Source organism: Aquipuribacter nitratireducens (genome assembly GCF_037860835.1).
Classification (GTDB): domain Bacteria; phylum Actinomycetota; class Actinomycetes; order Actinomycetales; family JBBAYJ01; genus Aquipuribacter; species Aquipuribacter nitratireducens.
Map to the genome: position 1 here is coordinate 1 of NZ_JBBEOG010000012.1, position 90,116 is coordinate 90,116.

At 75.2% G+C, this 90,116-nt stretch carries 91 protein-coding genes, 3 tRNA genes, 1 other RNA gene and 1 pseudogene; 40 read left to right on the forward strand and 56 right to left on the reverse strand.

Features of this window, described 5'->3' with window-relative positions; all coding sequences use genetic code 11:
• Positions 1-237 (forward strand): hypothetical protein (locus WAB14_RS16880; protein WP_340271507.1); only part of this gene is annotated, 237 nt, incomplete at its 5' end.
• A gap of 267 nt (positions 238-504) precedes the next feature.
• Complete coding sequence (locus WAB14_RS16885) at positions 505-2,781, forward strand: putative bifunctional diguanylate cyclase/phosphodiesterase (RefSeq protein ID WP_340271508.1); 2,277 nt, start codon at positions 505-507, stop codon at positions 2,779-2,781.
• Here the strand turns inward: WAB14_RS16885 and WAB14_RS16890 are convergent.
• From WAB14_RS16890 to WAB14_RS16910, 5 genes are all read right to left on the reverse strand, one after another.
• Positions 2,710-3,531 carry a hypothetical protein gene (locus tag WAB14_RS16890; protein ID WP_340271509.1) on the reverse strand — a complete coding sequence of 274 codons (822 nt, stop codon included), beginning with the start codon at positions 3,529-3,531 and terminating at the stop codon, positions 2,710-2,712. The genes WAB14_RS16885 and WAB14_RS16890 overlap by 72 nt on opposite strands.
• Positions 3,531-3,968 carry an S-adenosylmethionine decarboxylase gene (locus tag WAB14_RS16895; protein ID WP_340271510.1) on the reverse strand — a complete coding sequence of 146 codons (438 nt, stop codon included), beginning with the start codon at positions 3,966-3,968 and terminating at the stop codon, positions 3,531-3,533. Before WAB14_RS16895 ends, WAB14_RS16890 begins: the two co-directional genes overlap by 1 nt.
• Positions 3,969-4,144: 176 nt before the next feature.
• Positions 4,145-5,140, reverse strand: a complete 996-nt coding sequence (locus WAB14_RS16900; RefSeq protein WP_340271511.1) for a pirin family protein — start codon at positions 5,138-5,140, stop codon at positions 4,145-4,147.
• Between the two features lie 15 nt (positions 5,141-5,155).
• Positions 5,156-6,196 (reverse strand): DUF4349 domain-containing protein, encoded by a 1,041-nt coding sequence (locus WAB14_RS16905; RefSeq protein WP_340271512.1) that lies wholly within the window; start codon positions 6,194-6,196, stop codon positions 5,156-5,158.
• A 183-nt stretch (positions 6,197-6,379) separates the two neighbouring features.
• The gene (locus WAB14_RS16910) at positions 6,380-7,510 is read right to left on the reverse strand and encodes a PrsW family intramembrane metalloprotease (RefSeq protein WP_340271513.1); all 1,131 of its coding nucleotides are present in this window, start codon (positions 7,508-7,510) and stop codon (positions 6,380-6,382) included.
• 30 nt (positions 7,511-7,540) lie between these two features.
• Here WAB14_RS16910 and WAB14_RS16915 point away from each other — a divergent pair, with 30 nt between their 5' ends.
• The 5 genes from WAB14_RS16915 to WAB14_RS16935 all read left to right on the forward strand — a co-directional run bounded on the left by WAB14_RS16915 (position 7,541) and on the right by WAB14_RS16935 (position 9,833).
• Positions 7,541-7,831, forward strand: coding sequence for a hypothetical protein (locus WAB14_RS16915; RefSeq protein WP_340271514.1), 291 nt, complete (start codon positions 7,541-7,543; stop codon positions 7,829-7,831).
• A 121-nt stretch (positions 7,832-7,952) separates the two neighbouring features.
• Positions 7,953-8,588 carry an oligoribonuclease gene (orn, locus tag WAB14_RS16920; protein WP_377002854.1) on the forward strand — a complete coding sequence of 212 codons (636 nt, stop codon included), beginning with the start codon at positions 7,953-7,955 and terminating at the stop codon, positions 8,586-8,588.
• A gap of 52 nt (positions 8,589-8,640) precedes the next feature.
• Positions 8,641-8,716: transfer RNA gene (locus tag WAB14_RS16925), tRNA-His, on the forward strand.
• 95 nt (positions 8,717-8,811) lie between these two features.
• The gene (locus tag WAB14_RS16930; RefSeq protein ID WP_340271516.1) at positions 8,812-9,363 is read left to right on the forward strand and encodes a hypothetical protein; all 552 of its coding nucleotides are present in this window, start codon (positions 8,812-8,814) and stop codon (positions 9,361-9,363) included.
• A 53-nt stretch (positions 9,364-9,416) separates the two neighbouring features.
• Complete coding sequence (locus WAB14_RS16935) at positions 9,417-9,833, forward strand: hypothetical protein (RefSeq protein ID WP_340271517.1); 417 nt, start codon at positions 9,417-9,419, stop codon at positions 9,831-9,833.
• On the opposite strand, the gene WAB14_RS16940 is transcribed toward WAB14_RS16935, so the two are convergent.
• Entirely contained in the window at positions 9,820-10,998 is a 1,179-nt protein-coding gene (locus tag WAB14_RS16940) for a PP2C family protein-serine/threonine phosphatase (RefSeq protein WP_340271518.1), read from the reverse strand. The genes WAB14_RS16935 and WAB14_RS16940 overlap by 14 nt on opposite strands.
• Before the next feature lie 55 nt (positions 10,999-11,053).
• Between WAB14_RS16940 and WAB14_RS16945 the strand changes: the two genes are divergently transcribed.
• The 5 genes from WAB14_RS16945 (at position 11,054) to argG (ending at position 16,238) form a co-directional block, all read left to right on the forward strand.
• The gene (locus tag WAB14_RS16945; RefSeq protein ID WP_340271519.1) at positions 11,054-11,509 is read left to right on the forward strand and encodes a MarR family winged helix-turn-helix transcriptional regulator; all 456 of its coding nucleotides are present in this window, start codon (positions 11,054-11,056) and stop codon (positions 11,507-11,509) included.
• Between the two features lie 274 nt (positions 11,510-11,783).
• Positions 11,784-12,695: a PP2C family protein-serine/threonine phosphatase gene (locus WAB14_RS16950; RefSeq protein ID WP_340271520.1), complete on the forward strand. Its 912-nt coding sequence runs from the start codon at positions 11,784-11,786 to the stop codon at positions 12,693-12,695.
• A gap of 6 nt (positions 12,696-12,701) precedes the next feature.
• The gene (locus WAB14_RS16955; RefSeq protein ID WP_340271521.1) at positions 12,702-13,715 is read left to right on the forward strand and encodes an NAD-dependent epimerase/dehydratase family protein; all 1,014 of its coding nucleotides are present in this window, start codon (positions 12,702-12,704) and stop codon (positions 13,713-13,715) included.
• Entirely contained in the window at positions 13,708-14,751 is a 1,044-nt protein-coding gene (locus tag WAB14_RS16960) for an ROK family glucokinase (protein WP_340271522.1), read from the forward strand. Before WAB14_RS16955 ends, WAB14_RS16960 begins: the two co-directional genes overlap by 8 nt.
• 44 nt (positions 14,752-14,795) lie before the next feature.
• On the forward strand, positions 14,796-16,238 hold the full coding sequence (gene argG, locus WAB14_RS16965) for an argininosuccinate synthase (protein ID WP_340271523.1): 1,443 nt from the start codon (positions 14,796-14,798) through the stop codon (positions 16,236-16,238).
• 30 nt (positions 16,239-16,268) lie between these two features.
• Here argG and WAB14_RS16970 read toward each other — a convergent pair whose 3' ends face one another.
• The 8 genes from WAB14_RS16970 to WAB14_RS17005 all read right to left on the reverse strand — a co-directional run bounded on the left by WAB14_RS16970 (position 16,269) and on the right by WAB14_RS17005 (position 28,042).
• Positions 16,269-19,748, reverse strand: a complete 3,480-nt coding sequence (locus WAB14_RS16970; protein ID WP_340271524.1) for an ATP-binding cassette domain-containing protein — start codon at positions 19,746-19,748, stop codon at positions 16,269-16,271.
• A 270-nt stretch (positions 19,749-20,018) separates the two neighbouring features.
• Entirely contained in the window at positions 20,019-20,183 is a 165-nt protein-coding gene (locus tag WAB14_RS16975) for a hypothetical protein (protein WP_340271525.1), read from the reverse strand.
• A gap of 29 nt (positions 20,184-20,212) precedes the next feature.
• Entirely contained in the window at positions 20,213-20,641 is a 429-nt protein-coding gene (locus WAB14_RS16980) for a methylglyoxal synthase (protein WP_340271526.1), read from the reverse strand.
• A 114-nt stretch (positions 20,642-20,755) separates the two neighbouring features.
• Entirely contained in the window at positions 20,756-23,200 is a 2,445-nt protein-coding gene (locus tag WAB14_RS16985) for a YhgE/Pip domain-containing protein (RefSeq protein WP_340271527.1), read from the reverse strand.
• Positions 23,197-26,025, reverse strand: a complete 2,829-nt coding sequence (locus WAB14_RS16990; protein WP_340271528.1) for an MMPL family transporter — start codon at positions 26,023-26,025, stop codon at positions 23,197-23,199. The genes WAB14_RS16985 and WAB14_RS16990 overlap by 4 nt, the downstream gene beginning before the upstream one ends.
• A gap of 23 nt (positions 26,026-26,048) precedes the next feature.
• A complete protein-coding gene (locus WAB14_RS16995; RefSeq protein ID WP_340271529.1) occupies positions 26,049-26,663 on the reverse strand; it encodes a TetR/AcrR family transcriptional regulator in 615 nt (204 codons plus the stop codon).
• A 58-nt stretch (positions 26,664-26,721) separates the two neighbouring features.
• Positions 26,722-27,438: an FAD-binding oxidoreductase gene (locus WAB14_RS17000; protein ID WP_340271530.1), complete on the reverse strand. Its 717-nt coding sequence runs from the start codon at positions 27,436-27,438 to the stop codon at positions 26,722-26,724.
• Position 27,439: 1 nt separating this feature from the next.
• Entirely contained in the window at positions 27,440-28,042 is a 603-nt protein-coding gene (locus WAB14_RS17005; RefSeq protein ID WP_340271531.1) for a molybdopterin-dependent oxidoreductase, read from the reverse strand.
• Positions 28,043-28,112: 70 nt separating this feature from the next.
• Here WAB14_RS17005 and WAB14_RS17010 point away from each other — a divergent pair, with 70 nt between their 5' ends.
• Positions 28,113-29,333, forward strand: coding sequence for an MFS transporter (locus WAB14_RS17010; RefSeq protein ID WP_340271532.1), 1,221 nt, complete (start codon positions 28,113-28,115; stop codon positions 29,331-29,333).
• Between the two features lie 142 nt (positions 29,334-29,475).
• On the opposite strand, the gene WAB14_RS17015 is transcribed toward WAB14_RS17010, so the two are convergent.
• From WAB14_RS17015 to WAB14_RS17035, 5 genes are all read right to left on the reverse strand, one after another.
• Positions 29,476-33,330 (reverse strand): endo-1,4-beta-xylanase, encoded by a 3,855-nt coding sequence (locus WAB14_RS17015; protein WP_340271533.1) that lies wholly within the window; start codon positions 33,328-33,330, stop codon positions 29,476-29,478.
• Positions 33,331-33,421: 91 nt separating this feature from the next.
• Positions 33,422-35,749 carry a beta-xylosidase/alpha-l-arabinosidase gene (locus WAB14_RS17020; protein ID WP_340271534.1) on the reverse strand — a complete coding sequence of 776 codons (2,328 nt, stop codon included), beginning with the start codon at positions 35,747-35,749 and terminating at the stop codon, positions 33,422-33,424.
• Positions 35,746-36,660 (reverse strand): carbohydrate ABC transporter permease, encoded by a 915-nt coding sequence (locus WAB14_RS17025; RefSeq protein WP_340271535.1) that lies wholly within the window; start codon positions 36,658-36,660, stop codon positions 35,746-35,748. Before WAB14_RS17025 ends, WAB14_RS17020 begins: the two co-directional genes overlap by 4 nt.
• Positions 36,657-37,634: a carbohydrate ABC transporter permease gene (locus WAB14_RS17030; protein WP_340271536.1), complete on the reverse strand. Its 978-nt coding sequence runs from the start codon at positions 37,632-37,634 to the stop codon at positions 36,657-36,659. Before WAB14_RS17030 ends, WAB14_RS17025 begins: the two co-directional genes overlap by 4 nt.
• Positions 37,635-37,639: 5 nt before the next feature.
• Positions 37,640-38,956 carry an ABC transporter substrate-binding protein gene (locus WAB14_RS17035; protein WP_340271537.1) on the reverse strand — a complete coding sequence of 439 codons (1,317 nt, stop codon included), beginning with the start codon at positions 38,954-38,956 and terminating at the stop codon, positions 37,640-37,642.
• A gap of 109 nt (positions 38,957-39,065) precedes the next feature.
• Here WAB14_RS17035 and WAB14_RS17040 point away from each other — a divergent pair, with 109 nt between their 5' ends.
• The 7 genes from WAB14_RS17040 to WAB14_RS17070 all read left to right on the forward strand — a co-directional run bounded on the left by WAB14_RS17040 (position 39,066) and on the right by WAB14_RS17070 (position 44,926).
• Positions 39,066-40,070, forward strand: a complete 1,005-nt coding sequence (locus tag WAB14_RS17040) for a LacI family DNA-binding transcriptional regulator (protein ID WP_340271538.1) — start codon at positions 39,066-39,068, stop codon at positions 40,068-40,070.
• Between the two features lie 29 nt (positions 40,071-40,099).
• Positions 40,100-41,074: an acetylxylan esterase gene (locus WAB14_RS17045; RefSeq protein ID WP_340271539.1), complete on the forward strand. Its 975-nt coding sequence runs from the start codon at positions 40,100-40,102 to the stop codon at positions 41,072-41,074.
• Positions 41,071-42,303 carry an endo-1,4-beta-xylanase gene (locus WAB14_RS17050; RefSeq protein WP_340271540.1) on the forward strand — a complete coding sequence of 411 codons (1,233 nt, stop codon included), beginning with the start codon at positions 41,071-41,073 and terminating at the stop codon, positions 42,301-42,303. The genes WAB14_RS17045 and WAB14_RS17050 overlap by 4 nt, the downstream gene beginning before the upstream one ends.
• 162 nt (positions 42,304-42,465) lie before the next feature.
• Complete coding sequence (locus tag WAB14_RS17055) at positions 42,466-43,842, forward strand: ANTAR domain-containing protein (protein ID WP_340271541.1); 1,377 nt, start codon at positions 42,466-42,468, stop codon at positions 43,840-43,842.
• Between the two features lie 8 nt (positions 43,843-43,850).
• Positions 43,851-44,489: an L-threonylcarbamoyladenylate synthase gene (locus WAB14_RS17060; RefSeq protein ID WP_340271542.1), complete on the forward strand. Its 639-nt coding sequence runs from the start codon at positions 43,851-43,853 to the stop codon at positions 44,487-44,489.
• Positions 44,490-44,498: 9 nt separating this feature from the next.
• Positions 44,499-44,705, forward strand: coding sequence for a hypothetical protein (locus tag WAB14_RS17065; RefSeq protein ID WP_340271543.1), 207 nt, complete (start codon positions 44,499-44,501; stop codon positions 44,703-44,705).
• A gap of 29 nt (positions 44,706-44,734) precedes the next feature.
• Positions 44,735-44,926: a PspC domain-containing protein gene (locus tag WAB14_RS17070; RefSeq protein ID WP_340271594.1), complete on the forward strand. Its 192-nt coding sequence runs from the start codon at positions 44,735-44,737 to the stop codon at positions 44,924-44,926.
• A 23-nt stretch (positions 44,927-44,949) separates the two neighbouring features.
• Here the strand turns inward: WAB14_RS17070 and WAB14_RS17075 are convergent, their stop codons facing one another.
• Together WAB14_RS17075 and WAB14_RS18280 are read right to left on the reverse strand one after the other, a co-directional pair.
• On the reverse strand, positions 44,950-45,123 hold the full coding sequence (locus tag WAB14_RS17075) for a hypothetical protein (RefSeq protein WP_340271544.1): 174 nt from the start codon (positions 45,121-45,123) through the stop codon (positions 44,950-44,952).
• Positions 45,119-45,727, reverse strand: a pseudogene (locus WAB14_RS18280) (alpha/beta fold hydrolase); the annotation flags it as partial. The gene WAB14_RS17075 and the pseudogene WAB14_RS18280, both read right to left, overlap by 5 nt.
• A 117-nt stretch (positions 45,728-45,844) precedes the next feature.
• Between WAB14_RS18280 and wrbA the strand changes: the two are divergent.
• Positions 45,845-46,447, forward strand: coding sequence for an NAD(P)H:quinone oxidoreductase (gene wrbA, locus WAB14_RS17080; RefSeq protein ID WP_340271545.1), 603 nt, complete (start codon positions 45,845-45,847; stop codon positions 46,445-46,447).
• Here the strand turns inward: wrbA and WAB14_RS17085 are convergent.
• Together WAB14_RS17085 and WAB14_RS17090 are read right to left on the reverse strand one after the other, a co-directional pair.
• Positions 46,399-47,382 carry a DMT family transporter gene (locus WAB14_RS17085; protein ID WP_340271546.1) on the reverse strand — a complete coding sequence of 328 codons (984 nt, stop codon included), beginning with the start codon at positions 47,380-47,382 and terminating at the stop codon, positions 46,399-46,401. The genes wrbA and WAB14_RS17085 overlap by 49 nt on opposite strands.
• 190 nt (positions 47,383-47,572) lie before the next feature.
• Positions 47,573-50,305, reverse strand: coding sequence for a cation-translocating P-type ATPase (locus tag WAB14_RS17090; RefSeq protein ID WP_340271547.1), 2,733 nt, complete (start codon positions 50,303-50,305; stop codon positions 47,573-47,575).
• Between the two features lie 60 nt (positions 50,306-50,365).
• On the opposite strand from WAB14_RS17090, the gene WAB14_RS17095 reads away from it, so the two are divergent.
• The 5 genes from WAB14_RS17095 (at position 50,366) to WAB14_RS17115 (ending at position 53,184) form a co-directional block, all read left to right on the forward strand.
• Positions 50,366-50,680: a GNAT family N-acetyltransferase gene (locus WAB14_RS17095; RefSeq protein ID WP_340271548.1), complete on the forward strand. Its 315-nt coding sequence runs from the start codon at positions 50,366-50,368 to the stop codon at positions 50,678-50,680.
• A gap of 262 nt (positions 50,681-50,942) precedes the next feature.
• A complete protein-coding gene (locus WAB14_RS17100; protein WP_340271549.1) occupies positions 50,943-51,083 on the forward strand; it encodes a hypothetical protein in 141 nt (46 codons plus the stop codon).
• Positions 51,084-51,134: 51 nt separating this feature from the next.
• Positions 51,135-51,210: transfer RNA gene (locus tag WAB14_RS17105), tRNA-Lys, on the forward strand.
• A gap of 22 nt (positions 51,211-51,232) precedes the next feature.
• The gene (locus tag WAB14_RS17110) at positions 51,233-51,916 is read left to right on the forward strand and encodes a DUF308 domain-containing protein (RefSeq protein WP_340271550.1); all 684 of its coding nucleotides are present in this window, start codon (positions 51,233-51,235) and stop codon (positions 51,914-51,916) included.
• On the forward strand, positions 51,916-53,184 hold the full coding sequence (locus tag WAB14_RS17115) for an AI-2E family transporter (RefSeq protein WP_340271551.1): 1,269 nt from the start codon (positions 51,916-51,918) through the stop codon (positions 53,182-53,184). Before WAB14_RS17110 ends, WAB14_RS17115 begins: the two co-directional genes overlap by 1 nt.
• A 10-nt stretch (positions 53,185-53,194) precedes the next feature.
• Here WAB14_RS17115 and WAB14_RS17120 read toward each other — a convergent pair whose 3' ends face one another.
• Genes WAB14_RS17120 through WAB14_RS17165 form a run of 10 tightly spaced genes read right to left on the reverse strand, consistent with a single transcriptional unit; the run spans position 53,195 to position 60,216 of the window.
• Positions 53,195-53,572: a type II toxin-antitoxin system VapC family toxin gene (locus WAB14_RS17120; RefSeq protein ID WP_340271552.1), complete on the reverse strand. Its 378-nt coding sequence runs from the start codon at positions 53,570-53,572 to the stop codon at positions 53,195-53,197.
• Positions 53,569-53,811: a type II toxin-antitoxin system Phd/YefM family antitoxin gene (locus WAB14_RS17125; RefSeq protein WP_340271553.1), complete on the reverse strand. Its 243-nt coding sequence runs from the start codon at positions 53,809-53,811 to the stop codon at positions 53,569-53,571. The genes WAB14_RS17120 and WAB14_RS17125 overlap by 4 nt, the downstream gene beginning before the upstream one ends.
• Before the next feature lie 43 nt (positions 53,812-53,854).
• A complete protein-coding gene (locus tag WAB14_RS17130; RefSeq protein WP_340271554.1) occupies positions 53,855-54,793 on the reverse strand; it encodes a DUF3152 domain-containing protein in 939 nt (312 codons plus the stop codon).
• Between the two features lie 55 nt (positions 54,794-54,848).
• Entirely contained in the window at positions 54,849-56,255 is a 1,407-nt protein-coding gene (locus WAB14_RS17135) for a cytochrome P450 (RefSeq protein ID WP_340271555.1), read from the reverse strand.
• Positions 56,252-56,545: a GroES family chaperonin gene (locus tag WAB14_RS17140; RefSeq protein WP_340271595.1), complete on the reverse strand. Its 294-nt coding sequence runs from the start codon at positions 56,543-56,545 to the stop codon at positions 56,252-56,254. Before WAB14_RS17140 ends, WAB14_RS17135 begins: the two co-directional genes overlap by 4 nt.
• 53 nt (positions 56,546-56,598) lie before the next feature.
• Positions 56,599-57,132 carry a DUF427 domain-containing protein gene (locus WAB14_RS17145; protein WP_340271556.1) on the reverse strand — a complete coding sequence of 178 codons (534 nt, stop codon included), beginning with the start codon at positions 57,130-57,132 and terminating at the stop codon, positions 56,599-56,601.
• A 2-nt stretch (positions 57,133-57,134) separates the two neighbouring features.
• The gene (locus WAB14_RS17150) at positions 57,135-57,443 is read right to left on the reverse strand and encodes a DUF3618 domain-containing protein (RefSeq protein ID WP_340271557.1); all 309 of its coding nucleotides are present in this window, start codon (positions 57,441-57,443) and stop codon (positions 57,135-57,137) included.
• Between the two features lie 21 nt (positions 57,444-57,464).
• The gene (locus WAB14_RS17155; protein WP_340271558.1) at positions 57,465-58,274 is read right to left on the reverse strand and encodes an energy-coupling factor ABC transporter ATP-binding protein; all 810 of its coding nucleotides are present in this window, start codon (positions 58,272-58,274) and stop codon (positions 57,465-57,467) included.
• 5 nt (positions 58,275-58,279) lie between these two features.
• The gene (gene cbiQ, locus WAB14_RS17160; RefSeq protein ID WP_340271559.1) at positions 58,280-59,155 is read right to left on the reverse strand and encodes a cobalt ECF transporter T component CbiQ; all 876 of its coding nucleotides are present in this window, start codon (positions 59,153-59,155) and stop codon (positions 58,280-58,282) included.
• Positions 59,155-60,216, reverse strand: a complete 1,062-nt coding sequence (locus WAB14_RS17165; RefSeq protein WP_340271560.1) for an energy-coupling factor ABC transporter permease — start codon at positions 60,214-60,216, stop codon at positions 59,155-59,157. The genes cbiQ and WAB14_RS17165 overlap by 1 nt, the downstream gene beginning before the upstream one ends.
• Before the next feature lie 130 nt (positions 60,217-60,346).
• On the opposite strand from WAB14_RS17165, the gene bcp reads away from it, so the two are divergent.
• Positions 60,347-60,817, forward strand: a complete 471-nt coding sequence (gene bcp / locus WAB14_RS17170) for a thioredoxin-dependent thiol peroxidase (protein WP_340271596.1) — start codon at positions 60,347-60,349, stop codon at positions 60,815-60,817.
• Positions 60,818-60,824: 7 nt separating this feature from the next.
• Here the strand turns inward: bcp and WAB14_RS17175 are convergent, their stop codons facing one another.
• Positions 60,825-61,310, reverse strand: coding sequence for a Fur family transcriptional regulator (locus WAB14_RS17175; protein WP_340271561.1), 486 nt, complete (start codon positions 61,308-61,310; stop codon positions 60,825-60,827).
• Positions 61,311-61,355: 45 nt separating this feature from the next.
• On the opposite strand from WAB14_RS17175, the gene WAB14_RS17180 reads away from it, so the two are divergent.
• From WAB14_RS17180 to WAB14_RS17190, 3 genes are all read left to right on the forward strand, one after another.
• Positions 61,356-61,436: transfer RNA gene (locus WAB14_RS17180), tRNA-Leu, on the forward strand.
• A gap of 50 nt (positions 61,437-61,486) precedes the next feature.
• Positions 61,487-62,104 (forward strand): hypothetical protein, encoded by a 618-nt coding sequence (locus WAB14_RS17185; protein WP_340271562.1) that lies wholly within the window; start codon positions 61,487-61,489, stop codon positions 62,102-62,104.
• Positions 62,101-62,733, forward strand: a complete 633-nt coding sequence (locus tag WAB14_RS17190) for a hypothetical protein (RefSeq protein WP_340271563.1) — start codon at positions 62,101-62,103, stop codon at positions 62,731-62,733. Before WAB14_RS17185 ends, WAB14_RS17190 begins: the two co-directional genes overlap by 4 nt.
• Before the next feature lie 93 nt (positions 62,734-62,826).
• Here the strand turns inward: WAB14_RS17190 and WAB14_RS17195 are convergent, their stop codons facing one another.
• The 12 genes from WAB14_RS17195 to WAB14_RS17250 form a co-directional block, all read right to left on the reverse strand.
• Positions 62,827-63,693, reverse strand: a complete 867-nt coding sequence (locus WAB14_RS17195; RefSeq protein WP_340271564.1) for a DUF559 domain-containing protein — start codon at positions 63,691-63,693, stop codon at positions 62,827-62,829.
• Between the two features lie 121 nt (positions 63,694-63,814).
• Positions 63,815-65,368 carry a molybdopterin-dependent oxidoreductase gene (locus WAB14_RS17200; protein WP_340271565.1) on the reverse strand — a complete coding sequence of 518 codons (1,554 nt, stop codon included), beginning with the start codon at positions 65,366-65,368 and terminating at the stop codon, positions 63,815-63,817.
• Positions 65,369-65,420: 52 nt separating this feature from the next.
• Positions 65,421-66,326, reverse strand: a complete 906-nt coding sequence (locus WAB14_RS17205; RefSeq protein ID WP_340271566.1) for a cytochrome c biogenesis protein CcdA — start codon at positions 66,324-66,326, stop codon at positions 65,421-65,423.
• Between the two features lie 10 nt (positions 66,327-66,336).
• Positions 66,337-66,942, reverse strand: a complete 606-nt coding sequence (locus WAB14_RS17210; RefSeq protein WP_340271567.1) for a redoxin domain-containing protein — start codon at positions 66,940-66,942, stop codon at positions 66,337-66,339.
• Positions 66,943-66,989: 47 nt separating this feature from the next.
• The gene (locus WAB14_RS17215) at positions 66,990-68,015 is read right to left on the reverse strand and encodes a sensor histidine kinase (RefSeq protein WP_340271568.1); all 1,026 of its coding nucleotides are present in this window, start codon (positions 68,013-68,015) and stop codon (positions 66,990-66,992) included.
• Complete coding sequence (locus WAB14_RS17220) at positions 68,012-68,728, reverse strand: response regulator (protein WP_340271569.1); 717 nt, start codon at positions 68,726-68,728, stop codon at positions 68,012-68,014. The genes WAB14_RS17215 and WAB14_RS17220 overlap by 4 nt, the downstream gene beginning before the upstream one ends.
• A gap of 79 nt (positions 68,729-68,807) precedes the next feature.
• Complete coding sequence (gene rdgB, locus WAB14_RS17225; protein ID WP_340271570.1) at positions 68,808-69,464, reverse strand: RdgB/HAM1 family non-canonical purine NTP pyrophosphatase; 657 nt, start codon at positions 69,462-69,464, stop codon at positions 68,808-68,810.
• A gap of 1 nt (position 69,465) precedes the next feature.
• Positions 69,466-70,209 carry a ribonuclease PH gene (rph, locus tag WAB14_RS17230; RefSeq protein WP_340271571.1) on the reverse strand — a complete coding sequence of 248 codons (744 nt, stop codon included), beginning with the start codon at positions 70,207-70,209 and terminating at the stop codon, positions 69,466-69,468.
• Positions 70,210-70,233: 24 nt separating this feature from the next.
• Positions 70,234-71,016, reverse strand: a complete 783-nt coding sequence (locus tag WAB14_RS17235) for an MBL fold metallo-hydrolase (protein WP_340271572.1) — start codon at positions 71,014-71,016, stop codon at positions 70,234-70,236.
• The gene (gene murI, locus WAB14_RS17240; protein ID WP_340271573.1) at positions 71,013-71,828 is read right to left on the reverse strand and encodes a glutamate racemase; all 816 of its coding nucleotides are present in this window, start codon (positions 71,826-71,828) and stop codon (positions 71,013-71,015) included. Before murI ends, WAB14_RS17235 begins: the two co-directional genes overlap by 4 nt.
• Positions 71,829-71,897: 69 nt before the next feature.
• Complete coding sequence (locus tag WAB14_RS17245; RefSeq protein ID WP_340271574.1) at positions 71,898-72,845, reverse strand: PLP-dependent cysteine synthase family protein; 948 nt, start codon at positions 72,843-72,845, stop codon at positions 71,898-71,900.
• A gap of 4 nt (positions 72,846-72,849) precedes the next feature.
• Positions 72,850-73,158, reverse strand: a complete 309-nt coding sequence (locus tag WAB14_RS17250; protein ID WP_340271575.1) for a MoaD/ThiS family protein — start codon at positions 73,156-73,158, stop codon at positions 72,850-72,852.
• Positions 73,159-73,286: 128 nt separating this feature from the next.
• Between WAB14_RS17250 and WAB14_RS17255 the strand changes: the two genes are divergently transcribed.
• Positions 73,287-73,826, forward strand: coding sequence for a pyridoxamine 5'-phosphate oxidase family protein (locus tag WAB14_RS17255; protein ID WP_340271576.1), 540 nt, complete (start codon positions 73,287-73,289; stop codon positions 73,824-73,826).
• 12 nt (positions 73,827-73,838) lie between these two features.
• Here the strand turns inward: WAB14_RS17255 and WAB14_RS17260 are convergent, their stop codons facing one another.
• The gene (locus WAB14_RS17260) at positions 73,839-74,249 is read right to left on the reverse strand and encodes a M67 family metallopeptidase (protein WP_340271577.1); all 411 of its coding nucleotides are present in this window, start codon (positions 74,247-74,249) and stop codon (positions 73,839-73,841) included.
• A 161-nt stretch (positions 74,250-74,410) separates the two neighbouring features.
• Between WAB14_RS17260 and WAB14_RS17265 the strand changes: the two genes are divergently transcribed.
• Positions 74,411-75,304, forward strand: a complete 894-nt coding sequence (locus WAB14_RS17265) for a bacteriorhodopsin-like (RefSeq protein ID WP_340271578.1) — start codon at positions 74,411-74,413, stop codon at positions 75,302-75,304.
• Between the two features lie 44 nt (positions 75,305-75,348).
• Here the strand turns inward: WAB14_RS17265 and WAB14_RS17270 are convergent, their stop codons facing one another.
• Entirely contained in the window at positions 75,349-76,083 is a 735-nt protein-coding gene (locus tag WAB14_RS17270; RefSeq protein WP_340271579.1) for a DUF2017 family protein, read from the reverse strand.
• A 4-nt stretch (positions 76,084-76,087) separates the two neighbouring features.
• Positions 76,088-76,432: an ATP-dependent Clp protease adapter ClpS gene (gene clpS, locus WAB14_RS17275; RefSeq protein ID WP_340271580.1), complete on the reverse strand. Its 345-nt coding sequence runs from the start codon at positions 76,430-76,432 to the stop codon at positions 76,088-76,090.
• Between the two features lie 34 nt (positions 76,433-76,466).
• Here clpS and WAB14_RS17280 point away from each other — a divergent pair, with 34 nt between their 5' ends.
• Both WAB14_RS17280 and WAB14_RS17285 read left to right on the forward strand, forming a co-directional pair.
• On the forward strand, positions 76,467-77,765 hold the full coding sequence (locus WAB14_RS17280; protein WP_340271581.1) for a nicotinate phosphoribosyltransferase: 1,299 nt from the start codon (positions 76,467-76,469) through the stop codon (positions 77,763-77,765).
• On the forward strand, positions 77,762-78,367 hold the full coding sequence (locus tag WAB14_RS17285; RefSeq protein ID WP_340271582.1) for an isochorismatase family protein: 606 nt from the start codon (positions 77,762-77,764) through the stop codon (positions 78,365-78,367). The genes WAB14_RS17280 and WAB14_RS17285 overlap by 4 nt, the downstream gene beginning before the upstream one ends.
• Positions 78,368-78,377: 10 nt before the next feature.
• On the opposite strand, the gene WAB14_RS17290 is transcribed toward WAB14_RS17285, so the two are convergent.
• On the reverse strand, positions 78,378-80,177 hold the full coding sequence (locus tag WAB14_RS17290) for a DEAD/DEAH box helicase (RefSeq protein ID WP_340271597.1): 1,800 nt from the start codon (positions 80,175-80,177) through the stop codon (positions 78,378-78,380).
• Entirely contained in the window at positions 80,174-80,485 is a 312-nt protein-coding gene (locus WAB14_RS17295; RefSeq protein WP_340271583.1) for a DUF3039 domain-containing protein, read from the reverse strand. Before WAB14_RS17295 ends, WAB14_RS17290 begins: the two co-directional genes overlap by 4 nt.
• A 138-nt stretch (positions 80,486-80,623) precedes the next feature.
• Here WAB14_RS17295 and WAB14_RS17300 point away from each other — a divergent pair, with 138 nt between their 5' ends.
• Positions 80,624-81,514, forward strand: coding sequence for a GTP-binding protein LepA (locus tag WAB14_RS17300; protein WP_340271584.1), 891 nt, complete (start codon positions 80,624-80,626; stop codon positions 81,512-81,514).
• A 30-nt stretch (positions 81,515-81,544) separates the two neighbouring features.
• On the opposite strand, the gene WAB14_RS17305 is transcribed toward WAB14_RS17300, so the two are convergent.
• Both WAB14_RS17305 and WAB14_RS17310 read right to left on the reverse strand, forming a co-directional pair.
• Entirely contained in the window at positions 81,545-82,144 is a 600-nt protein-coding gene (locus WAB14_RS17305) for a YqgE/AlgH family protein (RefSeq protein WP_340271585.1), read from the reverse strand.
• Positions 82,141-83,535: an NAD-dependent malic enzyme gene (locus tag WAB14_RS17310; protein WP_340271586.1), complete on the reverse strand. Its 1,395-nt coding sequence runs from the start codon at positions 83,533-83,535 to the stop codon at positions 82,141-82,143. The genes WAB14_RS17305 and WAB14_RS17310 overlap by 4 nt, the downstream gene beginning before the upstream one ends.
• A gap of 113 nt (positions 83,536-83,648) precedes the next feature.
• Here WAB14_RS17310 and WAB14_RS17315 point away from each other — a divergent pair, with 113 nt between their 5' ends.
• Positions 83,649-83,852: a hypothetical protein gene (locus WAB14_RS17315; RefSeq protein WP_340271587.1), complete on the forward strand. Its 204-nt coding sequence runs from the start codon at positions 83,649-83,651 to the stop codon at positions 83,850-83,852.
• Positions 83,853-83,964: 112 nt separating this feature from the next.
• Positions 83,965-84,168: a hypothetical protein gene (locus tag WAB14_RS17320; RefSeq protein ID WP_340271588.1), complete on the forward strand. Its 204-nt coding sequence runs from the start codon at positions 83,965-83,967 to the stop codon at positions 84,166-84,168.
• A 5-nt stretch (positions 84,169-84,173) separates the two neighbouring features.
• On the opposite strand, the gene WAB14_RS17325 is transcribed toward WAB14_RS17320, so the two are convergent.
• Complete coding sequence (locus WAB14_RS17325; RefSeq protein WP_340271589.1) at positions 84,174-85,094, reverse strand: PfkB family carbohydrate kinase; 921 nt, start codon at positions 85,092-85,094, stop codon at positions 84,174-84,176.
• Positions 85,095-85,174: 80 nt separating this feature from the next.
• On the opposite strand from WAB14_RS17325, the gene WAB14_RS17330 reads away from it, so the two are divergent.
• On the forward strand, positions 85,175-86,086 hold the full coding sequence (locus WAB14_RS17330; protein WP_340271590.1) for an ATP-grasp domain-containing protein: 912 nt from the start codon (positions 85,175-85,177) through the stop codon (positions 86,084-86,086).
• Positions 86,087-86,162: 76 nt separating this feature from the next.
• Here the strand turns inward: WAB14_RS17330 and WAB14_RS17335 are convergent, their stop codons facing one another.
• Positions 86,163-87,485, reverse strand: coding sequence for an LVIVD repeat-containing protein (locus WAB14_RS17335; protein WP_340271591.1), 1,323 nt, complete (start codon positions 87,483-87,485; stop codon positions 86,163-86,165).
• A gap of 312 nt (positions 87,486-87,797) precedes the next feature.
• Between WAB14_RS17335 and WAB14_RS17340 the strand changes: the two genes are divergently transcribed.
• Positions 87,798-88,457 carry a DUF305 domain-containing protein gene (locus tag WAB14_RS17340; protein WP_340271592.1) on the forward strand — a complete coding sequence of 220 codons (660 nt, stop codon included), beginning with the start codon at positions 87,798-87,800 and terminating at the stop codon, positions 88,455-88,457.
• A 50-nt stretch (positions 88,458-88,507) separates the two neighbouring features.
• Complete coding sequence (locus tag WAB14_RS17345) at positions 88,508-89,449, forward strand: diacylglycerol/lipid kinase family protein (RefSeq protein WP_340271593.1); 942 nt, start codon at positions 88,508-88,510, stop codon at positions 89,447-89,449.
• Between the two features lie 51 nt (positions 89,450-89,500).
• On the opposite strand, the gene ssrA is transcribed toward WAB14_RS17345, so the two are convergent.
• Positions 89,501-89,868: a transfer-messenger RNA gene (gene ssrA, locus WAB14_RS17350) on the reverse strand.
• Between the last annotated feature and the right edge of the window lie 248 nt (positions 89,869-90,116).

The window sequence follows — 90,116 nt, forward strand, 5'->3', positions numbered from 1 at the left end:
TTCGCCAATGGCGCCACCGGCACGTTCTCCGACCGGCTGTGGTCGAAGGGCTGGGACGTCGTCACCGCCCTCGAGAGCGACCGGACGGCCCTGTCCGAGGTGGCGCTCTACAACTCGGCGACCGGCCGCCACGTCCTCGTCGACCTCAAGGCCGGCGGCGGCACCGGCACGTTCATCGACACCTACTGGGGCCGGTACTGGGTCGATGCCGTCCGCGTGAACCTCGAAGGCGACTGACCTCTGCCGACCCCGGAGCCGACGCGCCCGTCCCCGTCAAGGGGGCGGGCGCGCCCGCGTTCCGGCCCACCCCCGATACGGAGCGGAGCGGGGCGGGTGCGTCCGGTTCCTCCGCTTACGCACCCTGCGCGAGGCAGGCGCGTCACCCGATCGCCGTACACGGCCGTCAAGGGCGTGGGGAGCCGCGCCGACCAGGAAGGAGCCACGGGTCACGTTCCCCGCGGCCGAGCCGTCACCCGGCGGCTGACGAGCGGACAGGAGCCGGTGGTGACAGTCGCGCAAGGAGCAGCGGTGCGCCGCCCGTGGCTGCTGCGCGCGCGACGCGTCACCGCGGTCGGCATGGTCGCCGTCATCGTCACCAGATGGGCGGCTGAACTGATCCAGGGTGGCAGCTCCTTCGCACCGACGCCGCCGATGCTCGTGTCGACACTCCTCGGAACGTTCTTCCTCCTGGCGCTCGGCTACTGCGTTGCGAGCGCCGTGGCCCTGCCCCGCCCCACCCCCCGGCTGTTGCTCGCCGGCGGCCTACTGCTGTGGGTGACCGGCTCGGCCACCGTCACGGCCTCGGGCGAGGCCCACATGACCGACTTCCCCGCTCCCGGGGAGGGCTTCTTCCTCGCGTCCTACGTGCTTCTTGCTGCGGCTGTCCTGGGTGACGTGCCGCGCCGGCGTGGCTGGCGGCCGTCGTCCGCCTGGCTCGACGCATTCGTCGTGTGCGCCGGGACAGTGAGCCTTGCGGGCGTCGCCCTCGTGACGCCCATCGGTGAACGAATCGCCGCCGAGGGCCTCGGCGCCCTGCTCGCGCTGCTCTACCCCATGCTCGACATCGCCCTGCTGGTCATCGTCCTCGCGCAGGTCGTGCTGCGCGGGCGCCGGCTCACCCTCTCGACCGGCGCCATCGTGACAGGGTTCCTGTGCCTCGCCGCTGCCGACAGCGTCTTCGTCCTGTCGACGTCCATGACGTACGTGACGAACGTCGTCGTCGACAGTCTGTACGGCCTCGCCTTCGGCGCCATCGTGGTCGGCCTGTGTGCGAGGCCGACCGTCAGCGGCGCCACGCTGCGCCCGAGGAGCCGGGGCACAGCCCTCGTGCTCGCCAGCCTCGGCGCCGTTGCCGTCCTGGCTCTCGACGAGGGACCCGGGCACTGGTACACAACCGTGCCGGCCATCATCACGCTTCTCGCCGCCGGCGCCCGCCTCGTCCTCGCCCTCCGCGAGGCTCAAGGCGCCGTCGAGGCCCGGCGGCTGTCCCTGACCGACGACCTCACGGGCATCCCCAACCGCCGGGCGGTGCACGCCGAGCTGCGTCGCCGCATCACCGTCAGGAAGCCCGTCGCGCTCATGCTGCTCGATCTCGACGGCTTCAAGGAGGTCAACGACAGCCTCGGTCACGCCGCGGGGGACGCGGTCCTCATCGAGGTCGCCGCGAGGCTGGAGAAGTGGGCGGGTCACGAGCGGCTCGTGGCCCGGCTCGGCGGCGACGAGTTCGCCGTCGTCTGCCGCGATGATGACGAGGACCGTCTTCAGGGCCACGCTCGTGCGCTGCTCGACGAACTGCAGGCGCCCCTCGTCGTCGACGACATCACCGTGACCATGCGGACGTCCCTCGGGATCGCCGTCCACCGGGAGGGTGAGACGGAGGCGACCGACCTCATGCGGCAGGCCGACGTCGCGATGTACGACGCCAAGAACTCGCGCAGCGAGGTCGAGGTGTACGACGCGGCGCGCGACATGTTCTCCCGCGCACGCTTGGAGAACGTGTCCGACCTCCGCAGGGGCATCGACGACGGAGAGCTCGTCATCTGGTACCAGCCGCAGGTCGACGCCCTTACCCGCAGGGTCGTGGCGATGGAGGCGCTGGTCCGTTGGGAGCACCCGACCCGGGGCTTGCTCACGCCCATCTCCTTCCTGCCCGACGCCCGTCGGTCAGGCCTCATGACCGGCCTCACGCAGACGGTCGTGACCTCGGTCGTCGAGGATGCACAGCGCTGGCGCCGACTGGGACTGGACTTCACGGTCAGCTTCAACTGCGCACCGCCGGAACTACTCGGCGGACAGGTACTTCCCTGCCTGTTCGACGCGCTGAGTCGAGTCGACCTGCCCGCGGAGGCCCTCCTCGTGGAGGTCACGGAGGACTCTTTCGTGGCGGACCCCGAACGCGCACGGGAGGTGCTCGCAAAGCTGCGCGCCCACGGGGTCCAGACCGCGATCGACGACTACGGCACCGGGTTCTCCTCCCTCGCCTACCTCCGCGACCTACCGGTCCAGGAGCTCAAGATCGACCGCAGTTTCGTCTCCACCCTGTCGACGGACGTCCGCAGCCGGGTCATCGTCGACTCAACCCGCCAGATGGCGCAGGCGATCGGCCTCCGCGTCGTGGCTGAAGGGGTCGAGGACGAGACGACGGCCGACGCCTTGGTCCGCATGGGCGTCGACGCCCTCCAGGGGTACGTCGTCGCGAGGCCGATGCCGTCAGGCGACGTGCTCGACTGGGTCGCCGGCTGGCACGCCCACCTCGACGAGGCGCGCGCCGGGGTGCTGTGACGTCGTCACCGCGTCACGCAGGTCGAGGGTCCGAGGCCACACGTAGTCGCTGAGCGGCGGCAGCTCGATGTCACCGAGTCCCACGCCCATGGACATGAGCCGATGTGCCTCGGGCATGCGTCGACGCTGCTCGGCCATCATCGCGGCGAACGGCGCCACGACCGGCAGGCTGGCCGGAGAGCCGAGATACTCCGCGGGCGTCGTGCCCGCGATGGCGCGGTACTCGAGCCCGAATGTGCGAAGGAGGGCACGCACCCGCGTGTCGAGGATCGCGACCGTTGCGGACGCACCGTTGGCGCGCATGGTCTGGATGAGGCCGTGGAACAGCGCGGCGGACGCCAGCGCCGAGCGGCGCGTCCCCCGACGGACACTGATCGTCGTGACGTCCCACGTCGAGAGCGGGTCGACGCCCATGCGTTCGAGTGCTGCCACCGCGTCGACGCTCCAGGGCGCTGCGGCGCAGTCCTGGAACGTCTTGAGGCCTGCGGGGCCGGGAGCCGTCACACGGGTCGTCGCGACGACGTCGCCTCGGTCGTCCACGAGGGAGATGAAGCGGCGCTGGGCGTCGTAGGCCCGGTACTCCGCGTCCAGCTGCTCCTGGGTGTTGCCGTACCGAGCGAAGAAGGCCCCGGCCTCGCACTCCAACGACGCTGCGAGCAGAGCACCGGTGGGGTCGACCACCAGCCGCGAGCGACCCGGCGACGTGTCCACCGGCACGTCGCTGTCCCGGTCGAGCGCGGCGACGCTCATCAGAACTCCTTCCAGACCGGCGCGCCACCGAAGTGGCGCGCGGCCAGGGCGACGGCGTCGCGCGCCTGGAACGGCTTGCATGCGTACACGTCGACGCTGAAGAACAGCAGCGGCTGGTCCCACGCGTAGAAGTGCGCCCCCGAGGTCTCCCAGTGGATCCAGCCCGCCCAGCCGTACAGCGGCGACTTGTGCGTGACCGGCTCGACCAGGGTCACCATCCCGATCGTGTCGCTCAGCTCTGTGAGGAACGCGCTGATGGCCTCCGCCGAGATGGGCGCATCGCAGTAGCCCTCGATGACGAGCCGCTGCCGGTGGATCATCGGTGCGAGGTCGGGCATCGGCTCCGCCGGCGAGACCCGCAGGAGCGAGCCGGGCGAGGGCACGTGCCCGGGCACGGTCGTGGGGGCGAGGACGGGGGACGCGGACTGCTGGCTCACACGGTCTCCAGAAGAGAAGGCGGGGTGACGAACAGCTCGAACTGTAGAAAGCAACCACTCAGCGTGTCCGCCAAGGCGCGGTCAGTTACTCCCTTCGGGAAGCACCCAGTCCCCCGATGTGACCGTCAAGGCACGCTCGGTAACGGTTCGGTTGCTCCGCCCGGGTGACGGCGGGCTCAACCGCGCGGGCGGAGCCGCACGTTCGGCAGCTCGGGCGCACGCAGCCACGAGTCGTCGGCCCAGCCGGGCACGACGCCGAAGCGGTCGTCGCGGGACTGCCACGCCTCGCGGGAGGCGACGACCTCGTCGTGGGTCCGCCCGACGAAGTTCCACCACATGACGAGCCGCTCCCCGAACGGCGCCCCCCCGAGCAGGAGGAGGGTCGACGGCTCGGTGACGACGACCTCGACGTCGTCGCGGTCGTCGCCGAGGTCGACGAGGTCCCCCGCCCCGGGCGCGGCCTCCTCGGGCGCGCCCACGACCGTCGCCGCCCCGTCGACGAGCAGCAGCCCGTGCTCGAAGGCCGGGTCGAGCGGCAGCCGCAGCCGCACCGGCCCGTCGGTGCGCAGCTCGGCACCGACGAGCGGGGTGTAGGTGGCGGCCGGGGAGGTGAGGCCGTCGAACGTGCCGGCGAGGACGGTGGTGCGCACCGTCGTGCCGTCGACGTCGGCGGTGCGGACCGGGAGCTCGGCGTGGTGCTCGAAGTGCGGCGCCTGGTGGCGGTGCTCCTCCGGAAGCGCCACCCACAGCTGGACCCCGTGGAGCGGGTCGCCGCCGTCGAGGGACTGCTCGCCGTGGGCGATGCCGTGCCCGCTCGTCATGATGTTGAGCTGGCCCGGGCGGATCGTCGCCTCGGAGCCGACGGAGTCGTGGTGCAGCGCCTCGCCGCCGACGAGCCAGGTCACGGTCTGCAGCCCGGTGTGGGGGTGCGGCGGCACCACCATGACCCGCTCGCCGGTAGCCGGTCCGTAGTGGTCGACGAAGCACCACGCACCGATCGTCGTGCGCTCGCGCGACGGCAGGGTGCGTCGCACCCGCATCGCTCGCGGGCCACCGAGGGGCACGTCCCGCGCCCGCAGCACCCGCGCGAGCGGGCCGGTGCCGGCGTGCGCCGCGAGCTCCCCTCCCTCCCCGATGTCGGTGGGGCTCGGGGCGGTGTCGAGGTTGCTCACGGCACCAGTGTGCGCTCACACCTGCGACGGGGCCTCCGGCGCGCCCGGGCCGGCGGAGCGGGCGGCGGGTCGGGAGGTCGTCGCCGCCCGGCGGACGACCCGGACGGCGAGCCACACGAGGCCCCCGAGGACTGCGAGGGCGACGACCCACGGCAGCAGACCGCCGACGACGAGCAGGACGACCCCGGTGGAGGCGACGAGCGCCTCCCAGCCGCCGGTGAGCCCGGCGAGGAACGGTGGGACCTCCTCGACCTCCGCGGCGCGGACGTCGTCAGGCAGGCCCAGCCGCACGGTGAGGGTCGCGAGGGCGGCACGGTCGGCGAGGGCGGCCCGTCGCGCGTCGAGGGACTCCAGGTCCGCCTGCCGGCGCGTGAGCTCCCGCTCGAGGGCGAGGACGTCGTCGAGGCTCGTCGCCTCCGCGAGCAGCGCACGGACCCGCTCGACGCCGGCGCGCTGCGTCGCGACCCGGCTCTCGAGGTCGACCAGGGTGTTCTCGACGTCCTCGTCCTCTGTGGTGCGGGACACCTCCTCACCGAGCGCGGCGACGTCGGCGGTGACGTCCCCGACGCCCTGGACGGGCACTCGGAGGACGAGCTCGGCGCTCGGGTGCTCGCCGCCGACGGTGCTCTCACCCGCGACGAAGCCGCCAGCGACGACGGCGAGGTCGCGGGTGCGGCGGGCGGCATCGGCGACGTCGTCGACGGCCACCTCGACGGTCGTGGTGACGACGCGCCGCCCCGCCTGCGTGGCCGTGGACGCGCCGAGCGCGACGTCGACGTCCGCGGCGGCGGCCTCGGCGTCCGGGTCGGAGGCCGCCTCGCCGCCGGCCTCGTCCGCGCCGGCGTCCTGGTCCGCACCGTCGACGGGACCGTCCTGCGCGGCCTCCGCCTCGGGTGCGGCCTCGGCGCCCACGAACTCCTCGCCCCCGCCGGCGTCCTCCGTCGCGGAGTCGGCGCCGGCGCACCCGGCGAGGAGGGTCGCGAGCGCGAGCGACAGCAGCGCGAGGACCGTGACGAGGACGGCGGAGCGGGCGGGGCGGCGGGCCGGACCGGACATGGAGGGCTCCTCTCGGCACGCCCCGACGGCGCGCTCACGAGTCTGACGCCGTGCTGAGCAGCGTGGATCCGGCCCCAGGCCACGATCAGGACACGGTTCGGCCACGACGCGGACACGGGCGACCGGACCCTTGGGCGCACCCACCGGCTCGGGCGGGCACGGGAGTCGAGCGGGTGCGCCGGATCAGCCGCCGAAGCCCGCGCGGGCGCTCACGAGCCGCTGGAGGAGGTCCTGCTCGCGGGCGCGCGCGTCCCACGGGGCCGTGCCGGTCTCCATCCGCTCCCGCAGGTGGGCGAGCCGGACCGCGGCGAGCTGGAAGCGGTGCATGGCGTCGCGCGCGCTGCGTCCGCCCCGGTTCTCCGCCCACGCGAGGGCCTGCCGCCGCTCGGTCAGCGAGCCGACCATCCGCTCCTCGGCCGGGCTCAGCCAGCCGTGGAGGCCGTACACGGCGACGTTGCGCCGGATCATCCGCGCCTCGCGCCGGCGTGCGGTGAGCGCGACGGCGACGAACGTGACGAACAGCGGCACCCACAGCACGACGAACGTCGTGAGGAAGCCGCCGGGCGCGGCGACGGCGAGCCCGTTCCACAGCGCGTGCAGCGCGACCGCGGCGCCGAAGCCGACGAGAGCCCAGCCCCACCGGGTCGCCCCGTGTCGTCGCGTGGCGACCACGAGGCCGACGCCGAATGCGGCGGTGAACAGCGGGTGCGCGAAGGGCGAGACGATGCCGCGCAGGACGAACGTCGCGACGAGCCCGCCCGTGCCCTGGTCGAGGAAAGCCGTTCCGAAGTAGAGGATGTTCTCGGTGAAGGCGAAGCCGACACCGACGAGGCCCGCGTAGACGAAGCCGTCGACGAGCCCGTCGAGGTGACGGCGGCCGAGGGCGAGGATCGCGAGGATGCCGAGGGCCTTGAGCCCCTCCTCCACGACCGGCGCCACGACGACGGCCCCGACGACCTCCGGGTCACCGCCGGCGGCGCTGATCGCGAGCGTCGGAGGGAGGCTCAGCAGGAGCGCGCCCGCGGTCGCGACCGCGGCACCCCAGCCGAAGGCGAACAGCAGCAGGCCCCGGGGCTCCGGTTCGTGCCGGTCGAGCCACAGGTACACCAGGACGAGCGGCGCGACGGGCAGCGCCGCGACGACGAGCCCCGCGGCCCACGCGCCGGGCCCGACGCTCAGCAGCAGCACGCCGGTGACGACGACGGCGCACGCGGCGACGAGCAGCACCCCGACGACGGTGAGGACGACCTGCCCGAGCCGGCTGCCGGTCCCGGGTCGCGACATGGCGGGAGGTTCCGTCCCCGGCTGGCTCATGTGCTGCAGGCTAGGCACCGGAGGTGCGCGGTGCAGGGCGGATCCGAACGGGGTGAGGCCGGTGGCTCCGCCGCGCGCCACGGCCGCCGCCGGGCGACGGTCGAACGGCCCCGGGTCGCGCCGCTCGTGGCGTGGGCGGCGTTCGCCGTGGTCGTCACCGTCGTCGTGCTCCTGGCGCTCGGTGCCTCGCCCGGCACGGTCGTCGGGGTCGGCGCCGGCGCGGTCGTGGTCGCCGGGGTGCTCGTCGTGGCCGCCGTCCTCATGCCGCCGTCGCCGCTGCCGGAGGAGCGGCGGTCGGGTCCGGACGGCGCTCCCCCGTAGGCTGCCGGACGTGAGCGAGGGCGACACGACGAGCGGCGGCGGTCCCGACGGCGGCTCCGGCAGCGGCAGCGGCGGCACGGCCGCGACGAGCCGGGAGCGCATCGTCTGGGTCGACTGCGAGATGACGGGCCTCGACCTCGAGCGGGATGCGCTCGTGGAGATCGCGGCGCTCGTCACCGACGCGGACCTCACGGTCCTCGGCGAGGGCGTCGACGTCGTCATCCGCCCCCCGGACGAGGCCCTCGCGCAGATGCGAGACGTCGTCCGCGACATGCACACGACCTCGGGCCTGCTCGACGTGCTCGCCGACGGCACCACCATCGCCGACGCCCAGGAGCAGGTCCTCGCCTACGTGCGCCGCTTCGTGCCGGACGCGCGCAAGGCGCCCCTCGCGGGCAGCAGCGTCGGCACCGACCGCGGCTTCATCGCCCGCGACATGCCGGCGCTCGACGAGCACCTGCACTACCGGGTCGTCGACGTGTCGAGCATCAAGGAGCTCGTGCGACGGTGGTACCCGCGGGTGCACTTCAACGCCCCCGCCAAGCACGGCGGGCACCGGGCGATGGCCGACATCCTCGAGTCCATCGCCGAGCTCCGCTTCTACCGCGAGGCGGTGTTCGTGCCGCAGCCCGGCCCGGACACCGACCACGTCCGCGCCCTCGCGCCCGCGCACGAGGTCCCGGCCGGCAGCGTGCCGGACTGGGCGCCCGGGCTCGGCGACGGCGGGGCGGTCACGGCGGAGCAGAGCGGCGCCTGAGTCCTCTACACTCCTTCTCGCAGTCGCGGGCCGCTCGCCGGTCGCGGCCGTGGTGGGTGTAGCTCAGCTGGTAGAGCGCCGCGTTGTGGTCGCGGATGTCGCGGGTTCAAGTCCCGTCACTCACCCCACGTGCGCCTGAGGACTCAGGTCGAGCGCGGACCTGCCGACCCCTTCCTCACGAGGACCCGATCGGCGGCCCTCCTGCGCCACGGAGCTGGCCACCATGCGCACCACCGACACGTCCACGACGCCGCCCGCACCGACGGTGCGGTACCTCGACCGGCCTCGCGCGCGTGGCCGCTACGCCCGCACCGACCGCGCCGAGCAGGCCCACCGTCGGCGCACGTCCCTCGTGGCGTGGTGCCTCGCCCTCGCACTGCCCGCCGCAGCAGCGGCCGCACTGTGGAGCGTCGGGGGGAGCGGGCCGGGACAGGGCCGCGCGACGACGGCACAAGACCTCGTCGTCACCGCTGGCACCGCCTCCTCCCAGCTGTACCCGGGCGGCGCGGGCGACGTCGTGTTCGACGTCGCCAACCCCAACCCCTTCCCCGTCACGGTCACCGGCGCGAACCTGGGGACCGTCACCGGCGTCGCCGCGTGCTCGGCCGCGAACTTCACCACCGGCGCGGGCACCGTGACCCCCGTCTCGATCGCAGCCAACGCCTCGGCGACGGTGACCGTGGTCGGGGGCCTGCAGATGCTGACGAGCGCAGGCGACGGCTGCCAGGGGGTCACCGTCACCGTCGACGGCACGCTCGTCGCCGCCCAGTCCTGACCCGACGTCCCCACCGGCTCGACGCGGTGACCCCCCGACGCGCGGTCCGGGCGATGGCCTCGACCCTGCTCGCGGCTCTGGTCGCGACGCTCGTCGCCGCGCCGGCGGCACCCGCGTTGGCGGCGTGGACGACCCCGGCCCACGGCCTCGGACAGGCCCGCACGCGGTCCCTCTCGGCGCCCGGCTCGGTGACGCCGTCCTGTTCGTTCCTGCTGCCCGGCGGCATCGACGTCCTCTGGCCGGTCAGCCCGACCGTGCCGACCGCGCGGTACCGCGTCGAGCGGACGAGCGACGCCGGTGCGACCTGGACCGTCGTCGCCGCAGCGGCCGCGGGCCCGCCTGTCACGGACGCCCCGGGCATCCTCGGCACCTACCGGTACCGCGTCACCACCACGGCGGGCTCCTGGAGCAGCGCGACCTCGCCCGTGTCGCCCAGCAGGACCATCACGCTGTCGCTCACGTGCCTGTGAGGGCGCCCGGCCCCGCCCTGAGGTCGAGGCACACGACGACGGCGTCGTCGGACAGCGGCTGCCCGGCGTGGACCTGCCGGAGCCGTTCGACGGCGACCCGCACGGTCTCCGGCGCCGGGGTCTCGGCGAGGTCGGCGAGGCAGTCGAGCAGCCATCGACGAGACCGTTGCTCGCTGTCCCCGGCGTCGAGCGCGCCGTCGCTCACGAGCACGACCCGCCGCACCGGTCCGGCCGGGACGGCGACGGCCGTGTACGGGTGGTCCTCGTCGGCGCCGAGCGGCGGGTGCTCCCCGCCCTCGACGAGCTCCGCGCCGTCCTCGCGCACGAGGACGAGCCCCCCACTGCCCGCCAGGCAGTAGCGGAGCACTCCCGACGCGACGTCGACGTCGAGGAGCACCGCCGACGCCGACAGCTCCCCGTGGAAGCGGGCGTGGACGGCCTGGTCCGCCAGACGCGCCTGCCCGGCGAGGTCGGCGCCCTCTCGGCGGGCGTTGCGCAACGCCGCCACGGTGAAGGCGGTGCTGCCGGCGGCGTGCGTCCCGTAGCCGGAGCCGTCGACGACGACCGCCTGCAGACCGGTGCCGTCGACGGTCCAGTCGTAGGTGTCGCCCACGACGCGGTACGCGGGCTCCAGGTGCCCCGCGACGTCGGCGTACGGCACCGACAGCGACCGGCCGGGCAGCTTGTCCCACTGCATCTCGGCGGCGAGGGTGAGCGACTCCCACCGCTTCGCGACGACGTAGCGGTCGGTGACCGTGCCCACGGAGGCCAGGGCCATCGCGAGCACCTCGGCGACGCGCAGCAGCGTGCGGGACGGAACTCGGCAGTCGTGCACCTCCAGGACACCGAGCCGGTCCCCGCGGACGGTGACCGGCACGAGCACCGCCAGCGGGGACGCCGTCGACGAGACGACCTCCTGGGCGACGAGGCAGCGGCCGTGGTCGGTGCCGTCCACACCGTGGGCCCTCGCGAGGACGTCCCCCACCGGCACCAGGCGGGCGGCCCGGTGGTCGAGGAGGTGGAGCACGCAGGTGGCCGTCGGGTCGACGCCGCGCACCGCCGACTGCAGCCGCTCCGGCAGCTCGTACGGCGGTGCGCCGGCGAGCGCCGTCGCGACGGCCGCGAGCAGGCTCTGCTCGTCCGCAGCACCCCAGTCGGCCGCCACGGGCACCTCCGTCCACCGGCGCCCCACGGCGCCATGGCGTGCGATGGTAGGAGGCGTGGCCGCGACACCGCACGGTGAGGAGGCGGCGAGCCGGGCTGCGCGGTCGGGGGCCGCCTTCGTCGCCGCGTGGTCCGGGGTCCCCGACGACCTGTCGGAGCGGCTGTCCGCGTCGCAGCTGAGGGTGCTCGTGGCCGTCGAGCGCGCCGGCGAGGCGACGGCGAGCCAGCTCGCGCTGTCTCTCGACGCCCTGCCGTCGTCGGTGACGCGACTGTGCGACCGGCTGGTGGCCGCGGGCCACATCGAGCGGAGCCGCGGCGAGGAGGACCGCCGGGTGCAGGTCGTGCGACTGACGGCCGCCGGGGCGGCCCTGCTCGACCGGCTCGAGCGGCATCGCCGGACGGCGCTGCAGCGCGCCATGCGGGACATGTCCGAGGCTGACCGGGAGGCGCTGCTGCACGGTCTCGCCGCCTTCTCGGCCGCCTCGGCGGACGGGGACGCCACCCGGCGATGAGGCCGCGGGCCTCGGCTGCGCAGGCCGACTCGCCGATTACTTGTCGAGCGGCAAGTATAGGGCTGTGACCCTGACGGACGCCCCCGACCGCGCGCCTGCCCCGACGGCGCGCCGACGTCGGCCCTCCGGCGTCCTCGTCGGCTCGGGAGTGGTGGCCGGCCTGGTGGTCATGGATGTGTCGGCCGGACCCGGACCGCAGTACATCGGGGTGCTCACGTGCGCGCCCCTGCTCACCGCGTCCCTGGCGGGACCTCGGGGGACTGCGACCGTGTCCGTGACCGCTCTCGTGGCAGGCGTCGCCCTCGGCGCGCTGGGCGGCGGGGCAGGGGGTCCGCAGCTCGTCCGCCTCGCACTCATCGTCGTCGCCGGCGTCGTGGCCGTCGTCCTCGCGGCGCACCGTCGACGCCACGAGCGTCGCCTCGAGCAGGTGACCGCTGTCGCCACGATCGCGCAGCAGACCATCCTCAGGCCCCGCCAGGGCGCGGTGGGCGCGTACCGCTTCGCGACGCGGTACGTGTCCGCCACCTCCGAGGCGTCGGTGGGGGGCGACCTGTTCGAGGTCCTGCAGACCCCGTGGGGCGTCCGGGTGCTCGTCGGTGACGTCCGCGGGAAGGGTCTGGAGGCGGTCCAGGTCGCCGCGCTCACGCTGGGCGCGTTCCGAGAGGCCGCCTTCAGCTGCGGACCCGATCTGCGCGCCGTGGTGAGGCAGGTGGCGGACAGCGTCGGCCGCTCGCTCGGGGCGGAGGACTTCGTCACCGCGCTGTTCCTCGAGCTCCAGCCCGACGGCTCCGGAACCATGATCGCGTGCGGGCACCTCCCACCGCTGCGGACGCGCTCCGGCAGCCCCGTCGTCGAGCTCGACGTCCGCGAGCCGCAGCCTCCGCTCGGGCTGCTCGAGCGACCGAGGGCCGAGCCGGTGCTCCTGGTTCCCGGCGACAGGCTGCTGCTCTACACCGACGGCCTCAGCGAGGCCCGCGACGGGTCGGGCGAGTTCTTCGCCATCGGACCGGTGCTCGAGCGCACCACCGACCTGCCCCTGGACCGTGTCGCCGACACCCTTCTGTCGGAGGCCCTCGCCCACGCCGGTCGCCGCCACCACGACGACATCGCTCTCGTGCTCGTCGACGTCCCGGTCCTGCCGCCGCGGCCCGGACCGCCGCTCGACCACACCCTGTCGCTAGCGTGAGCGCCCGTGACCCGCACCGCGCTCGTCCTCGGCGGCACGTCGTTCGTCGGCCGCCACCTCGTCCAGGCCCTCCTCGACGACGGCTGGGAGGTCACGCTGTTCCACCGTGGCCGCACCGGTGCCGACCTGTTCCCCGGCGTCGCGCGGGTGACGGGTGACCGCGACGGGGACGTGTCCGCCCTCAGCGGTGACCAGCGCTGGGACGTCGTCCACGACGTCTCCGCCTACCACCCGGACCACGTCGACCGGGTCGCCGACGCCCTGCTCGGCCCGGACGGCGCGACCGCGGACCGGGTGGGGCACTACGTCCTGGTCTCGACTGTGTCGGTGTACGCCCCGCTCACCGCCGCCGGCGCGACCGAGGACGCCCCGCTCCTCGAGCTCGACGAGCCGGTGCCCGACCGCGCCGACATGCGCCTGTACGGCGAGCTGAAGGTGCTGTGCGAGCGCCGCGCGACCGCCCGCTTCGGCACCCCGGCGCTCGTGCGGCCGACGATCGTCGCGGGCCCGTACGACCCGACGGACCGCTTCACGTACTGGGTGCAGCGCCTCGCCGAGCCGGGCGACCACGTCGTCCCGCCGGACCTCGACGTGCCGACGCAGTGGGTCGACGCCCGGGACCTCGCCGGGTTCCTCGTCCGCGCCGGCGCCGAGCGCCTGACCGGCCCCTTCACCGTCGCCGACGACCCGCGGCCCTTCCGCGAGCTCGTCGAGACCTGCGTGGCGGTGTCGGGCTCCGGCGCCCGCCTCGTCCCCCTGCCGCCCGACGCCGTCGGAGCCGCCGACGGGCAGGTGCGTCCCTGGCTCGACCTGCCCCTGTGGCTCGACCCCGCGACGAACGACAGCCCCGGAATGCTCCAGGTGAGCGCCGGCCGGGCACGAGCGGCCGGCTTCACCACCCGGCCGGCGGCGCAGACCGTCGCCGACACCCTCGCGTGGGTCCGCGACGAGCCGCGCGAGCCGACGCGGGGCCTGTCGCGCGGGCGCGAGGCGGCGCTCCTGGCCCGCCTCCGTGACTGATCTCCTCCGCCGCCCCTCCCGCAGCGACGTCCTCACGGTCGGCGTCGACATCGGCGGCACCAAGATCGCAGCCGGCTGCGTCACCGCCGACGGCGTCGTCGTCGACCGGACCCGTCGCCGCACACCGGACCTCAGCACGGCGCCGTCCGTCGTCGAGGACACGATCGTCGACGCGGTGCGCGAGCTCGCCGGGCGCAACCGCGTCCTCGCCGTCGGCATCGCCGCCGCCGGCTTCGTCGCCGCCGACCGCCGGACCGTCCTCTTCGCCCCGCACCTGTCGTGGCGCCGAGAGCCGCTGCGGGACGCGCTGTACGGGCGGCTGCGCCTACCCGTCGTCGTCGAGAACGACGCCAACGCCTCCGCCTGGGCGGAGTGGCGCTTCGGCGCAGGACGCGGCGAGAGCCACCTCGTGGTCGTCAACCTCGGCACCGGCATCGGCGGTGCGGTCCTCGTCGGCGGCGTCGTCCAGCGCGGCCGGTACGGGATCGCGGGCGAGTTCGGTCACATGCAGGTGGTCGCCGGCGGGCACCGCTGCGAGTGCGGCAACCGCGGCTGCTGGGAGCAGTACGCGAGCGGGAACGCCCTCGTGCGGGAGGCACGCGCCCTCGCGGCCAGCGGCTCACCGACGGCGCACGCCCTCCTGCGGGCCGCGGGCGGCGACCCGACGGCGATCACCGGCCCGCTCGTCAGCGAGGTCGCCACGGCCGGCGACCCCGCGGCGGCGGAGCTCCTCGCCGAGGTCGGCGAGTGGCTCGGCGTCGGCATCGCGAACCTCGTCGCCGCCTACGACCCCGGCCGCGTGGTGGTCGGCGGCGGCGTGTCGGAGGCGGGCGAGCTCCTGCTCGCACCGACCCGCCGGGCGTTCTCCCGCTCCCTGACGGGTCGGGGCTTCCGGCCCGAGGCCGACGTCGTGGCTGCCCGGCTCGGCAACGACGCGGGAGTCGTCGGGGCCGCCGACCTCGCCCGACCCTTCGCCCGGCGGCTCGCCCGCGCGCGGTACCGGCGCGAGCAGGCTCGGGCGGCACGCCCCGACTGACCACTGGGTTTGCATGACTATGCATAGTCATGCAAAGTGGGGCCGTGTCCAAGGTCCTCACGTCCCTGCCCGTCGGCGAGCGCGTCGGCATCGCGTTCTCCGGGGGGCTCGACACCTCCGTCGCCGTCGCGTGGATGCGCGAGCGCGGCGCGGTGCCGTGCACGTACACCGCCGACCTCGGCCAGTACGACGAGCCCGACATCGCCTCCGTCCCCGGCCGCGCCCAGCAGTACGGCGCCGAGATCGCGCGTCTCGTCGACTGCCGCGAGGCGCTCGTCGAGGAGGGCCTGGCGGCCCTCACGTGCGGCGCGTTCCACATCCGCTCCGGGGGACGGACGTACTTCAACACGACGCCGCTCGGTCGGGCCGTGACGGGCACGCTCCTCGTGCGCGCGATGCTCGAGGACGACGTCCAGGTGTGGGGCGACGGCTCGACGTTCAAGGGCAACGACATCGAGCGCTTCTACCGCTACGGGCTGCTCGCCAACCCCGCGCTCCGCATCTACAAGCCGTGGCTCGACGCGGCGTTCGTCCACGAGCTCGGCGGGCGCACGGAGATGTCGGAGTGGCTCCTGGCCCGCGACCTGCCCTACCGCTCGAGCGTGGAGAAGGCGTACTCGACGGACGCCAACATCTGGGGCGCCACCCACGAGGCGAAGGCGCTCGAGCACCTCGACACCGGCATCGAGCTCGTCGAGCCGATCATGGGGGTGCGGTTCTGGGACCCTGAGGTCGAGATCCCCTCCGAGGACGTCACCCTCACGTTCGAGCAGGGCCGCCCCGTCGCCGTGAACGGCCGCCGCTTCGCCTCCGCCGTCGACCTCGTCCTCGAGGTCAACGCCATCGGCGGCCGGCACGGGCTCGGCATGTCCGACCAGATCGAGAACCGCATCATCGAGGCGAAGAGCCGCGGCATCTACGAGGCGCCCGGCATGGCGCTGCTCCACGCAGCGTACGAGCGGCTCGTCAACGCGGTCCACAACGAGGACACCCTCGCGACGTACCACGCCGAGGGCCGCCGGCTCGGTCGCCTCATGTACGAGGGCCGCTGGCTCGACCCGCAGGCCCTCATGCTGCGCGAGTCCCTCCAGCGCTGGGTCGGCACGGCCGTCACCGGTGACGTGACGCTGCGGCTGCGCCGGGGCGAGGACTACTCGGTCGTCGACACGAGCGGTCCGGCCTTCAGCTACCACCCGGACAAGCTGTCGATGGAGCGGACGGAGGACTCCGCCTTCGGTCCCGTCGACCGGATCGGGCAGCTGACGATGCGCAACCTCGACATCGCCGACTCCCGAGCCCGCCTCGAGCAGTACGCCTCGCTCGGCATGGTCGGCAGCGGTCACGCCGCCCTCATCGGCGCGCAGGCCGGTACCGCCCTCATCGGCGAGCTCCGGGAGGGCGGCGCCGAGGCGATCGCCTCGCGCGGCGCGGTCAGCGAGGACGACGCCCTCCTCGACCGGGCGGCGATGGAGGCCGGGACCGACTGAATCCCGCGGGACGAAGGCGGCGCGCGGACCTCAGCCCGCGAGCCGTCCCCAGTCGCCCTGCAGCCGCGACCACGGCCCCTGCGCGACGACGACCCCACCGACCATGACGACGACGCGGTCAGCGCGCTCGAGCGCCGCCCGCTTCGACGTCGACCCGACGACCGTCGTGCCGCGCTCGCGCAGCGCCTGCCACAGGTCGAGCTCGGTCTCGACGTCGAGCGCGCTCGACACGTCGTCGGCGACGAGCAGCTCCGTGCGCGGGGCGAGCGCCCGGGCGAGCGCGAGGCGCTGCAGCTGCCCGCCCGACAGCCGCACGCCCTTGTGGCCGATGACGGTCGCGAGGCCCCCGGCGCTCGCGACGTCCCGGTCGAGCTGGGCGGTGCTGAGCGCACCCTCGACCTCGACGGCGTGGCCGAGGTGGACGTTCTCCGCGATCGTCCCCGACAGCACCCGCGGCAGCTGCGAGACGTAGCCGACCTGCTGCGGGCGCAGGAACGAGGCGGGGTCGGCGACCGTCTCCCCGTTCCAGCGCAGCGTGCCGTCGTGGCGGAGGATGCCGGCGAGCGCCCGCAGCAGCGACGACTTGCCCGACCCGACGGGCCCGACCAGCAGGACGAGCTCACCGCGGTCGACGACGAGGTCGACGTCCCGGGCACCGGGGACGCCGTCGTCGTGCAGCGACGTGAACCCGCGCAGCTCCAGGCGCTGCAGCGGCACGCGCGGCGGCGGTTCGGGCGCCGGGGCTGTCCCGCGGGCGAGGTCGACCCCGGGCACGGGACGCGACAGGGTGTCGACGCCCGCCATCTCCGTCGCGCGCCGCAGCCACACCCGGGCCGAGGGGTAGCGGGACGCGATCGACGCCGTCGTGTACCCGAACCACTGCGCTGCCCCGAGCGTCGTGACGGCGACGAAGGTCGCCGTGCTCGACAGCTCCCCCCGCAGGTACAGCGACCACGCCACCACGGGCAGCAGCCCCGACAGCACGGGCGGCGCGGCGCTCGCCCACACCGTGAGGCGGACCTCGCGGGCGAGCGTCGCGCTGCGCACGTCGTCGAGCCGCGCGAGGTGCGCGAGCACCGCCGGCGTCGCTCCCGACAGCTTGACCGTGCGGGCGGCCGCGAGCGAGGAGGCGAGCGACGACGCGAACGCGGCACGGGTCGCGATGGCCTCCCCCGCGAGCCGGTGCAGGCCCGACCCGAACGCGAGCGCGACGAGACCCGACACGACCATCGTCCCGAGGAAGAACAGGCCGGGCACGACGGAGCCGGACACGACCGTCATGACGACGACGAGACCGAGCCCGAGCGCCTGGTCGTAGAGGTTGTCGGCGATGACGACGACGCGCTCGGTGTCGCCGGTCTGGGCGACGACCTCCGCCGGCTGGTGCCGGCTCACCCGGCGCGGGCCCGTCTGCCCCCGCAGGAGCCGCAGGCCCAGCCGCAGCATCTGCGTCACCCACCACTCGGGGAACCTGCGGAACGCGACGAGGCTCGCCGGGACCGGCAGCAGCAGCGCCGTCACGATCCCGACCGCCGGCCACACGAGGCTGCCGGTGCCGTCGACGAGGTCCGTCCACAGCCACGCGAGGACGGAGCCGTCGAACCCGAAGACGACGACGAGCGAGAACGCCGCGATGGCGACGAGGCCGAGGCGGGGGTCGTTGACGCACAGCCGGGCGATCTCCCGCCACGGCCGAGCGCGCGGGGTCCGCTGCGCCGCCGGGCCGCGGGCGGGCCCCGGCGGGGTGACGGTCGGCGGGCTGGAGGTCGACACGGTGGGGGCGGGCGTGGGGTCGAGGCCGAGCGCCGCATCGGCGTCGAGGTCGAGGTCGCGCGCCCCGCCGGCGGTCGCGAGCAGCTCGGCGAAGCGGCGGGAGTCCGCGAGCGGCCCGGCTTCCACGACCCGCCCGTCGGCGAGGACGACGACCTCGTCGCAGCGGCTCACCGACGACAGCCGGTGCGCGACGACGATCCCGATCCGGTCCGCGAGGAGCCGGTCGGTGGCGGCGCGCACGCGGGCCTCCGTCACCGGGTCCATCCGGGCGGTCGCCTCGTCGAGCACGACGACGCGCGGGTCGCGGACGAGGATGCGGGCGAACGCCACGAGCTGCGCCTGACCGGCGGACAGTGCGTGACCGCCGTCGCCGAGGCGCGTGTCGAGGCCGTCGGGCAGCTCCGCGACCCACGCGTCGAGCCCGAGCTCGCGGAGCACCTCGGGCACGCGCGGGAGCAGGTCGGGGTCGAAGAGCGCGACGTTCTCCGCGAGGGTGCCGGCGAGGATCTCCGTGCGCTGCGGCACGACGGCGACGACGCGACGCAGCCGCTGCAGGTCGACGTCGACGAGGTCGGTCTCGCCCTCCGCGTCTCGGAGGAACACGGCCCCGCGGGGGACGGGGACGGCGCGGGTGAGGACCGAGGACAGGGTCGACTTGCCTGCGCCGGTGCGCCCGACGACGGCGTAGGAGCGGCCCCGCCGGAAGGCGAGGTGGACGTCGCGCAGCGCCGGCGGCCCGTCGGGGTCGTCGGGGTAGCGGAACGTCAGCCCGCGCACCTCGATGTCGCCGTCGCGGGGGGCGTGCCCGCCCGTCGGCTCCTGCGGGGAGTCGAGGAGCAGCCTCACCCGCGTCCAGGCGCCGAGGGCGTTCTGCAGCTCGGCGACGTTGTGGGAGACGGTGCTGACGGTGCCCGCGAACCCGAGCGCGAGCACCCACACGCTGGTGAGCGCGGCCGCGGTGAGCCGGTCGGCGCCGACGAGCGCGGCGCCGGAGACGACGAGGAGCGCGAGCGCCACCGCGACCATGCCGAGCGCGCCGCCGACGAGGACCGCCGACAGCCGCCACACCTCCTTGCCGCGGGCGAGCACCTGCGACGCGCGCTGGGCGTACAGCCGCGTGACGTACGGCTGGGCGAGGGTGGTCCGCACGTCGTCCTGGCCGTGGACGCCTTCCTCCATGACGGCGGCGAGGTCGGACCACGCCGCCTCCTCGCGCTCGCGCAACGGCCCGATGCGCAGCGCGACAGGGCGCAGGACGACGACGAGCAGGACGCTGAGCGCGGCGAGCGCGACACCCGCGGGCCACCAGACGACGAGCGCGGTGACGACGGCGAGCACGGCCGTGAGGATCGACGTGAGGATGTGGAGACCCTGGTTGCGGACCAGCGCCGCGGTGTCGTGCATGTCGTGGTCGATGCGGTCGAGCAGCTCCCCGACGGGAGTGTGCTCGAGGCGGGTCAGCTCCTGCGCGAACGCGACGCGGCACGCGCGCCGTCGCACGTCGGCGGCCCAGTCCGCCGACAGGCCCGCGAGGACGAGGCGGCCGACGAGCGCGGCGAGGACGGCACCGACGAGGCACACGACGAGGGCGCTGAACGCCGCGACGGACCGGTCGACGAGGACCGGACCGGCGAGCGCGGCGGCACCCGCGCGCCCGCCCGCTCCGACGAGGACGAGCACGCCGACGAGGGCGGTCCGTCCCGGGGACGTCGCCCACAGGTCCGTGAGCAGGCGCACGCCGCCCTCCCCCTGTCTCGTCGGTGTGGCCCGGTCAGGTGAGCAGGCCGTCGGTCAGGGTCCGCCCGTTGGTGGTCCGGGAGCAACGGGTTTTCGCGTGGCGCCGGCCGCGGGGGGCCGCCCGTTGGGCCACAACCGCTGTGCCGCAGGGAGAGGAGCGCCGGAGGGGTCCGATCCGGCGCTACAACCACTGTGCCGCAGGGGTCACAGCGCCGGAACGCGCCGATCCGGAGCGACAACCGCTGGGCCGCAGGGGTCGTGGGCATGTGGTCAGCGCGGCGGCGGACCGGGGTGCCCGGGTCCGCTGCGGCGCTCGTGCTCGCGCTCGTGGCGGATGGCGAGCCGGATCGTCCAGTAGACGCCGAAGAGGACGAGGGCGACGACGACCAGCCACAGCAGCAGTGCGACCGGCTGGAAGAAGAAGTCGAACGCCATGGCGGCAGCGTACGGCCGGGGTCGGTGGGTCAGGGGGCGCTGCGCTGGCCGTAGTCCGGGCGGTGCCTCTCGTACTCCCCGCCGAAGAGCGGTGAGGAGATGAGGAGGTCCGCCGAGGCGGTGTTGCACGCCATCGGGACGTTCCACACGACGCCGAGACGGAGCAGCGCGCGCACGTCGGGGTCGTGGGGCTGCGCCTCGAGGGGGTCCCAGAAGAAGACGAGGAGGTCGATGACCCCCTCGGCGATCTTGGCACCGATCTGCTGGTCGCCGCCGATCGGCCCGGACATGAACCGGTGCACCGGCAGGCCGAGCTCGAACTCCAGCATCGTGCCGGTCGTGCCCGTGGCGTACAGGTGGTGCGCCGACAGGGTTCCCCGGTTGTGGCCGGCCCAGCGGAGCAGCTCGACCTTCATGTTGTCGTGGGCGACGAGCGCGACGTGCTGGGCGGTGGGCACGGGGGCCTCCCGGGGTCGGGGCGGGCGGAGCTCACGATCCGTCGACGCCCGATCCTCCCACGGTCGGGGCGACCACCCCAGGGGGTCGACCGCCCGCGCCGGGTCACGCGCGGGTCAGCCCGCCGACAGCCGGGCGAGGCGGCCGGGACCCACGCGCCGCTCCCGCACGACGGCGAGGACGGTCGCGCCGAGCCCGGCGAGCACCCACACCACGAGGGCGGCGACGGCGGTCCCGCCCGAGCCGCCGAGGACGACCGCGCGCAGCGCGTCCGCGGCGGGGGCGATCGGGGTCCACGCCACGAGGGCGCGGAACGCCTCCGGCGCCGTGCCGACGAGCGCGACCGGCACGCTCACGGCGAGGAGCGCGAGCGAGACCAGCCGTCCGGCCCCGCCGAGCCACGCGACCAGCGCCTGGTTGGTGGCGGCGAGCGCGAGCCCCACGACCGCCAGCACGACCGCCAGGAGCCCGGTGCGCCCCATGCCGAGGTCGAGCGCCGCGCCGAGCACCGCCGCCACGAGGGGCGCCTGCGCGAGGGCGACGAGCGCGGCGGGCGCGAAGGCCCGCACCGCGAGCGCGACCGAGCCGGCCCGGCTGCTGACGGCCCGGACGGGCACGGCCCGCAGGAGGAGGAAGGTGACGAGCGCGGCGACGCCGAGGGCGAGGGCCGCGAGGTAGGCGAGCGCCCGCTCGACCGCGCCGCCGGTCCCGTCGGTGCTCGCGGTGACGGGCTGGGCGGCGACGCCCGTGAGCTGCTCCCGCTCGGTCGCGTCGTAGACCGGCACCTGGCCGGCCCCCTCCCGCAGACCCGTCGCGAGCTCGTCGGTGCCGGCGGCGAGCTCGGAGGCACCGGAGGCGAGCTGCCCGGTGCCGTCGGCGAGCTGCCCCGCCCCGTCGGCGGACCGACGGGCCCCGTCGGCGAGCTGCCCGGCGCCGGACGCCAGCTCGTCGACGCCGTCGGCGAGCCGGTCGGAGCCGGACGCCAGCTGCTGCGCCCCGTCGGCGGAGCGCCGCGCCCCGTCGGCGAGCCCGTCGGCGCCGGTGGCGAGCTCGCCGACCCCGCCGGCGAGCGCGTCGGACCCGGCCGCCAGCCGGCGGGCGCCGTCCGCGGTCCGCCCGATGCCGTCGACGAGGGCGGGCAGGCCGGCGGCGAGGGCGTCGGTGCCGGTGGCGACCTGGCGGGCACCGCCGGCGAGCTCCTCGGTGCCGGCGGCCGCGGCTGCGGCCCCGTCGGCGGCCTCGCGCAGTCCGGCGGCGAGCGGGTCGACGCCGGCGACGAGCTCGGCCGCGCCACCGGCCAGGGCCGGGGTCTCCGCGGCGAGGTCGTCGGCCCCGGTGGCGAGGGAGGTCGCCGCGGTGAGCGCTGTCTCGAGGCCCGCGCAGTCCGCGGCGGGATCCGCGTGGCACGCGCTCAGCTCGCCCGCGAGGAGGTCGCGGACGCCGGCGGCGCCGGTCGCCAGCTCCTGCACGCCGGCGTCCACGGCCCCGGTGCCCGCGGCGAGTGCGCCGGCACCGGCGCCGAGCTCCTCGGTGCCGTCGGCGGCCGTGTCCACCCCGGCGGCGAGCAGCCCCAGCTGCGTGGCCAGCTCCTCGCTGCCGTCGGCGACCTGGTCGGCCCCGGCGGCGAGGGCGCGGGCGTCGTCCGGGAGGCCGCTCGTCCCGTCGGCGATGCGCCTGATCCCCGCGGCGAGCTCACCCGCTCCGGCAGCGCCTGCACGGGCCCCGGAGGCGAGCTCGTCGGTGCCGGTGGCGAGGCGGGACGTGCCGCTGCTGAGCGCGCCCAGCCCGTCGGCGAGCTGCCCGGCCCCGTCGGCGCCCGCCCGGGCGCCCGCGGCGAGCCGGCCGGCGCCGTCGGCGAGCCCGGTGGTGCCGCTGCTCAGCTCGTCGAGCCCGTCGGCGAGCTGCCCGGCGCCGTCGTCCGTGGCGCCGAGCCCGTCGGCGAGCTGGTGCGTGCCGTCGCCGAGCTCCCCGGCGCCGTCGGCGGCGTCGCCGAGGGAGGTCGCGACGTCACCGAAGCCGACGTAGAGCCCGTCGAGCACCGCGTTCGTCAGCTCCTGCCCGAGCGTGTCGGCGACGACGGTGCCGACGAGCCCGGCGACGACCCCGTCGGCGACCGGCCCGGTGTCGGAGGTGCGGACGTCGAGCGTGGCGGTGACCGCCTCCGACGCGTCGTCGCCGGCCAGGGAGGTAGCCGCGGCGGAGAACTCCTCGGGGATCGTCACGACGGCGGCGTACCTGCCGTCGCCGAGCCCTGCGTCGGCGCCTGGGGCGTCGGTGAGGGTCCACGTGAGCTCGGGCCCCTCGGTCGACAGGGGCTCGCCGTCGATGCCGACGCCCGCGGTGAGGGCGGCGACGACCTGCCGGCCCAGCGGCGTGTACTGCCCGTCGACCGTCACGGGCTCGTCGAGGTTGACGACGGCGGCCTCGACGGCGTCGAGGTCGGCGACGGGGTCGTGGAGGCCCCACGCCAGGGCGCCGGCGACGACGGCGGGCACGAGCGCGAGCCCGGCGAGGGTCGTGAGGCGGGGGGTCGCGGAACGGACAGCGGTGGGTCGGGTCACGGGCGGGTACCTCCGGCCACGAGCGCCGCGGCGTGCGCGGGCCGGGCTGACGGGTCGGGCGGGACGGACGACGCACCGGCCGGGCCGCCGGAGCCGGACGGCAGCGGGCCGGAGGCCGCGACGGGGACGCGGTCGACGCCCACGTCGTCCGGCAGGACGAGGCGGGCGGCGGCCGCGGTCGACACCGTGACGACGGCGGTCGCACCGTGCACGCGGCACGCGGCCGCGAGGGCGTCGACGACGCCCTGCCGGGTCTCGCCGGGCGCGTGCTCGAGGTTCTCGACGACGACGACCCGGGCGGGTCGACGGCCGGCGACGCCGGCGAGGACGGCGGCGACGGGGTCGGGCTCGTCGACGACGCGGACGAGCGCGACGGCTCGGCGGACGGCACCGGCCTGCTGCGGGAGGACGGCCCCCGCGACCTTGACGTCGCCGCTCGACGGCCGGGTGCGCCCGGCGAGGACGAGCGCGAGCGCGGTCCGCGCGACCGGGTGCTCGCCCTCGGCGACGAGCAGGGTGCCCGGCGCCGCGAACGCCGTCAGCGGGTCGAGGAGCGACGCCCCGTCCCTCGGGTCGCGGACCTCGAGCCCCGCGGCGTACACGCCGGGGCCGGCGTCGGGCGCCGGCCAGTCGGCGAGCCGGAGCTGGTGGGCGATGCCCTCGCCCTCGACGTCGAACGACGGCAGCAGCCGGTCCAGCCACCGCGGCAACCACCACGCGCGCTCCCCCAGCAGCGTCATGACCGCCGGCACGAGGGTCATCCGGACGAGGAACGCGTCGACGAACACGCCGACGGCGAGACCGAGGGCGATCGGCTGGAGGGTCGCGTCGCCCTCGGGCACGAACGCGGCGAAGACGGCGAACATGATGACCGCGGCCGCCGCGACCACCTTGCCGGCCGAGGCGAAGCCGGTCCTCACCGCCGTGCGGGCGCCCTCGCCGTGGACGTGGTGCTCCCGCATGCGCGAGACGAGGAACACCTCGTAGTCCATGGCGAGCCCGAAGAGGATCCCGAGCAGCAGGATCGGCATGAAGCTGATGACCGGCCCCGTGCTGACGGTGTGGAGCGGGCCTTCGAGCCAGCCCCACTGGTAGACCGCCACGACGGCGCCCAGCGCCGCCCCGATCGACAGCAGGTAGCCGACCGCGGCCTTGACCGGCACCCACACCGAGCGGAACACCATGGCGAGCAGGACGAGCGACAGCCCGACGACGAGCACGACGAACGGCAGCAGCGCCCGCATCAGCAGGTCGGAGATGTCGATGGCGACCGCGGTCGCGCCGGTCACCGCGATGCTGACCCCGTGCTCCGCCTCGATCGCCGGGCGGAGGTCCCGGAGGTCCTGCACGAGCTGCCGGGTCTCGTCGGACGCGGGTCCGCCCTGGGGCACCACCTGGACGATCATGGTGTCGGCGCCCGCGTTCGGGGTCGCGACCGGGACCGCGGCGACGCCGTCGAGACCGCGGACGTCCTCGGCGACCGCCTCGACGAGGCCGAGCGGGTCGGTGCTCGCGACGATGTCGGCGGTCACGATGAGAGGGCCGTTGAAGCCCGGCCCGAACTCCTCGCTCAGCAGGTCGTACGTCTCGCGCGCGGGGGTGCCGCGCTCGGCGGACCCGGCGTCCGGCAGGGCGAGACGCAGGTCGAGGGCGGGCACGGCCGCGGCGAGCAGGCCGACGGTCATGACGACGACCGTGACGACGGGCCACCGCGTGACCGCCCGCACCCACCGCATGGCGACGGCCCCGGGCCGGCGGGGACCGCGCGCCCGCCCGCGCCGCGAGGGCCGCGGCGCCCGGGGCGCGAGCCGCGCCCCGAGCAGACCCGTGATCGCCGGCAGCAGCGTGAGCGCGACGACGACGGCCACCGCGACGGCGAGGACGGCGGTGACGCCCATGACGGTGAGGAAGGGGATGCGGGCCACCGCGAGCCCGGCCAGCGCGATCATGACGGTGAGGCCGGCGAAGACGACGGCGGAGCCGGCGGTCGCGACGGCGCGTCCGGCGGACTCCTCGGGGTCCATGCCCTCGCCGAGCTGGTCGCGGTGCCGGGCGAGGACGAAGAGCGCGTAGTCGATGCCGACCGCGATGCCGATCATCACCGCGAGCAGCGGGGCGGTGCTCGACAGGTCGACGACGGCGGTGGCGGCGAACACGAGGGCCATGGCCGTCCCCACCCCGACGAGGGCGGTGAGGATCGGCATGCCGGCGGCGAGCAGGGACCCGAGCGTGAGGGTGAGGACGACCGCGGCGACCCCGAGCCCCACGAGCTCCGTGGCGCCGAGCGTGGGCGTGCCCGCGCCGAAGGCGTCCCCGCCGGCGGTCCAGGTGACGGCGGGTGTGCCGTTGGCCTCGGCGAGGTCGAGGACGGCGTCGGTGAGGTCCGGGGTCACGGCGTCGCGGCCCACGTCGAGCTGGGCGGTGAGGAGGAGGGTGTCGCCGTCCGCGGAGACCTGCCCCGACGCGTCGGGGAGCAGGCTCCCGTCCTCGGCGAGCGGGGAGGCCACCGCGCTCACCTCGTCGAGCTCCTCGAGGTCGTCGACGAGCCCGGCCACGGCCTCGAGCACCGCGGGGTCGTCGACGACCCCGTCGGTCGCGACCCCGACGAGCTGGACCGAGGAGCCGCTCACCTGCGGGAACGTCGCGTCGAGCCGGTCGAGCGCGGCCTGGGACTCCGTGCCGGGGATCGACAGCGAGGTCGTCGTGCCCTGCGACAGCAGGGCGGCGGCCCCGCCGGCGGCGGCGACGACGAGGAGCCACACGAGCAGGACGGCGCGCCAGCGGCGGTGGGCGAAGCGCCCGAAGGCGTAGAGGAACGACGACACGGCAGTCCTCGGGTGCGGGAGGGTCAGGACCGGGCAGGGGCGAGCACGGCGAGCGCGGACTCGACCGCGACGTCGTGGACCTCGGCGGCGGCGAGGTCGCCGAGCGGGGCGTTGGGGTCGAGCGGGAGCAGGGCCGCGTTGGCGACGAGCTGGAGGGCGAGGACGGCACGCAGCCGGTCCTCGGGGGCGTCGAGCTCGGCGACCACGTCGTCCAGGAGCTGCGTGGCGAGCTCGTGCAGCCGGTCGGAGCGGGGGAACTCGGCGGGGGTGCGGAGCGCCTCGAGGACGAGGAGGACGACCCCCGGGTGGGCGAAGGCGACGGTGGCGACGCGGCGCAGGAAGGCCCGTCGCCCCGCGTCGCCGGTCGGCGTGGTGCCGCCGCCGCCGAGGTCGACCACGTAGGCCTCGACGTGGTCGATGACGGCGTCGTACAGCGCCTGCTTGGAGGTGACGCGTCGCAGCAGGCCGGTCTTGGAGTACCCGACGGCGTCGGCGACCTGCTGCACCGACGTGCCGGCGAAGCCGTGACGGGCGAAGACCTCGGCGGCGGTGTCGACGATGGCCGCGTCGATCTCCTCCTGCGAGGGGCGGACGCCGCGCCACGAACCGCGGACCGGATCGGTGTGGGTGGTGACCATAACGGTCACATGGTGGACCAGATCGGTCCGAGGTGTCGAACCGGGTGCCCCGGACGGCTCAGCCGCTCGGGCCGAACCGCTCGACGCGCACCCGGTCGGCCGGCATGCCCGCGGCGACGAGCGCCTGGCTCGCGGTCTCGGCGAAGCCGGCGGACCCGCAGACGAAGCCGGCGTCGCGCCCGTCGACGAGCGGGGCGAGGTCCGCCGCGCGCAGGCGGCCCGCCGGCCGACCCGCGGGCGAGTCCTCCTGCGACAGCGCGACGAGGGTGCAGCCGTCCAGCATCTCCTCCGCGTACGGCAGGGACGCGGCGGTCCGCGCGGCGCCGACGAGGCAGAGCAGCTCGGGCCGGCCGGTGTCGCGGGCGTGACGGAGCATGGAGACCAGCGGCACGACACCGGAGCCGCCTCCGACGGCGAGCGCGGGCGTCGTCCCGTCCCACACGAACCAGCCGCCGACGGGTCCGCGGACCTCGAGCTCGTCGCCGGGCTCGAGGACGTCGGCGAGGTAGCCGGACACCTCGCCGTCGACCAGTCGCTCGACGTAGAGCTCGACGAGGGGGTCGCCCGGGGCGGAGGCGACGGAGTAGGACCGGGAGGCGGTGTACCCGTCGGGTGCCGTCAGCCGGACGACGTAGTGCTGGCCGGGCAGGTGGCTCACCCGGTCGGCGACGTCGAGGCGCAGCCGGACCGCGGCGGGACCGGGCCGGTCCACCGCGGCGACGCGGGCGCTGCGCCAGCCGCCGGTCGGGGCGACGGACCCGGGGGTCGGCGTCACGTCAGTCGCCCTGGTAGCGCTGCTGCTGCCACGGGTCACCCCGGTCGTGGTAGCCGTAGCGCTCCCAGAAGCCGGGTTCGTCGGCGGTGAGGAGCGTGAGCCGCTCGAGCCACTTCGCGCTCTTCCAGAAGTACAGGTGGGGCACGAGCAGGCGCACGGGACCCCCGTGCGGGACCGGCAGCGGCCGCCCCTCGTGCTCCCACACGGCCCACGCCCGGCCGCCGGTGACGTCGGCCAGCGGGAGGTTCGTCGTGTACCCGGTGACGGAGCGGGCGAGGACGTGCGTCGCCGCCGGCAGCGGCCCGGCGGCGGCGAGGAGGTGGTCGACGCGCACGCCGGTGAACGAGGTGCCGAGCTTCGACCACGTCGTCACGCAGTGGATGTCGGTGTCGACGCGCTCGACAGGCAGGGCGTGCAGCTCGTCCCACGACCAGCTCGACGGCTGCCCCACGGCACCGTCGACGACGAGGCGCCACGTCGCCAGGTCGACCCCGGGCGTCACCTCGGCCGTGAGGACGGGCCAGTCGTCACCGACGTCGTACTGGCCGGGCGGGAGACGGGGGTCGCTGCGACGGGGACGGCCGGTGAACCCGCGGGTGGTCACGGCGCAGTGTCGGCGCTCGGCCCACGTGCCGACAAGGCCCCACGCGCCCGGAGCGGGTTAGCGTGCGCCCGTGCCGGCCGCCCCCGCCCCGTCCCTGCCGCGGCCGGTGTGGGTGCTGGGGGCGGTCGCGTTCGTCGTCGCCCTCGGCTTCGGCGTCGTCGTCCCGGCGATCGTGCTGTTCGCCGACTCCTTCGGGGTCGGCGCCACGGCGGTCGGGCTCGCCGTCAGCGCCTTCGCGTTCTTCCGCTTCGTCACCGGGCCGCTGGGCGGCCGCCTCGTCACGCGCTTCGGGGAGCGGCCCGTCCTCGTCGTCGGCGTCCTGGTCGTCGCGGTCACGACCGGGGCCGCGGGGTTCGCGCCGTCGTTCGCCGTCTTCATCGCGCTGCGTGCGGTCGGCGGGGTCGGCTCGGCCGCCTTCACCATCGCGGCGGTCACCCTGCTGCTGCGCGTCGCACCGGAGCACGCCCGGGCCCGGGCGACGGCGACGTTCCAGGGCGGCTTCCTCCTCGGCGGCATGGTCGGCCCGGCCTTCGGTGGGCTCCTGACGGACGTGGCGGTGTGGCTGCCGTTTCTCGTGTACGCCGCGTCCCTCGTCGTCGCCGCGCTCGTCGCGCAGCTGGGGCTGCCCTCTCCCCCTCCCGCCGAGCCCGTGGCGCGGGAGGCGGTGCCGCTGCCCGAGCGCCTGCGGGCGACCCGTCGCCTGCTCGGCCACCCCGTCCTCGCCGTGGCGCTGGTCGCGAACCTCGGCGTCGGCTGGATGCTGTTCGGCGTCCGCAACTCCCTCGTCACCCTCTACGTCGTCGACATCGGCGGGACCGCGACCGTCGCGGGGGTCGTCCTGCTCCTGGGGGCGGTCGCGCAGGGTCTGACGCTGCGGTTCGCCGGCGGGCTCGCGGACACCCGCGGGCGCCGTCCGGCCCTGCTGCTCGGGTCCTGGGTGGCGGCCGGGTTCGTCGGGCTCCTCGCCGTCCCCGCGACGGGCGTGCCCGGCCTCGTCGTCGCCGCGGTCGCCATGGCCGGGTTCGGCGTCGGCGCCGCCTTCCTCGCGAGCGCACCGGGTGCCCTGGTCGCCGACGTCGGCCGTACGGGCGGACGCGTCGCCGCCCTGCAGATGGCCAGCGACCTCGGTGCCGTCGTCGGGCCGCTCGCCGCCGGCGCGCTCGTCGACGTGAGCGGCTACCCGCTCGCCTTCGCCGTGAGCGCGTGTGTGGTCGCGGTCGCCGGCGTGGCCGCGCTCCGGATGCCGGAGACGGCGCCGTCGGTACCGGTCCGGCGCACCGACGACGCCTGACCCCGCCGACACGGACACGCAGACGGCGCGAACGTCGACAGAAACGCAGACAGACGGCGCGAACGTCGACAGAAACGCAGACAGACGGCGCCGGGGTGGAGCCGGTCCCGCGCCCGGAGTGCCCCGGGCGCGGGACCGGGGATCAGCGCGGGCCCCGACCCGCCGGCCCACCGCGGACGACGACGTCGCGGTCGAGCCCGGCGACGAGGTCACCGGAGCGCACCAGCAGGGTGTGCGGTCCCTTCCGCACGTCCTGAGGCACCACCGCGGCGACCGTCGCGCTGCCGTCGGGTCCGGCCGTCACCGTCGCGACGACGACCTCGGACGGGGCCCCGCCGCGCTCGTCGCGCAGGACGACCTCGACCTCGCTGCCCGGCACGAAGCCGGACACGGAGAGGTCGAGCGTGCCGCCCGCCGCCACGAGCCACGAGCCGACCTCGACCGCGGGGTCGGGGACGAACGCCGGCCCGACGAGCTCCAGGACGCCCCAGCGGGCAGTCGTCTGGTAGCCGGCGCCGGTCGGGTCCGCCCACGTCCGGATACCCGTGCGGGCCCCGTCCGCGGCGTCGTTCACCTGGACGTCGAAGCCGTGGAAGGTACCGAGCCCGCCGTACTCGAGGAGGCTGACCGCGGCCTCGACGACGTACCCGCCGTCGACGACCGTCGTCGCGCTCTCGAGCCGGTCGGCCTGGAAGCCCTCGTCACCGGTCCCGAACGACACGACGTTCTCCGCGCTGACGCGGACCTGCGTGTCGTCGTAGCGGTAGGGCCCGTTCTTGACGTTCCCCGCGTCGAGGAAGATCTCGACGGAGTCCTGCTGCCACGGGTCCGATCCGGTCGTGTCGACCTCGTCGTCGCTCACCTCGGCGAGCACGTAGAGGGTCTGGCCCTGCCACAGGGTGCGGACGGCGGCGGTGGCCCCGCCGGTGCCCGAGACCTGCGTGTCGGTCGTGACGACCTGGGCGTCGGACCACACGTCGTCGACGTCGCCGTCGACGGTCGGGGCGACCGGGACGGCCTCGACGGCCTGCGTGAACGACAGCGGCTCCACGAGCGTGAGCGTGCCGAGCGCGCCCGGCTCGTTCCACGCCGTGTCGGTGCCGTCGTCGGTGACGACCGCGTCGAAGGACACGAGGTCGCCCTCCGCCGCACCGGACAGCGGCAGGTGGACGACGAGCACGTAGCCGCCGTCGACCTCCGCCGCGACCGCCCGGACGCCGGAGGCGTCGGTGGACCCGTCCCGAGCGACGACGTACGAGCTGTCGCCGACGACGAACGTCACCTCGTCCTGGGCCGACGCGGTGGTGTCGGCGACGGTGACGTAGGCGGTGAGGTGGTCCGGCTCCCAGCGCAGCTGGAAGGCCGCGACGTCCTCCACCGGCAGCAGCGGCAGGCGGTCCCAGACCGGGGAGCCGACGGCCTCGCCGTCGAGCGGCACGTCACCGGCGAAGACGAAGGCCGAGCGCTGCCGGGCGGACAGCTCCCCGTCGACGACGCCGTAGTACGCGGGCTTCGCCTGCAGGCCGTCGTCGAACAGCAGCGGGTCGCCGTTGGCCGCGCGCCAGCTGCGCCCGTCGGTCAGGCCCCAGATCGTCACCGCGTACAGCTCGTCGGCCTGCTCGCGGAAGATCCGGAAGGCGTCGCGGTAGTAGTAGCCCTGGTCGACGAGCAGCGCCTCGGTGACCGGGGTGCCGGTCGTGACGTCGAGCTCGGTGACGACCTGGGTGAGGGGCAGGTCGTCGAAGGCGAGGATCGCGTCCTCCAGCGCCTGGACGGGCAGCGAGAGGCTGACGTGGAACTGGTGCCCCACGCCGTCGATCGGCACCTCGCGGGCGAGCAGCCGCTCCACGAGCGCCCGGTAGCGCGCCTGCTTGCCCGACAGCTCCGTGTTGTAGTCGTTGATGAAGAGGGTGACGGGGCGGTCGACGCCCTCCGCCGCGTAGACGTCGTTGAACGCCTCGTCGGCGTAGACGAACGCGAGGTCGACGAACTCCTCACCGAGGACCCGGTACCACTCGCTGCGGCGCATGCCGTCGGAGAACTCCCCGGAGTCCGAGATGACCTCGTTGACGACGTCCCAGGCGACGAGGGGGTTCCCCTCGCTGCCGAAGGGCCCGTAGTCGTCCGCCAGCGTCTCGGCGACGGAGAAGACGTGCGTCCGCATCCGCTCGCGCAGCACCTGCTTGTCGGCCTCGCTCGTCGTGAGCGGCGAGCCGTCCGCGGCCTGGAAGAACCACGCCGGCGTCTGGCTGTGCCACACGAGGACGTGGCCGTACACGCGCAGGTCCTCCTGCACGGCGAAGTCCATGATCGCCTCCGCCTGCGGGTGGAGGCGGAACGTCTCCGGCCCGCTGCCGGAGTACCAGGCCTCCGGCTTCATGTGGTTCTCGGCGCTCACCTGGTCGAAGTGCCGGGTGAGCAGCTCCGCCGCGGGGCCGGTGGTCTCGCGCTGGTCGATGGCGACCCCGACCGGCCACGGGACGGTGTCCTGGATCGGGGTGACGTCCTGGATCTCCGGCGCCTCGAGCGGGGTGATCGCGACGTCGTCGACGAGGAAGCTGCCCGCCGAGCCGTCGGGGTAGGCGGTCTCGAAGTAGACGAAGAGCGAGTCCGCGGTCGGCACCTGGTAGGTGGCGCTCACCCGGGTCCAGCCGGCCGAGGTGACGCCGGCGAACTGCCCCACGGTGTCGAAGGAGGTGGCCCCGCCGCCGGTGCGCTGCATGCTGAGCCAGACGTCGTCCGCCGTGGCGCCGGGCGCGAAGCGCACCTGCGCGGTGATCTCGTAGGTGGTGCCCGTGGTCATGAGGCCCGTGACGTCGCGGCCGATGCCGTCGCCCTGGCTGCTGCGCCCGCTCACGAGCGCCGACCGGGTGCCGGTGGCCGCGTAGTCGGTCGTCACGGCGAGCGTCGGGTCGCCGTCGCCGTCACCGCGCGGCACCCAGCCGTCGAGACCGTCCTCGAAGGAGGTCTGCAGGCCGGGACCGACGGGACCGTCGGGGTCGCCGGAGTCCTCGGCTGCGGCGGTGACGACGACGTCGTCGACGAGCACGGTGTAGGTCGAGCCGGTGTCCTCCGTGCCGACGTAGAGCTGCGTCTCGGCGGGGTCGACGTCGGCGGGCAGCGTGTAGGTGCCGGTGATCGTCGTCCAGCCCGTCGCGTCGACGGTGCCGCTCGCGACCCAGGTGTAGGCCGGCTTGAGCACGAGGCGCACGCCTGCGCTGCCGCTGGCGCCCTCGGGCAGGCGGGCCCGCAGCGAGAACGCGTACTCGCGGTCGGCCTCGAGGAGGCCGAGCGGGGACTGGATGCCGTCGAAGTCCGCGGTGCGCGTGATGCTGAGGGCGCGACCGGCGCTCCCGTCGGCCCCGGCGGCGTCGACGAACGTCAGCGTCGGCGACCCGCTCTGCGTCCACGGCTCGAACGAGTCGGCGTCGAAGTCGAGGGACGTGACGGTCTCGACGTCGGGACCGGTCGGCCCGCCGGTGATGACGACGTCGTCGACGAGGTAGTCGTAGGGCCCGGCGAGGGCGCCGGTGCCGATGTAGACGCGCTGGGTGGCGCTGTCGCCGTCGGCGGGCACGGTGTACGTGCCGCTGACGGTCGTCCACGCGTCCGCGGTCATCGTCGAGTTGCCGACCCACGTGTAGGCGGGCTCGACGACGAGGCGGACCCCTGCGCTGCCGGCGGTGCCGGGAGCGAGCCGCACGCGCATCGAGAAGGTGTAGCTCGCGCCCGGCTCGAGGAGCCCGGGAGGGCTCTTGATGCCGTCGTAGTCGTTGACCCGGCCCGCGACGAGCAGCGCGTTGCCGCCCTCGCCGTCGTCGACGACGGACAGGGTCGCGTCCCCGTTCTGCACCCACGGTCCCGTGGTGCCGTCCTCGAAGTCGGTGCTGACGACGACGGGCTCGTCGCCCGCCGACGTGGTGCCCGCTCCTGTGGCGGGGCCCGCGAGGCCCCCCGCCACGACGAGGACGAGCAGTGCCGCCCCCCATGTCCTCACGCGTGCGCGTGACAGCTGCATCGATCGCTCCCTTGCGACTCGGTACCGGTTCCGCCGTTGGTGGTGCTGGTGCTGGTCCCGCTTCCCTGGCTCAGCCCTCCCCCGCCGGTGCGCCGCGCTCGACGCGCGACGTCGACAGGCGCTCGTCGCCCGTGCCGACCTCGTGGACCCCGCCGACGAGCTCGACGCGGGCGCAGACCCGCCGCTCGACGGGCGTGCCGACCCACAGCTCGACGTCGCCGGGCTCGACGACGCGGTGCATGCGACGGTCGGACAGCGCGAGCCGGGTCGTCGGCACCTGCAGGTGGACGACGGCGGACTCCCCCGGCGCCAGCGGCACGCGCGCCCAGCCCAGGAGCTGGGCGACGGGCCGGGTGACGGACGCGACCAGGTCGCGGGCGTACAGCTGGACGACCTCCGTCCCGGCGCGCTCGCCCGTGTTGCGCACCCGGACCGAGACGTCCAGGCGGCCGCCGGTGGGGACCTGGGCGGGCACGTCGAGCGCGTCGTGGGCGAACGTCGTGTACGACAGCCCGTGCCCGAACGGCAGCACCGGCGCGGTCTCGACGTTGCTCACCGACGACGCCCCTCCGAGGGTCGGGTGCAGGTACGACGCGGGTTGGGCACCGGCGGAGCGGGGCAGGCTGACCGGGAGACGCCCGGAGGGGTTGACGCGACCGGACAGGACGCCCGCGACCGCGGCCGCACCCTCCTGGCCGGGGAAGAAGGCCTGCACGACGGCGGCGCACCGCTCGACCGCCCAGCCGATCGCGTACGGCCGACCGGTGACGAGGACGAGGACGACGGGCGTGCCGGTCGCGAGGACCGCCTCGACGAGGTCGCGCTGGACGCCCGGCAGCTCGAGGTCGTCGCGGTCGCAGCCCTCTCCCACCGTGCCGCGCCCGAAGAGCCCGGCCTGGTCACCCACCACGAGGACGGCGACGTCGGCCCCCTGCGCGGTGGCGACCGCCGACGCGAGCTGCGAACGGTCGTCGTCGTCGACCGCGCAGCCGCGGGCGTAGGACACGTGCGTCGAGAGGAGCTCGTCGCGCAGCGCGGCGAGCACGGTCGGCGCCTCGATCCCCGTGGCCGTGCCCGGGTGGTGCGCGAGGACGTGGTTGACGAAGGAGTAGCAGCCGAACAGCGCCTCGTGCCGGTCGGCGTTCGGGCCGATCACCGCGACGTGCGCGCGCGGCCGGAGCGGCAGCACCCCGTCGTTCGCCAGCAGCACGACGGACTCCTCCGCCAGCCGCGCGGCGAGCTCCCGGTGAGCCGGCGGGTCGAGGTCCACGTCGCTGTCACGGCCGTCGTCGACGAAGTCGGCGTCGAGCAGCCCGAGCTCCTCCTTCTGCCGCAGGACGCGCACGACCGCCCGGTCGACGAGGGCCTCCGGCACCCGGCCCGCACGCACCTGCTCCGCGAGCGGCGCGAGGTAGGCGTTGCCCGTCGGCAGCTCGACGTCGACCCCGGCCTCCAGCGCCTGCGCGGCGGCGTCGCCGAGATCGGCGGCCACGCCGTGCAGGGTGTGGAGGAACGCGACGCCGAAGTAGTCGGCCACCAGCGTGCCGTCGAAGCCCCACCGCTCCCGCAGCAGGCCCGTCAGCAGCCGCGGGTCGGCCGCGACCGGGACCCCGTCGACCTCGGCGTAGGAGTGCATGACCGAACGGACGCCGCCGTCGAGGACGGCCATCTCGAAGGGGACCAGCAGGACGTCGGCGATCTCCCGCGGCCCGGCGTGCACGGGGGCGAGGTTGCGACCGGCGCGCGAGGCGGAGTACCCGACGAAGTGCTTGAGGGTCGCGACGACGCCGGTGTCCTGCAGGCCCTGCACGTACGCGGTGCCGACCTCGCCGACGAGGAACGGGTCCTCGCCGATGCACTCCTCGACCCGTCCCCAGCGCGCGTCGCGCACGACGTCGAGGACGGGCGCCAGGCCCTGGTGGACGCCCAGGGCGGCCATGCTCTCGCCGATCGCGCGGCCCATCTCCCGCACGAGGTCGGCGTCGAAGCTCGCCCCCCACGCGAGCGGCGTCGGGAAGGTCGTCGCCTGCCACGCGGCGAGGCCGGTGAGGCACTCCTCGTGGGCGATCGCGGGGATCCCGAGGCGGGTGTTCTGCTGCAGCCAGCGCTGCGCGTTGCGCAGGACCTTGCGGCCCGCCGCCGGCGCGAGCGGCTTCGTGCCGAACACCCGCGTGAGGTGACCGAGCCCGTGGACGGCGAACCCGTCGAGCTCCGGCGGCACGTCGCCGACCATGGCGTCCTGCAGGGGCGCGACGACGTCGCCGCCGTCGGCGCCCGCCCCGATCCAGAGCCCGACGAGCTGCCCGAGCTTCTCCTCGAGCGTCATACGTCCCAGGAGGTCGCGGACCCGGTCCGAGGCCGGCTCCGTCGTCGTCGGTGCACCGAGCACGTGCGTCATCCCTTCACCGCCCCGGTGAGCCCACCGACGATGCGGCGTTGAGCGAGGAGGAAGAACACCAGGGCGGGGACCATCGCCAGCGACGTGAAGGCGAGGACCGCGGCGGTGTCCTGCGTGTACTGCGTGGAGAACGTCGCGACCCCCAGCGGGAGCGTGTACGCGTCCGGGCTGCCGAGCACGAGCAGGGGCAGCAGGTAGGCGTTCCACGACTGGACGAAGGCGAGGACCCCGACCGTGATGAGCCCGGGCCCCGACAGCGGCAGCGCGATGCGCCAGAAGAAGCCGAGCCGGCCGCAGCCGTCGACGAGCGCGGCGTCCTCCAGCTCGTCCGGCAGCGCCCGCAGGAACGGCCGGAGGATGACGACCGTCATGGGCAGGGCGAACGCCGCCTGCGGCAGCGCGACCCCGAGCGTCGTGTCCGTCAGTTGCATCTGCCGCAGCAGGAGGAACAGCGGGAGGATCGCGACGGTCAGCGGGAAGAGCAGCCCGAGGGTGAAGAACGTGTAGAGCGCCTCACGGCCACGGAACTGGTAGCGCGACAGGGCGTAGGCGGCCATGACACCGAGGCCGACCGCGATGACGGTCGTGAGCGTCGCGACGACGGTCGAGTTGAGCGCCTGGCGCCAGAACGTGTCCGAGGTGAGGACGGCGACGTAGTTGTCGCTGATCCACGGGTCCGGCAGCCCGACGGGGTCCGCCGTGATCTGCCCCGTGGAGCGGAAGGCGCCGAGGACGGCGTACACGACCGGGGCGAGGGTCGCGACGGTGACGACCGCGGCCACGAGGTAGACGGCGACGGTCGAGACGCCGAGGCGGCGGCGCGGGGCCCGGTCGAGCGTGCCCGCGGGTCCGCCGCCGGAGCGGTGCCCGTCGGAGGCGCGGGTGTCGGGACGCTGGTCGGTGGCGCTCATCGCACTCTCCCGCTCGTCGGCGCGGTGTCGCGTCGCATGACGAGCTGCTGGTAGGTGATGGCGAGCAGGAACGAGACCGCGAAGAGGATGACGGCGACGGCGCTGCCGTAGCCGAAGCGGAACCGCTCGAAGCCCTGCGAGATCAGGTAGGTGACCATCGTGCTGCTCGCGTTCGCCGGGCCGCCGCCGGTCATGATCCACACCATGTCGAACAGCTGCAGCGAGCCGATCATCGACAGGAAGACCCAGATCCGGATGGTGGGCCCGAGCAGGGGGATGGTGATGTTCCACTGCGTCTGCCACCAGGAGGCGCCGTCGAGGGCGGCCGCCTCGTGCAGCTCCTGCGGGACGCCCTGGAGGCCGGCGAGGAACAGGATGATCGCGAAGCCGACGTACTTCCACGTCAGCACGACCATGAGCGTGAACAGGACGACGTCGGGGTCGCCGAGCCACAGCTGGCGGAGGCCGCCGAGCCCGACCGAGGCCATCGCCTCGTCGACGACACCGTTCGGCTGGAGCATCAGGAGCCAGATGACCCCGGCGACGACCTCGGCGAGGACGTACGGCACGAAGATCAGCGTCCGCAGGACCCCGCGGCCGCGGATGTCGCGGTTGAGCAGCAGCGCGATCCCCAGCCCGAGCGGGAGCTGGATGAGGATCGACAGGACGACGATGAGCAGGTTGTGCCCGATCGCGTCCCGGAACACGGGGTCGCCGAGGGCGAGGGAGTAGTTCCCGAACCCGATGAAGTCGTCGAGCGCCTCCAGCCCGTTCCAGTTGAAGAGGCTGTAGTACGCGGCCTGGACCATCGGGACGAGGACGAACGTGAGGAACAGCGCGAGGGCCGGGAGCACGAGCAGGGCGACCTCGGCACGCCTGCGCCAGTCGTTGCCCGTCGACCCGCGCCGGGCCCGGGCCGGGCCCCCCGGCCGCGCGGTCGCGCGGCCGGGGGTCACCGGGGTGTGAGTCGGCACAGCCGTCACTGCGTGGCGGCGGCGGCCTCGACCGCCTCGACGACGTCCTCGGGGGTCGCCTCGCCCGCGAAGAGGAGGGCGACGGCGTCGTTGAGGGCGCCTCCGACGTTGGGGCCGTAGGCGGTGTCGAGGTACAGCTGGACGTACGGCGCCTCGTCGCGGTAGTCGGCGAGGACCGCGAGGTTCTCGTCGGCGACCGCCTCCTGCGTGCCGGCGACGGTCGGGATGCCGATGCCGGTGCCGCCGAAGCCCTCCTGGTTCTCCGGGCTCATGACGAAGGCGAGGAAGTCCGCGCACTCCGGCGGCGCCTGCGCCGAGCAGGAGAAGCCGTCACCGCCACCGAGGGCCGCGGTGGGGTCGCCCTCGCCGTCGGTCGTCGGGAACGGGAACCAGCCGAGGTCCTCGCCGAGGCCCGTGCCGTCCTCGGTGAGCCCCTCCATGACGCTGGGGTTCCAGTGGCCCATGAGCTCCATGGCGACCTCGCCGGTCGCGAGGAGGCCCGCGGAGCTCGTCGCGCCCTGCTGGGCGGACGTGCCGAGGTAGCCCTCGTTGAACGGCTCGGCCTCGACGATCTCCTGGACGACCTCGCCGGCGCGCACGAAGCACGGGTCGGAGAAGTCGAAGGTCTGGCCGGCCTCCTCGAGCGTGTCCTGGTCGCACTCGCGGACCGCGGCGTAGTACCACCAGTGGGCGGCCGGCCACTTGTCGGCGGCGCCGACGGCGACCGGCGTGATACCGGCGTCCTTCAGCTGCGCGGTGACGGAGAGGAACTCCTCGAGGGTCTCGGGGGTCTCGCTGATGCCCGCCTCCTCGAAGAGCGCCTGGTTGTACCAGACGCCCACGACGCCGAGGGAGAACGGCAGGCCGTACACCCGGTCGTCGACGGTCCAGCCGGCCGCGGAGCCACCGACGGGCTCGATCGCGTCGGGGATCTCGTCGGTGAGGTCCATGAGCAGGCCGGACTCGACCTGCTGCTGCATCTCGCCGCCGCCCCACTGCTGGAACAGGTCGGGCGGGTCGTTGGACTGCAGCGCGGCCGTGAGGCGCGTGCGCAGGTCCTCGTTCTGCAGGGCGCTGATCTCGATGGAGACGTTGGGGTTCTGCGCCTCGTACTCGTCAGCGATCCCCTGCCAGTAGCCGAGGGCGGGGTCGTTGTTGCCGTTGTGCCACCACGTCAGCGTGACGTCCTCGCCACTGCTGCCCCCGGCGGCCTCGCTGGCGCCACCTCCGGCGGTCGTTGCGTCGTCGCCACCGCAGGCGGCCACGAGCGTGGCGCTGAGGCCCAGGGCCGCGGCGGCGAAGAGGGTGCGGTTCCTCGTCATGTTCCATCCCTTGTCCACGTCGACAGGTGCTGTCGGGGTTAGGTTGCACACTCATCCGAATCGATGTCAATCGTTATCGATAACGTTTTAGTAGCGCTAGGGTGCAGCCGTGAGCGCTGGCCGGGTGACCATCACCGACGTCGCCCGGACCGCCGGGGTGTCGGTCGCGACGGTGTCGAAGGTCATCAACGGCCGCTACGGGGTGGCCGCCGCGACCACCGAGCGCGTGCAGCAGGTCATCGACACCCTCGGCTACGAGTCGAGCCTCGTGGCGAGGAGCCTGCGCAGCCACCGCACCAACGTGGTCGGGATCCTCGTCGCGGAGTTCGAACCCTTCAGCACGGAGATCCTCAAGGGCGCCTCGGCGGCCATCGCCGGCACGGGCTACGAGCTGCTCGCGTACTCCGGCGGCGGCCGCCACGGCAGCGAGGTCGGGTGGGAGAAGCGCTACCTGTCGCGGCTGTCGGGGACCCTCATCGACGGCGCGGTCCTCGTGACGCCGACCGTCGTCGACCCGGACGGCGGGGTCCCCGTCGTCGCGATCGACCCCCACACCGGTCCGGCGGACATGCCGACCGTCGACTCCGACAACCTCGCGGGCGCGGTCCTCGCCGTCGAGCACCTCCTCGCGCTGGGGCACCGGCGCATCGGCCACCTCGGCGGTCGTCCCGACCTCGAGTCGTCGCGGCTGCGCGAGCTCGGCTACCGGCAGGCGCTGCAGGCGGCGGGCGTCACGGTCGACCCGGCGCTCGTGCGGGTCGGCGGCTACGCCAGCGACACCGCGACCGGGCCCGCCCGCGAGCTGCTCAGCCTCCCTGAGCGCCCCACCGCGCTGTTCGCCGCGAACGACACCTCGGCGCTCGCCGCCGTCGAGGTCGCGCTCGAGCTCGGGCTGCGCGTGCCGGAGGACGTCTCCGTCGTCGGCTTCGACAACGTGCCCGAGTCGGCCCTGTCGCGCCCGCCCCTCACCACCGTCGCGCAGCCGATGCAGCGCATGGGACGCGAGGCGGTCGAGCTCCTGCTCCACCTGCTCGACGGCAGCGGCGAGGAGCGTGCGACCCACGTCCGGCTGCCGACCGAGCTCGTCGCGCGCGCGTCGACGCGCGCGATCTGACGCGCTCCGACCCGAGAGGACGACCGCCCGTGCACACCGACCTGCCCCTGGAGGAGCTGCGCGTCCGCCGGAGCGCGGTCGTGGAGCCGGCCGACTTCGACGACTTCTGGGCACGGACCCTCGACGAGGCCCGCCGTGCCGACGACGAAGCACCTCGGCTCGCGCCGGTCTCCCACCCGCTCCGCACGCTCGTGGTCGACGACGTCACGTTCCCCGGCTTCGCCGGCGAGCCGGTGCGGGCGTGGTTCCGCCGCCCGGCCCGCGCCGACGGGCGCCTGCCGGTCGTCGTCGAGCACGTCGGCTACGGCGGCGGTCGTGGGCACGTCCTCGACGGCCTCGCGTGGGCCTCGGCCGGCTTCGCCCACCTCCTCGTCGACAGCCGCGGCCAGGGAGCGGGCTGGAGCCGCGGCGACACCCCCGACCCCCACGGCAGCGGGCCCGCCGTCCCCGGCGTCATGACGCGCGGCATCGAGGACCCCGAGACGTACTACTACCGCCGCTACCTCACCGACGCCGTCCGCGCCGTCGACGCCACCCGGCGCCTGCCGGGCGTCGACCCCGACCGGCTCGCCGTCGTCGGGACCAGCCAGGCGGGGGCGGCGGCGCTCGCCGTCGCGGGCCTGCGCGACGACGTCGCCGCCGTCGTCGCCCAGGTGCCGTTCCTCTGCGACGTGCCTCGCGCCATCACGGTCACGGACGAGTCGCCGTACCGGGAGGTCGCGGACTACCTCGCCCGCCACCGCGACCGGGAGGAGCAGGTGCTGCGCACCCTGTCGTACGTCGACGGGGTCGTCATGGCCCGCCGTGCGACGGCGCCCGCCCGGTTCTCTGTCGCGCTCATGGACGCCGTCACGCCGCCCTCGACCGTCTTCGCCGCCCACAACGAGTACGGCGGACCGGCACGGCTGCGGGTGTGGCCGTACAACGGCCACGAGGCCGGGGAGGCCGACGACCTCGCCGAGTCCATCGCCTTCGTCTCCGACGTCCTCGGGAGCCCCGCGTGACCGACCTCTCGCACCGTCTCGTCGAGCAGGTCGTGCAGGTGCAGCGCGCCGACGGGTCACCGCTGGCCCACACCGACGTCGACGTCGAGCAGCGTCGCCACGCCGTCGCCTTCGGCTGCACGGGCTTCGACGCCCCCGGGCTGCCGGGGGACCCGGCTCTCGAGCGGCTGTGGCTCGACCTGTTCGACACCGCGACGCTGCCGTTCTACTGGGGCAGGCACGAACCGGTCCGGGGCGAGCCGCGCACGGAGGAGCTGCTCGACCTGGCGCACTGGTTCGCCGAGCGCGGCGTCCGGCTCAAGGGGCACCCCCTCGCGTGGCACACGCTCGCACCGGCCTGGCTCGCGCCGCTCACGACCGACGAGGTCGAGCAGGCGCTGCGGGCGCGCATCCGGCGCGAGGTCGACGCCTTCCGTGGCCTCGTCACGACGTGGGACGCGATCAACGAGGTCGTCATCATGCCGGTCTTCGACAACGAGGCCGCGCTCGAGGGCGGCGGCCAGCCGCCCAGCGCGATCACCCGGCTGTGCCGCGAGCGAGGGCGCGTCGCGACCGTCCGCCTCGCCTTCGACGAGGCCCGCGCCGCCGACCCCACCGCGACGCTCCTCCTCAACGACTTCGACATGTCGACCGCCTTCGAGTGCCTCGTCGAGGCCGTGCTCGAGGGCGGGGTGCAGGTCGACGCGATCGGCCTGCAGAGCCACATGCACCAGGGGTGGTGGGGCGAGGAGCCGACACGCGCCGTCCTCGACCGCTTCGCCCGCTACGGGCTCCCTCTCCACATGACGGAGACGACGCTGCTGTCCGGCGACCTCATGCCCCCGGAGGTCGACGACCTCAACGACTACCAGCCGGAGGTGTGGCCCTCGACGCCGGAGGGCGAGGCACGTCAGGCCGAGGAGCTCGTCCGGCACTACACGACGCTCATGGCGCACCCGGCGGTGGAGGCGGTGACGTACTGGGGACTCACCGACGCGGGGGCGTGGCTCGGCGCCCCCGCGGGCCTCGTCCGCCACGACGGGACGCCGAAGCCGGCGTACGACGCGCTGCGCGCCCTGGTCCGGGACGAGTGGTGGCACCCGCGGCGGACCTACCGGACCGACGCGACGGGCCGGCTCCGGCTGCGTGGCTGGCGCGGGGAGTACTCGCTCCGGGTCGAGGAGGCGGGCGGCGCGGCCGCCGCGACGTTCGTGCTCGGCGACGACGGCGTCGTGGTGCGTCCTGGCTGAGCGGCGGGTGGCGGAGACCTCCACTCGAGACGTTTGGACGCCTCGGACATGCGGCATCATGAGCGTGTGTCGTCCCAGCAGGAGAGGGGCCGCGGCCGACACACACGCCCGTCGACAGGGACCGACGGGCCCGTCGACGCGGCGAGGAACGCGGCTGCGCCCGTGACGGAAGGCATCGGTCGGCCCGGCGCCGCCGGGCCGCTCTCGAGCACCGTCGAGCGGCTCCGCGACGAGGTGGAGGGCTTGCACCGGAGCAAGCAGCACCGTGCGGTGATCGAGCAGGCGAAGGGCGTCCTCATGGGGCGCGACGGCGTCGACGCCGCCACCGCCTTCCAGCGGCTGCGGCAGCAGGCTCGCGACAGCAACCGCAGGCTCGTGGACGTCGCCGCCGACGAGCTCGCCCAGCGCGGGTCCGGCGCCATGGGCGCCGGCCCGGCGCCGACCTCGCTGCCGGACCTCTCCCCCGACCGGACCCGTGCCCCGGCCCCGACGTCCCCGGGCGAGTCCCCGGCCGGTACCGCGACCTCGGTCGGCCGGCCGCAGCCGGGTAGGCCGTCGCAGCGGTTCGACCGCTCGCTGGTGCTCCTCGCCGCCGCGGCACGGGAAGCCACGGACGCCTGGAGGCTCCTCGAGGTGCTGCGGGCGCACGCGCAGCCCGTGGGCGCCGACCGGGCCGTGCTGCTCTCGCTCGGGCCGGACGCGAGCCTCGCGCTCGTCGCCCACAGCGGCCTGCCGGAGAACGTCGCCCAGCGCTGGCAGCACATCCCGCTGACTGTCGACTTCCCCGCCTCCCACGCCGCTCGGACCGGTGTGCCGGTCTTCGAGGACGACCTGGACGCCGCTCTCGAGCGGTGGCCCCTGCTGCGCCGCGGACGCTCGCCCCTCGGGGCCTTCTGCGACGTTCCCGTCGTCGCCGGCGGTGTCGTCGTCGCGGTCGTCGGCCTCGGCTGGCCCGCCGGCACCCCGATCGACGGCGCGGCCCGGCTGCTGCTGCGCTCCGCCGTGCGAACGCTCGCGGACGACATCGTCCGCGTGCTGCCGCCCGTGGGGGTGCACGTGCTGACCGCGGCCGAGGTCGCGCCGGCCGACCCCGCCGTGCGCCTCGCGCTCGACGCCGTCGAGGACGAGTGCGTCCTGCTGCTGCCACACGCGCGGGAGGACGACTCCGAGGCGGGCGAGAGGGCCGCCGAGGCGGCGGAGGCACAGGCCGCCGCCGGGGCGGTGACGCCCTCGCGGCTGCTCCTCGCGTGGGGCAACCGCGCCGCGCGGGACGCCGCCGCGGGCGGTGGTGCCGGGCACCGCTTCGGCCGGACGGTCGGAGAGGTCGCGCCCGACGTCGTCGAGAGCCCGCTGTGGCAGGCGGTGCGCCACGCGGTCGCCGGGGCGACGCCGGCGCCTCCGGTCCACACCGACCGCTGGTTCTGGGGTCCCGTCGCGGCCCGTCGCATCACGGTCCACCCGCTGTACCACGGCGCGCTGCTCGTGGCCCGCCCGCTCCCCCGCGGTGAGCACGTGCCGGGTGCGGCGGGCCCGCCGTAGGGTCGGGCATGGCCCGCTACTTCGACGTGCACCCGGTCGACCCGCAGCCTCGCGCCGTCGCGCAGGTGGCTGCGATGGTCCGCGACGACGACGCCCTCGTCGCCTACCCGACGGACTCCAGCTACGCCCTCGGCTGCAGGCTCGACAGCCGTACCGGGCCCGAGCGCATCCGCCGCGTCCGCGGCCTCGACGACCGGCACCACTTCACGCTCGTCTGCGCCGACTTCGCCCAGCTCGGCCAGCTCGTCCAGCTCGACAACGCGGCCTTCCGGGCGGTGAAGGCGGCCACGCCGGGTCCGTGGACGTTCATCCTCCGCGCGACGAAGGAGGTCCCGCGGCGGCTGCACCACCCGAGGAAGAAGACCGTCGGGGTCCGGATCCCGGACCACCCGTTCGTGTCGGCGCTCCTGCGCGAGCTCGGCGAGCCGCTGCTCAGCAGCACGCTCCTGCTGCCCGGCCACGACGACCCGCCGACCGACGGCTGGGCGGTCAAGGAGGAGCTCGACGCGGTCGTCGACGCGGTGGTCGACGCCGGGGACTGCGGGACCGAGCCGACCACCGTCGTCGACCTGTCCGACGGCGTGCCCGAGGTCGTGCGGGTGGGCGCCGGGGACCCCGCCCGCTTCGGCTGGGCGGCCGAGGGGTAGGACGTCACCATGAGCGACCGGCCGATGGACGGCTCCCACCCCGGCCGACCGGGCCCCTTCCAGGACCTGCCCTACCGCGCGGGCTACGCGATCCGCTACGCCCTGCTGAGCGTGCTCGGGCCGCCGACCCTGGAGGGCAGGGCCGACCCGAGGCAACGCATGCGGGAGGACCGGCGCCGCCGCTGGGAGGAGCGGGCCCGACGACGGGGGGAGTGAGCACCGGCGCGCGCGGGTATGTCACCGGCATGGCCTCCTCGCGACTGGTCCGCCCCCGCTCCCGGAAGATCATCGCCGGGGTGTGCGCCGCACTGTCCGACCGCTTCGGTCTCCCCCGCTGGCTCGTGCGGCTCGGTTTCGTCCTCTTCGGGCTGTTCGGTGTCGGGGAGATCGTCTACATCGCACTGTGGATCATCATCCCCAAGGAGCAGCCCGTCTGAGACGCTCGCTGCCGTCGCCCTGGTCAGGCGCCGAGCAGGTCGCGGGAGCGCTCGGCGAGCAGCCCGGTGACGAGGTCGGCCACCGGCTCGGGGTGCGACCAGACGAGGGCGTGGGCGCCGGGCACCTCCGCGAACGACCCCGGACGGGAGACGCCGAGCCAGCTCGCGCGCCCAGCCGTCGGGCACGACCGTGTCACGGTGGCCCCTCACCACGACGGCGGGGGCACGCACCCGTCCGGCGGTCGCGAGCACGTCGTGGGCCAGGGCCGCGTCGAAGGTCCGCACCGCACGTCGCGGCCCGCCGCGTAGCACGTCCTGCCCGAGGACGGGGAGCACGCCCGGCCGCTCGCGCAGCAGGTCGACGGCGAAGCGCCCGACCTGCTGGTGCCACGAGCGCCGTGCCGGGTCCACGGTCGGGGACGCGAGGACGAGGACCCCCACGTCCTCCGGCCGGTGCGCCGCCAGCTCGAGGACGACCTGCGCGCCCAGGGAGTGGCCGAGGACCAGCGAGCCGGTCCGGCCGGTCGCCCGCAGCCAGTCGCCGAGCGCGTCCGCGAGCCCGCGGACGTCGTGCGCCCGTCGTGGGCCTGGCGTGCCGCCGAAGCCCGGGAGGTCGGGTGCCACGACCCGCACGTCGGGCAGTGCCGCCGCGAGCGGCGCGAGGTAGCGGTGCGAGCACCCGAGCCCGTGGACGAGCACGACGGTCGGGCCCTCGCGGGTGCCCGCGAGGGCGGCGTGGAACCGGGTCCCCCCGGCGGGGGTCGTCTCGGTCGCGGACCAGGGGCCTGCCAGAGGTGCCATCTCCCGGAGGGTGCCCGGTGGGCGAGGTCCCAACCCCGTCCCCGCCCTCCGGTTGCAGCCTCAACCACCGTGGGGTCCCCTGGCGAGGACCCAGCCACCACTTCGGGAGGACCCGCCATGACCCAGGTCGCCGTCATCTACTACAGCTCCACCGGGACCAACCACGCGATGGCCCAGGCCGTCGCCGAGGGCGCCGCGGACGCCGGCGCCGACGTCCGCCTCCGCATCGCGCCGGAGACCGTGCCGTACGACGTGCTGTCGGGGAACCCGGCGTGGAAGCAGTTCGTCGACGAGGTCCGCCCGGGCGTGCAGGAGGTCGCCGCGTCCGACATCACGGAGGTCGACGGCGTCGCGCTCGGCACCCCCACGCGCTACGGCGCACCCGCGGCGCAGCTCAAGGGCTTCCTCGACTCCCTCGGGCCGCAGTGGATGCAGGGCGAGCTCGCCGACAAGGCCTACACCGCCTTCACGTCCGCGATGAACGACCACGGCGGCAACGAGGGCACGATCCACTCCCTGTACAACGTCGTCATGCACTTCGGCGGGATCATCGTCCCGCCCGGGTACACCGACCCGGCGGTGTTCGCCGCAGGCGGCAACCCGTACGGCACGAGCTGGGGCACGGGGCAGTCCGGCGACCCGGTGCCGGACACGGTCCTCGCGGCCGCGCGCTACCAGGGGCGCCGGCTCGCGACCTTCGCGGCCCGCCTCGCGGGCTGACCGGCGGTGTCGCGGCTGTCGGGCGCGGTGGGCGGCTCGTCGCCCGCCGCGTCCGGCAGCGCCACCGGCTCGGGCACCGGCGGGCGCGAGCGCCGCGTCGCGAGCACCGACCCGACGAGCACGAGCGGGAAGCCGACGAGCATGCCGAGCGTCACCCGCTCCCCCAGCAGGGCGACCCCGAGGACGAGGGCGACGGCCGGGTTGACGTACGTGATGACGGTGGCCCGCGCGGCTCCCACCTCGGCGATGAGGGCGAAGAACAGCAGGAACGCCAGCGCCGTGCACACGAGCCCGAGCACGACGACCGCACCGAGGACCGCCGGCCCCGGCGGCGTCGCCGGGAGGTCCGTGAGCGCCCACGGCACGTACACGAGCGCGGCGAGGGCCAGGGCGAGGGTGTTGACACCGAGCGCCGGGACCTCGCCGAGCCGCCGTGCCACGATGATCGGCCCGACCGCGTAGCAGACGGCGACGACGAGCAGCTCGACGACGGCGAGGGCGTCGGCACCACCCGCGAGGTCGACCCCGAGGAGCAGCACGACGCCGACGAGGCCGACGAGCAGGCCGACCGCCCGGCCGCCGTCCAGGCGCTCCCGGTGCAGCGCCCACGCGATGCCGGCACCGACGAGCGGCACGGTCGCGATGACGAGCCCGGCGAACGAGCTCGACACCCGCAGCTCCGCGTGCGACAGCAGCCACCACGGCGCCGCCATCTCGACCGCGGCGTAGGCGGCCACGGTGCCGCGGTGCCGCCAGGCCGCCCGCAGCGCACCGCGGCGCAGGGCGAAGGGCAGGAGCACCGCGACGGCGAGCACGAGCCGGCCCGCCACGAGGACGACGGGCCCGAGGTCGACCACCGCGACCTTGATGAGCAGGTACGGGACGCCCCAGATCACCGACATCGCCGCGAACAGCAGAGCCCCTCGACGGCTCACCGACGGCTCACCGGGTCCGGACCTGCGTCACGGCGCCGGACGCTACACCGGCGCGCGGGTGACGCACCCTCGGTCCCCCCCACCTCCGACACGAATGCCGACCGACGCCGCGGACGTCGACACGAATGCCGACAGACGCGACGGTTGTCGACACAAACGCAGACAGACGTCTCGTGGGCGCCGCGACGAGTCAGCGACGCACGGCCCGCTCGACGGCCTTCCTCGCCTCCTCCGCCACGAGGACGGTGAGCGCGATCGCGCCGCAGAGGGCCCACTGCCCGAGCGTCAGGGCCGTCGTGTCGAACACCGGCTGCACGAGCGGGACGTGGACGACGAGCACCTGCAGGACGAGGACGACGGCGAGGGCGAGGAGCAGGCGTCGGTTGGCGAGGCTGTGCCGCCGGAAGGCCGTCGCGGTCTCGCTGCGCGCGTTGAAGGCGTTGACGACCTGGAACAGGACGAAGGTCGTGAACGCCAGCGTCGTCGCGACCGCCTCGTCCTGGCCGCCCAGCGTCGCCCACACGAACACCCCGAGGGTGCCGGTGGCCATGACGGCGCCGATCCACACCAGGCGCAGGAGCCGGCCGGTCCCGAGCACGCTCGCCTCCGGGTCGCGGGGCTTCCGCCGCATGACGTCGGGGTCCGGCGGGTCGACGCCGAGGGCGAGGGCAGGCGGGCCGTCCATGATGAGGTTGACCCACAGGATCTGGACGGGGCTGAACGGGGTCGGCAGGGTCGCCGCTCGCGCGACGACGATCGTGAGGATCGCGCCGATGTTCGTCGACAGCTGGAACCGGACGAACTTCACGATGTTGTCGTAGATCGCCCTGCCGCGCTCGACCGCCCCGACGATGGTGGCGAAGTTGTCGTCGGTGAGGACGACCTCCCCGGCCTCCTTCGCGACGTCGCTGCCGCTGCGGCCCATCGCGACCCCGATGTGGGACGCCTTGAGGGCGGCGGCGTCGTTGACGCCGTCGCCGGTCATGGCGACGACCTCGCCGCGCTCGCGCAGCGCCTCGACGATGCGGACCTTGTGGTCCGGGCTCACGCGGGCGAACACCCCGGTCCGCTCGACCGCGTCGTCGAGGGCGTCGCCCTCGAGGTCCTCCAGCTCGCGGCCCTCCAGCGCCTCCGGCTCGATGCCGAGGTCGTCGGCGATGGCGGCCGCGGTCACCTTGTGGTCCCCGGTGATCATCTTGACCGTGATGCCGGCGTCGCGGCACGTCGCGATGGCGTCGGCCGCCTCGGGCCGTGCGGGGTCGACGATGCCGACGACGGCCTGCAGGTGCAGGTCGCGCACGTGCTCGGCGAGCGCGTCCTCGTCCGCGTCGCCGTCGGCCGGGGAGTCCATCGCGCGGGACGCGACGGCGAGGACCCGGCGACCGCCCCGGGACAGCTCCTCGACGACCTCGCGGACACGGTCACGCCGCTCGTCGTCGAGGTCCTCCTTGCCGTCCTCCCCCCACCACGTCGCGCACCGTGGCAGGACGACGTCGGGGGCCCCCTTGACGAGCACGACAGGTTCCTCGCCGCCGTCCTCGCCGTCGAGGACGTGGAAGGTCGCCATGTACTTGCGGCTGGAGTCGAACGGCACCTCGGCCACCCGGGGGTAGCGCTCGCGGGCCTCGTCGGCGTCGACGCCGGCCTTGAGGCCGACGACGAGGAGGGCGCCCTCCGTGGGCTCCCCCTTGAGCTCCCCGTCCTCGACCCGGGCGTCGGAGCACAGGACGACCGGCAGGAACACGTCGCGGGCGTCGGGCAGCTCGTCGCCGTCCTCGCTCGTGATCTCCCCGTCGGTCGAGTACCCCTCCCCCGACACCTGCCACGTGCGCCCGTGGGTGACGACCTCGCGGGCCGTCATCTCGTTGAGGGTGAGGGTGCCGGTCTTGTCCGTGCAGATGACGGTCGTGGACCCGAGCGTCTCGACGCTCACGAGGCGCTTGACGATGGCGTTCCGCTTCGCCATCTGGTTCATGCCGACGGCGAGGGTGACGGTGACGACGGCGGGCAGCCCCTCCGGGACGGCGGCCACCGCGAGCGCGACGGCGTCGAGGAGCACCTCGCCGAACCCGTCGCCCTGGAGCAGCCCGAGCGCGAGGACGAGCGCGCACGCGATGCCGGCGACGACGGCCAGGCGCAGCGTCAGCGACCTCAGCTGCTCCTGCAGGGGGGTGGTGTCGTCGTCCTCCTCCCGCAACCGCTCCGCGATGCGGCCGACCTCGGTCCGCATGCCGGTCTCGGTGACGAGGAGGTCGGCCTCGCCGCGGCTGACGGTCGTGTTCATGTAGAGCCGGTTCGTGCGCTCGGCGAGGGCGGCGTCGGCGTCGACCGGGTCCGTCGTCTTGTCGACGGCAGCGGACTCGCCGGTGAGCGCGGACTCCTCGACCTGCAGGCCCTTCGCCCGCACCAGCCGCCCGTCGGCGGGCACCCGGTCGCCGCCGCGCAGGAGGACGACGTCGCCGGGCACGAGCTCGCTGCCGTCGACCTCGGCGACCTGCCCGCCCCGGCGCACGCGGGCGGTGAACGTCAGCATCTCCTGCAGCGCCGACATCGACGCCTGCGCCTGCCGCTCCTGGTAGAAGCCGATGCCGGCGTTGAGCAGCAGGACGACGCCGATGACGATCGGGTCCTTGATGTCCCCGACCAGCCCGGCGACGACGGCGGCGACGGCGAGGATGACGACGAGCGGGTCGGCGAACTGCCGGAGCAGCAGCTTCCAGCCGGGCGTCTCCTCGGCCTCCTGGACGACGTTCGGGCCGTGCTCCTCCCGCCGCCGGGCGACGTCGTCGTCGTCGAGGCCGCGCTCGACGTCGACCCCGAGCGCCTCGGCGACCTCCTCCGCCGGCTGGGCGTGCCAGGCCGGCGGCCTCTCCCGCTCGCCCGCCGTGCCGCCGGGCTCCTGCCGCTCCTCGGTCGTGCTCACGGGGACAGCCTCGCGGTGGACGGCCTCCCGCGCCTTCCGACGCCGGGCTACGGTTCGGACGTGAGCGAGGAGACCGTGACGGTGCGCGACGCCCCGGAGCAGAGCCGGTACGAGGCGCGGGTCGGTGAGGAGCTCGCGGGGTTCGCCGAGTACTCGACGACGCCGCAGATGCTCGTCATGACGCACACCGAGGTGCTGCCGGACTTCGAGGGACGCGGCGTGGGCAGCGCCCTCGCCCGCTACGCCCTCGACGACATCCGCTGCCGGGGCCTGCGGGTGCTGGCGGTGTGCCCGTTCATCCTCGAGTGGATCCGTCGGCACCCCGCCTACGCCGACCTCGAGTACCGCTCGAGGACCCGCGCCGACGTCGACTGAGACCACGGGCGGGGCGCCCGGCGGCGGCGCAGCGTGACCGCCGCACCGCGGACCGGGTGATGCGGCTGCGGCGACCGGGTGGGACCGGGGCGAACCGGTCAAGACCGGGCGCGTCGACGACGACCGGACCGGTACGCCGGCGCCCGCTCCGGCGGAGGGAGGACGACCGACGATGCCGCACGCAGGTGACCCAGCCCGTCGCCTGGGGGACGCCGCCACGCACACCCCTATGCACGCCGACCACGGCGTGGACGAGGCGTGCATGGACCTGCTCCACGAGCACGTGCCCCTGACGCTCCTCGTCGACCTCGTCGACGCGCCGCCGTCGGAGCAGGTGCTCGTCGAGGAGGGCCTGCCGGACGAGCCGTGGTGGCAGCCCGGCCACGACCCGGAGCGGCCCTGACCGGCGCCTGACGATTTCGGGGCGTGGCGCGCCCGCTGCTACCCTCGCTGCGCGCCGCTAGCTCAACAGGCAGAGCAGCTGACTCTTAATCAGCGGGTTCGGGGTTCGAGTCCCCGGCGGCGCACCACCGCTGCCCTAGCGTGTACACCATGTCCTCCTCGCCGGACGACCTCGACCCGCTGTCCCGGCTGCGTCGCCAGGGCGTCCTCACATGGGTGTGGCTCGCGGTCGCGGGCGGGGTCTGCCTCGTCCTCGGGATCGTCAGCATCGCCGCGCCCCGGACCTCCATAGGGGTCCTCGGCGTCGTGCTGAGCCTCGTCCTGCTCGGGACGGGCCTGTCACGCATCGCCTTCGCGGTCGGGGTGCGCGCCTGGCCGGCGCGTCGCCGCGCCGTCCAGGGGGTGCTGGGCGGGGTCCTCGTGCTCGCCGGGCTCGCCGGCCTCGCCGGGCTCTGGGCGGCGGCGACCGTCGTCGGCGTGGTGGTGGGGGTCGCGTTCCTCGCAACGGGCCTGGCGGACCTCGTCATCGCCGCGACGGGCCCCCGCGGGCTGGGGCGCGCCGCCACGGGCGGCCTCGGCGTCGTCCACCTCGGGGTCGGCCTCGTGTTCCTCCTGCTGCCGGAGGTGGGGCTCGCGGTGCTGACAGTCCTCGTCGGTGTCGTGCTCGTCGGGCTCGGCCTCGTGCAGCTGGGGGCCGCGGCCCTGGTCCGGCTCCTCGTCCGGCAGGGCGACGCCCTCGCCGAGCGGCTGCGGACCGAGCCGGGCCTCGGCCGGGCGGGGGGTCCCGACGACGGGGACGACGGACCCCGCGTCATCCGCGGGGAGGTCATCTGATGGGGCTGCTCGACCGGCTCCTGGGTCGCCGCGGCGCCGCCCCGACGCCGACCGCACCCGTCGAGGTCGTGCCGGCGGGGCCGCTGCTGCCCCGACCGGTGGTCACGCTCCTCGGCCTCGCCGCCGGGCTCATCGTGCTCGGCGGGCTGCGGACGGCGCAGTCCGTCGTCGCGCCGATCCTGCTCGCGCTCGTCATCGCCATCGCCGTGCACCCGGTGCAGGTGTGGCTGCGCCGGCGTCTGCCCGGCTGGCTGTCCCTCACCCTCACCCTGCTCCTCGCGTACGCCGCCATCACGGCGTTCGCCGGCGCGCTCGTGCTGTCGGTGCTCCGCTTCGCCGACCAGGCCGGGCGCTACCAGCAGGAGCTCAACGACCTCGTCCAGCGGGGCGAGGACCTGCTCAGCCGCCTCGGCGTGGACCAGGAGCAGATCGACACGTTCCTCGCCTCGTTCGACCTCAACCGGCTGTTCACGATCGCCGTCGACGTCGCCCTCGCGAGCTTCTCCGTCGTGAGCAACCTGTTGTTCATCCTCCTGCTGCTGTTCTTCCTGCTCATCGACGGCGGCAGCATGGGCGACCGCATGCGGGCGGTGGCCGCCCTGCGGCCCGGTGCCGCGCAGGCGCTCGGCACGTTCACCTACGGCACGCGCCAGTACCTCGTCGTGACGGCCGTCTTCGGCGCGGTCGTCGCCGTCCTCGACGTCGTCCTCCTCGTCGTGCTCGACGTGCCCCTGCCGCTGCTGTGGGGGCTGCTCGTGTTCCTCGCGAGCTTCGTGCCGACCATCGGGCTCATCGTGGGGATCGTCCCGCCGGCGGTCATCGCCCTGCTCGACGGTGGCCCGGTCACGGCGTTGTGGGTCGTCGTCGGCTTCCTCGTCATCAACAACGTCATCGACAACTTCGTCAAGCCGAAGTTCGTCGGGGACGCCGTCGGCATCAGCATCTCCGTGGCGTTCCTCAGCCTCGTCGTGTGGGGCTTCGTCCTCGGCCCGCTCGGCGCGCTGCTCGCGATCCCCGCCACCCTGCTCACCCGGGCGGTGCTCCTCGGGGCGGGTGACCCCCGGCACCGCTGGCTGGTGTGGCTGCTCGGGGACCACGCCCCGAGCGACGAGGAGGTCGAGCGCACCGTCGCCGACGCCCGGGCGGCGCACCCCGAGGACACGGACATCGGCGGCGGCGCAACCCCGGCCCCGGCCCCGGTTCCGGCGACGCCCGCGGGTGGGCGGACCAGGACCAGGTCCCGCAGGGTGGCGCGCGCCCGTCGCTGACCGCCGACCCTCAGGCCCTGAGGACCGCCACGTCGTAGCGGGCGATCGCGGCGTCGTGAGTCACCAGCGTCAGGTCCTCCGCTCGCGCCTGGGCCACGAGCATCCGGTCGAAGGGATCGGCGTGGTGCCGAGGCAGAGCGGCCGCCGCGAGGGTGTGCTCCACACTCATCGGGAGCTCGTCCGCTCGGAGTGCGACGATCTGCTCCCGGAGGTCGTCCGGCGCGTCCAGGCGGCCGAGCGCCCGCTTGATGCCGATCTCCCACGTGCTGGCCGCGCTGACGACGAGCCGGTTGGCCGCGGACGTCAGCGCCGACCGCTCGCCGGCGCTCAGCCTGTCGTCGTCGGCGAGGGCCCACAGCAGCACGTGCGTGTCGAGGAGCAGGTTCACCGCTCGTCCCCGAACGCTGTCGCCAGCTCCTCCGGCAGGGGGTCGTCGAACTCCGGTGCGACGCGCACGCGCCCTTTCCACCCGCCGAGCACCCGCGGGGACGGGTCGTGCTCGTAGGCGACCAGCACCGCGACCGGACGGCCGGCGTTCCCGATGACGACCGTCTCCCCACGTCGGGCGCGTTCGATCAGCCGGGACAGCTGCGCCTTGGCCTCGCTGATGTTCACGACGACGGACACCGCCCGAGTCTACGAGATCTGACCAGACCAGACCAGGTCTGCTCTACGGATACGGCCAGGCGTTGGCCACGCACCCGTCGAGCCGGACGGTCTGCTGGAGCATGACCGGCGCAGGGACACCCGGTTCGGGGCAGCCGACGTGGCCGTAGCCGAGCAGGTGACCGACCTCGTGGTTGACGAGGTACTGCCGGTACCCGGCGACGTCGTCCCCCCACGTGGTCGCGCCCAGCAGCCACCGTCGCGCGTTGAGGACGACGAGGTCGCCGTTGCGGCACGAGACCTCGCCGTTGGTCCGAAGCGGCGCGCACAGCCGGTCGGTGGTGTCGGGGCTCGTCACGAGGATGCGGGCGTCCCCGTCGGTCGGGACCCGCTGCAGGGCCCACCGCCCCTCGGCGATCCACGAACGGGGGTCGGCGAGCACGGCGTCGACGACCTCGGCGACGGCCGTCGGGTCGACCGGCACGCCGCCCTCGACCTCGACGGTGTACGTGAGCGTCTGCCCGTCGCCCGCGGGACCGGCGCCGCCCGGGGCGATCGCGAAGGTGCCGTCACCGGCTCGGGGGATCACCACCTCACGGGCCTGCTCGGAGGGCTGCGCGTGACGCTCGGGAGCCGAGGCGGACGGGTCGTCGGACGGCTCGGCCGTCGCGGTCGTCGCCTCGGCGGCAACCGGCGCGGCCGACGACGACGCTGCCGCCGACGGCGCGGGCGAGGGCGCGGGCGAGGGCGCGGCTGCGCCGGCGGCCCCCACCGCACCGGCGGCCGCGGCGTCCTGCCCGCTCGACGCCGCGACCGGCTCCCGGTCCGCCTCCGGAGACGCCCACGGCAGCAGGAGCCACGCACCCCAGACCGCGAGCACGACGGCGGCACCGGTCACGGCGGCACGCCGCTCGCGGGGCACGTCCGCGTCCGGCAGGCGGCCGGGCCCCGCCCGCCGGCGGCCGTGCCCGGGTCGCCCGGGCGGCGGGTCCGTCGACGTCATCACGACGACGATACGGGCCGGCGGCCGCCCGGGGACGCACCCGACGGGTGTGCCGCTACCGCCGCGGCCGTGCCGCCAGGTGCATGCCCCCGCGGGGGCGCAGCGTCACCGACGGCACGACGGCCGGCCGGGGACCGGCCGGGGCGACGCTGCGGTCGCGCAGCAGGTCGGCGAGCACGACGACGGACTCCACGAGGGCGAAGTCCCGCCCGATGCACAGCCGCGGCCCCGCCCCGAAGGGGATGTAGGCGTCGCGCCGCGCCCCGGGCGCCCGGTCGAGCCACCGGTCGACGTCGAAGCGCTCCGGGTCCGGCCACACGTCGGGACGGCGGTGGTGCACCCAGGGGGAGGTGATGACGAGGGAGCCCGCGGGCACCGCGACGCCGTCGAGGACGTCGTCCTCCAGCGCCCGCCGCGTGACGACCCACGCGGGCGGGTACAGGCGCAGGCCCTCGTCGACGACGGCGCGGACCACGGGAAGGCGGGGCACGTCCTCCCAGCCCGGTCGGCGTCCGTCGAGCACCGTGTCGAGCTCGGCGTGGACCCGGGCGACGACCTCGGGGTGCTCCGCGAGCAGCCGCAGGGTCCACGCGAGGCTGGCCGCGACGGTCTCGTGGCCGGCGATGACGAGCGTGACGAGCTCGTCGCGGATCTCGCCGTCGGTGAGCCCGGCGGCGAGGAGGAGGCCGAGGACGTCGTGGCCGGGCCCCCGGCCGTGCGGGCCCGCCGCGAGCGCCGCCCGGCGGTCGGCGAGGACCGTGGCGCACGCGTCGTCGAGGGTGCGCCGCGCCCGTTCGAGCCGCCGGGCCGCCGGGGTCGGCAGGCCCGGTGGGGCGGTCCACGGCTGCTGCGCCCGGCGCACGACGACGGCGAGGGCCTCGTGGACGGCGGCCACGAGCCGGTGGCCGTCCGCGGCGCCGCCGTCGACGAGGTCGGCCCCGAGGAGCGCGCGGCCCACGACCGCGAGCGTCGCCCGCACGACGACGTCGTCGACGTCCACGACGCGCCCCGGAGCCGTGTCCCACTCGACGCGGACGAGGTCGGCCGCGCGCAGCGACTCCGCGGCGACGTGGCCCAGGGTGTCGCGGTGGAACGCCGGCTGGGCCGCCCGGCGGTGTGCGCGCCAGACCTCCCCGTCCGTCGTGAGGAGGCCGGCACCGGTCACCAGGGACAGCGACGTGTACTGGACGGTCCCCTTGCCGTAGGCCCGGTGGTTGTCCTGCAGCACGCGCCGGACCCCCGCGACCCCGTTGACCAGGACGGCGGGGCGCCCGCGCACCGGGAACGGGACGACGTCGCCGTACCGGGCGGCGGTCCGCTCGAGGAACGGCAGCGCGTCCCGCATGATCCCCGGGACCGCGGCGAGCATGTGCCACGGCAGCGGGCCCTCCGCCTCGACCGGGGTGAAGCGGGCGTTGCGGCGGGGTCGCGCCGGAGGCGCGGGCTGCGCGGGCGCCGTCACAGGTACAGGCCCGTCCCCCCGTCCTCGACGCGGGGTGCGGCGACGGCGTGGAGGTCGCGCTCGCGGAGCACGACGTACGTGGCGGCGTGGAGCTCGACCTCGGCCTTGTCCTCCGGGTCGTAGAGCACCCGGTCGCCGAGCTCGACCTGACGGACGTGCTGGCCGGTGGCCACGACCTCCGCCCACGCGAGCCGGCGGCCCATCGTCGCGGTGGCGGGGATGACGATCCCGGCGCCGGAGCGGCGCTCCCCGTCGTTCTCCGCGCGGACGAGGATCCGGTCGTGGAGCATGCGCACCGGCACGCGGCTCGCGGGCTCGCCCGCCGTGGTGGGGGTCTGTCGGCTCACCAGCCCATGCTGCCAGGTGCTCCCTTGAACGGGCCGACGACGTCGTCGGTGACCCACCCCCCGTAGAACGACCCGGGCTGCGCGCGGACCCGCTCCCCGGCCACCGTCACCTCGTCGGCGGCCTCGGGGTAGAGCGCGACGTGGTCGCGCAGCGTCTCGTAGCCGGGCAGGGGGTCGGGGTAGGTCCACGCGGCTGCGCCGGCGGTGCGCCCGTCGGGGGCGACGAGGTCGAGGTAGGCGGCCTGTCCCTTGAACTCGCACAGCGAGCGCCCCGCGGCCGGGCGGAGCGCACCGGGCGCGAAGTCCGCGACCGGCAGGTACCACGTGGGCGGGTGCGAGGTCTCGAGCACGCGGAGGGCAGCGGTCGTGCGGCACACCTCCCCGCCGAAGCGGACGACGACCGGCCGGGCGTCCGCGACGACGACGGGCGGGCGGGGGTAGTCCCACACCGACTCCTGGCCGGGACCGGGCACCTCGGGCTCGACCCCGGGCGGCAGGCGGCGTCCGGTGCCCCCGCGGGGCGGGCCCACGGCTACCGGCGCCGCTTGCGGACGGACCGTGCGACGAGCAGTCCGACCACCACCACGACGGCGGCCGCGATCGCGGCGACGCGCTCCTTGAGGAGGGTGCCGTTCTCGTCGGTGACGGCCGCACGTGCCTTCGTGACGGCGGCGTCCTTCGCGTCGGCAGCGAGGTTGGCCGGCTTCACGCGCTCGACGAGCTCGTCGAGGGTCCCGGTGAGGTGCTCGCGCCGCGCGCGGATGGCGGCCTCGAGGGCCTCGGGGGTCTGCGGCGCCTCGGCCGTGCCGGACGCGGGTGTGCTCGGGTCGGCGTGGCTCACCCGCCTCACCGTAGTGACCGCTCAGGCCGGGCGCCTCCGCACGACCACACGGGCCGGGTCGAAGCCGACGGGGAGCTCGAGCCGGTGCCGGGCGAGGAGGGCGTCGTCGGCGAGGACCTGTGCGGTCGGGGCGTCGTGGACGACCCGGCCGCCGTCGAGGACGACGCTGCGCTCGCACAGCTCGAGGGCGAACGGCAGGTCGTGCGTGACGACGAGCACGGTCACGGGCAGGTCGGCGAGGACGTCGAGCAGCTCGCGGCGGCTCGCCGGGTCGAGGTTGCTCGAGGGCTCGTCCAGCACGAGGAGCTCGCAGTCCATCGCGAGGACGGTCGCGACGGCGACCCGGCGTCGCTGCCCGAACGACAGGTGGTGCGGCGGCCGGTCGGCGAAGGCGGTCATCCCCACGGCGGCGAGCGCCCGCTCGACGCGGGCGTCGAGCGCGTCACCACGCAGCCCGAGGTTGGTCGGCCCGAACGCGACGTCGTCGCGCACCGTCGGCATGAACAGCTGGTCGTCCGGGTCCTGGAAGACCAGCCCGACCCGGCGGCGCACCTCGCGCAGCGTGTCCTTGGCGACGGCGACCCCGCCGACCCGGACCGTGCCGACGCCGTTGGACCCGGCGGCGGGGCCGAGGATCCCGTTGAGGTGGAGCAGCAGCGTCGTCTTGCCCGCCCCGTTCGGCCCGAGGACCGCGACCCGCTCTCCGGGTGCGACCACGAGGTCGACGCCGAAGAGGGCCTGGTGCCCGTCGGGGTAGGCGAACGCGACACCGTCGAGCTCGAGGGCCGGCGGGGTCGCGCGCGGCGCGTCCGGCGCGTCGGCCTGTGCCACGGTCCTCACCCTGCCACCCCCGTCGGCGCGGCCGCCGCGCGGGTGAGCCACGGCTCGAGGGACGTCTCCGGGCCGGCGAGGGCCGCCGCGACGGCGACGGCGGCGACGACGACCCACGTGCCGGCGACGAGCAGCCACTGGCCGGGGCGCGCCCGGGGGGCGGCGAGGACCGGCATCGTGCCGGTGAAGCCGCGCGACACCATCGCGAGGTGCACCCGCTCGCCGCGCTCGAAGGCCCTTACGAACAGGGCGCCGGCGCCGCGCGCGACGACGGGCAGGTGCCCGAGGTGGCGCGCCTCGAAGCCGCGGGCGGCCCTCGCGACGGCCATGCGGCGCATGTCGTCGACGACGACGTCGAGGTAGCGGACCATGAACGACACGATCGTCACCAGCAGCGCCGGCACCCGGAGCCGCTGCAGGCCCACGAGGAGGTCGCGCGGACGCGTCGTCGCCGACAGGACGATCGCGGCCACCACGCCGAGCGTGCCCTTCGCGAGCACGTTGAACCCGCCGAGGAGGCCCTCGACGGACAGCGACAGGCCGAGCACGTCGACGCGTTCCCCGAGGGCGACGAAGGGCAGGAGCAGCGCGAACACCACGAACGGCACCTCGATGACCATCCGCCGCAGCACGGTGCGGGCGGGGATGCCCGCGACGGCGACGAGGGCGGCGAGGACGAGCGCGTGGAGGCCGAACGCCCACACCTGCTCCCGCGGCGTCGCGACGACCGTGACGACGACGGCGACGAGCCCGACGACCTTCGCCTCGGCGGGCAGCCGGTGGAGCACCGAGCTCCCCTCGACGTAGAGCCCGTCGGAGACGCTGCGGGAGCGGCCCGACGACGGCGCCGTGAGGGAGCCGTGGGAGTGGCCCGCGCCCATCAGACCCTCTCGGTCTCCCGCGAGCCCTGGGGGCGCGCGCGCCGGCCGGCGGCCAGCCGCGCGATCGCGACCATGACGAGCAGGACGAGCGCCACCCCCAGCACGCCCGCCAGTCCCGTCGCGAGGACGGGGTTGTCGATGCCGACCACGGCGTAGTCGCCGAACGGGCTGCCCGCCACTGCGGAGTCCTCGGCCGTCTCGAGGAAGCCGAGCTGCTCCGCGACGTACTCCAGTCCGTCGGGGTCGGCGCTCGCGACGCTCGACACCAGGCCCGCGAGGACGAGGACGACGCCGAGGGCACCGGCGACCCAGCCCATCCCGATGCGGCGGACGCCCTCGGCGACCGGCGTGTCGCCCGCGGTCACCTCGCGGGAGGTGCCGTCGGCGGCCGTCACCACCAGGGAGGTGCGGTAGCGCCGGACGAGCCGGACGAGGTCGGGCCGGGTGGCGACGACGGCGCCGACGGTGAGCGCCGTGATGACCGCCTCGCCGATGCCGATCACCACGTGCCAGCCGAGCATGAAGGTCGTGAGCTGGCCGAGGTCGAGCGGCGCGGCACCGCCGACGGCGTAGAGCCCGACGAAGACGAGCGCCGTCGCAGGCACGGAGACGAGCGCGCCGAGCGCCGCGGCCGGCACGGCCGAGGCGGGCCGCTTCGGCAGGACCGCCATGGCGCCCTTCGCCACCGCGTACCCCACGAGGGCCGTGACGACGGCGATGAGCAGGACGTTCGTCCCCAGGGCCGTGACGCCGCCGTCGGCGAACAGCAGCGCCTGCAGGACCACGACGACCGTCACGGCCAGCAGCCCCGTCCACGGCCCCACGAGGACCGCCGCGAGCGCGCCTCCCATGAGGTGGCCGGACGTGCCGACCCCGACGGGGAAGTTGAGCATCTGGACGGCGAACACGAACGACGCGACGAGACCGGCCATCGGGGCCGCCGCCGTCGTCTCGGCGACCTCCTCCCGGGCCCGGCGCAGCGCGACGCCGACGACCGCGGCGGCCGCGACGCCGGTGGCGACGGAGGTGGTGACGTCGAGGAAACCGTCGGGCACGTGCACGGGAGGGCTCCAGGGGTCGGGGCGCGACGGGCAGGGGTGCCGCCGGCGTGCTCACGATCCTGCTCGCGGGGGCCCGTGGGCGCAATGCCAAACTGCAACCATGTCGCAGGTTGAGGTCGTTCCCGCCCCGGTGCCCCGGCTCGCCGTCGGCGATGCCGCCCCCGACTTCACGCTGCCCGCGCACGACGGCTCGACGGTGACGCTGTCGGCGCTGCGCGGGTCCCGCGTGGTCGTGTACTTCTACCCCGCGGCCATGACCCCCGGATGCACCCGGCAGGCGTGCGACTTCCGGGACAGCCTCGCCGCGCTGCGGTCGGCGGGCCTCGCCGTGCTCGGCGTCTCCCCCGACCCGGTCGACACGCTCGCGCGCTTCGCCGAGCGGGACGGCCTCACGTTCCCTCTGCTGGCCGACACCGACCGCGCCGTCATGACGCGCTGGGGCGCCTTCGGGGAGAAGCGCCTCTACGGCAAGGTCGTCACGGGCGTCATCCGCTCGACGGTCGTCGTCGCCGCCGACGGGACCGTCGAGTGGGTCCGGTACAACGTCAAGGCCACCGGGCACGTCGCCATGCTGCGGAAGGCCCTCGGACTCGAGGCGTAGCGGACCGTCAGCCCGGTCGCGTGCTGCCGCCGGCGCACGCCGCGCACCGACCGGACAGGGCGACGTGCGTCGCGTCGAGCACGAACCCGTGGTCGCGGCGCAGCCGCCGCGAGGCGCCCGCGAGCACCGCCGCCGGCGCGTCGACCACGGTGCCGCAGCCGTCGCACTGCAGGTGGAGGTGCCGCCCACCGCCGTCGGCGCCGAGGTCGACGAGGTGGTAGGCGGTGCCGCCGTGCCCGAGGTGGACGTGCTGGACCACCCCGGCGGCCGCGAGGGCCTCGAGCGCGCGGTAGACGCTCGCGCGGTGGACGTCGGGCGCCTGCTCCGCGACCGCCTGGACCACGCCCTCGGCGCCCAGGTGCCCCCCGGCCGCCGCGAGGACCTCGGCGACCGCACGTCGCGGCCGCGTCATGTGCTGACCGCTCGCCCGCAGCCGCGCGGCCACCACGTCGAGGACGTGGCCGGCGTCGGGCGCGTCGCGGCGGGACGGCATGCGGTCGAGCCTAGGGGCGGGCGCGGCGCCCTACCCTGGTGCGGCGCGGGAGTGGTGGAACTGGCAGACACGCAGGATTTAGGTTCCTGTGCCTCGTGCGTGCGGGTTCGAGTCCCGCCTCCCGCACCCTCGTCCGGCACGGCCCCCGTGTCCCGGGTGGGCCCTACGCTCGGCGCGTGTTCGTCCTCACCGCCGACCAGCGCGGCAGCCGCTCCTCGGCGGACCGCGTCGGTGCGGGGCTGCGCCTGCTCGCCGGCGTCGTGGCGACGCCCGCGCGGGGGTTCGAGCGCACCGCCGGCGACGAGCTCCAGGGGGTGCTCGACGACGCGGACGACGTGGTCCGCGCCGTGCTCGCGCTCGTACGGGACGGCGCCTGGTCGGTCGGCGTCGGCGTCGGGGCGGTGGAGCGGCCGCTGCCGGCGTCCACGCGGGCGGGCCGCGGTCCCGCGTTCACCGCCGCGCGGGAGGCCGTCGAGGCGGCGAAGCAGCGACCCTTCCGGGCCGCGGTCGTCGGAGCGGGCCGCTGCGCCCCCGTGGCGGCCGACGCCGACGCCGTCCTCGCGCTCGTGCTGGCCGTGGAGGCGAGGTGGAGCGCGGAGGCCGTCGAGGCCGTCGGTCTCGTCGAGTCCGGGCTCACGCAGACCGCGGCCGCGGAGCGGCTCGGGGTCACCCGCCAGGCGGTCGGCCAGCGGCTGCAGGCGGCCCTGCACCGCCAGCACGACGACGCGCTCGGCGCCGTCCGGCACCTGCTCGAGCGGGCCGACGCCGCGGCCCGCACCGAGGAGCCTGCGTGAGCGCCGTGCTCGCCGTGGTCCTGGCGGTCGTGCTGGCCGCCGGGTGCCTCGTGCTCCTGCCGTTCTCGATGCGGCCTGCCATCGTGACTGGCCCCCCGTGGCGAGGGGCCCTCGTGGTCGCGGGCCTGCTCGTCCCGCTCGTCGGCGTCGCCCTGCTCGCGCTCGCCGCCGGCCCGCTCGAGGGACTGCTCCTCGGTGTCGTCGTCGCGGCGATGCTCGTCGCCGCCGCGGCAGGGGGCTCGCCGATGGCCACCGGGGTCCTGCGCCTCGCCGACCCCGCCGCCGCCCGCGCGAACGAGGGGGTCGCGCTCGAGCGCGCCGGGTCGGGCAGCGCCCTGCGCCCCGGTGCACCCGCCGGCGCGTCGCCGCTGCCGGTCGTCGCGACCCTCAGCGCCCCCGGGCTGCTGCGCGGGGGCGCCACCCTCGGCCTGCTCGAACGCGTCGCGACGTTCGGCACCCTCGCCGTCGGGAGCCCGGAGGGGATCGCGGTCGTGCTGGCGGTCAAGGGCCTGGGCCGCTTCGGCGAGCTCAAGGTCCCCGCCGCACCCGAGCGCTTCATGATCGGGACGTTCGCGAGCGTCCTGTGGGCCTGCGCGTGCTGGGCCGTGGTCGTCGCGGCGCTCGCGTAGCCGTCGCGCGCCGCCGCCCAGCCTGTGAGAGGTCACCCGTACGCGCGACACGCCGGCGTGTCGTCGTACGGGCGACCTCTCGTCAGAGAGCGATCACCCGAGGGCCGCGCGGACGCGGGCCACGACGCGACGGGGGTCGTCGACCAGGTCGCGGCCGGTGAGGACGACGACGCGCCAGCCTGCGGCCTCGAGGCGCTCGCGCCGACCCAGATCGGCCTGCCACTGCCGCCGATCCCTGTGGTGGTCGCCGTCGTACTCCACCACGACGCGCCGCGACGGGTACGCGAGGTCGACCCGCGCGACGAACCGGCCCCTGCGGTCGGTGACGGTGTGCTGGACGGCCTCGGGCGCCAGGCCCTCGAGCACGAGCAGAACGCGCAGCCACGACTCCCTCGGCGACTCGGCGCGCGTGTCGACGAGCGTGAGGGCCCGGGCCGCCACGTCCGTGCCCCGCCCGCCGCGTCGGGCCTCGAGCAGCCGGACCACGACGTGCCGAGCCGCGTCGGAGCGCAGGAGGACGTCCGCGACGGCGACGAGACGGGCGAGACCCTCGTGCCCCGGCGCCGGCCCGGCGAGCGCCGCCGCGTCGCACCAGGCGCGGCACGGACCGCTGACCGGGACCTCCTCGTCCGCGGTCACGGGCCGCACGGCCGAGCGGTGCACGACCAACCCCGGCGTCCGCCGGCGCATCGTCGGGGGGACGGTGACGTGCAGCCGCCCGACCTCGTCCGGCGGTACGGGCAGCTCCTCCAGCTCCAGCGCCGTCCAGTGGCTCACGACCGCCGACGGCACCGCCTCCACCGCCGCGGCGCACCGCGTCAGCAGGTCCTCCGCCCAGCACGCCTCGACGTAGTGACCGGGCACTACCCGGACGAACTCGACGCCGCCGGTCAGCACCCGCTCGCTGACGCCCTCTCGTCGCGCCCGTTCGCGCGTCCACACCCGGTCCCGGACACCCACGGCGCCACAGTGCCGCGGGTCGGTCCGAGCCCGCTGACGGCCTGTGGACGACGAGAGGTCACCTGTGCGCGCGGCACGCGGGCGTGTCGTCGTACAGGTGACCTCTCACCGGGCGGCACCGTCACGTCACCCGGACGGTCACCTCGTCGTAGCCCTGCGCGCCGTCCGGGGCGGGCGGTGCCGGCTCCTCGATCTGCACGTCGCCCGCCTGGTCGATCGCCCGGACCCGCAGCGTGTGCGAGCCGGGGTCGGCCTGCCACGCCCACCGCCACTGCCGCCACGTGCTGCTCGTTCCCGCGTCCGCGAGCTCCGCCTCCTGCCACGGCCCGTCGTCGACCTGCACCTCGACGGCGGCGACGCCCACGTCCATCGCCCACGCGAGACCGGCGACGACGACCTCGCCCGCGCGCACGTCGCTCCCGCCCGGGCGGTCGATGCGGGAGGAGATCTTCACGGGGCCCCGAGCCGACCAGCCACGCGGGGTCCAGTACCCCTGGTCCTGCGCGAAGGTCGTGAGCGTCATCTCGGTGACCCACTTCGTCGCCGACACGTAGCCGTAGAGCCCGGGCACGACGAGCCGCGCCGGGAAGCCGTGCTCCAGCGGCAGCGGCTCGCCGTTCATTCCGATCGCCAGCAGCGAGTCGCGGTCGTCCGTCATGGCCTCGACGGGGGTGCCGGCGGTGAAGCCGTCGGTGCTGCGCGACAGCACCATGTCGGCGCCGGGCAGCGGTCGCGCCTCCGCGAGCAGCTCCCGTGTCGGCACCCCGAGCCACAGGGCGTTGCCGACGAGGTCACCGCCGACGCGGTTGCTCACGCACGACAGCGTCGCCCACTTCTCCACCAGCGGGCGGGCGAGCACGTCGTCCCACGTGAGCTCGACCTCCCGCTCGACCATGCCGCCGATGCGCAGCCGCCAGTCGCGGGTGGTGAGCCGCGGCACGACGAGCGCGGTGTCGATCCGGTAGAAGTCCGGGTTCGGCGTGCGGAACGGCGCGAGGCCGGGGACGTCGTCGTACGTCCCCTGCTCCGGCAGCGGGGGGGCCTGCTCGGCGGCCGTCGGCAGCTCGACCGCGGCACGGGCCTCCTCCCCGCCGCGGGCCCCGACCCGCCGCAGCAGCCCGGCGCCGAGGCCGGCGCCGAGCGCCGCAGCCCCGGTCCCGACGAGCAGCACGACCCGCCGGCGGGGCCCTGCGCCGGTCACCACGAGCCGCGCGAGCAGCACGCGCAGGACGACGATGCCGACGACCGCGGCCACGGCGCCCGGCAGGACGGACAGGGTGCCCGTGTCCGGCCGGGTGAGCGCGGCGGCGGCCACGGTGACGCCGAGGGCGGCGGTGAGCAGGGCCCCGAGCGGGGGGCGTCGGCGTTCGAGGACCCCGGCGGTCGCACCGACCAGGGCGGCGACGGTCGCGACGACGGCGAAGAGGAAGACCTTGTCGTTCGTGCCGAACAGCGCGATGGCGGCGTCCTTCGCCCACGGCGGCGTGAGGTCGACGACCGTGTCCGACACCGCGACGACGGGGGTCGCCGACCGGCTCGTCACCAGCCCCACGAGCTCGGCCGCGGCGAGGCCCGCCCCGAGCGCCACGAGCCCGGCCGCGGCGTCCCACCACCGGCTCGACGGCTCGTCGCGGTGCTGCTCGACGGGGGCCACGGGTGCACTGGTGGTGCTCATGTCCCCAGGATCCGTCGGCGACCCCCGTGGCGTCGCCCCCACGGGCGCGACGTCACCGACCCGTCATCTCCTGCTCGGCCCGGCCCGCACCGCTCGCGTCGGCCTGCCGGGCGCCGCGCCGGCGCCCCCGGACCCGCGCGACCACGACGACGAGCAGGGTCGCGACCACGACGGCGACGAGTGGCCACGGGCCCACCGCGACGGCCGTCCGGGACAGGACGCCCTGCAGGGCGAGGGCCGCGTCCACGACGGGGTCGGCGACGGACCCGCCGGACAGCACCCGCAGCTCGTAGACGCCGTAGTAGGCGACGTACAGGCCCGCGACCACGAGGAGCCCGCCGCTGGCACGGGCGACGTACGGCGTGGCGCGACGCATCCGGTCGACGAGTCCCCGCCGGGCGAGGGCGACGGCCACCGCGAGGGTCGTCACCACCGCGCCCATCCCGAGGGCGTACACGACGAAGACCGCGCCGGCCGCCACCGCGCCGCCCGTGGTGAGCGCGGCCGTCGTCACGGCGAGGAACGGCGCGACCGTGCACGACAGGCTCGCGAGCGCGTACGCGACGCCGTACCCGACCATCGAGCGCGCCGTGCCCGTCGGCGCCGACCCGGCGCGCGGGGCGACGACGGCGAGCTCGCGACCGGCGAGCAGCCAGCCGCCGGCGGCCACGAGGAGGACGCCGACGACGACCGTGAGCCACGGCAGGAACCGCTCGACGGACAAGGCGAGCGGGACCGCGACGGCGGCGAACGCACCGAAGACGGCGACGAAGCCGACGGTCATCGACCCGGACATCACGAGGGCCCGGACCAGCGCCGCGGAGCGGCCCGGGCGTGCGTCCTCCCCGCCGGTGACGACGAGGGCGAGGTACGCCGGGAGCAACGCGAACCCGCACGGGTTGAGCGCTGCGAGCAGGCCCGCGACGAGGGCGAGGGAGAGGGTGGCGGCGTCGACCACGGCGGAGGCCTCAGCCGGCGAGCGCGTCGAGCTCGGCGCGCAGCCGGTCGACGGGCACGGGGCCCGTGAGGACCCGCGGCTCGCCCGAGGCGTCGAGCACCACCGAGTCGTACTGGCTCGCGACACCGAAGCGCGTGTAGAGCGTGCCGTCGAGGTCGGCGACGTGCTCGATGCCGTCGACGCCGCCGCGCGCGACGAAGTCGCTCATGGCGTCGCCGTCGCTCGACAGGCCCGCGACCCCGACGACGCGCACGCGACCCTCGTACTCCTCGGCGAGGGCGGCGATCTCGGGGGCCTCACGCGCGCACACGGTGCACCAGGGGGCCCAGAACCACAGCAGGGTGGGCTCGCCGAGGAGCGAGGCGCCCTCGAAGGTGCCCCCGTCGACGGTGGGTGCGGTGAAGGCGAGGACCTCCGGCACCTCCTGCGGCGCCGCCTCGGCGTCCTCCGACGCCATCGGCTCCTCCGACGCCATCGGCTCCTCCGACGCCATCGGCCCGGTCGGGTCTGCGGAGGCGGCGTCCTCGGCGGTCGCCGCGCCTCCGCAGGCGGCGAGGAGGAGCGCCGCCGCGAGGGCGAGCGCGGGCAGGGTGCGGGCGGGGGCTCGTGTGCTCACCCCACCATCGTGCGCGGCGCCGGCGTCCCGCGGGAGGGCCGGACCCCTTACGAGGTGCTGACGTCCGCGGCCGGCAGCTCGAGCCGGGCGAGGCACCCGCCCGCGACGGGGCGCACCTCGGCGCGCCCGCCGTGCCGCTCGGCGACGGACCGGACGATGGCGAGACCGAGCCCGGCCCCGACGCGTCCCGGGCTGCGCGCGGCCTCGCCGCGCCAGCCGGGCTCGAACATCCGCTGCAGCGTCTCCTCGCTCACACCGCCGCAGGAGTCGCGGACCTCGACGGTGACCGTCCCCGCTGCGCGCGTCACGCCGACCGACACCGACCCGCCGGGACCGCTGCTCCGGACGGCGTTGTCGAGGAGGTTGACCACCGCGCGCGCCAGCTCACCGGTCCGGCCGCGCACGAGCACACCCGGTGCCGCCTCACCCGTCAGCGCGACGCCGTCGGCCCGGGCCAGCGGGTGCACCTGCGCGACGGCGTCGGACAGGACGTCGGCGACGTCGACCTCCTCCTCCGCCGCGGCGGAGCCCGGCGCGCCGGAGCGCAGCCGCGACAGCATGAGGACGTCGTCGACCATGCCGCTGGTCCGGTCGGCCTCCTCCCGGATCCGGGCGAGGTAGCGGGCGGGGTCCTCGGCGACGCCGTCCTCGAGGGCCTCGGCCATCGCGCGGATCCCGGCGAGCGGGGTGCGGAGGTCGTGGGAGACCCACGTCACGAGCTCGCGGCGGCCCCGCTCGACCTCGGCCTCGCGCCGTGACCCGGCGGCGTCGTCGGCCGCACGACGCAGCACGTGCGCGACGCGGCGGGCGAGGAGCCCGCCGAAGAGCAGGGCGACGGGGACCGTCGCCGCGAGGACGACGAGGACGACCCGGAGGTCCCCCGGCGACAGCAGCATCGCCTGCGCTGCGGCGGCCACGCCGGCGGCGACGGACGCGACCGCGACGACCGGTGTGACGACGACCGCGGCTGCGACCGCACGCCGGGCGAGCGCGACGACGACGACGGCACCGACCAGCCCGACGGCGAGCGCGACCGCGGCGGCGATCGCCACCACGGACGCCGCGGCGCTCACCGGCCCTCCTGCGGGTCCCAGCGGTACCCGACCCCCCACACGGTGACGAGCCGCTGCGGGGACGCGGGGTCGGCCTCGACCTTGCCGCGCAGGCGGCGGACGTGGACCGTGACGGTCGACAGGTCGCCGAACTCCCACCCCCACACGTCCCGCAGGAGGTCCTCGCGCGAGAACGCGCGGCCCGGGTGGCGCAGCAGGTGGACGAGCAGCGCGAGCTCGCGGCTCGTGAGGGGGAGCTCCTGCCCCGCGCGGGTGGCCCGGTGCCCCGCGACGTCGACCTCGAGGTCGCCGTCCCGCAGCACGTCGCCGGCCCCCTCGGCGGCGGGCCGCGGGCCGGGCGAGGTCCGCCGGAGCACGGAACGGGCCCGCAGGACGAGCTCGCGCGGGCTGAAGGGCTTGGGCACGTAGTCGTCGGCCCCGGCGACCAGCCCCGCGACGCGGTCCTCCTCCTCGCCGAGGGCGGTGAGGAGGATGACGGCCGGCTCGCGGCCGTGCGCCCGACCGGGCTCCCGCAGCAGCCGGCAGACGTCGAGCCCCGAGCCGCCGGGGAGCATGACGTCGAGCACCACGAGGTCGAGGACGTGCGCGTGCGCGACGGCGAGGGCGGACGCCACGTCGTCGGCCTCGAGGACCTCGTGCCCGTCGCGGGCGAGGTAGGCCCCCGCGACCTCGCGGACGGTCGGGTCGTCGTCGACGACGAGGACGCGGGGCACGTGCCGAGCGTAGGTGGGCCCGGGTCGTCGGCCGGGGCGTCGCCCCGGTCCGTCACCGGTCCGTCAGATCTCGCCCCCGTCAGCGACCCGTCTCGGGGCCGCGGGCCAGGAGCGGGGCGAGCGTCGCGACGAGCGCGCGGACGGCCTGCCCCCGGTGGCTGATCGCGTCCTTCTCGTCCGGCGTGAGCTCGGCGCACGTCCGCACGTCACCGTCCGGCACGAGGACCGGGTCGTAGCCGAAGCCGCCGTCCCCTCGGGGCTGCCGCGCGAGCCGGCCGTGCAGCGTCCCGCTCGTGACGGTCTCCTCGACCCCCGGGCCGGACAGCGCGGCGGCGCACTCGAACCAGGCCGCGCGGTGGGCGTCGGGGACGTCCGCCAGCTGGGCGAGGAGCAGCCGGAGGTTCGCCGCGTCGTCGCCGTGCCGACCGGCCCAGAGCGCGGAGAACACCCCGGGGGCCCCGCCGAGGACGGCGACGCAGAGCCCCGAGTCGTCGGCGACGGCCGGCAGGCCGGTGGCCGCGGCGACGGCCCGGGCCTTGAGCAGCGCGTTCTCGGCGAACGTCACCCCGGTCTCGGCCACCTCGCCCGGGTCGGGCAGGCCGGCGGCGACCGCACCGGCGACGGAGACCACGTCGCCCTCGGCCAGGCCCGGCACGTGCGGGGCGAGCAGCCGCCGGAGCTCGACGACCTTGTGCTCGTTGCGGGTCGCGAGCACGAGCCGCGGCGCAGCGGCCACGTCAGGCCCCCGGCAGCGGGCCGGCGAGGGCTGCGGCCTGGTGCCCGGCGAGCGCGACGCAGCCGGCGGAGGCGAGGTCGAGGAGCGCGTCGAGCTCGGTGCGGTCGAACGGCGCGCCCTCGGCGGTGCCCTGCACCTCGACGAAGCGCCCGTCGCCGGTGCACACGACGTTCATGTCGGTGCCGGCCGCGACGTCCTCCGGGTAGTCGAGGTCGAGGACGGGACGGCCGTCGACGACCCCGACGCTCACCGCGGCGACGCTGCCGGTGAGCGGCTGCGCCGTCGCGGGGACGTGACCCTCGCGGACCGCCCACGCGCACGCGTCGGCGAGCGCGACGTAGGCCCCGGTGATGGCGGCGGTGCGGGTGCCGCCGTCGGCCTGCAGCACGTCGCAGTCGAGCTGCACGGTGTTCTCGCCGAGCGCCGAGGTGTCGACGACGGCGCGCAGCGCCCGCCCGACGAGGCGGCTGATCTCGTGGGTGCGTCCCCCGACGCGGCCCTTCACCGACTCCCGGTCGCCGCGGGTGTGGGTGGCGCGCGGCAGCATGGCGTACTCCGCCGTCACCCACCCCTGACCGGAGCCCTTGCGCCAGCGCGGCACGCCGGGGGTGAACGAGGCCGTGCACAGCACCCGCGTGCGGCCGAACTCCACGAGGACGCTGCCCTCGGGGTGCTCGCTCCAGCCGCGGGTGAGCCGGACCGGTCGCAGCTCGTCGGGGGCGCGGCCGTCGTGGCGGGTCGTCATGCCGGCCACCCTAGGACCGCGCCGTCAGACCTCGACGACGAGCCCGGGCCGGGCGGTCGCGAGGGGCCCGGACCACACCTCGCGCGCCTCGCGCGCGGCCGCGCCCGGGTCGTTCCACGCCGGCACGTGCGTGACGAGGAGCGAGCGGGCACCGGCCGACCGCGCGGCCTCCCCCGCGCGGCGGCCCGTGAGGTGGATGCCGCGGGCCTCGTCGCGGCCCTCGACGAACGCGGCCTCGCACAGCAGCAGGTCGGCGTCCCGGGCCGCCTCGACGAGCCCGTCGCAGGCGTCGGTGTCGCCGGAGTACGCGAGGACCCGCTCCCGCCCGTCCGGCCCCGTCCACGCGACCCGGACCGCGTACGCCTCCACCGGGTGCAGCACCGGGTAGGCGGTGACGGTCAGCGCCCCCACCTGCACCGGCTCCTCCGGGACCCAGCGGTGCACGGCGAGCTCCCCGGCCATCGCGTCGGGCTCGGTGAGGTCGTAGCCGCGGGCGAGCCGCAGGGCCGTGCCGCTCGGGCCCCACACCGGCACGCGCCGGCCGGTCGGCCCCGCGGGGTGGTGCCGCTGCATGACGTAGAGGCCCATGAGGTCGAGGCAGTGGTCGGCGTGCAGGTGCGACAGCAGGACGGCGTCGAGGCGGCGCGGGTCGACGTGCCGCTGCAGCGGCCCGATGGCCCCGCTGCCGAGGTCGAGCACCACCCGCGTCGTCGACCCGTCGGGGCCGTCGGCCTCGACGAGGTAGCAGGAGGCGGCCGAGTCCGGCCCGGGGTACGAGCCGGCGCACCCGACGACCGTCAGCCTCACGCGGGGGTCCCGGCGCTCAGCTCGACCGCCCCGACGACCGGGCCGAGGAAGCGCCCGGCGAGGTCGTGGAACGCCTGGCCGTCGCCGGTGGCGAGGAACCGGTGCCGCGGTGGGGGCGCGTCGTCGGGACGGAACAGGTCGTGCCGGGCGAGGGTGCGGTAGACGTCCTTCGCGGTCTCCTCGGCGCTCGACACGAGTGTGACGTCCTCGCCCATGACGTAGCCGATGACGCCCGTCAGCAGCGGGTAGTGGGTGCAGCCGAGCACGAGGGTGTCGACGCCGGCCTCGCGCACGGGCGCGAGGTACTCCTCGGCGACGGCGAGGAGCTCCGGGCCGCTCGTGACGCCCTGCTCGACGAACTCGACGAAGCGGGGGCACGCCCGCGTCGTCAGCTCGAGGTGCACGGCGGCGGCGAACGCGTCCTCGTACGCGCGCGACGACACGGTCGCGCGGGTCCCGATGACCCCCACCCGGCCGCTGCGGGTAGCGGCGACGGCGCGCCGGACGGCGGGCTGGATGACCTCGACGACCGGGACGTCGTAGCGCTCGCGGGCGTCGCGCAGCATGGCGGCGCTCGCCGAGTTGCACGCGATCACGAGGAGCTTGACGCCCGACTCGACGAGCGTGTCGAGGCAGTCGAGGGCGAACCGGCGCACCTCGGCGATGGGCCGTGGGCCGTACGGGGTGCGGGCGGTGTCGCCGAGGTAGCGGATCGGCTCGTGCGGGAGCTGGTCGAGCACGGCACGTGCGACGGTGAGGCCGCCGACCCCCGAGTCGAAGATCCCGATCGGGGCGTCGAGCTCCTCCAGCACGGCTCGGATGCTACCCGCGGCCCCGGACACGTCCGGGTGCCTGCACCGCGCCGCGGAGCGCCGCCTCGCTCACGCCCACAGCCGGCCCTCCAGGGCGTCCTCGGCGTCGTCGAGGTCGCCGTCGAAGGCCCCCGTCGACAGGTACTTCCAGCCGCCGTCGCACACGAGGAAGGCGATGTCCGCCCGCTCGCCCGCCTGCTCGGCGCGCCGGGCGAGACCGAGCGCGGCGTGGAGGATCGCGCCGGTCGACACCCCCGCCCAGATCCCCTCCTCCTCGAGGAGCTGGCGGGTACGGCGGACGGCGTCCCGCGGGCCGACGGAGAAGCGGCCGTCGAGGACGCGCTCGTCGTACAGCTCCGGCACGAACCCCTCGTCGAGGTTCCGCAGGCCGTACACCAGCTCGCCGTAGCGGGGTTCCGCGGCGACGACCCGTACGTCCGGCACCTTCTCCTTGAGGAAGCGCCCGGCGCCCATGAGGGTGCCGGTCGTGCCGAGGCCCGCGACGAAGTGCGTGATCTCGGGCAGGTCCGCGACCAGCTCGGGCCCGGTGGACTCGTAGTGGGCGCGCGCGTTCGCCTCGTTGGCGTACTGGTCGAGCATCACCCAGTCCGGGTGCTCCGCCGCGAGCGCCCGCGCCACCCGCACCGCCTCGTTGGAGCCGCCGACCGCCGGCGAGAAGCGGACGTCCGCGCCGTAGAGGCGCAGCAGCCGCACCCGCTCCTCGCTCACGTTCTCCGGCATCACGACGACGAGGCGGTAGCCCGCCCGCCGGGCGGCCATCGCCAGCGAGATGCCGGTGTTGCCGCTCGTGGGCTCCAGCAGCGTGGCCCCCGGCCGCAGCCGGCCGTCCGCCTCCGCCGCCCGGACCATCCACGTGGCGGGCCGGTCCTTCACCGAGCCCGTCGGGTTGCGGTCCTCGAGCTTGGCCCACAGCCGCACGGTCGGCGACGGCGAGAGCCGGGCGAGGTGGACGAGCGGCGTGCCGCCGACGGTGTCGAGGACCGAGGACGCGCGCACGGGGTCAGCAGCCGCCGGCGACCGCCGGGAGGATCGTCACCTCGGCGCCCTCGCCGACCGGCGTCGCCAGGCCGCCGGTGAACCGCACGTCCTCGTCGTCGACGTAGACGTTGACGAAGCGGCGAAGCGCACCGTCCTCGAGGACGCGCTCGCCGATCCCGGGGTGGCGCTCGTCGAGGTCGGCGAGCACGTCGGCGAGCGTCGAGCCGGACGCCGTCGTGCTGCGGGCGCCCCCGGTGAGGCCGCGCAGGATCGTCGGGATGCGGACGACGACGGGCGCGGTGCCCGTCGTGACGGTCGGCTCGGCGCTCACGGTTCTCCTCGGCTCGGCGGTGGTGGCCGTCGTGGCCAACCGTGCCGCCCCGGTCCGCTATTCCGGCGGCGCCGGACCCGGGACCGAGGTCCCGGGTGACGGTCGCGGACGCCGGGGAGCATCGGGGCATGACAGCCCAAGGGGACGAGGACGGGCCCGCCGAGGGCCGGGCGCCGCGCGTCAGCGTCCTGGACCGCTCGCAGTGCCTCGAGCACCTCGCCCGCACGAGCGCGGGTCGGGTGGCGTACCCGGCACCGGACGGCACGGTCGCCGTGGTGCCGGTGGCGTACGTCCTCGACGGGGAGGACGTGGTCTTCCGGACGTCGAGCGGCAGCGGCGTCGACCGTGCCGCACGCGAGGGCGTGCTCACCTTCCAGGCCGACGAGGCGGACGTGCGGCGGCGGACCGGCTGGAGCGTGATGGTCGTCGGCCAGGTCGAGGTGCACCGCACCGGGGGCGGCGGCCGCCCGCCGGTCGGGGAGGACGCCGCCACCCTGCTGCGGCCGTGGGCCCCCGGCGTCAAGGACGTGTGGGTGCGCGTGCGGGCCGAGCGGCTGAGCGGTCGGCGGGTGGGCCCGGTGGGCAGCACGACGCAGCGCCCCCACGGTCCGCACGCGACGTGGCACGTCGCGTCCCGGTCGTGGGTCGTGCCCTACGACGGTCGCTGAGGCGCCCGCACCTCAGCCGTCGACGACCTCGACGGCCTCCTCACGCGCCTCCCCGTCGACGATGCGCCAGCTGCGCACCTCGTCCTGCGCGGGGTCGCGTGTCGAGACCAGGAGGTAGTGGGCGCCGGGCTCGGAGGCGAGGGCGATGTCGGTGCGCGACGGGACCGCCTCCGTGGCGGTGTGGGAGTGGTAGACGACGACGGGGTCCTCCTCGCGGGCGTCCATGTCCCGGTAGAGCGCGAGCAGCTCGCTGCTGTCGAACTCGTAGAACGTCGGCGAGCGGGCCGCGTTGAGCATGGGCACGAGCCGGCGGGGCTCGTCGCTGCCCTGCGGTCCGGCGACGACACCGCACGCCTCGTCGGGGTGGTCGCGACGCGCGTGGGCGACGACCGCGTCGAGGAGGGACCGTCGGATGCGGAGCACGAGCGGAGCGTAGGCGCGGCACCACATCCACGCCGAACCGCGTCGTAGGTTGTTCAACTTGCCTGGCGGCGCGGTCGAGCGTCCCATGGAAGAGCGCAGGCGGGTCCACGCAGACGTGGGTCACCCGCTCCCCTGCTGCGCCCGACCGATGGAGGCACCCGATGGTCGAAGAGCTGAGCCAGGCTCAGTACGACACCGTCTACAACTTCCTGTCCCTGGTGATCGCGAGCCAGCTGTTCACCGCGTTGTTCATCGTGATGAGCCTGCGACGGGTGCTCCCGAAGTACCGGGCGGCGCTCATCATCTCCGCGACGGTGTGCGGGATCGCCGCCTACCACTACTTCCGGATCTTCGACTCCTTCCGGGAGGCGTACGTCACGGACGCCGTCGGCGGCCAGGGCGTCTACACGCTGGCCGAGGGCGTCTCGTTCAACGTCGCCTACCGCTACGTCGACTGGCTCCTGACGGTCCCGCTCCTGCTGCTCGAGGCCATCGCCGTCCTGGCGCTCGCCCGGAAGACGCAGACCTCGCTGCTCGTCCGGCTCATCCCGGCCTCCGCGCTCATGATCGTGCTCGGCTACCCCGGCGAGATCAGCGACGACGTCACGACGAAGATGATCTGGGGCGCGCTGTCGACGATCCCGTTCGCCTACATCCTCTACGTGCTCTTCGTCGAGCTCGGTCGCATCCTGGCCGGCGCCCCGAGGGAGATCGCGGTGACCGTGCGGAACCTCCGCCTGCTCCTGCTCGGCACGTGGGGCGTCTACCCGATCGCCTACCTGTTCCCCGTGCTGGGGATCGAGGGCAGCGACGCGTTCGTCGCCCGGGAGGTCGGCTACTCGGTGGCGGACATCCTCGCGAAGGCGCTCTTCGCCCTCGTGATCTTCCGCATCGCCCGCCTCAAGAGCGCGTACGACGACCCGGACTACGCCGAGACGCACGACCCCACGACGCTCATGACCATCGAGGAGGTCGACGGCCGGCGCCCGACGGGGGTCGCTGAGCCGGAGACGGCGCGGACCGGGGAGCGCGAGCGGCGGGCCGCCCCGGCCTGAGCCACGGTGCGCGTGCGGGCCCTCCGCCGCCCTCGACCCTGCTCTCAGCGGTCGAGGGCCCGCACGAGCATCTCCAGCAGCGCCGACAGGAAGTCGTACACCGCGATGCGGTACGCCCGCAGGGCGCGCTCGCTGCCGGCGGGGTCGACGACCACGTCGTCGCCCTCCCCCGCGGCCACGGCCTCCGCCACGATCTCGGCCTCGTACGCGTCGAGCTCGCCGTGGAGGTCGTCGTCCTCGCCCACGGCGAGGAGGGTGCCGAGCGCGAGCCGGCAGTCGTTGAGCGCCGTGAGCCACGCCGCCGCGCGGCCGGGGTCGACGACGACACCGCCCTCCTGCCGCCGCAGCGTCACGAGGTCCGCGAGGACGGAGTCGATCGCGGCGACCTTCGCGTCCCGCACGCCGGTCCCGGCCAGGCGGCGGAACTCGGCGGCGGTGGCCTCGTCGTCGAGGGACGCGTCGGGCAGCAGCCGCCGCAGCACCGGGTCGTCGGGTCGCTCGTCGGCGCCGACGTCGGCCCGCCCGGTCCCGTCCTCGCCCGTCGTCGGCATGTCGAGCCCTGCGACGATCGCGTCGAACTCGTCGTCCGGTCCTCCGACGGCCTCGGCCCCCGACGCCGCCTCGGCGGCGCCGCCGGTCACAGGTGGCTCCTCGCCCAGCAGGACGGCCCGCGTCTGCTCGAGCGCCTCCGCGACGACCCCCGCGTGGACGACGTCGAGGTCGAAGGCGACGTGGCCGTCCCGGCGCCGCCGCACCATCGCGCTCATCCGGCGGGCCACCGCGTCACGGCTCCTCCCGCTGCAGCGTCGCCCACAACCCGTACCTGTGCATCGCGCTGACGTCGCCCTCCATCCGCTCCCGGCTGCCGGAGCTCACGACGGCACGGCCCTCGGTGTGGACCCGCATCATGAGCTCGTCGGCCTTCTCCTTGGAGTACCCGAAGTACGAGCGGAACACGTACGAGACGTACGACATGAGGTTGACGGGGTCGTTCCACACGATCGTCGTCCATGTGCCGTGGCGCTGCTCGACGGGCTGCTCCGCGACAGCCGTCGCCGAGCCGGGGGCCTCGGGCGCCCCCGGTTCCGCCGCACGCACGGGGAGCGGGTGGGGCAGGACCGACGGCACGCCCCACAGCGTAGGCGCGGCTAGCGTGGCGGTCGTGCGCGTCCCCGCCCTCGCCACCGACCGCTACGAGCTGACGATGGTGCAGGCCGCGCTGGCCGCCGGGACCGCGGACCGCGAGTGCGTGTTCGAGGTCTTCGGGCGCAGGCTGCCCTCCGGGCGGCGCTTCGGGGTCGTCGCCGGCATGTCGCGGGTGCTCGAGGTGCTCGAGGGCCTGCGCTTCGACGACGCCGACCTCGAGGCGCTGCGGTCCGGCGGCGTCGTCGACGACCGCACGTGCGAGTGGCTGGCCCGCTACCGCTTCGACGGCGACGCGGTCGCCTACCCGGACGGCGAGGTCCACGTGCCCGGCTCGCCCCTGCTGCAGGTGCGGGCCTCCTTCGCCACCGGCGTCGTCCTCGAGACCGTCGTGCTGAGCGTCCTCAACCACGACTGCGCCGTCGCCGGCGCCGCCGCCCGCATGGTCGTCGCCGCGGAGGACCGCCCCATCGTCGAGATGGGGTCCCGGCGCACCCACGAGCACGCTGCCGTCGACGCCGCCCGCGCCGCCCACCTCGCGGGGTTCACGTCGACGAGCAACCTCGAGGCCGGCGTGCGGTTCGGCGTGCCGACGGCGGGCACGAGCGCCCACGCCTTCGTGCTCCTCCACGACTCCGAGCGCGAGGCCTTCGCCGCCCAGGTCGCCGCGCAGGGACCGGGCACGACGCTCCTCGTCGACACGTTCGACATCGCCGAGGGGATCCGCGCGGCGGTCGAGGTCGCGGGCACGTCGCTGGGCGGCGTGCGGATCGACTCCGGCGACCTCGCCGTGCACGCGCGCTTCGCCCGCCGCCTGCTCGACGACCTGGGCGCGACCGGCACCAAGGTCGTCGTCTCCGGCGACCTCGACGAGCACGGCATCGCGCGGCTGTCGGGCGCCCCGGTCGACGTGTACGGCGTCGGGACCTCCGTCGTCACCGGTTCCGGAGCCCCCACCGCCGGCCTCGTCTACAAGCTCGTCGAGGTCGACGGCCGACCGGTCGCGAAGCGCTCGACGGGCAAGGCCACGCACGCCGGGGCGCACCGCGTCGTGCGGCGCCACCGCGCCTCGGGGGTCGCGACGGAGGAGGTGCTCGTGGCGGGCGGCGCCGACGTCGACGAGCGTCCCGGCGACCGCTCGCCGCAGGTGGCACTCCTGCGACGCGGGCAGCGCACGGACGACACCGCGGACTCGGTCGACCTCGAGGCGGCCCGGCGGCGGCTCCGGGAACGGCTGTCGACGACCCTGCCGTGGGACGCGCTGTCGCTGTCCGAGGGCGACGCGGCGTTCCCGACGACGTACGTTGGGGAGGCATGACGGACCCCTCGGACGTCGGCTACGACGCCACCACGGCCCTCGTGGTCGTCGACCTCCAGAACGACTTCGCGGACCCTGCGGGCGGCCTCCACGTCGCCGGTGGCGAGGACCTCGCCGCCGCGCTCGGCCCGCACCTGGTCGCGGCCCGGGCCGCGGGCGCCCTCGTCGTCCTCACCCAGGACTGGCACCCGCCGCGCACGCCGCACTTCGACACCGACGGCGGTCCCTGGCCGGTGCACTGCGTGGCAGGCACGTGGGGCGCGGAGCTCGTCGACGGGCTCGACGTCCACGCCGACGACCCGGTCGTCCGCAAGGGCACCGGCGGCGAGGACGGCTACTCCGGCTTCTCGGTCCGCGACCCGGTCTCCGGCGAGGTCGACCGGACCGAGCTGCAGGGCCACCTCGAGCGCCACGGCGTCCGCCGCGTCGTCGTCACCGGTCTGGCGGGCGACGTGTGCGTGGCGGCGACCGCGCACGACGCGCTCGCGCTCGGCTACGAGACGCTCTACCCGCTCGACCTCACCCGCTTCGTCGAGCGGCAGCCGGGCGACGGCGAGCGCACCGTTACCCGGCTGCGGGAGGCCGGCGCCCGGGTGCTGTGACGCAGCGGGATCAGCCGGTGAGGAGCCAGCGGCGCACGGTGTCGACGCGGGCCCGGACCTGGCCGAGGTCCGCCTCGGGCACGGCCGGGCCGCCGCACGTGGTCCGCAGCCGGGCGTGGACGACGGCGTGGGGGCTGCCCGTGCGACGCGCGTAGGCACCGACGAGGCCGTTGAGCTCGCGGCGCGCGGCCGCGACCGCGCGGTGGTCGACGACGACCTCGGCCGCATCGGCGGCGGGCGACGGCCGGGCCGGGCGCCGGCGCAGGTGCGCCCCCATCTCGTCGGCCTCCACGAGACCCGGCAGGGCGAGCAGCGCCTGCTCGCCGTCGCTGCCCTCGTCGTCGGCCCACGTCGCGTGGTTGGAGAACTCGTCGCCGTCCCACACCGCCCGGTCGAACGCCGCGTCGGACTCCAGCGCCTGGAACGGCAGCTCCTCCGCCCCCGGCGCGTTCCGCTCGGTCCGCGCCTCCGCCAGCAGGTCCTCCTCCGGCGCCCACAGGTCGTCGCCGTCCGCCGCCCGTGGGCGGTCGAGGACGTGGTCGCGCGCGACCTCGAGCTCGGCGGCGTAGCGCAGCAGCTGCGGCACGCTCGGCAGGAACACCGAGGCGGTCTCCCCGCGACGGCGGGCCCGGACGAAGCGGCCGACGGCCTGGGCGAAGAACAGCGGCGTCGCGGTCGTCGTCGCCCACACCCCGACCGACAGCCGGGGCACGTCGACGCCCTCGGACACCATCCGGACCGCGACCATCCACCGCGGGCCCTCGGGCCCGGCGGCGGCGAACGACTCGATGCCGGCGGAGGCGTCGGGGTCGTCGGACAGCACCACGGTGGGCGGGGCCCCGGTCAGCTCGCGGAGGATGCCCGCGTACGCCCGCGCGGAGGCCTGGTCGCTCGCGATCACGAGGCCACCGGCGTCCGGCACCGTCCGCCGCACCTCGGCGAGGCGACGGTCGGCGGCCCGGAGCACGGCCGGCACCCACTGCCCCTGGGGGTCGAGCGCCGTCCGGAGCGCCTGGGCCGTGAGGTCCTTCGTCAGCGGTTCCCCGAGCCGCGCGGCGACCTCGTCGCCCGCTCGGGTCCGCCACCGCATGTTGCCCGCGTAGGCGAGGAAGAGGACCGGCCGCACGACGCCGTCGGCGAGGGCCTCGCCGTAGCCGTAGAGGTGGTCGGGGCGGGAGCGACGGGACCCGTCGGCCTCCTGCACGTACGTGACGAACGGGATCGGGTTGGCGTCGGAGCGGAACGGGGTGCCGCTGAGCGCCAGACGCCGCTCGGCGTCCTCGAAGGCCGTCGCGACGCCCTCGCCCCAGGAGCGCGCGTCGCCCGCGTGGTGGATCTCGTCGAGGACCATGAGGGTGCGACGGGCCCGGCAACGGGCGGCGAAGGCGTGCGGGCGCAACCCCACCTGGGCGTACGTCACGACGCCACCGTCGAACCCGGCCGTGCCGGCGCCCGTGGAGCGGAACGACGGGTCGAGGCGGATGCCGACCCGGCTCGCGGCGTCCGCCCACTGGGTCTTGAGGTGCTCGGTCGGGCACACCACGACGACCCGCTCGACGGTGCGGCGCTGCAGCAGCTCCGTCGCCACGCGGAGGGCGAACGTCGTCTTGCCCGCGCCGGGCGTCGCCGCCGCGAGGAAGTCGCGCGGGCCCCGGGCGAGGTAGCGGTCGAGGGCGTCGCGCTGCCACGCCCGCAGCGCACCGGCGGTGCCCCACGCGGCCCGCTCGGGGAAGGCCGGGGACAGCTGCGCCGCGGCCGCGGCGCTCGGGTGCTCGGGGGTGTGGTGGACGCTCGGGCGGGCCTGGCTCAGCGGTCCTGCCCCGAGCCCTCGTCGTCGCCGCCGCCGCGCAGACCCTCGTAGATCTCCTTGCACGTGGGGCACACGGGGAACTTCTTCGGGTCCCGGCTCGGCACCCACACCTTCCCGCAGAGCGCGGTCAGCGGCTCCCCCGTCACCGCGCTGGCGACGATCTTGTCCTTCTTCACGTAGTGCGCGAAGCGCTCGTGGTCGCCGGGCTCGGCCGGCTCGACGGTGCGCTCCTGCTCCAGCACCGCCGTGCCCGCCGGCTGCCGGCCGGGCTCGGGCGGTGGTGCGGACGGGAAGGACGGCTCCGACATGGCGTCGAGTGTAGGACCCCCATCCGCTCCGGGGCCCGGCTCCGGACCACTGTGGACAGGACCTGCTGCGCACGCGCGACTCCGGCCTCTACGGTCGGAGCACGTGACGTGCGCGACCGCTCAGGGGAGGAGCCGATCGTGAGCCGCGGCAGCATCGACATCGACGCCCAGCTCGACCGCATGGAGGCCGAGGGCGCGATCGCCGTCGACTCCGTCGACTTCGGCGTCCCGGACGCCACGGCGGTCCGCCGTGAGCTCGGCTCGACCCTCGACTACTTCGCCCGGGTCGAGCGGGAGGTGGAGCGCAACGTCCTGGAGCTGCAGGTGCTGCTGCCGCAGGCCGACGACCGCACCCGGCGCTTCATGCGGGTGTGGGAGGAGCAGGAGCTGCCGCACGGGTGGATCTTCGACCGGCTGCAGCGCGAGCTGGGCCTGCCGGAGTCGACGCCGAACCTCAACCACATCAGCCGCTCCCTGCGCCTCGGCGGCGTGCTCGGGCACGTGCCGGGGGTGCACGACGCCCTGATGTTCCTCTACTTCTCCATCGGCGCCATGCACGAGCGCCTCACCGCCGTCGGCTACGACCTGCTGAAGGAGCGGCTGCTCCACCTCGGCGCACGCGGGTTCGCCGAGACCGCCGTCGCCCCGATCCGCGGGCAGGAGTCGACCCACTACGCGTACTACCGCAACTCCGCCCTGCTGCAGCGGGAGCGGCTGGCCGACTGGCAGCTCCACCTGTGCCGCATCGTCCGCACGCGCACGTACCACCCGATCGGGGCGACCACGCCGTCGAACCGCGCCGACTTCGGCGGCGTCGCCGTCCACCTCAGCGGCTCCGACGACGTCGACCGCTTCGCGGTGCCCGTGCAGCGTGTCGCGCAGGAGCTCCTCGTGCGGCAGCGGGACGGCCTGCGCCTGCCGGCGTTCGTCGCCCGCGGGCTGCGCGAGTCCGTCGCGGCCTTCCGTGCGCGCGAGTCCGGGCACCGCCCGGACCGCGACGAGGACCTCGACGGGCTCGTGCCGGCGTGACGCCGTGACCGGGCCGGTCGACGACGTCGATCAGTTGACCTCGGGGTCGCTGCGGTAGGTCGCGGCGAGCGCAACGGTCGTGGTCTGGCGCAGGAGCACGTCGCGCCACAGCGTCTCGGTGTCGCCGCGGAAGCCGTCGCCGGGCTCGCCCTCGACGACGAACCACGCACCCTCGGCCAGCTCCGACTCCAGCTGCCCGGGTCCCCAGCCCGCGTGCCCCGCGTACACCCGCAGGCCCGCCGCGGCGGGCGCGACGATCTCCGGCGGGGCGTCGAGGTCGACGACGGCGATGGAGCCGACGAGCCGCTTGAGGCCGGGCGGCTCGCCGTCGTCGCCCGGCAGGCGGGCGAGGCCGATGGCGGAGTCGAGGCCGACCGGGCCCCCCTGGAAGAGGTGGGGCGGCTCGGTGACGTGGTCGTGCCACGCGGGGAGGACGTCGACGACGTCGCTGACGAGCGGGCGGTTGAGGACGAGCCCGAGCGCACCCTCGTCCGAGGCGTTGAGGAGCAGGACGACGGTCGCGCGGAAGTTCGGGTCGAGCAGGCCGGGGTGCGCGACGAGCAGCGCGCCCGCACGGGGCTCGGCGGGCGGGGGCGGCAGCAGCGGACCGAGCCGCTCTCGCCCGATCACGTCGGCGGCTCCCCCTTCGCCGCGCGCTCGACCGCCGCCGCCACGGCCGTCGTGCTCTCGGCGTGGAACACGCTCGGGACGATGTACGTCGCGTTGAGCTCGTCCGGGTGCACCGTGTCGGCGAGGGCCCGCGCCGCCGCCAGCAGCATCGCCTCGTCGACGGTGTGGGAGCGGGCGTCGATGAGGCCGCGGAAGACGCCCGGGAACGCGAGCACGTTGTTGATCTGGTTGGCGAAGTCGCTGCGCCCGGTGGCGACGACCGCGGCGTGCTCGGCCGCCTCCGCGGGGTCGACCTCCGGCACCGGGTTGGCGAGGGCGAAGACGATGGCGTCGTCCGCCATGGTCGCGATGTCGTCGCCGTCGAGGATCCCGCCCGCCGACAGCCCGACGAAGACCTCCGCGTCGACGATCGCGTCCCTCAGGGTGCCGGTGAGCCCGCGAGGGTTCGTGTGCTCCGCCGTCCACGCCAGCTCCGGGGCGAGGTCGGCGCGGTCGCGGTGGACGATCCCGTCGACGTCGACGACCACGGCGTCCCGCACGCCCGCGGCGAGGAGCAGCTTGAGGACCGCCGTCCCGGCCGCCCCGGCCCCGGACATGACGAGCCGGACCTCGCCGATGTCCTTGCCGACGACCTTCAGGGCGTTCGTCAGCGCCGCGAGGACGACGATCGCGGTGCCGTGCTGGTCGTCGTGGAAGACGGGGATGTCGAGCTCCTCCCGCAGGCGCCGCTCGACCTCGAAGCAGCGGGGCGCCGCGATGTCCTCGAGGTTGATGCCCGCGAACACCGGCGCGATCGCCTTGACGGCGGTGATGATCTCCTCGGTGTCCTGCGTGTCGAGGCAGATGGGGAACGCGTCGACGTTCGCGAACCGCTTGAACAGCACCGCCTTGCCCTCCATGACCGGCAGCGCCGCGAGCGGACCGAGGTTGCCCAGCCCGAGGACCGCGGAGCCGTCGGTGACGACGGCCACCGTGTTCCGCTTGATCGTGAGCCGGCGGGCGTCCTCCGGGTTGGCGGCGATCGCCTCGCACACCCGGGCCACGCCGGGGGTGTAGGCGAGGGAGAGGTCGTCGCGGTTGCGCAGCGGGACCTTGGAGCGCACCTCGAGCTTGCCGCCGAGGTGGGCGAGGAACACCCGGTCCGACACCTTGCCGATCTCGACGCCCTCGAGCCCGCGGAGGGACCGGACGAGCTCCTCCGCGTGCTCCTGCCCGCGCGTGGCCGCGGTGACGTCGACGGCGAGGCGCCCGGCCCCGGAGGCCGTGACGTCGAGCGCGGTCACGATGGCCCCGCTGTGTTCCATGACGGTCGTGAGCTCGCTGACGGCGGTCGGGCGCGCCGGCAGCTCGAGCCGGATCGTGACGGAGTAGGACACGCTCGCGGACGGCATGGGCCGATCCTGTCGCGCGCGCCGCACGGGGTCCACCTCGGCACGCCTGCGAGGACGTGCGGGCCCGTGGGCCCCGCTCCTACCGTCGGGAGGACCCGAGACGAGGAGGAGACATGCGTCCCACCACGACCGGCACGACCACCCTCACCGCGCTCCGCGGCCGCGCGCGGCGACCTGCGACGGCCGTCGTCGCTGCGGCGGCCCTGGCCGGGGCAGTCGCCCTCAGCGGCTGCGCCGAGGACGCCGACGACGGGACCGTCCCCGAGGACCTCGAGGAGGAGATCGAGGACCTCGACGCGCCCGGCACCGACTTCTGAGCCGGTCGCCGGGCGTCCGGCCGGTCCCGCGCCGACGTGCGGGGGCCGCCGCGCGGGCCTAGCGTCCCAGCACCGTGCGGCCGGGAGGGACCCGGTCGCGGGGAGGAGAGCCATGCGCACGACACTCAGCACCCTCCGGCGCGCCCCCGTCGCCGCCGCCGCGCTCGTCGCCGCCACCACCCTCCTCGTCGCCGGCTGCGGCGAGGACGTCGTCGACGACGGGGTCGAGCAGGAGCTCGAGGACGCCGGCGAGGACCTGGAGGACGCCGGCGAGGACGTCGGCGACGCCGTGGAGGACGAGGCCACGGACGGCTGAGCCCCTCAGGGCCGCCTCGGGCGGGTGGCCGTCCCCGCGAGCAGCGCGTCGACCGACGCGGCGTCCGGCATGGACGGCACCGCCCCGGCGGTCCGCACCGCGAGGGCGCCCGCCGCGCACGCGCGCCGCACGGCCGCGTCGAGCGCGGAGCCGGCGGCGAGCGCCGCCGCCAGCGCCCCTGCGGCCGCGTCACCCGCCCCCGTCGTGTCCACCGCGTCCGACGGGGGCGAGGGGATCCCGACCTCGCTGCCGTCTCGGCGCACGACGAGCGCGCCCTGCGCTCCCAACGTCACCACGACGTCCCGCTGCCCCGCGGCGAGACCGGAGGCCGCCCCCGCCGCGTCGTCGGTGCCCGTCAGCGCCCGCGCCTCGGCCTCGTTGACCAGCAGCACGTCGACGAGAGCGAGCAGCTCGCCGGCCTCGGGGACGACGGGTGCGGCGTTGAGCAGGACCCGCGCGCCGGCCGTCCGGGCGCGCACCGCCGCCGCCCGAACGAGCGCGGGTGGCACCTCGAGCTGCACCAGAAGGACCCGTGCCGTGTCGACGGCGCGGGCACCTGCCGCCGTGAGGTCGACGCGCGAGTGGTTGGCGCCCGGCACCACGACGATGGCGTTGTCCCCGTCGGCCTGGACGAGGACGTGGGCCGTGCCGGTCCGGGCACCGCGCCGGAGCTCCAGGGCGTCCACCGCGACCCCGGCGGTCTCGCACGCGTCACGCAGCAGCGCTCCCGCGCGGTCGTCACCGACCGTCGCGACGAGAGCCGTCCCCGCGCCGGCCCGCGCCGCCGCGACCGCCTGGTTCAGGCCCTTGCCCCCGGGGTGCTCCACGGGGTCCGCCACCGCGAGCACGGTCTCACCCGCGCTCGGGACGTGAGGGACCCCGACGACCACGTCGAGGTTCGCGCTACCGACCACCACGACGTCCACCGGGCCAGCCTCCCCCCTGCGTCGGGTCGGCGCCCTCCCGGCCGGGAACACGGGCGCCGGCCGCGGCATTGCACCAGCACGTGAGCGCTCCCTCCGTGCACGCCGTCCACGAGAACCCCGCCTGGTGGCCGCCCTTCCAGGCCGCGTTCGACGCCGAGGGCGTCCCTGTCGAGCAGTGGCTGCTCACCGGTGGGGAGACCGTGGATCTCGGGGTCCCGCCTCCCGACGGCGTGTTCTGGTCGCGGATGAGCGCGTCCTCGCACACCCGCGGTCACACCCGCAGCATCGCCCACACGCGTGCGGTGCTGCGCTGGCTCGAGGGCCACGGTCGGCGGGTCGTCAACGGCTCCGCCGTCCTCGAGCTCGAGGTGAGCAAGGTCGCGCAGGACGCGGCGCTGCGGGCCGCAGGCGTGGAGACGCCCCGCACGGTCGTCGCCTTCGACCGGCAGCAGGTCCTCGACGGCGCGAAGGCGCTTGTCGCCGACGGCGTCCCCTCGGTGGTGACGAAGCACAACCAGGGCGGGAAGGGCCTCGGTGTCCAGCGCTTCGACGACCTCGGCGCCCTCGAACGCCACCTCGCCTCCGACGCCTGGGTCGAGCCGGTCGACGGGGTCGCGCTCGTCCAGGAGTACGTGCAGCCCGCCGAGGCGTTCGTCACCCGGGCCGAGTTCGTCGGCGGACGCTTCCTCTACGCGCTCGCGGCGTCGACCGCGCAGGGCTTCGAGCTGTGCCCCGCGGACGCGTGCGCGCTCGACGGCGGACCGCTGTTCCGGCTGCGGGAGGGGCACGTGCCGCCCCGGCTCGAGCGCTACCTCGCGTTCCTCGCCGACGCGGGCGTCGAGATCGCCGGCATCGAGTACGTCGAGACCGCGGACGGGCGCGTCGTGACGTACGACGTCAACACGAACACGAACTACAACCCGGACGTGGAGGCGGTCGCCCCGGCGAGCGGGCCGCGGGAGATCGCCCGGTACCTCGGTTCCCTGCTCTGACAGGGGCGTCGAACGGGTCGGGCCCGGCCCCCTCGACGAGGGGACCGGGCCCGGGTGGTGCGTGCCGTGCGTCGGCTCAGTAGGACGGCTGCGTCTGCGGGTTGAAGTCCTCCGCGTACTTGCCGGCCTTGCCGTTCGCGACCCGCGGGTCGCGGATCTCCAGGACGTCCAGGCCCTTCTGGATGTCGTTGGAGTAGATGTAGCCGTCGTAGTAGTACGCCGACCAGGAGCCACCGAGGATCAGGCGCTCGTCGGACAGCGGGCCGCGGTCGAAGTAGCCGAGCTCGACCGGGTTCGCGGCGTCGGTGAAGTCGACGACGCTGATGCCGCCCTGGTACCAGGCCTGGACCATGACGTCCTTGCCCTTGACCGGGATGAGCGAGCCGTTGTGGGCGACGCAGTTCTCGGTGCTCGCCTGCTCGCGCGGGATCTTGAAGTAGCTCTGGAACGTGAGCTCACCCGCGTCCGACAGCGAGTAGTAGGCGTTGGCGCCCTTCTCCGGCCCCACGACCGGGTTGCACGTCGCGCCACCGCCGCCGCCGAGCTCGTCGGTGAACATGACCGTCGAGCCGTCGTTGTTGAACGTCGCCGAGTGCCAGAAGGCGAAGTTCTCGGTGTCGGCGACCCGGTCGAGCACGACCGGGTTCTCCGGGTCCTCGATGTCCATGACGACGCCCTCACCCATGCAGGCGCCGGCGGCGAGGCCGAGCTCCGGGTAGGCGGTGATGTCGTGGCATCCGGCCGTCCGCGGGATGAGCCCGCCGTCCGGGAACAGCACGGGCTCGGAGATGACGGCCGCCGCCGTCGGGTCGTCGAGCGGGACCTCGACGATCGAGATCTTGTCGTGCGGCGGCTGGCAGTCCGCCAGCGCCGCGGTCGGGTTGTAGGACGACACGTAGACGTAGACGGACTCGCCCGCCTCGTCCGGCACGAGCGTGTGGGTGTGGGACCCGCAGTCGGTCTCGACCGACTTCACGTACACCGGGTTCAGCGGGTCGCTGATGTCCCAGACCCGGATGCCCTCCCAGTAGCCCGTCCCGGTCGCGGACGCCGCGCTGGTCGACAGCTGGGTGCTGTTGCAGCTGTCGTCGCTACGGAGGGAGTCGACGGAGAGGAACATGAGGTCGCCGTAGACCGTGATGTCGTTCTGGGATCCCGGACAGAACACCTGGAGGGCCTGCTTCGCCTTCCGCGGGTTCTTGATGTCGTAGACCGTGAAGCCGTTGTAGTTGCCGGCGAAGGCGTAGTCGCCCTTGAAGGCGAGGTCGCTGCTGAAGGAGCTCTCCGCCTCGAACGCCCCGTTCTTGGGGATGTTCGTCAGCAGGTGCATGTTCTTGCTCTTCTCGATCTCGCCGGGCGAGAGCACGTCGGCCGAGGCAGGCGACGCGAACGCCGTCATGCCGAGACCGACGGCGAGTGCTGCGACGGCGCCGAGAGCGCGCGCGCGTCTGCTGGGTGCAGCACCTGTCATGGATGACCTCCGGTGGCTGGGGTCCGTCCGGCAGGCAACTGCGCCTGTCGGACGTTCGGACTGGGTGCGGCACAGACTGTCGTCCCCCGTCGTCGTCCGAACAGATGACGAGGGTCACGAATCGATAACGATCCCGAACGACCGGTCACCGTGGGATGTGCTGGTCGCGGGAAGGCTGACGTACTCTCCGCTGCATCGACTGTCCCCCTACCGGAGACGCCTCCCGTGCCCTCGTCCGCCATGCCCCGACACGTCCTCCTCGCCGCCGCCCTGGTCCTCGTGGCAGCCGGCTGTGGAGGCACCACGAGCGACGCCGCTCCGCCTCCCGCAACCATCGAGTTCACGGCCGCGACGGACGTCCCGGTGCTCGTACCAGGGCGTCCCGGCGAGCCGACGACGACGATCGCGCCCGGGGAGACGGGACGTATGGAGAACATCGCAACCTGGTCGCAGGACGACGTCGACTTCCTCACCGCGATGGTCCCCCACCACGCCCAGGCCCTCGACATGGCAGCGCTCGCCCCGGACCGCGCCGCGGACTCCCGCGTCCGCAGCCTCGCCGAGCGGATCGCCGCCGCCCAGGGGCCGGAGATCGAGGCCATGCAGCAGTGGCTGCGGGCGAACGACCTGCCCGAGGCCGACGAGGACGACCACAGCCATGACCTGATGAAGGGGATGGCGTCGACGGAGCAGATGCTCGCTCTCGACGCGGCGCGGGGCGCTGAGTTCGACGCACTGTTCCTCGAGCTCATGATCGCCCACCACGAGGGCGCGCTCGACATGGCGGCGGACGCGGCGGACAGCCGCAACGTGCAGGTCAACGAGATGGTGCAGGACACGACCATCAAGCAGGGCGTCGAGATCGCCCGCATGGAGGAGCTGCTCGCCGATCTCGCCTGAGCGTCGTGCGGTCTGGGTCTCCTCTTCTGCACGACCTAGGGTCGAGCACCATGACCACCGTCGCAGTCGTCAGCGCCGGCAAGGCGGAGGGTGCCGGGCGGCAGGTCGCGGAGGTGGAGCGGGTTCTTCGGGAACACCTAGGGCCGGCTGACGCACGGGTCCGCGTGCTCGAGCGCGACGACGACCTGGCCCGGGCGCTGCGGTCGGACGCGTCGCGCGTCGTCGTCCTCGGCGGTGACGGGTCGATCAACAAGGCCGTCGCGACCCTCCACCAGCTGGGCCTGACCGGCGTGGACGCCGGTCCCGACCTCGGGCTCGTGCCGCTCGGGACGGGCAACGACCTCGCTCGGGGGTCCGGGATACCCCTCGACGTCACCGAGGCGGCACGACTGGCCGTCACCGGGCGAGCGCGTGCCCGGGCGCTGCTGCTGGAGCGGGAGGACGGCGGGGTGGTCGTCAACGCGGTCCATGCCGGCGTCGGGGCCGGCGCGGCGAGGACGGCTGACGAGGCGAGCGGGGCGAAGTCGGTCCTGGGTGGCCTCGTCTACAGCGCGGCCGCGGTCGCCGCGGGCCTGCGGGTCCGCGGGTGGCACCTCAGGGTCGAGGCCGACGGGGCGGTCGTGCACGACGGCCACGAGCCCGTGCTCATGGTGGCGGCGGCGGTGGGCCACACGATCGGAGGCGGCGCTCCCCTCGCCCCGGACGCCGAGCCGTTCGAGGGCGTCGCGCAGGTCACCGTGTCCCGGTCGACGGGCTGGTTGTCCCGTCTCGGCTACGCGGCCGCCCTGCGGGCGGGTCGCCATCACCTCCGCCGCGACGTCACGACGGCGTTCGCCCACCGGTCGGTGACCGTGTCGGCCGAGCGAGGGGACCGGTTCAGAACCGACTCCGACGGAGAGATCGCAGGTCCGTTCGCCCACCGGACGTGGACCGTCCTCGCCGAGGCGTGGCGGCTCGTGGTTCCCGACGACACGAACACACCCCCCGCGTGACGCACGGAAGGCCCGTCCTCGGGCGAGGACGGGCCTTCCGTGCGGGGACCAGGGTGGAGGTGGCGGGAATTGAACCCGCGTCCGACGGTGAACGACCAGGGCTTCTCCGGGTGCAGCCTGCTGACGAGTTTCTCGGCCCCAGCGATCACACAGGCAAGTCGCTGACGGGCTCAGTCACCTAGGTGTCGGACCGTCCCCGATGACGAGGAACGGACCCAGTGGCTCCCTGGTCGACGCCGGCTACCGGGACGGGAGCACGCCCGGGCCGACGGACTTCAGAGCTCGCTCAGGCGGCGAGCTGGAAGTCGCTGCGCTTGGAATCGGCAGCTATTGGTTTCGCAGGGACGTTAGCGAGATGACCTGCGCTTCTCGACCCGCTTCCCCTGGCTCGACGACCGCCGTCGAAACCTGTCACCCCCTGTGGACTTGTCAACGCACCCATCATAGCGAGCCCGCGCAAGCCCGTATCGCCGACGGGTGACGGACCCCGGCCACGAGCCGAGACGGTCGAGCCGCACCCGCGGCGGTCAAGCCCGTCGTCGCGGCCGGCTCGCCGTGAGCCGGCGACGCATGCGGCTCGTGCGAGCCGCCTCGTCCCGGAAACCACAGAGGCCGCCCCCGTGGGGGGCGGCCTCTGTGTGAAGTGTGTCCGGCGGTGTCCTACTCT

Coding starts and splice junctions, on each gene's coding strand:
- WAB14_RS17060 (WP_340271542.1), top strand. CDS start 43,851: ATGGCCCGCTACTTCGACGTGCACCCGGTCGACCCGCAGCCTCGCGCC.
- WAB14_RS16890 (WP_340271509.1), bottom strand. CDS start 3,531: ATGAGCGTCGCCGCGCTCGACCGGGACAGCGACGTGCCGGTGGACACG.
- WAB14_RS17285 (WP_340271582.1), top strand. CDS start 77,762: ATGACGGACCCCTCGGACGTCGGCTACGACGCCACCACGGCCCTCGTG.
- wrbA (WP_340271545.1), top strand. CDS start 45,845: ATGACCCAGGTCGCCGTCATCTACTACAGCTCCACCGGGACCAACCAC.
- WAB14_RS17320 (WP_340271588.1), top strand. CDS start 83,965: ATGCGCACGACACTCAGCACCCTCCGGCGCGCCCCCGTCGCCGCCGCC.
- WAB14_RS16935 (WP_340271517.1), top strand. CDS start 9,417: ATGGCCTCGACCCTGCTCGCGGCTCTGGTCGCGACGCTCGTCGCCGCG.
- WAB14_RS17200 (WP_340271565.1), bottom strand. CDS start 65,368: ATGAGCACCACCAGTGCACCCGTGGCCCCCGTCGAGCAGCACCGCGAC.
- WAB14_RS17340 (WP_340271592.1), top strand. CDS start 87,798: ATGCCCCGACACGTCCTCCTCGCCGCCGCCCTGGTCCTCGTGGCAGCC.
- WAB14_RS16905 (WP_340271512.1), bottom strand. CDS start 6,196: ATGTCCGGTCCGGCCCGCCGCCCCGCCCGCTCCGCCGTCCTCGTCACG.
- WAB14_RS17115 (WP_340271551.1), top strand. CDS start 51,916: ATGGGGCTGCTCGACCGGCTCCTGGGTCGCCGCGGCGCCGCCCCGACG.
- WAB14_RS17255 (WP_340271576.1), top strand. CDS start 73,287: ATGACAGCCCAAGGGGACGAGGACGGGCCCGCCGAGGGCCGGGCGCCG.
- WAB14_RS17265 (WP_340271578.1), top strand. CDS start 74,411: ATGGTCGAAGAGCTGAGCCAGGCTCAGTACGACACCGTCTACAACTTC.
- WAB14_RS17335 (WP_340271591.1), bottom strand. CDS start 87,485: ATGACGGCGTTCGCGTCGCCTGCCTCGGCCGACGTGCTCTCGCCCGGC.
- rph (WP_340271571.1), bottom strand. CDS start 70,209: ATGACGACCCGCCACGACGGCCGCGCCCCCGACGAGCTGCGACCGGTC.
- WAB14_RS17035 (WP_340271537.1), bottom strand. CDS start 38,956: ATGACGAGGAACCGCACCCTCTTCGCCGCCGCGGCCCTGGGCCTCAGC.
- WAB14_RS17025 (WP_340271535.1), bottom strand. CDS start 36,660: ATGAGCGCCACCGACCAGCGTCCCGACACCCGCGCCTCCGACGGGCAC.
- WAB14_RS17065 (WP_340271543.1), top strand. CDS start 44,499: ATGAGCGACCGGCCGATGGACGGCTCCCACCCCGGCCGACCGGGCCCC.
- WAB14_RS16975 (WP_340271525.1), bottom strand. CDS start 20,183: ATGGCGTTCGACTTCTTCTTCCAGCCGGTCGCACTGCTGCTGTGGCTG.
- WAB14_RS16995 (WP_340271529.1), bottom strand. CDS start 26,663: ATGGTCACCACCCACACCGATCCGGTCCGCGGTTCGTGGCGCGGCGTC.
- WAB14_RS16930 (WP_340271516.1), top strand. CDS start 8,812: ATGCGCACCACCGACACGTCCACGACGCCGCCCGCACCGACGGTGCGG.
- WAB14_RS17020 (WP_340271534.1), bottom strand. CDS start 35,749: ATGACGCACGTGCTCGGTGCACCGACGACGACGGAGCCGGCCTCGGAC.
- WAB14_RS17175 (WP_340271561.1), bottom strand. CDS start 61,310: ATGCCGTCCCGCCGCGACGCGCCCGACGCCGGCCACGTCCTCGACGTG.
- WAB14_RS17130 (WP_340271554.1), bottom strand. CDS start 54,793: ATGACGTCGACGGACCCGCCGCCCGGGCGACCCGGGCACGGCCGCCGG.
- WAB14_RS17310 (WP_340271586.1), bottom strand. CDS start 83,535: ATGCCGTCCGCGAGCGTGTCCTACTCCGTCACGATCCGGCTCGAGCTG.
- WAB14_RS17140 (WP_340271595.1), bottom strand. CDS start 56,545: ATGCTCCACGACCGGATCCTCGTCCGCGCGGAGAACGACGGGGAGCGC.
- WAB14_RS16910 (WP_340271513.1), bottom strand. CDS start 7,510: ATGAGCCAGCCGGGGACGGAACCTCCCGCCATGTCGCGACCCGGGACC.
- cbiQ (WP_340271559.1), bottom strand. CDS start 59,155: ATGGGCGCGGGCCACTCCCACGGCTCCCTCACGGCGCCGTCGTCGGGC.
- WAB14_RS17315 (WP_340271587.1), top strand. CDS start 83,649: ATGCGTCCCACCACGACCGGCACGACCACCCTCACCGCGCTCCGCGGC.
- WAB14_RS17070 (WP_340271594.1), top strand. CDS start 44,735: ATGGCCTCCTCGCGACTGGTCCGCCCCCGCTCCCGGAAGATCATCGCC.
- WAB14_RS17110 (WP_340271550.1), top strand. CDS start 51,233: ATGTCCTCCTCGCCGGACGACCTCGACCCGCTGTCCCGGCTGCGTCGC.
- orn (WP_377002854.1), top strand. CDS start 7,953: ATGACGGGCCTCGACCTCGAGCGGGATGCGCTCGTGGAGATCGCGGCG.
- WAB14_RS17295 (WP_340271583.1), bottom strand. CDS start 80,485: ATGTCGGAGCCGTCCTTCCCGTCCGCACCACCGCCCGAGCCCGGCCGG.
- WAB14_RS17345 (WP_340271593.1), top strand. CDS start 88,508: ATGACCACCGTCGCAGTCGTCAGCGCCGGCAAGGCGGAGGGTGCCGGG.
- WAB14_RS17100 (WP_340271549.1), top strand. CDS start 50,943: ATGGACCTGCTCCACGAGCACGTGCCCCTGACGCTCCTCGTCGACCTC.